The organism is Flavobacterium collinsii, assembly GCF_902804485.1.
GTDB lineage: Bacteria > Bacteroidota > Bacteroidia > Flavobacteriales > Flavobacteriaceae > Flavobacterium > Flavobacterium collinsii.
On the sequence record NZ_CADCST010000085.1, the window covers coordinates 1 to 115,343 of the forward strand.

The 115,343-nt window shown below is 34.6% G+C and carries 105 protein-coding genes; 35 read left to right on the forward strand and 70 right to left on the reverse strand.

Translation table 11 applies throughout. The features are described 5' to 3' along the window. Positions 1 to 171: 171 nt before the first annotated feature. Together FLA105534_RS11850 and FLA105534_RS11855 are read right to left on the reverse strand one after the other, a co-directional pair. Positions 172 to 585, reverse strand: a complete 414-nt coding sequence (locus tag FLA105534_RS11850) for a response regulator (protein WP_173966332.1) — start codon at positions 583 to 585, stop codon at positions 172 to 174. Positions 586 to 590: 5 nt separating this feature from the next. Next, positions 591 to 2,300 carry a PAS domain-containing sensor histidine kinase gene (locus tag FLA105534_RS11855; protein ID WP_173966333.1) on the reverse strand — a complete coding sequence of 570 codons (1,710 nt, stop codon included), beginning with the start codon at positions 2,298 to 2,300 and terminating at the stop codon, positions 591 to 593. A gap of 168 nt (positions 2,301 to 2,468) precedes the next feature. On the opposite strand from FLA105534_RS11855, the gene typA reads away from it, so the two are divergent. Further along, entirely contained in the window at positions 2,469 to 4,265 is a 1,797-nt protein-coding gene (typA, locus tag FLA105534_RS11860; RefSeq protein ID WP_173966334.1) for a translational GTPase TypA, read from the forward strand. A 111-nt stretch (positions 4,266 to 4,376) separates the two neighbouring features. Here typA and FLA105534_RS11865 read toward each other — a convergent pair whose 3' ends face one another. The 3 genes from FLA105534_RS11865 to FLA105534_RS11875 are packed head-to-tail and all read right to left on the reverse strand — an operon-like array spanning position 4,377 to position 8,498. Beyond that, positions 4,377 to 6,731: a T9SS type B sorting domain-containing protein gene (locus FLA105534_RS11865; RefSeq protein ID WP_173966335.1), complete on the reverse strand. Its 2,355-nt coding sequence runs from the start codon at positions 6,729 to 6,731 to the stop codon at positions 4,377 to 4,379. Positions 6,732 to 6,746: 15 nt separating this feature from the next. Next, positions 6,747 to 7,583 (reverse strand): ABC transporter permease, encoded by an 837-nt coding sequence (locus tag FLA105534_RS11870; protein ID WP_173966336.1) that lies wholly within the window; start codon positions 7,581 to 7,583, stop codon positions 6,747 to 6,749. 3 nt (positions 7,584 to 7,586) lie between these two features. Then, positions 7,587 to 8,498: an ABC transporter ATP-binding protein gene (locus FLA105534_RS11875; RefSeq protein WP_173966337.1), complete on the reverse strand. Its 912-nt coding sequence runs from the start codon at positions 8,496 to 8,498 to the stop codon at positions 7,587 to 7,589. Positions 8,499 to 8,608: 110 nt separating this feature from the next. Between FLA105534_RS11875 and FLA105534_RS11880 the strand changes: the two genes are divergently transcribed. Then, on the forward strand, positions 8,609 to 9,661 hold the full coding sequence (locus FLA105534_RS11880) for a hypothetical protein (protein ID WP_173966338.1): 1,053 nt from the start codon (positions 8,609 to 8,611) through the stop codon (positions 9,659 to 9,661). Between the two features lie 137 nt (positions 9,662 to 9,798). Further along, positions 9,799 to 10,659 (forward strand): SdiA-regulated domain-containing protein, encoded by an 861-nt coding sequence (locus FLA105534_RS11885; RefSeq protein WP_173966339.1) that lies wholly within the window; start codon positions 9,799 to 9,801, stop codon positions 10,657 to 10,659. Positions 10,660 to 10,884: 225 nt separating this feature from the next. Here the strand turns inward: FLA105534_RS11885 and FLA105534_RS11890 are convergent, their stop codons facing one another. Beyond that, positions 10,885 to 14,619, reverse strand: coding sequence for a metallophosphoesterase (locus tag FLA105534_RS11890; RefSeq protein WP_173966340.1), 3,735 nt, complete (start codon positions 14,617 to 14,619; stop codon positions 10,885 to 10,887). A gap of 26 nt (positions 14,620 to 14,645) precedes the next feature. On the opposite strand from FLA105534_RS11890, the gene FLA105534_RS11895 reads away from it, so the two are divergent. Next, positions 14,646 to 15,824, forward strand: a complete 1,179-nt coding sequence (locus tag FLA105534_RS11895; RefSeq protein WP_173966341.1) for a Pycsar system effector family protein — start codon at positions 14,646 to 14,648, stop codon at positions 15,822 to 15,824. A gap of 13 nt (positions 15,825 to 15,837) precedes the next feature. Here FLA105534_RS11895 and FLA105534_RS11900 read toward each other — a convergent pair whose 3' ends face one another. Further along, positions 15,838 to 18,207 carry a GAF domain-containing protein gene (locus FLA105534_RS11900; protein WP_173966342.1) on the reverse strand — a complete coding sequence of 790 codons (2,370 nt, stop codon included), beginning with the start codon at positions 18,205 to 18,207 and terminating at the stop codon, positions 15,838 to 15,840. Positions 18,208 to 18,436: 229 nt separating this feature from the next. On the opposite strand from FLA105534_RS11900, the gene FLA105534_RS11905 reads away from it, so the two are divergent. Together FLA105534_RS11905 and FLA105534_RS11910 are read left to right on the forward strand one after the other, a co-directional pair. After that, positions 18,437 to 19,189 carry an SDR family oxidoreductase gene (locus tag FLA105534_RS11905; RefSeq protein ID WP_173966343.1) on the forward strand — a complete coding sequence of 251 codons (753 nt, stop codon included), beginning with the start codon at positions 18,437 to 18,439 and terminating at the stop codon, positions 19,187 to 19,189. A gap of 73 nt (positions 19,190 to 19,262) precedes the next feature. Continuing rightward, a complete protein-coding gene (locus tag FLA105534_RS11910) occupies positions 19,263 to 19,844 on the forward strand; it encodes a TetR/AcrR family transcriptional regulator (RefSeq protein WP_173966344.1) in 582 nt (193 codons plus the stop codon). An 86-nt stretch (positions 19,845 to 19,930) separates the two neighbouring features. Here the strand turns inward: FLA105534_RS11910 and FLA105534_RS11915 are convergent, their stop codons facing one another. From FLA105534_RS11915 to FLA105534_RS11955, 9 genes are all read right to left on the reverse strand, one after another. After that, on the reverse strand, positions 19,931 to 20,989 hold the full coding sequence (locus tag FLA105534_RS11915) for a nucleoid-associated protein (RefSeq protein WP_173966345.1): 1,059 nt from the start codon (positions 20,987 to 20,989) through the stop codon (positions 19,931 to 19,933). Positions 20,990 to 21,033: 44 nt separating this feature from the next. Further along, the gene (locus FLA105534_RS11920) at positions 21,034 to 21,393 is read right to left on the reverse strand and encodes a four helix bundle protein (protein WP_173966346.1); all 360 of its coding nucleotides are present in this window, start codon (positions 21,391 to 21,393) and stop codon (positions 21,034 to 21,036) included. 116 nt (positions 21,394 to 21,509) lie between these two features. Next, positions 21,510 to 22,049, reverse strand: coding sequence for an IS1096 element passenger TnpR family protein (locus FLA105534_RS11925; protein ID WP_173966347.1), 540 nt, complete (start codon positions 22,047 to 22,049; stop codon positions 21,510 to 21,512). A gap of 169 nt (positions 22,050 to 22,218) precedes the next feature. Continuing rightward, complete coding sequence (locus FLA105534_RS11930; RefSeq protein ID WP_173966348.1) at positions 22,219 to 22,818, reverse strand: HPP family protein; 600 nt, start codon at positions 22,816 to 22,818, stop codon at positions 22,219 to 22,221. A gap of 80 nt (positions 22,819 to 22,898) precedes the next feature. Then, entirely contained in the window at positions 22,899 to 24,179 is a 1,281-nt protein-coding gene (locus FLA105534_RS11935) for a chloride channel protein (RefSeq protein WP_173966349.1), read from the reverse strand. A 137-nt stretch (positions 24,180 to 24,316) separates the two neighbouring features. Continuing rightward, positions 24,317 to 24,706 (reverse strand): SMU1112c/YaeR family gloxylase I-like metalloprotein, encoded by a 390-nt coding sequence (gene gloA2, locus FLA105534_RS11940; protein WP_173966350.1) that lies wholly within the window; start codon positions 24,704 to 24,706, stop codon positions 24,317 to 24,319. Between the two features lie 7 nt (positions 24,707 to 24,713). Next, on the reverse strand, positions 24,714 to 25,280 hold the full coding sequence (locus FLA105534_RS11945) for a sugar O-acetyltransferase (protein WP_173966351.1): 567 nt from the start codon (positions 25,278 to 25,280) through the stop codon (positions 24,714 to 24,716). A gap of 9 nt (positions 25,281 to 25,289) precedes the next feature. Further along, positions 25,290 to 25,748: a YciI family protein gene (locus FLA105534_RS11950; protein ID WP_173966352.1), complete on the reverse strand. Its 459-nt coding sequence runs from the start codon at positions 25,746 to 25,748 to the stop codon at positions 25,290 to 25,292. A gap of 13 nt (positions 25,749 to 25,761) precedes the next feature. Continuing rightward, a complete protein-coding gene (locus FLA105534_RS11955) occupies positions 25,762 to 26,220 on the reverse strand; it encodes a DinB family protein (RefSeq protein WP_173966353.1) in 459 nt (152 codons plus the stop codon). Positions 26,221 to 26,361: 141 nt separating this feature from the next. Between FLA105534_RS11955 and FLA105534_RS11960 the strand changes: the two genes are divergently transcribed. The 9 genes from FLA105534_RS11960 to FLA105534_RS12000 all read left to right on the forward strand — a co-directional run bounded on the left by FLA105534_RS11960 (position 26,362) and on the right by FLA105534_RS12000 (position 33,435). After that, on the forward strand, positions 26,362 to 28,521 hold the full coding sequence (locus FLA105534_RS11960) for a TonB-dependent receptor (RefSeq protein ID WP_173966354.1): 2,160 nt from the start codon (positions 26,362 to 26,364) through the stop codon (positions 28,519 to 28,521). Positions 28,522 to 28,907: 386 nt separating this feature from the next. Further along, positions 28,908 to 29,531, forward strand: a complete 624-nt coding sequence (locus FLA105534_RS11965; RefSeq protein WP_173966355.1) for a hypothetical protein — start codon at positions 28,908 to 28,910, stop codon at positions 29,529 to 29,531. 21 nt (positions 29,532 to 29,552) lie between these two features. Continuing rightward, positions 29,553 to 30,911 carry a 2TM domain-containing protein gene (locus FLA105534_RS11970; protein WP_173966356.1) on the forward strand — a complete coding sequence of 453 codons (1,359 nt, stop codon included), beginning with the start codon at positions 29,553 to 29,555 and terminating at the stop codon, positions 30,909 to 30,911. Between the two features lie 2 nt (positions 30,912 to 30,913). After that, positions 30,914 to 31,228, forward strand: a complete 315-nt coding sequence (locus FLA105534_RS11975) for a 2TM domain-containing protein (RefSeq protein ID WP_173966357.1) — start codon at positions 30,914 to 30,916, stop codon at positions 31,226 to 31,228. Next, complete coding sequence (locus FLA105534_RS11980) at positions 31,218 to 31,547, forward strand: 2TM domain-containing protein (protein WP_173966358.1); 330 nt, start codon at positions 31,218 to 31,220, stop codon at positions 31,545 to 31,547. The genes FLA105534_RS11975 and FLA105534_RS11980 overlap by 11 nt, the downstream gene beginning before the upstream one ends. A gap of 2 nt (positions 31,548 to 31,549) precedes the next feature. Continuing rightward, positions 31,550 to 31,855: a 2TM domain-containing protein gene (locus FLA105534_RS11985; protein WP_246253228.1), complete on the forward strand. Its 306-nt coding sequence runs from the start codon at positions 31,550 to 31,552 to the stop codon at positions 31,853 to 31,855. A 15-nt stretch (positions 31,856 to 31,870) separates the two neighbouring features. Continuing rightward, positions 31,871 to 32,242, forward strand: a complete 372-nt coding sequence (locus tag FLA105534_RS11990; protein ID WP_173966360.1) for a 2TM domain-containing protein — start codon at positions 31,871 to 31,873, stop codon at positions 32,240 to 32,242. An 18-nt stretch (positions 32,243 to 32,260) separates the two neighbouring features. Next, the gene (locus FLA105534_RS11995; RefSeq protein ID WP_173966361.1) at positions 32,261 to 32,629 is read left to right on the forward strand and encodes a 2TM domain-containing protein; all 369 of its coding nucleotides are present in this window, start codon (positions 32,261 to 32,263) and stop codon (positions 32,627 to 32,629) included. A 38-nt stretch (positions 32,630 to 32,667) separates the two neighbouring features. Beyond that, positions 32,668 to 33,435 carry a LytR/AlgR family response regulator transcription factor gene (locus tag FLA105534_RS12000; RefSeq protein WP_173966362.1) on the forward strand — a complete coding sequence of 256 codons (768 nt, stop codon included), beginning with the start codon at positions 32,668 to 32,670 and terminating at the stop codon, positions 33,433 to 33,435. Positions 33,436 to 33,651: 216 nt separating this feature from the next. Here FLA105534_RS12000 and FLA105534_RS12005 read toward each other — a convergent pair whose 3' ends face one another. Together FLA105534_RS12005 and FLA105534_RS12010 are read right to left on the reverse strand one after the other, a co-directional pair. Beyond that, positions 33,652 to 34,677 carry a COX15/CtaA family protein gene (locus FLA105534_RS12005; RefSeq protein ID WP_173966363.1) on the reverse strand — a complete coding sequence of 342 codons (1,026 nt, stop codon included), beginning with the start codon at positions 34,675 to 34,677 and terminating at the stop codon, positions 33,652 to 33,654. A 23-nt stretch (positions 34,678 to 34,700) separates the two neighbouring features. Beyond that, positions 34,701 to 36,158, reverse strand: a complete 1,458-nt coding sequence (locus tag FLA105534_RS12010; RefSeq protein WP_173966364.1) for a CCA tRNA nucleotidyltransferase — start codon at positions 36,156 to 36,158, stop codon at positions 34,701 to 34,703. Positions 36,159 to 36,461: 303 nt separating this feature from the next. Here FLA105534_RS12010 and yaaA point away from each other — a divergent pair, with 303 nt between their 5' ends. Next, on the forward strand, positions 36,462 to 37,220 hold the full coding sequence (gene yaaA / locus FLA105534_RS12015; protein WP_173966365.1) for a peroxide stress protein YaaA: 759 nt from the start codon (positions 36,462 to 36,464) through the stop codon (positions 37,218 to 37,220). Between the two features lie 189 nt (positions 37,221 to 37,409). Here the strand turns inward: yaaA and FLA105534_RS12020 are convergent, their stop codons facing one another. The 27 genes from FLA105534_RS12020 to FLA105534_RS12150 form a co-directional block, all read right to left on the reverse strand. Further along, positions 37,410 to 38,999: an MDR family MFS transporter gene (locus FLA105534_RS12020; RefSeq protein ID WP_173966366.1), complete on the reverse strand. Its 1,590-nt coding sequence runs from the start codon at positions 38,997 to 38,999 to the stop codon at positions 37,410 to 37,412. A gap of 3 nt (positions 39,000 to 39,002) precedes the next feature. Continuing rightward, a complete protein-coding gene (locus tag FLA105534_RS12025) occupies positions 39,003 to 40,082 on the reverse strand; it encodes an HlyD family secretion protein (RefSeq protein WP_173966367.1) in 1,080 nt (359 codons plus the stop codon). Positions 40,083 to 40,094: 12 nt separating this feature from the next. Further along, complete coding sequence (locus FLA105534_RS12030) at positions 40,095 to 41,414, reverse strand: TolC family protein (protein ID WP_173966368.1); 1,320 nt, start codon at positions 41,412 to 41,414, stop codon at positions 40,095 to 40,097. Further along, the gene (locus FLA105534_RS12035) at positions 41,404 to 42,033 is read right to left on the reverse strand and encodes a TetR/AcrR family transcriptional regulator (RefSeq protein WP_173966369.1); all 630 of its coding nucleotides are present in this window, start codon (positions 42,031 to 42,033) and stop codon (positions 41,404 to 41,406) included. Before FLA105534_RS12035 ends, FLA105534_RS12030 begins: the two co-directional genes overlap by 11 nt. Before the next feature lie 174 nt (positions 42,034 to 42,207). Further along, positions 42,208 to 42,834 carry a hypothetical protein gene (locus FLA105534_RS12040; protein WP_173966370.1) on the reverse strand — a complete coding sequence of 209 codons (627 nt, stop codon included), beginning with the start codon at positions 42,832 to 42,834 and terminating at the stop codon, positions 42,208 to 42,210. A 94-nt stretch (positions 42,835 to 42,928) separates the two neighbouring features. After that, positions 42,929 to 43,690, reverse strand: coding sequence for a tryptophan synthase subunit alpha (gene trpA / locus FLA105534_RS12045; RefSeq protein WP_173966371.1), 762 nt, complete (start codon positions 43,688 to 43,690; stop codon positions 42,929 to 42,931). A gap of 187 nt (positions 43,691 to 43,877) precedes the next feature. Then, positions 43,878 to 44,615, reverse strand: a complete 738-nt coding sequence (locus tag FLA105534_RS12050) for a carbon-nitrogen hydrolase family protein (RefSeq protein ID WP_173966372.1) — start codon at positions 44,613 to 44,615, stop codon at positions 43,878 to 43,880. Positions 44,616 to 44,627: 12 nt separating this feature from the next. Continuing rightward, positions 44,628 to 44,945: a gamma-glutamylcyclotransferase family protein gene (locus tag FLA105534_RS12055; RefSeq protein WP_173966373.1), complete on the reverse strand. Its 318-nt coding sequence runs from the start codon at positions 44,943 to 44,945 to the stop codon at positions 44,628 to 44,630. A 13-nt stretch (positions 44,946 to 44,958) separates the two neighbouring features. Beyond that, positions 44,959 to 46,140, reverse strand: a complete 1,182-nt coding sequence (gene trpB / locus FLA105534_RS12060) for a tryptophan synthase subunit beta (protein WP_173966374.1) — start codon at positions 46,138 to 46,140, stop codon at positions 44,959 to 44,961. Beyond that, positions 46,130 to 46,792 (reverse strand): phosphoribosylanthranilate isomerase, encoded by a 663-nt coding sequence (locus FLA105534_RS12065; protein ID WP_173966375.1) that lies wholly within the window; start codon positions 46,790 to 46,792, stop codon positions 46,130 to 46,132. Before FLA105534_RS12065 ends, trpB begins: the two co-directional genes overlap by 11 nt. A gap of 107 nt (positions 46,793 to 46,899) precedes the next feature. Then, entirely contained in the window at positions 46,900 to 47,679 is a 780-nt protein-coding gene (trpC, locus tag FLA105534_RS12070; RefSeq protein ID WP_173966376.1) for an indole-3-glycerol phosphate synthase TrpC, read from the reverse strand. A gap of 85 nt (positions 47,680 to 47,764) precedes the next feature. Further along, the gene (gene trpD, locus FLA105534_RS12075) at positions 47,765 to 48,757 is read right to left on the reverse strand and encodes an anthranilate phosphoribosyltransferase (RefSeq protein WP_173966377.1); all 993 of its coding nucleotides are present in this window, start codon (positions 48,755 to 48,757) and stop codon (positions 47,765 to 47,767) included. 87 nt (positions 48,758 to 48,844) lie between these two features. Continuing rightward, positions 48,845 to 49,411 carry an anthranilate synthase component II gene (locus tag FLA105534_RS12080; RefSeq protein WP_173966378.1) on the reverse strand — a complete coding sequence of 189 codons (567 nt, stop codon included), beginning with the start codon at positions 49,409 to 49,411 and terminating at the stop codon, positions 48,845 to 48,847. Positions 49,412 to 49,493: 82 nt separating this feature from the next. Continuing rightward, positions 49,494 to 49,943, reverse strand: a complete 450-nt coding sequence (locus FLA105534_RS12085; RefSeq protein WP_173966379.1) for a hypothetical protein — start codon at positions 49,941 to 49,943, stop codon at positions 49,494 to 49,496. 119 nt (positions 49,944 to 50,062) lie between these two features. Next, positions 50,063 to 51,463: an anthranilate synthase component I family protein gene (locus tag FLA105534_RS12090; protein ID WP_173966380.1), complete on the reverse strand. Its 1,401-nt coding sequence runs from the start codon at positions 51,461 to 51,463 to the stop codon at positions 50,063 to 50,065. 300 nt (positions 51,464 to 51,763) lie between these two features. Beyond that, complete coding sequence (locus FLA105534_RS12095) at positions 51,764 to 53,044, reverse strand: hypothetical protein (protein ID WP_173966381.1); 1,281 nt, start codon at positions 53,042 to 53,044, stop codon at positions 51,764 to 51,766. Between the two features lie 207 nt (positions 53,045 to 53,251). Further along, positions 53,252 to 53,818 carry a YceI family protein gene (locus FLA105534_RS12100; RefSeq protein WP_173966382.1) on the reverse strand — a complete coding sequence of 189 codons (567 nt, stop codon included), beginning with the start codon at positions 53,816 to 53,818 and terminating at the stop codon, positions 53,252 to 53,254. Between the two features lie 31 nt (positions 53,819 to 53,849). Beyond that, positions 53,850 to 54,482, reverse strand: coding sequence for an NAD(P)H-dependent oxidoreductase (locus FLA105534_RS12105; RefSeq protein ID WP_173966383.1), 633 nt, complete (start codon positions 54,480 to 54,482; stop codon positions 53,850 to 53,852). Between the two features lie 4 nt (positions 54,483 to 54,486). Further along, a complete protein-coding gene (locus FLA105534_RS12110) occupies positions 54,487 to 54,948 on the reverse strand; it encodes a MarR family winged helix-turn-helix transcriptional regulator (RefSeq protein ID WP_173966384.1) in 462 nt (153 codons plus the stop codon). Positions 54,949 to 55,276: 328 nt separating this feature from the next. Further along, a complete protein-coding gene (locus tag FLA105534_RS12115) occupies positions 55,277 to 56,026 on the reverse strand; it encodes an MIP/aquaporin family protein (RefSeq protein WP_262888450.1) in 750 nt (249 codons plus the stop codon). Positions 56,027 to 56,030: 4 nt separating this feature from the next. Then, positions 56,031 to 57,527, reverse strand: coding sequence for a glycerol kinase GlpK (gene glpK, locus FLA105534_RS12120; protein WP_173966386.1), 1,497 nt, complete (start codon positions 57,525 to 57,527; stop codon positions 56,031 to 56,033). 29 nt (positions 57,528 to 57,556) lie between these two features. Continuing rightward, positions 57,557 to 59,134 (reverse strand): glycerol-3-phosphate dehydrogenase/oxidase, encoded by a 1,578-nt coding sequence (locus FLA105534_RS12125; protein ID WP_173966387.1) that lies wholly within the window; start codon positions 59,132 to 59,134, stop codon positions 57,557 to 57,559. A gap of 200 nt (positions 59,135 to 59,334) precedes the next feature. Continuing rightward, positions 59,335 to 59,856, reverse strand: a complete 522-nt coding sequence (locus tag FLA105534_RS12130) for a GNAT family N-acetyltransferase (RefSeq protein ID WP_173966388.1) — start codon at positions 59,854 to 59,856, stop codon at positions 59,335 to 59,337. A 110-nt stretch (positions 59,857 to 59,966) separates the two neighbouring features. After that, positions 59,967 to 60,740, reverse strand: a complete 774-nt coding sequence (locus tag FLA105534_RS12135; RefSeq protein ID WP_173966389.1) for an alpha/beta hydrolase family protein — start codon at positions 60,738 to 60,740, stop codon at positions 59,967 to 59,969. Between the two features lie 137 nt (positions 60,741 to 60,877). Continuing rightward, positions 60,878 to 61,357 (reverse strand): DUF6691 family protein, encoded by a 480-nt coding sequence (locus FLA105534_RS12140; RefSeq protein WP_173966390.1) that lies wholly within the window; start codon positions 61,355 to 61,357, stop codon positions 60,878 to 60,880. 10 nt (positions 61,358 to 61,367) lie between these two features. Continuing rightward, positions 61,368 to 61,931 carry a YeeE/YedE family protein gene (locus FLA105534_RS12145; protein WP_173966391.1) on the reverse strand — a complete coding sequence of 188 codons (564 nt, stop codon included), beginning with the start codon at positions 61,929 to 61,931 and terminating at the stop codon, positions 61,368 to 61,370. Between the two features lie 151 nt (positions 61,932 to 62,082). After that, positions 62,083 to 63,498 carry an MBL fold metallo-hydrolase gene (locus tag FLA105534_RS12150; protein ID WP_173966392.1) on the reverse strand — a complete coding sequence of 472 codons (1,416 nt, stop codon included), beginning with the start codon at positions 63,496 to 63,498 and terminating at the stop codon, positions 62,083 to 62,085. Between the two features lie 212 nt (positions 63,499 to 63,710). Between FLA105534_RS12150 and FLA105534_RS12155 the strand changes: the two genes are divergently transcribed. The 4 genes from FLA105534_RS12155 (at position 63,711) to FLA105534_RS12170 (ending at position 68,202) form a co-directional block, all read left to right on the forward strand. Next, positions 63,711 to 64,304 carry an HD domain-containing protein gene (locus tag FLA105534_RS12155; protein WP_173966393.1) on the forward strand — a complete coding sequence of 198 codons (594 nt, stop codon included), beginning with the start codon at positions 63,711 to 63,713 and terminating at the stop codon, positions 64,302 to 64,304. Between the two features lie 189 nt (positions 64,305 to 64,493). Next, entirely contained in the window at positions 64,494 to 65,837 is a 1,344-nt protein-coding gene (locus FLA105534_RS12160) for a cytochrome ubiquinol oxidase subunit I (RefSeq protein ID WP_173966394.1), read from the forward strand. Between the two features lie 2 nt (positions 65,838 to 65,839). Further along, entirely contained in the window at positions 65,840 to 66,916 is a 1,077-nt protein-coding gene (gene cydB / locus FLA105534_RS12165; RefSeq protein ID WP_173966395.1) for a cytochrome d ubiquinol oxidase subunit II, read from the forward strand. A gap of 839 nt (positions 66,917 to 67,755) precedes the next feature. Next, positions 67,756 to 68,202 carry a GNAT family N-acetyltransferase gene (locus tag FLA105534_RS12170; RefSeq protein WP_173966396.1) on the forward strand — a complete coding sequence of 149 codons (447 nt, stop codon included), beginning with the start codon at positions 67,756 to 67,758 and terminating at the stop codon, positions 68,200 to 68,202. A 244-nt stretch (positions 68,203 to 68,446) separates the two neighbouring features. Here FLA105534_RS12170 and FLA105534_RS12175 read toward each other — a convergent pair whose 3' ends face one another. Together FLA105534_RS12175 and FLA105534_RS12180 are read right to left on the reverse strand one after the other, a co-directional pair. Further along, positions 68,447 to 69,232, reverse strand: a complete 786-nt coding sequence (locus tag FLA105534_RS12175; RefSeq protein WP_173966397.1) for a sulfite exporter TauE/SafE family protein — start codon at positions 69,230 to 69,232, stop codon at positions 68,447 to 68,449. A 245-nt stretch (positions 69,233 to 69,477) separates the two neighbouring features. Then, the gene (locus FLA105534_RS12180; RefSeq protein WP_173966398.1) at positions 69,478 to 70,119 is read right to left on the reverse strand and encodes a Crp/Fnr family transcriptional regulator; all 642 of its coding nucleotides are present in this window, start codon (positions 70,117 to 70,119) and stop codon (positions 69,478 to 69,480) included. 658 nt (positions 70,120 to 70,777) lie between these two features. Between FLA105534_RS12180 and FLA105534_RS12185 the strand changes: the two genes are divergently transcribed. The 11 genes from FLA105534_RS12185 (at position 70,778) to FLA105534_RS12235 (ending at position 84,552) form a co-directional block, all read left to right on the forward strand. Continuing rightward, entirely contained in the window at positions 70,778 to 71,089 is a 312-nt protein-coding gene (locus FLA105534_RS12185) for a rhodanese-like domain-containing protein (protein ID WP_173966399.1), read from the forward strand. A gap of 77 nt (positions 71,090 to 71,166) precedes the next feature. Next, the gene (locus FLA105534_RS12190; RefSeq protein ID WP_173966400.1) at positions 71,167 to 72,747 is read left to right on the forward strand and encodes an NADP-dependent glyceraldehyde-3-phosphate dehydrogenase; all 1,581 of its coding nucleotides are present in this window, start codon (positions 71,167 to 71,169) and stop codon (positions 72,745 to 72,747) included. Positions 72,748 to 72,961: 214 nt separating this feature from the next. Next, positions 72,962 to 74,833 carry a M1 family metallopeptidase gene (locus tag FLA105534_RS12195; RefSeq protein WP_173966401.1) on the forward strand — a complete coding sequence of 624 codons (1,872 nt, stop codon included), beginning with the start codon at positions 72,962 to 72,964 and terminating at the stop codon, positions 74,831 to 74,833. A gap of 112 nt (positions 74,834 to 74,945) precedes the next feature. Next, positions 74,946 to 76,202, forward strand: a complete 1,257-nt coding sequence (locus FLA105534_RS12200; RefSeq protein ID WP_173966402.1) for an alpha/beta hydrolase-fold protein — start codon at positions 74,946 to 74,948, stop codon at positions 76,200 to 76,202. 21 nt (positions 76,203 to 76,223) lie between these two features. Then, entirely contained in the window at positions 76,224 to 76,616 is a 393-nt protein-coding gene (locus tag FLA105534_RS12205) for an ACT domain-containing protein (RefSeq protein WP_173966403.1), read from the forward strand. 115 nt (positions 76,617 to 76,731) lie between these two features. After that, the gene (locus FLA105534_RS12210; protein ID WP_246253229.1) at positions 76,732 to 77,412 is read left to right on the forward strand and encodes a hypothetical protein; all 681 of its coding nucleotides are present in this window, start codon (positions 76,732 to 76,734) and stop codon (positions 77,410 to 77,412) included. A 203-nt stretch (positions 77,413 to 77,615) separates the two neighbouring features. Then, positions 77,616 to 78,020: a GNAT family N-acetyltransferase gene (locus FLA105534_RS12215; RefSeq protein ID WP_173966404.1), complete on the forward strand. Its 405-nt coding sequence runs from the start codon at positions 77,616 to 77,618 to the stop codon at positions 78,018 to 78,020. Positions 78,021 to 78,279: 259 nt separating this feature from the next. After that, the gene (locus FLA105534_RS12220; protein ID WP_246253230.1) at positions 78,280 to 78,663 is read left to right on the forward strand and encodes a hypothetical protein; all 384 of its coding nucleotides are present in this window, start codon (positions 78,280 to 78,282) and stop codon (positions 78,661 to 78,663) included. A gap of 173 nt (positions 78,664 to 78,836) precedes the next feature. Continuing rightward, positions 78,837 to 79,919, forward strand: a complete 1,083-nt coding sequence (locus tag FLA105534_RS12225) for an efflux RND transporter periplasmic adaptor subunit (protein ID WP_173966405.1) — start codon at positions 78,837 to 78,839, stop codon at positions 79,917 to 79,919. 24 nt (positions 79,920 to 79,943) lie between these two features. Then, positions 79,944 to 83,111, forward strand: coding sequence for an efflux RND transporter permease subunit (locus FLA105534_RS12230; protein ID WP_173966406.1), 3,168 nt, complete (start codon positions 79,944 to 79,946; stop codon positions 83,109 to 83,111). Beyond that, positions 83,104 to 84,552 carry a TolC family protein gene (locus FLA105534_RS12235; protein WP_173966407.1) on the forward strand — a complete coding sequence of 483 codons (1,449 nt, stop codon included), beginning with the start codon at positions 83,104 to 83,106 and terminating at the stop codon, positions 84,550 to 84,552. The genes FLA105534_RS12230 and FLA105534_RS12235 overlap by 8 nt, the downstream gene beginning before the upstream one ends. 98 nt (positions 84,553 to 84,650) lie before the next feature. Here the strand turns inward: FLA105534_RS12235 and FLA105534_RS12240 are convergent, their stop codons facing one another. The 5 genes from FLA105534_RS12240 to FLA105534_RS12260 form a co-directional block, all read right to left on the reverse strand. Next, positions 84,651 to 85,772, reverse strand: a complete 1,122-nt coding sequence (locus FLA105534_RS12240; RefSeq protein ID WP_173966408.1) for a nuclear transport factor 2 family protein — start codon at positions 85,770 to 85,772, stop codon at positions 84,651 to 84,653. 103 nt (positions 85,773 to 85,875) lie between these two features. Next, positions 85,876 to 86,661, reverse strand: coding sequence for a helix-turn-helix transcriptional regulator (locus FLA105534_RS12245; protein ID WP_173966409.1), 786 nt, complete (start codon positions 86,659 to 86,661; stop codon positions 85,876 to 85,878). Between the two features lie 427 nt (positions 86,662 to 87,088). Next, complete coding sequence (locus tag FLA105534_RS12250; protein ID WP_173966410.1) at positions 87,089 to 87,646, reverse strand: YybH family protein; 558 nt, start codon at positions 87,644 to 87,646, stop codon at positions 87,089 to 87,091. A gap of 155 nt (positions 87,647 to 87,801) precedes the next feature. Further along, positions 87,802 to 88,611, reverse strand: a complete 810-nt coding sequence (locus FLA105534_RS12255) for a helix-turn-helix domain-containing protein (RefSeq protein ID WP_173966411.1) — start codon at positions 88,609 to 88,611, stop codon at positions 87,802 to 87,804. Positions 88,612 to 88,786: 175 nt separating this feature from the next. Beyond that, positions 88,787 to 89,536, reverse strand: coding sequence for a DeoR/GlpR family DNA-binding transcription regulator (locus tag FLA105534_RS12260; protein WP_173966412.1), 750 nt, complete (start codon positions 89,534 to 89,536; stop codon positions 88,787 to 88,789). An 84-nt stretch (positions 89,537 to 89,620) separates the two neighbouring features. Between FLA105534_RS12260 and FLA105534_RS12265 the strand changes: the two genes are divergently transcribed. Beyond that, on the forward strand, positions 89,621 to 90,169 hold the full coding sequence (locus FLA105534_RS12265; RefSeq protein WP_173966413.1) for a 5' nucleotidase, NT5C type: 549 nt from the start codon (positions 89,621 to 89,623) through the stop codon (positions 90,167 to 90,169). A gap of 193 nt (positions 90,170 to 90,362) precedes the next feature. Here FLA105534_RS12265 and FLA105534_RS12270 read toward each other — a convergent pair whose 3' ends face one another. The 3 genes from FLA105534_RS12270 to FLA105534_RS12280 form a co-directional block, all read right to left on the reverse strand. Next, positions 90,363 to 91,379 carry a type I restriction enzyme HsdR N-terminal domain-containing protein gene (locus FLA105534_RS12270; protein ID WP_173966414.1) on the reverse strand — a complete coding sequence of 339 codons (1,017 nt, stop codon included), beginning with the start codon at positions 91,377 to 91,379 and terminating at the stop codon, positions 90,363 to 90,365. A gap of 422 nt (positions 91,380 to 91,801) precedes the next feature. After that, positions 91,802 to 93,496 carry a tetratricopeptide repeat-containing sensor histidine kinase gene (locus FLA105534_RS12275; RefSeq protein ID WP_173966415.1) on the reverse strand — a complete coding sequence of 565 codons (1,695 nt, stop codon included), beginning with the start codon at positions 93,494 to 93,496 and terminating at the stop codon, positions 91,802 to 91,804. A 57-nt stretch (positions 93,497 to 93,553) separates the two neighbouring features. After that, complete coding sequence (locus FLA105534_RS12280; RefSeq protein WP_173966331.1) at positions 93,554 to 93,733, reverse strand: hypothetical protein; 180 nt, start codon at positions 93,731 to 93,733, stop codon at positions 93,554 to 93,556. A 332-nt stretch (positions 93,734 to 94,065) separates the two neighbouring features. Here FLA105534_RS12280 and FLA105534_RS12285 point away from each other — a divergent pair, with 332 nt between their 5' ends. Next, positions 94,066 to 94,683 carry a hypothetical protein gene (locus tag FLA105534_RS12285; RefSeq protein ID WP_173966416.1) on the forward strand — a complete coding sequence of 206 codons (618 nt, stop codon included), beginning with the start codon at positions 94,066 to 94,068 and terminating at the stop codon, positions 94,681 to 94,683. A gap of 290 nt (positions 94,684 to 94,973) precedes the next feature. Here the strand turns inward: FLA105534_RS12285 and FLA105534_RS12290 are convergent, their stop codons facing one another. The 8 genes from FLA105534_RS12290 to FLA105534_RS12325 form a co-directional block, all read right to left on the reverse strand. Then, entirely contained in the window at positions 94,974 to 96,326 is a 1,353-nt protein-coding gene (locus tag FLA105534_RS12290; RefSeq protein ID WP_173966417.1) for a GH1 family beta-glucosidase, read from the reverse strand. 215 nt (positions 96,327 to 96,541) lie between these two features. Next, positions 96,542 to 96,745, reverse strand: a complete 204-nt coding sequence (locus FLA105534_RS12295; RefSeq protein WP_173966418.1) for a hypothetical protein — start codon at positions 96,743 to 96,745, stop codon at positions 96,542 to 96,544. Between the two features lie 24 nt (positions 96,746 to 96,769). Then, on the reverse strand, positions 96,770 to 97,192 hold the full coding sequence (locus FLA105534_RS12300; RefSeq protein WP_246253231.1) for a hypothetical protein: 423 nt from the start codon (positions 97,190 to 97,192) through the stop codon (positions 96,770 to 96,772). Positions 97,193 to 97,214: 22 nt separating this feature from the next. Beyond that, a complete protein-coding gene (locus FLA105534_RS12305) occupies positions 97,215 to 97,424 on the reverse strand; it encodes a TM2 domain-containing protein (protein WP_173966419.1) in 210 nt (69 codons plus the stop codon). A 3-nt stretch (positions 97,425 to 97,427) separates the two neighbouring features. Continuing rightward, the gene (locus tag FLA105534_RS12310; protein WP_173966420.1) at positions 97,428 to 98,030 is read right to left on the reverse strand and encodes a PH domain-containing protein; all 603 of its coding nucleotides are present in this window, start codon (positions 98,028 to 98,030) and stop codon (positions 97,428 to 97,430) included. Between the two features lie 204 nt (positions 98,031 to 98,234). Next, complete coding sequence (locus FLA105534_RS12315; protein WP_173966421.1) at positions 98,235 to 98,903, reverse strand: response regulator transcription factor; 669 nt, start codon at positions 98,901 to 98,903, stop codon at positions 98,235 to 98,237. Positions 98,904 to 98,910: 7 nt separating this feature from the next. Continuing rightward, positions 98,911 to 100,614 carry a tetratricopeptide repeat-containing sensor histidine kinase gene (locus FLA105534_RS12320; RefSeq protein ID WP_173966422.1) on the reverse strand — a complete coding sequence of 568 codons (1,704 nt, stop codon included), beginning with the start codon at positions 100,612 to 100,614 and terminating at the stop codon, positions 98,911 to 98,913. A 58-nt stretch (positions 100,615 to 100,672) separates the two neighbouring features. Then, positions 100,673 to 100,855 (reverse strand): hypothetical protein, encoded by a 183-nt coding sequence (locus tag FLA105534_RS12325; RefSeq protein WP_173966423.1) that lies wholly within the window; start codon positions 100,853 to 100,855, stop codon positions 100,673 to 100,675. A 358-nt stretch (positions 100,856 to 101,213) separates the two neighbouring features. On the opposite strand from FLA105534_RS12325, the gene FLA105534_RS12330 reads away from it, so the two are divergent. After that, entirely contained in the window at positions 101,214 to 102,227 is a 1,014-nt protein-coding gene (locus FLA105534_RS12330) for a hypothetical protein (RefSeq protein WP_173966424.1), read from the forward strand. 100 nt (positions 102,228 to 102,327) lie between these two features. Here the strand turns inward: FLA105534_RS12330 and FLA105534_RS12335 are convergent, their stop codons facing one another. Next, the gene (locus FLA105534_RS12335; RefSeq protein WP_173966425.1) at positions 102,328 to 104,676 is read right to left on the reverse strand and encodes a mechanosensitive ion channel family protein; all 2,349 of its coding nucleotides are present in this window, start codon (positions 104,674 to 104,676) and stop codon (positions 102,328 to 102,330) included. Positions 104,677 to 105,067: 391 nt separating this feature from the next. Between FLA105534_RS12335 and FLA105534_RS12340 the strand changes: the two genes are divergently transcribed. Beyond that, positions 105,068 to 106,669 (forward strand): Na+/H+ antiporter, encoded by a 1,602-nt coding sequence (locus FLA105534_RS12340; protein WP_173966426.1) that lies wholly within the window; start codon positions 105,068 to 105,070, stop codon positions 106,667 to 106,669. Between the two features lie 2 nt (positions 106,670 to 106,671). Here FLA105534_RS12340 and FLA105534_RS12345 read toward each other — a convergent pair whose 3' ends face one another. The 6 genes from FLA105534_RS12345 to FLA105534_RS12370 all read right to left on the reverse strand — a co-directional run bounded on the left by FLA105534_RS12345 (position 106,672) and on the right by FLA105534_RS12370 (position 115,186). Beyond that, positions 106,672 to 107,520, reverse strand: a complete 849-nt coding sequence (locus FLA105534_RS12345) for a thiopeptide-type bacteriocin biosynthesis protein (protein ID WP_173966427.1) — start codon at positions 107,518 to 107,520, stop codon at positions 106,672 to 106,674. A gap of 2 nt (positions 107,521 to 107,522) precedes the next feature. Beyond that, on the reverse strand, positions 107,523 to 109,721 hold the full coding sequence (locus FLA105534_RS12350) for a lantibiotic dehydratase family protein (protein ID WP_173966428.1): 2,199 nt from the start codon (positions 109,719 to 109,721) through the stop codon (positions 107,523 to 107,525). Next, the gene (locus tag FLA105534_RS12355; protein WP_173966429.1) at positions 109,718 to 111,451 is read right to left on the reverse strand and encodes a S8 family serine peptidase; all 1,734 of its coding nucleotides are present in this window, start codon (positions 111,449 to 111,451) and stop codon (positions 109,718 to 109,720) included. Before FLA105534_RS12355 ends, FLA105534_RS12350 begins: the two co-directional genes overlap by 4 nt. Continuing rightward, positions 111,448 to 113,151, reverse strand: coding sequence for a S8 family serine peptidase (locus FLA105534_RS12360; protein WP_173966430.1), 1,704 nt, complete (start codon positions 113,149 to 113,151; stop codon positions 111,448 to 111,450). Before FLA105534_RS12360 ends, FLA105534_RS12355 begins: the two co-directional genes overlap by 4 nt. Before the next feature lie 19 nt (positions 113,152 to 113,170). Then, positions 113,171 to 113,335: a hypothetical protein gene (locus FLA105534_RS12365; RefSeq protein WP_173966431.1), complete on the reverse strand. Its 165-nt coding sequence runs from the start codon at positions 113,333 to 113,335 to the stop codon at positions 113,171 to 113,173. A 126-nt stretch (positions 113,336 to 113,461) separates the two neighbouring features. Beyond that, positions 113,462 to 115,186, reverse strand: a complete 1,725-nt coding sequence (locus tag FLA105534_RS12370; protein WP_173966432.1) for a helix-turn-helix domain-containing protein — start codon at positions 115,184 to 115,186, stop codon at positions 113,462 to 113,464. Between the last annotated feature and the right edge of the window lie 157 nt (positions 115,187 to 115,343).

Genomic DNA, 115,343 nt, shown 5'->3' on the forward strand with positions numbered 1-115,343 from the left:
GCATAAATTTTAAAAGCTCTATAGGTGTCATATCTAATTCTTAGATTACAAATTTCTAATTTTATTTTGACATTCCTCCCCAGGTTTTGTTCTTGATCCGTAAAAATTCTAAATTCCAATAGTGCTTGATTGAGATTTGAGATTTGGAATTTAGAATTTAGAATTGCAGGGTTAGATTCCGATTTTCTTTTTAAGATATTCCAACATAGGCTGAGTAATTGGTTTTGAAAGAAAATCAATTATAATGGGGTATTTTTTAGCTTTGGCCAGGTCATCTGGGTCAATAGTGGAAGAAAGCACAATTACACTTGCGGTATTGAATTCTTTGTAAGCTGGAGAGGTAAAGTGATCTAGGAATTCCCAGCCGCCCATTACCGGCATGTTTAAGTCTAAAAAAATCAATTCCGGTTTTTTGTTTGCTTTGTTTTTATTGTTGGTGTATTTAAGTGTGTTGAAATGATGCAATGCTTCTTCTCCATTCTGAGCTGTGATAATTTCGTTGGAGAATGATGACTTCGAAATTACTTTTTTGCATAACATCAACGTGATTGGATCATCGTCAATACATAAAATTTGCTCGAGCATATGAGTTAGTTTTTGAATGTTATTGTAAATGTGGTGCCTTTGTTGACTTCGCTATCAATGCTGATTGTTCCTCCCATTGTCTCAACTTGTGATTTTACAAGGTATAAGCCGAGACCTTTGCTGTCGGGGTAGTTGTGGAATCGTTGGTATAGCCCAAAGACTTTATCGCGGTTTCTTTCTAGGTCAATTCCAATTCCGTTATCTTTGAAAGTTAGAATTGCTTTGTGGTCGATTTGTTCTGCTGTAATGGATATTTTTAGTTTTCTATTTTCTGATTTGTATTTTATCGAATTGGTTAGTAGGTTTAGTAAAATGCTTTCGATATAAGCTTTGTTTGTGTTTAGCAGCGGGACTTTGTCGAATTTGAGTTTTATGATTGGTTTGTGTAGTTCGATTTGGAAAGAAAGCTGGCTAAATACGTTTTCGAAAACTTCTTGTAGAGAGACTTCTTCTTTTTGCATTGAAGGATTGTCCTTGATGATAATGACTTTTACGAGGTCATTGATAGTTTCGTTTAATAAATGTGTTGATTTGGTAAATCCAGTAAGGATTTCTTCGAGTTCTTCATTCTCAATAGGGATGTCTTCGATAAGATTTAAGAGTCCGATTAAGTTGGATAACGGCGCACGTAAATTGTGTGAAGTAATGTAGGAGAATTGTTTTAGGTCTTTGTTGTTTTGAGTTAATTCACGAATTAGGTGTTCTTTTTCTGTTTCTAGTTTCTTTTCGTCTGTAATGTCTCTTTGTATGGAAATCCAGTGTGAAATTATGCCTTCGGTGTTAAAAATGGGAATCATTGAAAATCGTACCCAATATTCCTCTTTTGATTTGGTGTAGGTAATAGTTTCGATTAAGCACTCCTCTTCGTTTTTTATAGCTTTTAAGAGTTTTTTTAATTCTTCTGAATCTGATTTTGGTCCTTTGAAAATATTTGGTGATTTTCCTATTATTTCATTTGATAAATATCCTGACATTTGTGAAAAAGCAGGGTTTACATAAACAATTTTAGGTATTTTTCGGTCTGTTGAATTGGCTTCTGTTATTAATATTGAGTCTTTAGATTGTGTAATTACTGTTTCTAGAAGTCTTAAACGCTGTTCTTCTTCCTTTTGTTTGGTGATGTCTTGAATGGCTCCGATCATTCGTATGGCTCTTCCGTTTTCATCTTTGAGTAAAAAACCTCTGTCTAAAACGTATTTGTAGCTCCCGTTTGCGCATTTAAAACGGTACTGGTCTTGCCATTTTTCTGTTTTTTGTTCAATAAAAGAGTATAGTTTGATAGACATTCGGATGCTGTCTTCGGGATGTATTTTGTCAAACCACCACTTAGATGTTTTTCCAACTTCTTTCGGATTATATCCAAAAACGCTTTCTATTCCTTTGTTCCAGTTTATGCTGTCTTCCTGGATTTTCCAGTCCCAAATTGTGTCACTTGTTGCTTTAGCAACAATGTCATATTTTTCGTTTGATTCTTTTATTTCTTCGTTTGTTTCTTTTAGTTTTTTGAAAATTGTAATGCTTTTTCTTTCGTTTTTAGAAAGTATGTATTTGAAAAACAAGGCCGTAGTTAAAATGAAGAAAATGTCCTTTAAGAAAAAAACAGTATAATAATCGGTCTTTGAAAAGTAAGTTGTGAGTAATTTATGACAGATGATTGCCACAAATAACGATATGATAATATAAACTAGAGTAATTTGTAGAGTTTTACTTTTCATCACTCAAATATAGTTAATTTAACTATAATTAAACAATAAGAAAAGTTCAATTTAGACTTAAATTTACATTGTTTTTGGGGAACTAATTACTTGTCTCTACGCAAACTATCGCAGAAACGTTTTTTATATCAAAATAAAGTGTACCTTTGCACCCATTAAAAATCACAGATGGAATCTATTAGAAACATTGCAATTATTGCCCACGTCGATCACGGTAAAACCACTTTGGTTGATAAAATTATGTATCACTGTCAATTATTTCGTGACAACGAAAACACAGGTGATTTAATTCTTGATAATAACGATTTAGAGCGTGAGAGAGGTATTACTATTACTTCAAAGAACGTATCGGTTCAATATAAAGGAACAAAGATCAATATTATTGACACTCCTGGCCACGCGGATTTTGGAGGTGAAGTAGAACGTGTATTGAACATGGCCGATGGTGTATGTTTGCTAGTGGATGCTTTTGAAGGTCCAATGCCACAAACTCGTTTCGTATTACAAAAAGCGATTGACTTAGGTCTTAAGCCATGCGTAGTTATCAACAAAGTTGATAAAGAAAACTGTACTCCGGAAGAAGTTCACGAAAAAGTTTTTGACTTAATGTTCGAATTAGGAGCAACTGAAGAGCAATTGGATTTTCCAACGGTTTACGGTTCTGCTAAAAACAACTGGATGTCTGACGATTGGAAAAACCAAACAGAAAACATCGAGCCTTTATTAGACATGGTTTTAAACAATGTGCCTGCTCCTAAAGTTTCTGAAGGAACTCCACAAATGTTGATTACATCTTTAGATTTCTCTGCTTTTACCGGGCGTATCGCTATTGGCCGTTTAGAGAGAGGTGTTTTGAAAGAAGGTATGCCGATATCTTTAGTAAAAAGAGATGGTGCTGTAACGAAATCAAGAATTAAAGAATTACACACTTTTGAAGGTCTTGGACGTAAAAAAGTTCCGGAAGTAATTGCAGGAGATATTTGTGCTATAGTTGGTGTTGAAGGTTTTGAAATTGGTGACACTATTGCAGATCACGAAAACCCTGAAGGTTTAGCTTCTATTGCTATTGATGAGCCTACAATGAGTATGTTGTTTACAATCAATGACTCACCTTTCTTTGGTAAAGAAGGTAAATTTGTAACTTCTCGTCATATTAGAGAAAGATTGACAAAAGAATTAGAGAAAAACTTAGCAATGAAGCTAGGTGAAACTGATTCTGCAGATAAATTCATGGTTTTTGGCCGTGGAGTACTTCACTTGTCTGTTCTTATTGAGACAATGAGAAGAGAAGGTTATGAGTTGCAAATTGGTCAGCCACAAGTTATCATTAAAGAAATTGATGGTAAAAAATGTGAGCCAATTGAGGAATTAACAATTGATTTACCAGAAAATCTTTCAGGTAGAGCAGTTGAGTTCGTAACACTTCGTAAAGGTGAAATGTTAAGTATGGAGACTAAGGGCGAGCGTATGATCATTAAATTTAATATTCCATCACGTGGAATTATTGGTTTAAGAAATCAATTGCTTACGGCTACTGCCGGTGAAGCTATTATGTCACACCGTTTTATTGGATATGAGCCTTTCAAAGGAGAAATTGCCGGACGTAACAAAGGTTCATTGATTTCTATGGAAAAAGGAAAAGCTATTCCTTATTCTATCGATAAATTGCAAGATCGTGGTAAGTTTTTTGTTGAGCCAAATGCCGAAATTTACGAAGGGCAAGTAATTGGTGAAAACTCTCGTGGTGATGATATGTGTGTAAACGTAACTAAAGAGAAAAAACAATCTAACGTTCGTTCTTCTGGAAATGATGAAAAAGCGAGAATTATTCCTCCGATCATTTTCTCATTAGAGGAAGCATTAGAGTACATTCAGAAAGATGAGTATGTAGAGGTTACTCCAAAGTCTATTCGTCTTAGAAAGATTTATTTGACTGAAACGGATAGAAAAAGATTTAAAATCTAATTTATCCTGTAAATAAAACAAAAGCCATTCGATACTTCGAATGGCTTTTTTTATTGCTCAATATTTTGGGTGAAACGGGTATTTCGAATACCCAATCGGAAGTTGTGTAATTTATCTTTTTAAGCTGAAGTGACCTTTTATGACTCTGCCATTAACAAATTGAAGGTTGAACCAATAGTCATCTGCTGGCAATTGCTGATTATTAAACTGGCCGTTCCAGCCCAGCGTATTTTGATCCATTTGTTTGAGTAATTTTCCATAACGATCAAAAATGAATATTTTGTAAACCGGAAGCTGATCGGAGTTTTTAATTAACCATAAATCATTATAACCATCTCCATTTGGAGTAAAGAATCTTGGGTAGTCTGCAATGTAAACCTGATATTGGTTTGATGGTCCGCAGCCGTTTTTGTCTCTTGCGATAGCATTGTAAACTCCGGGTCTGACATTAGTGAATAATGGGGCATCCTGAAAAAAACTTCCATCCAATGAAAATTCATAATTACCAACCCCTGTGTATTGAATTAAAACTGAATTCTCATCACCGGAGAAATCTTTTACAGATGCACCAGTTATAACTGCAGGTTCTGAAAGTATTACTTTGAATTTTTTGGTTTTTTCACAACCGTCTGCATTTTTTACAAGCACTGAATAATTACCTTCTGTGTTTATAGTAATGGAGTTTGAGGTGTCTCCGGTGCTCCATAAATAGCTGGCAAAGCCGCTGGCAGCACTTAAGGTAATCGGTTCCTCTTTACACAAGTATTTTGATTCCTCTTCGAAGTTAGGCGGATCGAAAGTATTTACAACAAGGGTAATGGGAAGTATATCGTAACAATCTGGTCCATTTGTGGCTTTTATATGAATTATTTGAGTAAAAGCAGTAGTGTTTTTAAAGATATTTGGTAATGCATTTGTGTCTGATAAAGCATCGTTGGTGTTTAAAAAGTAGCTAAAAGTCAATCCCGATGGTAAACCTGTAGCAATTAGAGGTGTAACTTCGGCATTAAGATCAAATTGGGATAGACCGTCTTGTTTTTCATCTTTGTCACAAGTGGTGAAAGGATTTTGACTGGCAATTGGAGTGTTGGAAATTTGTAATGTTACTTCTGGAAATTTAGAGCAGCCGTATTGATTTTCAAGTCTGACAAAAATAACCTCATTTTGGGATTTATTACTGTATTTTTCAGGTGTCAGAATTGCGTTGGTCTTAGCTTGCGCATCTGCTAATGATTCGTAGTATCCTTTGTTCAGTGTTTCGGCAATATTATTTTTAATGAGGTTGGCAACTTTTGTGAGGTTGAAGATTGATACTCCGTCCGCGTTATCGTCACACTGTGTTAATGAGGTGCTGGTCGATAAGATTTCCGTTGCAAACTCAATTTTAATTTGTCCGGTAGCAACACAAGTGGTGCCATCACGGGTGGCTTCTACTTTATAATTTCCTGTAGCTGTTGCGGTATAGGTAGAGCCAGTTTCTGCGGGAGAAACTTCTACATAATTGTTAGGAGTGTTTTCTTTTAACCATTTAAAAGTGTAGAGACTATTGTCAAGATGTGTGTCTAAGACAATGCCTTCACCAAAACAGGCCGGGTTCTTATCGGCAATTGTTCTGTCTGCTCCAAAATTTATGGTCGAGGTAAAACTTCCGGCTTCTATAAAAACAGCTGAGGGGTATCGCCCTGTTTCATCATCGGCAATTACCAGTTTTAAGTGATATTTTTTACCTGGTACGACTTGCGAATGAGCATTCATAACAACGGTTTGTCCGGCATAATTTATAGGACTGTTGACGGTATTATAGCCATTGAAGAACTTTTCATTTAAAGCGGGGCAGCCGTTTTCGTTTACACCAATTGCCAAGTAGGGCTCAATTTTGGCATGGATCGTTGTAGATGAAACAGGTGTTGTAGTGTTAGGTAAAACAGCTAAGTTTTTATAGGGATCACTCGTGTTTGCTTCTTTAATTAGAAAAGCGAATCCATCTGAGTATTTACACGGATAAAATATCTGATATTCGTTTGATGCGAAAATATAATTGAAACTGATAGAGTTCGTTAGCGCAACAAAATCAAATTCAAGGACAGTTGCGTGTTGGCTTTCCACATTGTTTAATGCTTTATTTAAGTCCACATCACCTAGCCAGCTGTCGTTGGTCTTGCCTTCGGAGTTTGCTCTTATAAATGGTCCTTCGGCATTTTTACTTGGTGATGTACTTAAAATAATCCCTCCTGAAAACGGGAAACTACCGCCACCTGAATTAAAATAGGCATAACTTTTACCCGTATTTGCCGGGTTTCCGGTTGCATTAACAGCGCTAATATCAATACAAGTGCTGTTTATTAAAATGTTTTTTGCTAAATCTTCGGGAGTTCTGGAATCGTCTACAGTAATATTCTGCGCTTCTATCTTTACAGATAACAAGCACAGAAAAAATACTAGCGATAAGGCTTTAGAGTATTTCATGGTATAGCAAATATACTACAAATCTCTTTTCTTTAATAGTTTGTATGAAAAGTAAACAAATAAGAATGTCCAGATTAAAACGATTAAAATTGAGGTATAGTGTACACCATAATCTTTAGTGTTTTCAACCCCTATTTGTGTTCCGATAGATCTGATTACCGATAACCTTGTAAAAGGCTCAATAATTAGGTTTGACATGGCTTCCAGAGGGAAAAATTTCATTATGGTGTGACCAGTTTGGCTTTCCGGAAAAATCTGAAAGATCAAAAGGCCTTTTACAATTCCTTCAATAATACTCCACACTAGAAGAAAACCTAAAGCAAAAGCAGAACGTTTTACCAGAATCCCTAAAAATAAACAAAATGCGAAGAAACCGGAGAGTTTTACAAAAAAGGCAAGAAGGTAATCTAAATCCATAAAAATAACGTCAAACTCGGTATACGATGAGAAACAAAATCCAAGAATCAAACTCATTATAAACACAAAAATAGTCGAACCTAATGCAAACAATATGACTGTCAGGAATTTTGATAAAATGAATTCTTTTTTGCTTAAACCGTCAATTAAGTTTTGTTTTAAAGTGCCGTAACTGTATTCATTGGCCATCATCGAAACAATGACAATTGCCAGGAAAAGTTTAAGTAAAGCAGCTATATAGGTATTAAAATGCCAGATAAATGGGAAGTTAAAGATCCCCATTTCTGCCGCATGAAATTTGAATGGACCTATGTCAAATTTTATTGAGGCTATTAAAGCAATAAACGAAAGCAGTACGAAATAGGTTAAAGTTAGGATACGGCTGGCTTTGTTTTTCCAGATTTTTTGTAGTTCTATAGAGATTAGTCTGTTCATGGTCTAGTTGTTTTGGATAGTTGCGTTCTGGGTTAATTCTAAAAATTGTGCTTCTAAACTGTTTTTGCGTTTTACCAAATGACTTAAAGCAATATTTTTAGAAAATAAAAAGAGATTGAGTTCCGAGGCTGATAATTCAGAGTGGAGATAGACTAGAACTTTGCCGTCTTCTTCTGTGATTTTTTCTACTGCCGGATGAGTTTCCAGAATGGTTTTTAGTGCCAGATTATCATTCGCCTGAAGTTCAAAGAAACCTTCGTTTGCAGACATACCATCTACTGAACCGGAGTATAAAATTTCTCCTTTTCGTAAAACAATTACATGTGAACATACTTTTTCGACTTCATCCAGTAAGTGAGAGGCTAACAATATAGTCGTTCCCTGTGACGCAATTTTTCTGATAATATCCCTGATTTGGTGAATCCCCTGCGGATCTAAACCATTTGTTGGTTCGTCCAGAATTAAAATTTCAGGATCATTTAACAATGCTGAAGCAATGGCCAGACGTTGTTTCATTCCTAACGAGAAAGTACTGAACTTACTGTCTTTTCTTTCGGATAAGCCTACTAAATCAAGTTTCTCATTAATTTTTGAATAATTGATGCTTTTTATTTTGCAAACCAGTTTCAGGTTTTCTTCCGCAGTCATGTACGGGTAGAAGTTGGGTCTTTCGATAATTGCGCCTACTTTTTTCAGTGCTTCATGTGTTTCTACTTTTCCTCCAAACCAGCTGTAGTTTCCGGATGTTCTGTTAACCACATTCAGGACAATTCCTAAAGTGGTTGATTTGCCGCTGCCGTTTGGGCCTAAGATGCCATAAACGTGGCCTTTTTGTATTTCAAAAGATACATTTTTTAAGGCTTGAATGCGACCGTATCTCTTGTGAAGATTTTCAATAGTAAGTATGGTTTCCAAATTTATTTCGGTTTTAGTTTTATGTATGACGATTCAACTTGTATATTGTTACGTTAAATTTATTTTTATCAGGCTATTCATGTAAATTTGTAATAAAGATATTCAAAAAAATGAGCGAACCTTTAATGGTTTTAAAAAAACCATCCTATCCTTTAATGCCATCTCTGCTAAGCTATTTAGAGCGATACGAACGTATTTCGAAAGTATCTGTGTTCTATGATGATTTATTGCGATTTACGGGTTCTGTAAATGTTTATGATAAAAACGAAACGGATACTTTATGGATTAGAGTGTATTATAGTGAATTTGAGCGAAATGAAATCGATCTGAATCTTAAAAAAATCTATTCACTTTTGCATTCTGACGGGAACAATGAGATCATTCAGTACTTAAACATTGATGCAATTGATTACTGTACTTTTGGAAATTCTAAACCTTTCCGAATAAAAGTTCGTAATATTCTCAATGATAACTATGTTCATTTTTATATCAAAAAAGCAGATGCTTCAAGAATCTACGGTTTGGAGCTGGAAGATATTCTTTCGCCGGATAAAATCAACTTTCTGGTTTTTAAGGATACTTTAATTGAGGAGCACATTATCGGGATTCCGGGTGATGTTTTTATGGATACTTTACTGGATAGTTGTACGGAAATGGAAAAGTCGCAAATTGCAAAAGAGTTTGTGAAGTTCAACGAACGTTGCATGATCAGGCTTTTAGGAGATATGCGGGCTTACAATTATGTGATTGTACCCATTCATGATTTTGATCAGGTGGTCTATAAAATACGGCCAATTGATTTTGATCAGCAATGTTACGAAGGAAACTTTAAAGTCTATCGGCCGCAGTTTTTTAAAGAAAATTATCCAATGATAAAATTGATTAAAGAGAAACTAGAAGACCGATCCATTATTCAGTATAAAGATGAGGAAAGAGCGATTTTGGCAAAACGTATTCATTCTGCCGAAAACAGGATCAGAAAGCTATTGAACATCATGTGTCATGATACGATTTCAACAGAAGAGCATTTGAATCAACTAAAAATGGAATTGTATCGTTATACCAATGATATGAAGTTTAAGAATGCCAAATCGATGGGACACATTATGTTTGCCGCATTTGAATTTATTACACGTAATTTTAAAAATACAAATTTGGTTTAAGCACAAAATGGACTACAATTTATATCGCATTTTATAGTGAGTACCTGAATTTTTAGTTCGTCAGGTACAATGCCTAAACAAAATCCTAGCTTATTTTGGAGGGCTTAGTTCGATTAAAATATTAAAAAGAAAATATTATGAAAAAGGTTTTTTTACTCGGGATCTCTATCGCTCTATTGGCTTGTCAGCAACAGTCAAATACAAATTTAAAGACACTTTACGCTCTTCCGAAGAAGCTAAAAGAAGTTTCAGGAATTACTTATTTCCCGGAAACGAATTTAATTTATGCTTTAGAGGACAGTGGTAACAAAAATGAGATTTATGCGATAAAGTCAGATGGGAAAATCGCAAAGGCAATCACAATTTCAAATGCGACAAATGTAGATTGGGAAGATATTACGAAAGACAAAAACGGGAATGTCTATATTGGAGATTTTGGGAATAACGACAACGAGCGTAAAGATTTGTGTATTTATAAAGTCAATAAGAACCAGTTGAATAAAGATCAGGCAGTGGCAGAGTATAAAGTTTCGTTTTCATACCCGGAACAAACGCAATTTCCTCCAAAGAAAAAAGAACTGTTTTATGATGTTGAAGGTTTTTTTGAACATGGAAATTACTTTTATCTTTTTACCAAAAACCGCAGTAAAAATTTTGATGGAACTGCTTTTGTTTATAAAATTTTGAATGCGCCCGGGACTCAAAAAGCTACTAAAATTGGAGAGTTTAAGACTTGTGACAATTACAATCATTGTGTTTTAACCAGTGCGACAATTAGTCCAGACGGAAAAAAAGTAGTTTTATTAAGTCATGATAAAATTGTTTTGTTTAAAGGCTATAAAAACGATTTGTTTCATAAAGGATCTCAAACCGAAATTAAACTGGATCACTTTTCACAAAAAGAAGCCATCGTTTTTAAAGACAATAACACCTTGCTGATAGCCGATGAGAAGGCCAATAAGACTGGTGGAAATGTTTATGAGTTTAAGCTAAAATAAAAAGGTACTAAGGTGCTGAGGCTCTAAGTTTTTTTTGCCACGAATTCACGAATTTTAGTTTACTGCATCATTTTTGAATCCCAGGAAAGAAAGCTTAGAATCTTAGTATCTTAAAAAAAAGTTAGCCATGAATTCACGAATGATTTAAGAAATTAAAATTCGTGAATTCATGGCTAATTTTTAAACTCAGTACCTTAGAACCTAAGTCCCTTAGTCCCTATAAAATCAAAAGCTGTAAGCCGCTCCAAAAATGACTCTTCCTGTTTCGTCTGGAGATTTGAAATAAGTGATTCTTGCGGTTAGCACATTGATTGCGTTCAGCCAAAGTCCGCCACCGTAATCCTGATGCCATTTTCTGGAATTTTCACTATCAAGCCATATTCTTCCGTAGTCAAAACCACCCAGAATTCCGTAAGTGAACGGAGCAATTGTTTTTTGAATTTTACCAATACTGAATCGTAAGTCGGTACTTTGCGAAAAATAAGAGCTTCCTAAAAAGCGTTCATTTCTGTAACCGCGTAGATCGGTATCACCACCTAAAGCAGCGCCCTGATAAAATTCATAATTATTGTTCAGCAGTGCTTTTCCTTTTAAAAGAGTAGCTAAAACCAGCTTTCCGTTAGAATCAATTTTATGCGTAAATCCTAAAAGGCTTTCAAGAGTAGGGAAGTTTTGCTTGGTTTCATTTAGATTGGCTAACCACGCTGCCGAGATCATGAAAGTAACCCCCAAAGTTGGTTTCGCGGCAAAATCAGAATTCTTGAACTGATATTTGATTTTTGCTCCACCAAATGTCTGGCTTTCAAAAACATTTGGATTGATGATGTTAGGAATGTCAATAAATCGGTTTTTGGTTTCTTCTACTCTCATTTGTTGGAACATGGGTTGGATGCTGAACTCGCTTCCATATTGTCCGACATGTCTGATCGCTGCCGAAACATTAAATTTCTGGATACGAACGCGGTTATAATCCATATCAAATTGTTCTGTATTATTGACAGTTTCATTTCCGTATCCAAAATAATTCATTGCAAAATTTGGAGTTGTGTACAGAGATTCAACGTCAATAACCCATTTACCAAGCAAACCAGGAAAATGCGTAGCATAATTAAATTCTAAACCTCCTGTTGCGAAATAATAAAAACCGTTTAAAACATGTTTTTGTGTATATGGATTTTGTTTAAAATTGTTGATGGTGTAGTTTAAGTTAAAACCAAGTTTTACACCATCGTCAGGATTGTATCCTATATTTGGAAGTCCCGAAACCACATTGTATTTTGGTTTTTCATAATTGTATAAGTTCACATCGTAATCATCTGTCAGCTGCGTTCGCGTTTTTGAATCCAGATTATAGGTGTTTTCTTTTGATTTAAAGTCATAGACAATAACTCTTTTTCCGTTTTCAATGTTATAAGTATCATTGTTTTGTCCGCCAATCAAACGAATTTTTATGTTTGATTTTTGCTTGCCTGTTACCTCAAAAACATCGTTATCGTCCAAACCGTAAATCCATAAATTGGAAGTTTTGGCATCTGTAACGGTTTTGGTATACACTAATTCGTCACCTTCCTTTTTTATTCTGAAAACCTTAATTTCCAGCGTTTTTTTAGCGCTATGATTGATTACAAATTTGTCCTTTTTATCCGTTCCGGCAATCATCACCGTATGGCTCAAAACATCAAAGTATTCGGAAGCATATTTTTGAAGTTCTTTTTTTCGGCTCTTTAACTTCTGTTGTATGTCTTTAATAGTCTCGTCCTGAACTTCTTTTGGCAGGTTTTTAAAGGCAGTGTCAATATCAGCATCGGTTAGGTTTTCCTGAATGTATTTTGCCTGAGCGATCCAGTCTTTTTCGTCGGCAGTTCTTAAAAATGCCAAATCGAGTGGGTAAGGTTCTCTGTTGAGCCATTTTACGTTGTCGATTTTGTCTTTGAATGTACGCATGTGACGCAGCGCAGGAATGTTCATCAACAGTGAAAGTAAAGTACCGTCATATTTCGAAAAAGCCTGATCGCGATCGCGTGGAATTGGTTTGTAAGTAATCTTTCCGTCTTTTTTATACTCACCCCAACGCCATTGATCATCATGTCTGTCCCAATCGCCAATCAGCATGTCAAACAAACGTGCTTTTATGTATTCGTTTTCATCAATCGTGTATTTTTCATCTTTATGAAGGTTTTTCATCATATCAGATGTGCTTATGATATCTGTTGGATTTCCAAAGTTTTTACCGTCCAGATGATTGTCGGCAGGTCTTTCTTCGACCATGTACAACTCATCTCCAAAATTCGAATTAAATTCTTTTAAAGTATTTTGTTTCGGAATGTAATATATAATCGGATTTGTATGCGCCAATCCTAGTTTGTCCGCCAGATTGCCAACTGCAAAAGGAGTATAAGGATGAGAGGTTGTGTAGAAGTCTAACAAAAAGTTTTCGGCATAAGTGTTTTCAAAATCATTAACAATGTACTGATCTTTAAAGGCTACGGACTGTAAAAATTGTGTAGCACTTTTTTTCAATGCACGCAACACATATTCACGGCCTTTAGGATCAGATACTCTTAAGGATTTGGACTGGTGTCCGCCGCCTTCACGAATAGGTTTAAGCCCGCCCATTAAAGTGTCTAAAGTTGCCGTTTTAACTTCGATCGGTAAGCTGTAATATTTTCTGTAATGATTTCCGAAAAGGAATTTATGGAATACACTTTTTTGAGTCATTTTTTCAGAATAGATGGAAGTGGTCATCTTAGCAGGGAAATTATTCGGAATATCAGCAGCCCAGTTGATTTCTTTTGCTTTTATGATTTCATGTTCAAAAAGTAATTTTTCGTGGTTGTTTTCATTTCCAAAGAAAGAAACTTTGGCGTCTCCGCTTTTGAATAAAGTTAAAGTGGCGTAACCATTTCCTCCATAAGAGAAATCGGTTGAATTGATTGCTCTTGCAGCTTCAGATTTTGATCCTGCACCACTAATAATTTGCTTGATGTTTTCTTTGTTGACGTATTGAAGATTATGATCGTGTCCGGAAACTACAATTACATTTTTCTGCTTTTGCAAAAGTGTCTTAATACGTTTGGAATAAATCGTATATTGTTTGTTTTGAATGTCCTGTGGACTGGCACCGGAAGTTTTTCGCAGTAAATTAATGATAGAACCAATTACCGGAAGCGGGATTTTTTGTTCTAAAGGAAACAATTGTTTTTCTAATGAATATTGTCCGCCATGCGAACCGTTGCTCATCAGAGGGTGGTGAATAGCAAGGATAACTGTTTTTTCCTGGTTTTTATTCAGGATGCTTTCCAGTTCGTCAAAGAAATCCTCTCGGGTTTTGATGTCACAATTGTCATTGATTGTGGGATGGTTGTCCCAGTCTTCCAGAAACCACTCACTGTCAATAGTTACTAAAGTTGCTGTACTGTCTATTTTTACATCTTCTATGGCACAGCTTTTTCGGGGCAGGAAGGCTTTTTTATCGTTTAAATATTTAGTCACAAATTCGGCCTGACGTTCCAGACCTTTGATACCGTTGTACCAATCGTGGTTTCCGGGAATAACAATGGTTTTTCCTCTAAATCCTTTGGTGAGTTTTAACTGATTGGTAAGTTTTGTTTCTGCCAAAGCCTTTTCTGTAGCATTATCATTAGCAGGAAAACCTTTCGGATAAATATTATCTCCTAAAAAAAGTAAAGTCGATTTTTTACTTGCTTTTTTTAGTTTTTGGTGCAGTAGTTCAAGTGTTTGTTGTGCTTTTTCTTCGTCGGCATTTCCGGCATCTCCTACTAAATAAAAAGTGTGGGCAATTTTTATGCTATCTGTTGCGTTTTCCGTTTCGTTAGCGCTGACATTTTTACCGTATTGTGCTTTGTGTGTCGCACAGGAATAGGAGAGCAGCAATACCGTTATTGCCAAAGAACAAGTTTTAATTTTCGCAATAAAATGATTATCCAAAAACAATTTCATAATTTAGTGGTGTAAAAATATTCTCTATGAATTTAATAGAACAATCCGAAGATTTTGTTAGTAATTTACTCAAAGATAAACTTTCTAATTTATATTCTTATCATAATTTTAACCATACTTTAACGGTAGTAAATGCTGTGAAAGAGCTTTGTAAAAAGGAAGATGTTAAGGCAGAGGAGAAAGAAATACTTTTGGTAGCGGCTTGGTTTCATGACACCGGATATGTAAAAGGTTATGAGAATCACGAGCAGGAGAGCGTGGGAATTGCTACAGTTTTTTTGAAAGAAAAAGAACAGTCGGATGAATTTATAGCACAGGTTTCCGGTTTGATCCTGGCAACAGTGAAAGAGTATATTCCTAAAACACATTTGGAGAAAATAATTAAAGATGCAGATTTTGCTCATCTCATGGGAACCGAATACGCAACTACCTGTGAATTACTGCGTATTGAATTAAAAAATACCTGGAATTTAAATTTTTCTAATGCTGAATGGGCAAAAGAGAACCTGAATTTTTTAATGAACAAGCATCGATTTTATACGGATTATGCGCTTAGAAAATGGCAGCCTTTAAAAGAGAAAAACCTGCTTTTGGTTCAAAAGAAAATTGAAAAACAGGAAAAGAAAGAAGCGGATCGAATCGAAGAAGAAAACAGAAAGAAAGAGAAAGTTGAAAAGCCAGATCGTGGCGTCGATACCCTGTTTCGTGTTACTTTAGGAAATCATACTCGTTTGAGTGGGATTGCCGACAGTAAAGCCAATATTCTATTGTCTGTTAATGCCATTATTATTTCGATTGCACTGTCTACGATTATCCCGAAATTGGACAGTCCGAAAAATGCACATCTTGTTATTCCTACTTTTGTGATGTTGATTTCTAGTGTGGTGACCATTATTTTTGCCATTCTTTCGACGAGACCCAAAGTAACTACGGGAGTTTTTACACGTGAAGATATCGAAGCCAAGAAAATTAACTTATTATTCTTTGGAAACTTCTACAAAATGCCATTGGAAGAATATGATTGGGCGATGAACGAAATGATGAAAGATCGCGATTACTTGTATTCCACGATGATTAAAGATTTGTATTACCTGGGGCTGGTTTTGCAACGCAAGTACAATTTACTGCGTATTGCTTACAATCTTTTTATGGTTGGGATAATTGTTACAGTGATCGCTTTTATAATTGCTTTCAAATCAATATAAGCTCAACTAATTTTTAGTTGAGCTCATCTAATAAGTCCTGATAGGTAATTTTTTTTGCCACTGGATTTGTGTTGTTGTTAATTACTTTTACCCTGATTGCTCTTAAACCTGAAACTCCTTGAAGATCTTCAACTTCAAATTGCTCAATAGAAGGCTCGAGAATTTTTTTGTGCTGCAAGTATTTGATGTACTTCAAATATTCAGCTTCCTCACTGTTTTGAGAATAGACAATTGTAATTTTCTCTTTCTCCGTAATACGTTCTTTTGTGCCTTTGATATTCGATTTGTCGATGCGTTTTTTCACCACTTCATATCTGGCATTGTAGGTTCCGTCAACATCAAAGCGTTTTTCATCCATTCTGAAACGGATCGAAAGCGGAGAAGTAAACACTAAAATTAAAGAAGTCACATCCAGTTCATATGGGAGTGATTCTTTAAGCTGATGGTGTTCAAGCTCCATTTCACACAAGGTTTGTAATTGCCACAAACGTAAGTTGTGCAAATACATAATATCAAATGGCTGGGTTGGCGCAATAGAAGCGCCTATGTAAAGATTATGTTCTACACCATCGGTTTTAAATCGTTCGTAATAGTGTGGATAAATCTGCTGAGCTTCAAGTTGTTTTTTATCCAGAACCGATGCCAGTTTTTTATTGATAATAGACATTGCATTATCAAATTTCTTTCTTTCCTGATAAAACAATCCGCTCTTAGCGTCCAGACTTTCAAAGTACTGACGTTCGAGTTCTTCGCTTTTTTCGGTTTCTTTTGTATTCTTTAAAAGAGGATGAATTTCTTCTTCGATATAACGTTGTATATATTGCTCCGTATCTGCTTTTAAAGGTGCATCCAGTTCATCACAGAAGGATTCCAACTCAAATTTTCGCTGTTCCAAAAGTACCAGATTGGTGTTAGGATCCTGGGATTCGAAAATTTTTAACAAAGCGTTCAATTGATTTTTAAGATCAATCTTAACCGTTTCATTTCGATGTTCAGAAGAACCTTTAATGTCGATTTGTCCGTAAAGCGGATACACATTTTTAAATACAATTTCTTTAAAAATATAATCCTTGGTATGATTTATATTTTGGAAGTAGTTCTGTGATTCCCTTTTGAATTTCCAGTAGACACTAGGGTGAATTGTAGTGTATTCCCGTTGAATAATGGCTTCAATCTGGTGTTGCATATCCGTATTGTAACGATCAATAGTATCCGTCAGATACGGGAGAACCAGTTCCAGTTTTGTCGCATTAATAGTATTGAGTGCTTTTATCTTTGACGAAACCAATTCTACAACACCCAATAAATGCCCATCTTTTATAACAGGAGCAAAAACGCAACTTTGGATTCCTTGTTTTAATAAATGTTCTCCTAATTTTATATTTGGTGATTCTTCAATGAATTTTTCGACATTAGAAATCACCAATGGTTCTTTATTGCCCAATAATTTTTCGAAAGTACATCCAAAGAAAGCATTTTTACAATCGATTTCCTGATCTTTAGAAAGCAGGAAACTTTGTAACTGAGTGTCGAATTTAACAGGTCTTATGAATTTTTCCTCCTCAGGATTGTAAACAATAAATCCAACCTTTAAATCTGGAATTTTAAAGATAGATTTAAAAATGTTGGATACGATTTCATCTGTCGCAACGTTTTTTGAATCAGGTTTCAATAAGTTACTTTTTAGATTCGAAATGGCACTTTCTGTCGTAGCATCAAATAAAGAAACAATTCCAAAGCCCTTTAAAATCCAGCTTCCCTTAGGGAATTTTGATTTCCAAAGTTCAAGATCATTGTAGTTGTCAAGCAGCAAATCAATATCTTCTTGGGTTAAGGGGACTGATTTTTCTGTTGGAATAATTTCCATAAAATCGGCATTGTACAAAATGCGATAGTGTTTTTCTACTCCATTTTCGTCCGGAATATCATAGAAAAAAGGCTTATTAAAATCAATAGGTTGTTTGTAGTAAACGCCTAAAATTAGACAACAGTTGTTGACATAGAACTGATGATCGTCGAAATCACGAATTTCCATATCAAACTCAGAACCTGCGTTGTTTAGAATTTGTTTAAAACGTTCGGTATAATTAAAAGATACATTTTGAAAAGGTATCGTAACCGCTTTTATTTCGTTATGCGTCAAGGCAGTCGGAAAGATGTCGGCCAAAAGGTTTTTGATTAAAGCTTCATTGTCTTTAATGATCGAGTATTCCTTAATTCCGGTTCTAAGTTCCGGAATGGATTCGATCTGTTTTAAAACAGCTTTTGCATAGTTAGCCCTGTAATCAACATCCGACAAAGCAATTTCCTCAAAAGATTCGATAAGCTTATGAAAGGATATGATCGTTTCGAAAGGACTTTCGTTGTGTAAATGAATATCCATCTGAAGTGGTTTAGACTGTAAATTTAAGCATAAATTAAGAATTTTTAGCATTTCATTATTTCTTTCCTTTATAACAGCATAGAGCGAAAAAAAGCTTGTAAAGACTAGGGTTAAAAAGTATTTTTTTTGTTTAACAAAATATTAACGTAATTAATAACGGAACGATCGTTCCGTTATTATATCTTTGTGTGAGAATAATCAAATAATCAGTAATTTAATAACAATTAAAATGAAAAAATTAGAGAATAAAGTAGCCATTGTAACAGGTGGAAATAGTGGAATAGGGTACGCCGCTGCAGCAGATTTGGTGGCAAATGGGGCAAAAGTAATTGTGACAGGAAGAAACAAAGAAGCTTTAGCAAAAGCAGAAGCTGAATTGAAAGTAACCGGAATTGCATCGGACCAATCCGATTTAAAATCAATTGACGGTTTAGTTGCCGAAGTGAAGGACAAATTTGGTAAAATTGATATTCTGTTTTTAAATGCCGGAATCGCTTCTTTTGCTCCTTTGGAATCTGCTTCAGAAGGTCATTATGATTCGATTATGGATGTGAACGTTAAGGGAGTTTATTTTACACTTCAAAAACTGTTGCCTATTTTAAATGACGGAGGTTCTGTTATTTTTAATACCTCTATAAATGCCAATGTTGGTATGGAAAATTCAGGAGTTTATGCGGCAAGTAAAGCGGCTTTGTTATCTTTAAACCGTGTTTTTGCAACAGAACTGGCACCCAGAAATATCAGAATTAATGCGATTTCACCGGGGCCTATTGAAACGCCTATTTTTGGAAAATTAGGATTAGAAAAAGCAGAAATCGAAGGATTTGGTGCAGCGTTAAGCGATAAAATTTTATTGAAACGTTTTGGTAAAGCTTCAGAGATTGCTAAGACAGTAACTTTTCTTGCCTCAGACGATGCTTCGTTTATTACAGGAACCGAAATTGTGGTAGACGGTGGGCTTACTGTAAACACAGTGGTTTAATTTTTTGCTCTAATTACGGAACAATCGTTCCGTAATTTTTCGTATCTTTGTAAGAGAATTTAATTATGAAGTTATGGCCAGAACAAAAGAATTTGATGAGGATAAGGCTCTGGATAAAGCGATAGAAATTTTTTGGTGTAAAGGATATAATGGTACTTCGGCACAGGATCTGGTAACGCATTTGGGGTTAAGCCGTTCGAGTTTGTATGATACTTTTGGAGACAAACAGAAACTTTTTTCAAAAGCTTTAAGAAGGTATCTGGAGCATGGGCAGGAAGCCACAAGGAATCTTTTGAACCAATCAGAAGATATAAAAGAAACATTAACCGAGATTTTTAAACAGGCGGTTATTGAAAGTCTGGATGACCGAATGACAAAGGGGTGCTTTGTTGTAAATGCTGCTGTTGAACTCGCTATGCATGACGCAGAAATTGCTAAAATTGTGAGTGATAATCGGCAAACAGTGGAGGAGATTTTTTTGGCAGCAGTAAAAAAAGGACAGAAGGCGGGACAAATTTCAACGCAATTAGAAGCAAGAATGCTGGCTCGTTTTATCTTTAATAATTATACCGGAATCAGGGTGTTGGCTCGCTCCGGAGAGAACGATAAGAAGGTTTACGACGATATTCTAAAAGTGATATTTTCGGTATTGTGACTTTGGAATGAAGCATAAAAAAAACGGCAATTACTGGTGTAGTTGCCGTTTTTTGCTTTAAGTAAGTAATAGAAAATGAATAACTCTTAGCTTTTTTCTTCTTTATTGAAATACACTAAGTAGTAATACATTTGTTTTTCTTCATCCCAGCCTTTTTCAACAAATTTCTCAGCACTTTCCGGATTAATAAAATCCATTTTAATCTGAATGTGAGTGTCCAGATTGATTACGTTTTTAATCGATTTTCGTGCGTCAGAAACTGCAGCATTGGCAATAGGGAATGAGGTTACATCTTCGATGCTGTATTTTTCTCCTTTATCTACTTTATAGTTTTTGAATTCAGGAATTAAGTCTGGATTGTCTAATACTTCGTTTAAGAAATTTTGTTCTTCAAACTGATCATTTTTTGCAAAATAATTCACAGATCTGTTCATGAACATTACTTCTTCTTTTTTGTCTTCTGCCGGTAAAACTACATCTTTAGCGAAGTTCTGACAGAATTTTAAGTATTTTTTAGTGATGAAGTTTTCATCCTCAAAAGCATCAACAGATAAAAAGTGTTCTAACCAGTAACGTGCATCATAACGGTTGCTGTCAACGGTCAGTATTTTGTATCCTTCTTCTTTTTTGTAGTTAAAAATCAAACAACCTTTGTCTAATTTACTTAGGTTGATACCTTGTTGCAGGATCATTTCAAGATTGCTGTCTTTTTCTTCAAATTGTAAAAAGTCGGCTTGTAATTCGCTTTTGAAAATTCCGATGGCATCAACAACATTATTGTCAATACTTAGATTCGTTAGATAGGTGATATAAACCTCTCCGTTTTTAATATGCGGGTGATTGGACTGTTCGAATAAATGTGTTGTGATTCTTTTTGAAATCTCCTGTAAATTTCCAGGATTGTCAAAAATCTCTGTAGCATATTTAAACATATCGTTATAATCCAAATCGACTTCGTGCGCAAACTGATAATAGTTTTCTTCCTTCTCTCTGAAAGGCTTAAAAAAGTACTCTTTTATCAAAGGAACGATCTCGTCATTTAAATTAAATGGCTGTTCCGATAAAAAAATTGCTTCGTTTCTGCTTTTGTTTCCTACGCGGTGTATCGCAAGCGTCTCGATGTGGGTGTTGAATAAGTTTATCATATTTTATTTAGGTTCAGAGAGGCAAAGGTCCAAAGGAACAAAGTTTATTTTCGGGCTTTTATTTTTCTGATAAAAGCACTTAACATTCGTTCTATTTCCCTGCTTTCTCCATTTATTTTGTTAAAACGATTTTCGCTTAAGTATTTTAAATTGAATGAGATTTCAAGTTGGGTTTGCATTTCGAATAACGAAGACATTGAAATATTTAAAAATTTCAGGTAATCATTATTTCCGTCCCTGCCATAACCTTCTGCAATATTACTGGGTATTGATACTGAACTTCTTCTGATTTGTGAAGATAGTCCATAAATCTCTTCTTTTGGAAATGAATTTGTTATTTGGTAAATCTCAGTAACCAAGTTCATTGATTTCTGCCAGATTAAAAGATCCCGGAAAGTATTCATAATCTATTATATTTAAAAAATTAAATATAAAAATAAGAATATTCTTTCTTTTTTAAAAAGGTTTTATAGAAAATATCTTTGAACCTTTGTCACTCTGAACCTATGTACCTTAAAAACTAATTCCAATTCTCCTCAAATCCGTAATCCTCAAAGCTATCGTCGCCTTCAAACATGTCAAGATCGTCTTCATCAAGATCGTCTTCAAATTCTCCGTAGATGTCGTCGTGCATGTCGGCTTCAAAGTTTTTTTCGATGGCTTCGTCCGGCATTTCTCCGTGTGAGAATAGCGTTTCTGGGTATGGAGCTCCTGCGATTTGATCTTCAATAGCAGCTAATTCAACCAGGAATGTCCACATATTGATAAAATCATACACATAGATGATTTTGGTGTTTTCTTTGTCTAAAATAGAAGATAACGGATAATCGCCCATAGTTCTTTGTTCACCAGGAACGTCACCCGTATCAAAAAGTGGAATTTCATCCTCTTGATTCCAGGTTTCATCGCAGGTATAAAACGAAGCTACTTCCATTCCGTCAAAACCAAAAGCGTTGAAGATTGCATTGTGTAAATCCTCAAGAGTGTCGTCTTCAAGAATTGCAATGTCTCTAAAAATATCTTCTTCGGCGTCTAGAATTACTCTAAATTTATAAACCATAATCTTTGTTTTTATTGAGAGGTCAAAGGTAAAATATAAATAATGATTTATGAATTGTGAAGTACGATTTGTTGAAAATATTTTTTATTCGTCGGAGGTAGCAGTGTATGAGTCTTTTGTAATAAACAGGCTCTGAACTGACTCATAATGATTATCGTGAAAAAAGTAATTACTTTCCGATTAATCTTTTCCTGATCTTGTGATAATGTTTGTGATAGGTACTATGGCTCGGATAACTTCTGCTTGAAGTCATATTATTGAAAATTAATGCCGTTATGAATAAAATAAGGACACCGTCTAAAACAGGAGAAAGTACATACATATAACCCAGTTCTTTTATCTGGGCAGAACCTGTAACCGCAATAAGTGCAGTAGCTCCTCCGGGAGGATGGAGCGTTTTAGTAATTTGCATAAATATGATCGAAAAGGAAACTGCCAAAGGTGCAGAAAGCCAAACAATGTCCGGAATTAATTTGTTTATGGTTACTCCAATAATTGCTGATATTACGTGACCTCCAATTAAATTTCGGGGTTGCGAGAACGGACTTTGAATGATTCCGTAAATCAGTACACTCGACGCTCCAAAAGAACCAATTAAGAAAACTATATCAGTGCCGGAAAAACGAATAGATTCCAGATAAGAAAGGATTCCAATACCAACAAAAGATCCTATAAAAGACCAGAAATGTTCTTTATAATCGATTAAAGTCTCTTTGTAAAGTATATAACGGGTTTTACGATAGCCTCTTTTTATTTTTGGAGTTGGCATATTTGCTAAATATTTGATGTGGTATTTTTTAAATTCAGGACTAAAACCTGAACTGATGTGTTATATCAGTGTTTGAAAATTTATTTTACTAAATCTGTCGAATAAGTATAAACGGTGTAAGGATAGATCATTTTTGCGGTATATTTTGATATCAGACAAACAACCAAAATAGGAATAAACAAAGTGTAATCGTTCGTTAATCCGCAAACTAAGAATATGGCTGTAAAAGGAGCATGAATGCTTGCGCTTAAAACAGCCGCCATTCCGATAATCATAAAATTTACAGGAATTACATGTACATGAAAAAAGGTGTTTAAAATGGATGCCAGTAGCAATCCTAAGAAAGCACCAATAAAAAGACTTGGAGCAAAAACGCCTCCATCGCCTCCAGAAGCTAATGTTACAGAGGTTACAATTGGTTTCAGGACTAAAATTCCAATAAAAGTGATAGCCAGAGTCAGTGTCAACGGAATTTCAGCCGAATTGCTAAAAATTCCTTTTATGGCATGATAACCTTCGCCATATAGTTGAGGGAAAATAAACAAAGAAACACTTAGAACGACAGAACCAATTAAGATTTTATAATAATGTGTATCAATTTTTCCGAATTGAGATTTAAAAAATAGCACACAACGAGTTAGGTAAACCGAATTTAGCCCAGCTAATATTCCTAAAAGAATAAAATACGGAATCGCTTTTAAATGCCAGGTCGTAATGGAGACCGCGAATAAAGGTTCTTCTTTTAAAATGGTAAGTAAACCAAAAGCAATTGAAACGGCAATGATATTGGAAATAACAAAAGCGCGGGTTACTTTTCTGGAGATTACTTCTAAAGCAAATAAAATTCCCGCAATTGGACTGCTAAATAAAGCGGTAACTCCTGCAGCAACTCCTGCGCAGATAAGTTCGGTTTTGTATTTACGAAATACATTTTCTTTTTGTTGTGCAACAGATCCGATGGTAGCAGTGGCCACTACGGTGGAGACTTCGATTCCGGTTGAGCCTCCAAAAGCAACAGTCAGTAAACCGTTGATAAAGTGTGACGGAATTTTATACGAAGGCAAGTTTTTTGAGTCTGATTTTGTGCTTTCAAAAACTTCTTTAATGCCCTTGTTTTCTTTTTTCTTGAATAGATAATGTCTTAAAAAGTAGATGACAGACAATCCGAAGACTGGGAAAATGATATAAAAAACAGGATTTACGGAGACTTCATGAAAGAAAATTTCTTCGTAATATTCGGTAATTTTTTTGAGTGAGATTCCTAAAAAGGCCGAAAGAAAGCCAATTAATACCGAAACAATAACTAATTTTTGAAGGACAATAAATTGATGATTTTTTTTGATTCTAGCCGTTTTGTTCATCAGACGTTGATTTTTGAAATCGCATTTTTTCACGCGGATTACAAAATTAGCCAATCAAATTCGTTTTTTCATATAAATCACTCCCTATATTGTGTTAAAGTTACTGGTTTAGAGGAATTCTCTTAGCGTTTTTTGAATTATCGTTCGTAAAACTCAATGGGCAGTTCATCCGGATCGGCAATAAAAGTGAATCGTTTATCGGTGATTTCGTCGATTCGGATCGGCTCCGATTCGATATTTTTGGTGTCTAAAAAAGCGATGGTTTCTTCTAAGTTGATTACTTCAAAAGCCAAATGGCGCAAGCCCACAGCTTCGGGTCTTGAAGGACGTTTTGGCGGATTAGGGAATGAAAATAGTTCGACTACATAGGTGCCATTCAAAGCCAAATCGAGTTTGTAGGACTGGCGTTCTTCGCGATAGATTTCCCGAATAATGGTTAAACCTAAGACTTCAGTATAGAATGTTTTAGATTTTTGATAATCCGAACATAAAATGGCAATATGATGAACTTTATTTAAGGTAAGCATTGTTTTTTTATTGGGGTTCCTGATTTAATTTTCGAATAACTTTTGCCGGATTTCCAACAGCCAGAGAGTTGTCCGGGATATCTTTGGTGACTACCGAACCTGCGCCAACGACACAACCTTTTCCGATGGTTACGCCTGGACAGATTACAGAATTTCCACCTATCCAGCAATCGTCACCAATAGTAATGGGTAGTGCATTTTCGAGCGTTTTTCTAAGTTCGGCATCAAGCGGATGCGTCGCAGTGTAAATTTGAACGTTTGGAGCAAAAAACACATTTGATCCTATGTTTACTGGCGCACAGTCCAGAACAACACAGTTTACATTAAAATAAACGTTATCGCCACATGAAATATTGTAACCGTAATCACAGTGAAAAGGAGGTTCGATATAAAAACTTTTGCCGGTGTTCGGAATCAGTTCAGCTAAAATTTCTTTGGCTTTTTTCGTTAGGCGATATTCCGTTACGTTTAATCGATGCAGTAAATTCTTGGCTTTTCGACGTTCTTTTACTAAGAGAGGATCTCCCGCAACATAATATTCTCCCGAGATCATTTTCTCTTTTTCTGTTTTCATAAAATGTACTTATATTTTTGTTTTGGCAATTTTTTCGTGAATTTTCAAAGTTTCCTGCAAAGCTGCCGTGGCGTACCAAGGGGTTAATTCGGCTTCAAGCAAATTGGCTTTTATGGCAGGATCTGTTGCTACCAATGCTTTTGCTTCCTCTATGGTTTCAACATTAAAAATATAGATGCCGCGATAATTTCGGTCGTTTTTCATAAAAGGACCGGCAACAACCAGTTTTCCTTCTTTGGCTAATTTTCCGATATTCTCCATATGACCTTCAAACAGTTTTTTGCTTTCTTCTTTGGATGCAGAGGTGTTGCTTCCGGATTTTAAAAGGCAAAATACATATTTTTTCATTCCGTATTCGTCTGCATGCAATGATTTCGCAAGATTTTCATCGAATTTAACTTCTGTTTCCTGAGCGAACCCAATTGTGCTGAATAATACTAAAGCTAAAAATGAGAATATTTTTTTCATATCATGATTTGTTTTAAAGCAGTTTCTTCAAAATAACAATCTGTCCCAGATGATATACGTCATGCTGGATAATTCCGTGTATATGCTCGTAGTAGGTATGGCCATTGTTTGTATATATTTTGGACAGATCGTTATCATCAAAATCTTCAAAAAATGCATTCCATAATTCCTGCGATTTCTCCAGATTTTGAAGTGACTGTTCCCAAGCTGCTTCGGATGAATCTAAAACAGGCACAAAATAATTATGGTCGGGCGTTATAATGGTTTCCCCCTGAACACGCTTTAAAATATTTCTTCGCCATTGTATCAGATGATTGATAATTTCCCAAATCGTGTTTAAATTCGGGTTGACTTTTTTGTAGGCCTGAGCTGCACTAACGTTATGTAGTGTATTTATCATGTTAACTTCTAACCAGGGATTTCCATTATAAATAGACTGGTACAGATTCGAAATTCTTTTGCTTTCTGACATAATTGATTTCAGTTTTAAAACACACAAGCTAAGATACAAATAAGTAATTTACAACTCATCCTTAAAATTCTACAATTGGGTTATTTAATATTTTTTAACAGGAAATGTTAAAATACATTTGCTCTATCAAAAACCAAAATCATGAAAACCAAAATTACTTTTATTTTATTATTCTTTACCATTTTTACTTTTGCCCAGAATACGATTTCAGGAAAAGTTGTTGATCAAAAGGGAAAGCCAGTTCAGGGCGCTAATATTTATATAGACGGAACTTATGATGGCGCTACAAGTTCTGAGACGGGTAACTTTTCGTTTGAAACCAGTGAAAAAGGAAATAAATTTTTGGTAGTGAGTTTTTTGCTTTTCGAAACTTTCAAACAGGAAATAGATGTTGCCAATTATAAAGATCAGACAGTAAAACTGAGAGAGAATGTAAATGCTCTTGATGCGGTTGTTATTACCGCGGGAACATTAGAATCAGGTGATAAAGCTAGGGTTTCGGTTTTAAAACCATTGGATATTGTAACCACCGCCGGATCAGCCGGAAATATTATAGCTGCGTTGCAAACTTTACCGGGAACGCAGACTGTTGGCGAAGACGGACGTTTGTTTGTTCGCGGAGGTGAAGCGAGCGAAACACAAACTTTTGTAGACGGGCTTCGTGTGGCACAACCTTATGGTGCAACAACAAACAATTTACCAACCCGAAGCAGATTTTCTCCGTTTTTGTTTAGCGGAATTGCATTTTCAACCGGAGGATATTCTGCAGAATATGGTGAAGCTTTATCAAGCGTTTTGTTGCTAAACACTCAGGATGAACCGGATCAGAATAAAACCGATATTGCTTTAATGACTGTAGGTTTAGGTGTGGGAAATACGCAAAAATGGAAAAAAAGCTCGTTTAGTATCAATACCAATTATATTAATCTGGCACCTTATCAGGCTGTGATTCCACAAAATGTAGATTGGAATAATCCATACCAGTCGTTGGGAGGAGAAGCAGTGTATCGCTATCATTTTGAGCGAGGTATTTTTAAATTATATGCCGCTTTTGATGCTGAAAAATTCGATCTGAATCAGAAAAATGTCAATTTTGTTAATCCAATCAGAACAGATTTAGACAATAATAACTTTTATCTGAACGCTTCTTATAAAGGAGATTTTGGAACAGGCTGGCAATTGACATCGGGAGTTAGTTACGGCTACAGCAAAAACAAAATCAAATTTGACATTAATGATGTAGACAATAATGAAAATGCAGCGCAGCTAAAATTGAAATTAAGAAAGAATATTTCAAATTATTTTAAATTGTCTTTTGGAGCAGATTATTTCATCACAAAGTTTAATGAAAATTATACGGATAACATTGCTCTAAAAACAGCAAACGGTTACAATTCAAACATTACGGCTTTTTACACAGAAGGAGATATTTTATTCTCGAAAAAACTGGCTGCAAAAGTGGGTTTCAGACTTTCGAATAACAGTTTGTTAGACGAAACAAATATTGCTCCAAGGGCTTCTATTGCTTATAAAGTTTCAAAAAACAGTCAGTTTTCATTTGCTTATGGAGATTTTACACAAACGCCAGTAGTTGATTATATTAAATACTCAAAATACCACCAGTTTGAAAGCGAAAAAGCAAGACATTATATTTTAAATTATCAGTTTACCAGACCAGGACAAACATTTAGAGCCGAAGCCTATTATAAAGATTACAGTAATTTGGTACAGTACGATACAAGAGATGTCCAGTACAATTCAGTCTTCAATAATAACGGTTCAGGATATGCCAAAGGGCTAGATTTGTTTTGGAGAGACAGCAATTTGCATAAAAATCTGGAGTACTGGATTTCCTATTCGTATATCGATTCCGAGAGACAATACAAGAACTTTCCAACTATGACAACTCCAAGCTTTATTGCTAATCATAGTTTGTCTGTCGTAACAAAATATTTTATTACCGATTGGAAATCTCAGATTGGTTTCACTAACAGTTTCAGCTCAGGACGTCCGTACAACGATCCAAATCAGACGCAGTTCATGAATGGAAGAACAAAAGCTTATAATAGTTTGAGCTTCAACTGGGCCTATTTATTAACCACTCAAAAAATCCTGTATTTCTCTGTTTCAAATGTATTGGGAACTCAAAATGTTTTTGGATATGATTACGCCAGAAATCCCGATACCAACGGAGTTTACAACAGACAAGCCGTGATACCAACTGCTGACCGTTTTTTCTTCGTTGGTTTCTTCTGGACCATTAGTCAGAATAAAAACGAGAATCAGTTGAAGAATCTTTAGAGCGGCATAGTTACAAAGGTTCAAAGGTGCAGAGGTGCAAAGATTTTGAAAATTGAAGGACATAATTAAGCTAGTGCAAGAAATGCTTTAGTCAGGTTTGGAATCTTTGCACCTTTGTCGCTTTGCACCTTTGTACCTCAAAAAAAAACAATTCAGTCACCAAAATCAACAACTCAGTATCATTTAATTTTAAAAGAATAAAATCCGATATACTTTTGAAGTATAAATTAAAAGGAGCAGAGAGATAAAGGTTAAGAATAAGAAAATCAAAACCTTTGAGCCTTTGCCACTCTTAACCTTTGAATCTAAAAAAAGAGTTTTAATCATCAATAAAAACTTAGAATTCCAGAATCTTAAAATAGTAACAACTTTAAAAACAAGAAATCATGACCAAGATTATTACAATTATTACTTTATTTATTTGTAGTTTAATATCTGCACAAACACAGTTTGAACAAGGAATGGGAAAAGCTTTTGGGCTTTGGAAAGAAGGAAAAAATACAGAGGCTTCGGCAATGTTTGAAAGAATTGCTGCAGCAGAAAAAACAAGTTATTTACCAAATTATTATGTAGCCTTAATCAACACTACAGCAGCGTTCTCTGAAAAAGACAAAACCAAAATTGATTTGTTATTGACCAAAGCACAAGATGCGCTGGATACGGAATTAATAAAAGATCAGAACAATGCCGAATTGTATGCAATGCAGGCTTTGATTTATACAGCCTGGGTAGTAGCTGATCCAATGACAAACGGAATGAAATATTCTGCTAAAGTGATGGAAGCTTATGCAAAAGGAAAAGCGATAGACCCGAATAATCCGAGAATTGTTTTTGGTGAAGCCGATTATCAAATAGGAGGAGCAAAATGGTCAGGTGTTGATACAAAACCGTTATGTGCGCAAGTTGATAAAGCTGTCGAACTTTTTGCTACTTTTAAACCAGCGACACCTTTTTCTCCAAAATGGGGATTAGAAAGAGCTTTGGAGACTCAGAAAAATTGTAAAAAATAAATTTAATACCAACAGAATAGAATGAAAGATCATAGAAACTCATTTGCTGATTTAAAAAGTGGAACCATTATATGTTTCAAGATTTCTATGGTCTTTACAATTTTGTTCTGTGCTTTTTTAGGCGATGACTTAACTGTTAAAAATGTTCTTATTACTTTTTTTGTGAGCTGCCTTTATTCTTTCGGACTGGGTTTTGGTAACGGATATATCAGTGTTTTTCTGGATCGAAAATGGGATTGGCTGGAGCAAACCAATCTGAGAGTTTATTATGGAATTTTGTGCACTATTTTATATACGATTCCGGTAGTTTTAGGAATAAATTATTTCATTTTCGTGGTTCTGCAAAATGTGACTTTAGAGGTGTTTTTTGGAGCAAGGATGCTTTGGGTGCATCTTTTTTATATCATTTTGTCTTTGGGAGTTTCTACTTTCCTGCAAGCAAGAAGCTTTATGGTAAAATGGAAACAGGCATCCAAATTCGAGATAACACAACAGAAGATTATTGCAGGAACGGCAAATGCTAAATTCGAAAGTTTAAAAAATCAGATAGATCCGCATTTTCTTTTTAATAGTTTAAATGTTCTTAGTTCTTTAATTGAAGAGAATCCTGATAATGCACAACGATTTACGACTTCATTATCTAAAATTTACCGCTACGTCTTAGAGCAAAAAGATAAGGAATTAGTTTCTGTTGAAGATGAATTGTCGTTTGCCAAAACCTATATGAATTTGCTCAAAATGCGATTCGAGAATAGTTTGTTTTACGAATTACCAACTGCAAACATAAATCCAGAGGCAAAAGTAGTTCCGCTATCACTGCAGCTTTTATTAGAGAACACTGTAAAACACAACATAGTCAGTGAGCAAAAACCATTGCATATTAGAATTTTTATAGAAGGAGATTATCTGGCGATTCAAAACGACTTTCAGAAAAAAGAAGTTTTGCAGGACCGACAGGGAGTAGGATTGCAAAACATTGTTAACCGATATTCAATTGTAACCAACAGAAAGGTTCTGATTGAACAAAACGAAGAAAATTTCACCGTTAAAATTCCAATTTTAACCAAACAAATTACAGTTATGGAAACAAGTGCAGAATATAGTGACGAAAATAAAGCTTATTTCAGGGCTAAAAAGAGAGTAGAGGAACTAAAAGGGTTTTACGGTAACGTAATTTCATATTGTTGTGTGGTACCATTTTTAATTTTTATAAATTTGAGGTATTCTCCTGGATTCCAGTGGTTTTGGTTCTCGGCTTTAGGCTGGGGATTTGGAGTAGTGATGCATGCCTTTAAAGTTTTTGGTTACAGCTCAGATTGGGAAGAACGAAAAATCAGAGAGATTTTGGAGCGCGAAAACAAACAAAAAAACTGGAAATAGTTATGGAACCGGATTATACAGAGGCAGAACGTCTTTATCGAGCCCGAAAAAAAGTAAAAGAAATTAGAGAGTTTTACGAACATTTGACCGTTTTCATACTTGTAACCATCATTTTAATAATGATAAATCTCTTGACTTCGCCTGGTTATTTATGGTTTGTTTGGTGCGTACTGGGTTGGGGAATAGGAGTAGTACTGCACGGATTGTCGGTGTTTAATATTCCGCCTTTCTTCGGAAAAGACTGGGAAGCAAAAAAAATTAAGGAAATTTTAGAAAAAGAAAAAATAAGTAAATCTGAAAATAAGTATGGAAACTAATTTTGATAAAGAGCAGGAAGATTTTGAATTTCAAAAGATGGCCGGTAAAAAGGTTGTGAAGCTAAAAGCTTTTTATACTCATATGTTTCTCTACATCATTGGTGTCATACTTTACATTTTAAAGGATTATGTTGGACTTCCGCTTAACATCTTTCCTGTAAAATATCTGAACGGTCTGGTGATGTGTATTTGGACTACTGCTTTTCTGGTATCGGCAATAGATATATTCGCTTCTTTTAAAATTTTTGGAGAAGAATGGGAAGAGCGAAAGGTGAAAAGTATTTTAGAGAAAAAAGAAAAAAAACAAAAATGGGAGTAATCATGGAAGTAAATTTGAATGAAGAGGATAAATATTATCTCGCAAAAAAGAGGGTAGAGGAAATCAAAGGTTTTTACGGTAACCTAACAGCGTTTGTCATTGTAAATCTTCTTCTGGTTTTTATCAATTTATATACATCACCTGGTTTTTTATGGTTTTATTGGCCGCTAATGTGGTGGGGAGTTGGAGTCGTTTTTCATGGATTGAAAGTTTTTAAAGTATTTCCGGTTCTTGGAAAAGACTGGGAAGAAAGAAAAATCAAAGAATTGATGGAGAAAGAGAAGGAGAGTAAAAGTAAATGGAAATAACGCAATCAAAGTAAAATGAGACGATATAGAAAAGGGAGGTACGATGATTACAGTGATGAATTTAGTACAGACGAAAGCTATAATTTGGCATACAGAAAAGTGAAAAGAATTAAAGGCTTTTACTCACATTTAAAAGTTTATTTAATTGTTAATGTAATCATTGTGGTTTCCAATTTAAACAGAGACTATTTTGGTCATAGTGCTTATGAAAATGGGTTATTGGATTGGCGTACCTATTCGACCGCAATATTTTGGGGAATAGCTTTAGTGATTCACGCATTGACAGTGTTTGGGCCTGACCTTTTTTTTAGTAGCAAGTGGGAGCAAAGAAAGATCCAGAAATATATGGAAAGAGATGCTCAGAACAACAATACAAAATGGCAATAATTTTTAATTTATAATATTATGGGGCAGTTTAGAAGACAGATGTACGAAGATTATGCACACGAATTTAGTACAGACGAAAGTTTCAATTTGGCATACAAAAAAGTAAAAAGAATTAAAGGATTTTATTCGCATTTAAGAGTTTATATAATGGTGAATATTATCATCATTATTTCGAGTCTGAATAAAACTTATATAGGTGATCACTTTGTCGTAAGAGGATTTAGAGATTGGGAGATCTACTCAACGGCATTTTTCTGGGGCATTGCTTTAGCGATTCATGCATTTTCGGTTTTTGGACGTGATATCTTTTTCAATAAAGATTGGGAGCAAAAGAAAATTCAAAAATATATGGAGAGAGAGGCTCAGAATAAAAATAAATGGAAGTAATTTTAAACTCAATTTTTAATTTTTTGCATTTTAACTAAATGACCACATTAATTATAGAAGACGAAAAACCGGCAGCAAGATTGTTACAACGAAAACTCGAAAAGCTGGATATTGCTGTAGAAACCATGTTACACTCTGTCGAAGAATCGATTTATTGGTTTACGAATAATGAACATCCGGATCTAATATTTCTTGATATTCAATTATCCGATGGTTTGTCGTTTGAAATTTTCGAAAAAATAAATATTCAAAGTGCTATTATTTTTACAACAGCCTACGATGAATATGCTTTAAAAGCATTCAAATTAAATAGTATTGATTATCTTTTAAAACCAATTGACGAAGATGATCTCGAAGTTGCCGTTGCAAAATTCAAAACAAGATTGCCAAAAACAAGTTCAGAAAATTCAAATTTGCAACTTGATTTTGAACAAATTCGTCAAATGTTGTCAAATCCCTTTGAAAAGAATTATAAAAAACGATTTACAGTTAAAATTGGGCAACATTTAAAAGTCATTACAACAGACGAAATCGAATGTTTTTTTAGTGAAAACAAAGGAACCTATATTCACACTTTTGACAATAGAAACTATTTAATCGATTCGACTCTAGAAATTCTGGAACAGGAAATTGATAAAAAAGATTTCTTTCGCGTTAGCAGAAAATTTATCGTTCCGCTTTCCGCCATAAAAGAAATTCAGGTGTATACCAATTCACGGTTAAAGGTAATTTTACCTTCTTATAAGGAAGATGAGGTAATTGTAAGCCGCGAGAAAGTACAGGACTTTAAAAACTGGCTAGGGTAAACTTATTTACTAAATGTGTCGTTCCTACGGAACTTTTTTGTGGGTTGAATTTATTTTTCAATGGATTAAAATCCATTGCTACAATATTTGTCATTCCTTCGGAATTTAATCCGCTTTAAAAAATAGGTTATCAAATGTGGAGAGCTGTAGGCTCGGGCGATATCCTAAATAAAAAAGAGCTGGAATTTTCCAGCTCTTTCTATATAATTTAAGTTATTATTTACTCAATCGGTGTAATGTAAAAGTCATGGCGCTTAGTAAAAAGAAAGCCATAATTTGATGAATTAATCCTAAAGCTAAAGGAACACTGTATAAAAGCGTAAATACCCCCAACAAAAATTGAATGAAAACGAAAACAACGAGAACTTTGATTCCGGTGGATTGATTTCTTGTAAGCGAAAATTTCGTGCCTTTGTAATATAGGAAAAGAATGAGAGCCACTACTACATAAGCAAAAGTTCGGTGTACAAACTGAACACCACTTTTTCCTTCAATTAAATTTTTGACCAAAGTTGATTGTTCAATAAATACAGAGTCGTGTATAAATTGCCCGTCACTCATTAAAGGCCAGTGATTGTGTATCAAGCCGGCATTAAGTCCCGCTACGAAACCACCATAAATAATTTGAATGAGTAAAGCTACTAAAGAGAATCTTGCGATATTACGAAGTGGAATTACTTTGTAAATATTGCGTTCCGGATAAATTAAATCTAAAGCCACCCACAAAGTGTATGCAAAAGTGATAAAGGCAAAAGTAAGGTGTAATGAAAGTCTGAAATGGCTAACATCCGGATTGTCTATTAATCCGCTGCGCACCATAAACCATCCCAGAAAACCCTGGAAACCTCCCATTGCCAGAAGTACAATACATTTGTTTATAGTTGGGCGATCCAGTTTTTTTCGAATCAAAAAATAAACAAAAGGAACAAAGAAAACCAGACCAATAATACGACCGATGAAACGGTGAAACCACTCCCAGAAATAGATAAATTTATAATCTGAAAGCTGAAAATCATTGTGTATGTTGATTTTTTGATATTCGGGGAACTTCTTGTACTGTTCAAAAGCTTCATTCCATTTTGCTTCTGTCAGTGGTGGAAAAGTATCCGTTACCAAATGCCAGTCGGTCATAGACAAGCCAGAATTTGTCAAACGCGTAATTCCGCCTACAACAACCATTAAAAACAATAAAACACAACCTGATAGCAACCAAATGATTACTGATTTATTTCCTTTTTTCATTTTATAAAATAATACTTAATTCCTTATATTTTTTTTAAGCCTAATTTTTCAGCTCTTTTAATAACAAAATCATAAGCAGCCTGATATTCATTCGGAATATCACCTTCTAAAATAGCCTCTTTAACAGCTTCTTTTAAAACTCCGATTTCTCGTGAAGGTTTCAAATCGAAGATCTCCATAATTTCTTCACCGGAAATTGGCGGTTGAAAATTACGAACATGATCGCGTTCCTCGACTTCAACAATTTTCTTGCGAACGATCTCGAAGTTTTTATGGTATTTTTTAAACTTTGACGGGTTTTTGGTCGTGATATCTGCTTCACACAAAGTCATCAAATTTTCGACATCTTCACCGGCATCAAAGACCAAACGACGTACAGCGCTGTCAGTTACTACATCATCAGCCAAAACAATTGGGCGTGAACTCATTACAACCATCTTTTGCACAAATTTCATTTTGTGATTCAAAGGCATGTGCAAACGTTCGAAAATCTTCTTGGTCATTTTCCCACCTAAAAACTCATGTCCGTGAAAAGTCCATCCTTGTTTTTTGTTGAAACGTTTTGTTGGCGCTTTTCCAATATCGTGCAGTAATGCTGCCCAACGTAACCAGACATCGTCTGTATTTGGACAAATATTATCAACCACTTCGAGTGTGTGGTAAAAGTTGTTTTTATGGGTATGACCTTCGATTTCTTCAACCTGATTCAATGCGGTTAATTCGGGTAAGATTAGATCTAAAAGTCCCGTTTTGTACAAAAGTAAAAATCCTGTTGAAGGTTTAGGAGTTGACAGAATTTTGTTTAATTCGTCAACGATTCTTTCGCCTGAAATAATTTTAATGCGATCGGCATTTTTTGTGATGGCATTTAATGAATTTTCTTCGATTTCGAAACTCAACTGCGTTGCAAAACGAATAGCACGCAGCATTCGCAAAGGATCATCAGAATAAGTAATGTCCGGATCCAAAGGCGTTTTGATGATTTTATTTTCTAAATCGGTCAAGCCATTAAAAGGATCGGAAAGATCTCCAAAGTTTTTTTCGTTCAGGGATAAAGCCAAAGCATTAATGGTGAAATCCCGACGGTTTTGATCGTCTTCCAATGTTCCGTTTTCAACTATCGGATTTCGGCTGTCAGAACTATAAGATTCTTTTCTTGCTCCAACAAATTCAATATCGGTATCTTCAAAACGAAGCATCGCCGTTCCGTAGGTTTTAAAAACCTGTACCTTTGGATTTTTAGGAAGTAATTCAGAAACTTTTAATGCCAATTCAATACCGCTACCGACAGCAACAATATCAATATCTTTTTTTGAACCTCTGTTTAAAAGTAAATCCCGAACAAAACCCCCGATAACATAACTGTCAACGTTGAGTTCCTGAGATGCTTTCGAAATGATATCGAAGATTTTATGTTGTAAAGCAGTTTTATAATTTGTTTGTATAGCCACGAATTCACTTATTTTTGAATAAAAAAACATTTTCAATTTCTAAGAAATGAAATGCAGGCAAATTTACAACATAGAAAATGCCTATTATAATCTAAGGCTCACTTTTTTGAATAAATTCACAGTTTGAGTGCTTGAATTTTATTAAAAGAAGAAAGATTGCCACGAATTACACGAATTTCCGCGAATTAGATTGGGTATAGAAAAAAGAAATTAGCGAAAATTCGTGTAATTCGTGGCAAAAAGAAACATTTATAATGCGATCGAACAAATCAATTCAGATCTCTTATTTTTAAAAATTCAATTTGTATTTTTGAAGTATATAAAAATGCACACATGAAAATTGTTATATCGCCTGCGAAGTCATTAAATTTTGAAAGAGAATTACCAACTACTCAATATACAGAACCCGCTTTTTTAAAAGAAGCGCGTGTGGTTCATAAAATATTAAAGACTAAAAAACCTGCTGAGTTATCTGAATTAATGTCTATTTCAGATAAATTATCCGATTTAAACTGGAGAAGAAATCAGGATTGGAAAACACCTTTCACGCCTGAAAATGCCCGTCCGGCAATTTATACATTTGATGGAGATGTTTACACAGGCCTTGACGCTTATACTATTCCAGTGGAGAAACTTGAGGTTTTGCAGAGTAAACTCCGAATTTTATCGGGGCTTTACGGAGTGTTGAAACCACTTGATTTAATGCAGGCTTACCGTTTAGAAATGGGAACAAAATTACCTGTAGACGAATATAAAAACCTGCACGAATTTTGGAAACCAACAGTGACAAAAGCTCTAAATAAAGAATTGACCAAAGGTGAATTGTTTGTGAATTTGGCCAGTAACGAGTACTTCTCGGCAGTAGATGTAAAAGCGTTAAAAGTTCCAGTGATTACGCCAGACTTTAAAGATTATAAAGACGGAAAACTCAAAATAATCAGTTTCTTTGCGAAGAAGGCTAGAGGTATGATGGTGCGCTATATTATTGATACCAATGCCGAAACAATTGAAGATTTAAAAGGATTTAATTACGAAGGTTATCAGTTTGATTCTAACCTTTCGAAAGGAAATCATCTGGTTTTTACGAGATAGGTTTTTTTTAAGGTTCTGAGGGGCTAAGATGCTGAGATGCTAAGTTTTTTTGCGGAATAACTGGTAGCGGAAGGTATTGTAGCTAGGGATTTTAATCCCAAGCCATAAAAAAAATGCAAATAGGAACAAAAAATAAACGCCGAATTCAAAATCGAATTCGGCGTTTTGCGTATTATAAATCAATTATTATTAATGCATTGCATCAGCAGGATTAATCTTGTTTTTTCCTTTTTTGATTAAAAGAATAATTGGTATGCAGCATAAGAACATGATGCCGAGATACATGAAAATATCCATATATGCCATTACCGTACTTTGTTTCATTACAGAATATTCCAGAGCCTGATAGGCTTTTTTCAGTGCAACATCGGCTGAATATCCTTTAGACATAAAAGCTCTTTGCATTCCTGCAATACGTTGTTGTACGTCGTATTTTGCAGGATCTAAATTGGTTAGTAAGTTAACTCTGTGTTCCTGACTCAAACGGGTGATAAAAGTGGTAATAATTGCAATACCAAAAGAACCTCCTAATTGTCGCATCATTCCGGTAAAAGCAGCTCCTTCACCAATATGTTTTCCTTTTAAGGTAGAAAGTGATAGTGTGGTAATAGGTACAAAAAGTAGTCCCAAACCAATACCTCTTAAAATCAATGGCCAATACATGTGTTCAACACCAGTATCCGGAGTCATTCGGGTCTGCATCATATAGGTGAAGAAAAAGAAAACCAGGAATCCTACTCCCACCATATATCCCTGAGGAACCCCTCTCTGAATCATATTCCCCACAAAAGGCATCATGATTGCTGTGGTAATAGATCCCGGAATCAATAATAATCCGGCATCTGTTGCGGTCCATCCTAGGATAGATTGCGTGTATATCGGAATAATTAAGGTAGAACCGTACAGACCAAAACCAAGAATGAAACACATTACAGTTCCAATTCTAAGATTTCCATCCTTAAGAACACTTAGGTTTACGATTGGGTGTTTATAAGTAAGCTCTCTCCAGACAAATAAAATTAATCCAAGTACCGTAACCACACTTAAAGTTACAATAGTCGAATCGTTAAACCAATCGTCTTGTTGCCCGTGCTCCAAAACAAATTGTAGAGATCCGATAAAGGCAGCAAGTAATATAATTCCCCACCAATCTACTTGATTGGCTTTTAATTTTTCTCCATATTTTGGACTTCTTACGAAAGTTAGCGCCAAAATAGTAGCTATAATTCCCAATGGAATATTAATATAAAAAATGTAAGGCCATGAGTAGTTATCTACCAGGTATCCTCCTAATGGCGGACCTAAGGTTGGACCTACAATTACTCCCATTCCGTAAATCGCCTGAGCCATTCCACGTTTTGCGATGGGATAACTTTCGGTAATAATAGTTTGGGCAGTAACTAATAAAGCTCCTCCGCCCATACCCTGAACAAACCTAAAGGCAACTAGTTCCCATATATTACTGGCATTACCACATAAGAAGGAACAAACCGTAAATAATATGATAGAGGCCACAAAATAATTACGTCTTCCAAATTGTTGCGATAGCCAGCTCGTCATCGGAATTACAATTACATTCGCAATCGCGTATGCCGTAATTACCCAAGCCACATCAGTTAAAGTAGCACCAAGGCTACCTCGCATGTCTGTTAGTGCTACGTTTACGATAGTGGTATCTACAATTTCTAACAGTGCACAAAGTACTGCAGTAATCGTAATGATCACACGTCTAAAACCGTATTCTACTAAATCGTCATCTGCTTGTACTGCTGTTGCCATATTTTATTTTAAATGTACATCTACATCAACATTCATTCCTGGTCTTAGTAATTTTACTTTCTCCGGATCGTTAGATTCGTCTAAACTAATTTTTACCGGTAATCTTTGAATTGTTTTTACGAAGTTACCTGTTGCATTGTCAGGAGGTAATAAGGAGAAACGAGATCCTGTTGCTGGCGAAAAAGAGGTTACAGTACCTTTGAATTCGTAATTTGGATAAGCGTCAACTTTTAAGCTAACTTTTTGTCCAATAACCATTTTGTTTAATTGAGTTTCTTTAAAGTTAGCAACAACCCAAGCTTCATTGTTATTGATGATGTAAAATAAAGATTGTCCAGGTTGAACCAATTGTCCAGGTTGAATGTCTACTTTAGAAACCTGACCGTCAATTGCCGCAGTTACAACAGTATAGCTAAGATTTAAATGCGCTACATCTAACATTGTTTTTGCTTTTTTGATATTGGCAGCAGCTACTTCAGTTTGTTTGTCTGAAACTTTTGATTTCGATTGAATTACTGATTTTTGGTAAGAACTTGCTTTTTGTTGATCTTGTAAAACACGTACCTGGTTTTCAGCTTCTTCTTTTGCAGATAAAGCCTGCTCATATTGTTGTTTTGTAATCGTATGAGTTTTGTACAAATTATTGTAACGGTTGTAATCGTTCGTGATTTGTCTTAATCTAATTTTTGCACTTTCTATAGAACCTGTTGCAGATTTCATTTGCGCATCAGAAACTGAGATACTTGCATTAGCGCTTCCAATATCAGCTTTTGCAGCTTCGTATTGACCTTCAGCACCTAATAATGCGGCATTTGCTTCGTCGATTTTTAACTGGTAATCTCTTTTGTCAATCGTAAATAAAGTATCTCCTTTTTTTACAAAGTCGTTATCTTTCACATATACTTTACTAATATATCCAGATACTCTAGGAATAATTGGATTCATTTTTTTCTCGATTTGAGCATCATCCGTTTCTTCGTGAGCTTGTGAGTGTAAGTATTTTGTGATTCCGTATGTTCCGCCCACTAAAACCAAAACGGTTAGTATGATGATGAATTTAGTATTTGTTTTTTTCTTTTCCATGAGAGGTATCGATTATATTTTAGAAAGATTGAATGATTGTGATAATTGTCCTGATACTGAAAGTAATTCGTAATATTTTTGAATTATTGTAGCTTTAGATACAGCAGTATTGATTTTGGCGCTTAATTGTTCAACGTCTGCCTCAACCAAATCATTAGTGTCTGATAAGCCATTGTCAAACTTATCTTTTACAAGTCTGTAATTTTCACTTGCCTGTTGAAGTGCTTCATCATAAACTACACTTTGATTTATAGCCAAATCATAGTCTTCAATAGATTTTTGAACTTCAACTTTAATACGATCCGTCATTACAGCCTCACTATTTTTAACTTCCAGAGCTTTGCTTTCAGCTACTCGTACATGAGCACTGTTTTTGTAAATTCCGGATAAGTCATAAGTTAAACCTAATCCAAAGTTCATGGCATATCTTACAGTTATAATGTCTTTTAAGTCCAGAGCTGTATAACCGCCAAGTAAGGCTAATGTAGGATAGTATGCTGCTTTTGCTACTTTGATATTTGATTCAGAAGCCTTTTGCTGTAAACGAATTGCTTCCAGATCTTTTCTGTTTTCAAGAGCTACTGCGTCTGATGTTGGCGCGTTGCTTGTTTTTAAGTTGAAAAAATCATTTTCATTCACCTGAAGTTTAGTATTAGGATCTAATTTTAATAAAGTGGTTAGATAGAAATTGATATTGTTAAGATTGTTAGTCGCTTCATCAATAGATAATTGTGTTTTTGAAACTAATAATTGAGACTTTAATAAATCATTTCTGGGAATAATTCCATTTTTTTCCAGTTCTGTAAAATCAGTAACACGTTGTTTCGCGCTTTTTTGATTTTCATTTAAAACATCCAGTGTTTTTTGAGCTTTATACAAAGCAGTGTAATAGGTAATTACTCTTAAAGCAACATCCTCTTTTGTTTTTGCGGCAGTAGCATTTTCTGCTTCGTATAAATTATCGTAAGCATCAATACTATTTTGAATCTTGAATCCTGCAAATAAAGGCAGACTTAAATTTGCCATTCCAAACATTGCTCTGTCCGGAGATGCCAAAGATGCATTTTCGCCTTGATTTGGCATACTAATCGACGCTTTTGTAAGGCGTTGGTATTGACCAGAAATTTTAATATCCGGGTATTGATTGTCTTTTACGGTTTTTAATTCGTATTTTTTCGTGTTTACCTTAGTATTGGCAAGCGTAACTTCGTTACTTTTTTCCCAAGCCATTTTAACGGCCTCGCCTAAGGTTAAACTTGTTTTTTCTTGTGCTTCAATTGATGAAATTCCGATAAAGAAAATCCCAAAGAGCATTAATTGATTAATTTTCATAAACAAGAAGAGCTTTTATAGTTTGTTGAATGTGCTTTGTAAGACTGGTTTTTATATAATTATTGTACAATTCTTCGGTATTTAAGTTCAATAATTCTTCAAAGAAAGGTTTGTTCATGTGAAAATGAAAAAAGGTTCCGATAATTGTTGGAGTGATGAGCGGAATGACAACATCTTTTCTGAAAACTCCTTTTTCCTGACCTTGTTTAATAATACTTTCAACAGATTTTAAATTTCCTTTTTTAAGTTCTGTGAAGGCAATAAAACTTTTTTCTCTTTTTTTTGCGTTTATTTCAAAATGTAAGACCCTGAAAATCCCTTTGTTACAGCTGATTCTCTGAATGTAAATTTCGATTAATTTATTGACTTTTTCAACAGGTTCTAAGTTTTCCTGTAATAAATTTTCGAGCTTTAACTTTAAATCAGAAGTCTTGTAAATGATTAAGGCTTCAAGTAATCTTTCTTTTGAACCAAAGTAATACGAAACCATGGCAATGTTAATCTTGGCATGTTTTGAGATATCCCGTATCGATGTACCTTCAAATCCTTTTTCAGAGAATAGCTTTTCGGCAACCTCAAGAATCTGAATTTTTTTATCGTTTAATTCGAAGTTTGACATGGTATTGTTTCTAATCGGGTACAAAATTAAACAAGCGTTTAAATTAAACGTTTGTTTAATTTTGTTTTAACAAAATATTAACACAAAGCGATTTCGACAATTTTGCCACTAAATTTGATGTTTGGGAATAAAAAAAGCCTGAAAAAATAAGGTCTTTCAGGCTTTTGTTGAAAATTAATCTTTGGGTAATTTCACTGCTTTAAAAATTCCAGTATTAGAAAATAATCTAATATCGGTTTTATTCTTAGGAGTTAGTTCATATCGAATATTAGAAATAATCTCATTTTTTGGTGATAGTTTTAAATCTTCAATTGATATTGTGGAAATTACATTTGGACTTGTCGTCCCGATAAAAATATTTGTTTTTTTTAATTTTAAAATATCTAAATGCTCAGGTTCTAAACTTTTAACATCATTTAAATTATAAAAGAAAATACTGTCCTGAGATTCTTTAAATGTTTCAAATTTATATCTTTTATAACCTTGATTTCTACTTGTAAAACCATCATTTTGAAAAATTTTAGTTTTGATTTTAATCCCATTTTCTTCATCAACTTTAATTTCTAAAGGAAAAAAGATTTTGTTTGAAACTTCTTGATCATCAAGTTTTTTACAAATAACACCGAAAATATTTCGTTTTGTTGGAATGCTTTCAAAATATTGAAAAGGTAATGGTTTGACATTATCGATATCAAATACATCTGTTGAATCTAGAATAGCATAACCAAAAATATGAGAATCTCGACCTCCCCAAGCATCATATTTATAGATGACTTTTGAAGAATTTTCTATCTTTTGCATATATAACTCAGATAAATGCCAACTCCTGTCACAGCTTATGAAAATTAATAGAATAAAAGGATATAATAAAGATTTAAAAACTTTCATCTTTTAATTATCTAATTTCCCCAACAAATTCTTCAATTTTCTTGCTTCCGTTTTCACTCAGATGTTTGATAAAAGCACTTCCGATAATAGCCCCTTTTGCAAATTTAGTAGCCTGATCGAATGTTTCTTTATTTGAAATTCCAAAACCAATAATTTGTGGGTTTTTAAGATCCATTTGGGCAATTCTTTCGAAATAGCTTTCCTGAATATTTCCAAAACCTGCCTGAGAACCTGTGACACTTGCAGAACTTACCATATAGATGAAGCCATTTGAAACACTGTCAATAAAACGAATGCGCTCGTCTGAAGTTTGTGGGGTAATCAAGAAGACATTGATTAAGCCGTATTTTTCGAAAATCGCTTTGTATTGGTCTGCGTAAACATCTACCGGTAAATCTGGAATAATTAACCCGTCGATACCAATTTCGGCACATTTTTTACAAAATTCTTCGATTCCGTATTGCAGCATCGGATTGAAATATCCCATTATAATCAACGGAATTTTTACGCTTTCGCGGATGTCCTTCAACTGGTCAAAAAGAATTTGAGTAGTCATTCCATTGTGAAGTGCCTGAGTAGAACTTGCCTGAATGGTTGGGCCATCGGCTAAAGGATCACTAAAAGGCAAACCAATTTCGATTAAATCGACACCATTTTTTTCTAAATCCTGAATGATTTGAACGGTGTCATTTAAGTTCGGATATCCGGCTGAGAAATAAATAGAAAGAATCTTTTTATCTTCTTGTAATTTTTGAGTTATTCTGTTCATTGTTTTTACTTTTTCTTCTAATAGATTTTGAAAGTCTCTTAGATAGGTTTAAATTTTATCTTACTATAGATTATTGGATTTTTGTTGATTGTATTTCACGCAGATTTTGAGTGATTTAAGCCGATTTGCACAGATTTTTTAAACTACTTTATGATTAGATCTTTTTTAGTCCTTGAAATCTGTAGCATTATTTTTTTATAATCTTACTTTTCCAAATATCATTTTGATTTTCTAACAATAATAATCCAGAATCTGAATCATTCATTTGCGTAATTAATTCTCCTTTGTTATTCCAAAATGCGCTTTGTCCTGCTGATGGAGATCCCCATGATTCACCGCTAAAATTAGACATTAGAACATTCATTTGATATTTCTGAGCGTAAGCTTGTAAATCGCGATAAGCACTTGGAATTCCGTTTGGTGAAAAGAAAATACTGGCAATATAAATATCAGCCCCTCTTTTACACGCATTTTCGGGATGCAGCGGATTGTCAATATCAGCACAAATAGCAAAGTAAATCTTCTTGTTTTCGATAGTAAGCATTGGATTAAAATCGAAAGAAGACTGAAAAAACTGATCTTCCCCTTCATGCAAAAATTGCTTCGTATATATAGAAACAGAGTTGTCCGGGGCAATAATAAATTCTCCAATAAATAATTCTGATGCGATCTGAATTGGTGCGCCGGCAATGATAACAATATTATTTTCGACGGCTAATTTTTTTAAATGATCCAATCTTGAATCGTCTGCATTAAAAGCCAGTTTTTGAGCAAATTCTCTTTCGTAACCTGTGATCGACATTTCAGGAAAGGCAATTAATTGTGCCCCATTTTGAACGGCCAGATCTACAAGGCGATAATGCTCTAATAGGTTTGAATCAATATCTCCCCGTAATGGTTTTGTTTGTGCTGCTGCTAGAATCATTCTTTGCGATTATTAGTTTTCGATGTAAATCCAGGCAACTACTCCGGATTTCAAGGTTACCTGAATTCTTTTATACGCATTAGATTCGAATAGATCTACTTTAGCCAAATCAGTACTCGAAATGTTGAAAACAACACCGTGTATAGGGTCCGAAGGGGCTTCCGTTGGTACAACTACAACATAATCTGCCATTCCAAATTCTTCCTCTATTTGCAGGCTTTTTAGTTTGTGACCCAGCAGCTGATCCGGAGTACCAGTTAATAATTTATTAAAGAGTCGCATCTGAATTTCTTTCGATCGTAATGTTCCGTAAGAGAATAACTTTTCCATGGTTGCTACTGTATTACAATTTAAAATACTCGATATAATTGTCTAAATCCTTGTCTCCACGACCGGAAAGACTGATCACCACAATATCCGTTGGTTTGAATTTCTTCTGATCTAAAACAGCAAAGGCATGTGCGCTTTCGATTGCCGGAATAATTCCTTCTAATTTGGTAAGCTGTAAACCAGCATTCATCGCATCATCATCCGTAACAGAAAAGAATTCTCCACGACCTGTGTGTGCCAGATGTGCATGCATAGGGCCAACTCCCGGATAATCAAGACCCGCAGAAATTGAATATGGTTCAGTGATTTGTCCGTCAGGAGTTTGCATTAAAAGAGTTTTACAACCATGAATAACCCCCACTTTTCCTAATTTACTGGTTGCAGCACTGTGACCACTATCGACCCCTTTTCCAGCTGCTTCTACCGCGATGATTCCGACTTCAGGTTCGTGTAGAAAGTGGTAATAGGTTCCGGCCGCATTACTTCCGCCACCAATACAAGCAACAACATAATCCGGGTTTTCACGTCCTTCTTTTTCTTTTAACTGCCATTTGATTTCTTCTGAAATAACACTTTGAAAACGGGTTACCATATCTGGGTAAGGATGTGGTCCAATTGCTGAACCAATAATGTAATGGGTATCTACCGGATTGTTAATCCAGTCACGAATCGCCTCATTGGTAGCATCTTTTAAAGTTTTGGAACCTGAAAGTGCGGGACGAACTTCGGCACCTAACATTTTCATACGTGCTACGTTTGGTGCCTGACGTGCAATGTCAATTTCACCCATATATACAATACATTCCAATCCCATTAAAGCACATACTGTAGCGGTTGCCACACCATGCTGACCTGCGCCCGTTTCGGCAATGATTCTTTTTTTACCCAGACGTTTTGCAACTAAAATTTGTCCAATCGTATTGTTGACTTTATGTGCTCCGGTGTGATTTAAATCCTCTCTTTTCAGATAAACTTTTGCATTATATTTTTCAGATAAACGCTTGGCGAAATAAAGTGGACTGGGACGGCCTACGTAATCTTTTAGTAATTGATCAAACTCTGCCTTAAAATCAGGTTCGCTTGTTATTTTTAAGTAATTCTGACGCAATTCTTCGACATTCGGATATAACATTTCGGGAATGTAAGCCCCTCCAAATTCTCCGTAATATCCTTTTTCGTTAACATTATAGTTCATTGTATAGTTGTTTAGGGTTTAAAGTTGCAGGTTTTAGATTTTTCCGAAACTTTCTTAATAGACTTATATTTTTCAATCCAGGCTCTGTCTCAAATTTACTGTTTACATCAATAGCGTAAACAGGGATTTTGAGGTTTTTTATCGCAGGGATTTCTTCAATTCCAATACCACCGCTTAAGAAAATCGGTTTCTCAGATTTGTAATTTTCTAAAATTTTCCAGTCAAAAGTAGTCCCGTTTCCACCGGGTAATTTTCCTTTTGTATCGAACAAAAAGTAATCACATACACTTTCAAAAGGTGCTAAGACTTTAAAATCAAAATTTTCATCAATAGAGAATGTTTTTATGATTTCGATGGTAACATCAATTTTGGCATCAATTTTAGCTTTTAATTCCTGACAAAATTCAACAGATTCTTTTCCATGTAACTGAACCGCTTGTAAATGATATTTGTCTGCTTTTGATATAATATTATCAACAGTTTCATCCACAAAAACGCCTGTCTTTTTTATGGTATGAATCAGTTCCGGAATTGTTCCGTCAAAATAGCGAACGGATTTTTCCCAGAAAATAAATCCCATATAGTCGGGTAGGAGCGCTCCTGTCTCGAGTATATTGTCGGGATATTTCATACCGCAGATTTTTAGTTTCATTTTTTTTATTTTTATGCTATAAGCTTTTGCTTTATGCCGTATTATTTTTTATCGATTGGTTAGAGTTTAAGCAATAAGCTTTAGGCTTACGGCTTATAGCCTAAAGCTTACAGCCGTTTAATAAATTCAGTTGCTGCCTGCCCGGCATTCGTTGTTTTCATGAAGTTTTCTCCTATCAAAAAACCACTGTAACCATAAGGTCTTAATTCTGAAATGGCTTCAACAGATGAAATTCCGCTTTCTGAAACTTTAACAAAATCATTCGGAATCTGAGAAGCCAGTTCTTTGCTGAAATCCAGACTTACTTCGAAGGTTTTCAGGTTTCTGTTATTCACACCAATCATATCTAAACTTGGCATGATAGATTTTTCTAATTCTTCCTGATTGTGTACTTCCAGCAAAACTTCTAAACCTAATTGTTTTGCAAATTCTGATAAGGATTTGATTTCTTCGCGGGTTAAAACCGCTGCAATAAGAAGGATTAGATCCGCTCCATAGGCTTTGGCTTCTAAAATCTGATATTCATTAACGATAAATTCTTTTCGCAAAAGCGGAATATTTACACTAGCTCTTGCTAAAAGTAAATCGTCTAAAGAACCTCCGAAATATTTTCCGTCTGTTAAAACCGAAATCCCGCAGGCTCCGGCATTTTCATATCCTTTAACAACTTCTTCAACTGTAAAATTTTGATTAATTACAGCTTTTGAAGGAGAGCGACGTTTGTGTTCGGCAATAATTCCTGTCGAACTTGTCCTTAATTTTTGACTTAAAGAAATGGTTTGTTTTTCAAAAAACACAGAAGCTTCCAATTGCGAAACTGGAATAATGGATTTTTTGAGAACGACTTCTCGTTTTTTATCAATTATTATTTTATCTAGAATGTTCATTGTTTTATTTGTTTCAGGTTTCAAGTTTCAAGTTCCCGGTTTCAACAACTTGAAACCTGAAACAAAAAAGACTTGAAACTATTTTTTACTTACTTAGTTCTTGTAATTTTTTAAGTACTTGATGTCCTTTCCCGGAAAACAAACTTTCTTTGGCCTGCTTAAAACCTTCCTGAGGAGAGCATTTGGTTACGGTTGAAATGGCCATTGCGGCATTTGCACAAACCACATTATTCTGAGCCTCACTTCCTTTTCCGGAAATAATGCTGACAAACATATCCGCTGATTCTTCGATGGTTCTTCCTCCCTCAATTTCTCTTTGAGATAAAAGACGAACGTTGAAATCCTCCGGTTTCAGCATGCCTTCCATATCGCTTGTAATGATTTTTGTTGGACCGGTTAACGAGATTTCATCGTAACCGTCAAGTGAATGCAGGATGGTAAAATTAACATCTGTGTTTTGATATAAATAAGCATACATTCGGGCTAATTCTAAATTGAAAACACCAACCAGTTGATTTTTAGGAAACGATGGGTTTACCATTGGCCCTAACATGTTAAAAAATGTTTTTACGGCCAGCTCTTTTCTGATTGGCCCAACGTTTTTCATAGCAGGGTGAAATAGGGGAGCGTGTAAAACACAAATTCCTGCCTGATCGATACATTTTTCTAAAAATGCAGGGTCATTACTGAATTTTATTCCCATTTTTTCCATCACGTTACTTGATCCCGAAATAGAGGAGACCCCATAATTTCCATGTTTTGCTACCTTTATTCCTGCTCCGGCAGCTACGAATGAAGCTAAAGTCGAAATGTTGAAAGTATCTTTTCCGTCACCACCCGTTCCGCACAAATCGATGGTGTTGTAGTCTGACAAATCGACGCGAATGCATAATTCTAATAAAGCTTCTCGGAATCCGGAAAGTTCATCAATCGTAATGCTTCGCATCATAAATACAGTCAAAAAGGCCGAAATCTGACTTGGGTTGTAAGCCCCGCTTGAGATGTTAATCAACACGTCTTTGGCTTCCTCCTTCGAAAGCACTTCGTGATTGATTAATTTATTTAGTATGTTTTTCATTTTTTTAAGTTGCTAAGGTTCTGAGGTTCTAAGGTTTCACTGTGACTGAATACCGCCACTGAATACTGTGACTGCGACTGACGACTTCTAACTCTTTATCCAATTCTCTAAAATCAGTTTTCCTTTTGGTGTCAAAACACTTTCGGGATGAAACTGAACACCTCTTACATCAAATGTTTTATGTCTTAGTGACATGATTTGTCCGTTTTCATCAACTGAAGTGGCTTCAAGAGCCTCTGGTAAATTGCTGTTGACTACCCAGGAATGGTATCTTCCTACTTCAAATTCATTTCCTAAGCCTTCAAACAAAAGCTCATCTGTAACTACTGTTTTTACATTTGTGGCAACGCCGTGATATACTTTGTCGAGGTTTGAAAGCGTTCCTCCAAAAACCTCCCCAATAGCCTGTTGTCCTAGGCAAACTCCTAGAATACTCTTTGTTGGAGCGTATTTTTGAATTACCGCTTTCAACAATCCCGCTTCATCCGGAATTCCAGGTCCTGGAGAAAGTAATATTTTATTAAAAGATGCTATTTCTTCAATATCAAACTCATCATTTCTATATACCGTAACTTCACAGTTTAAATCTTCCAGATAGTGTACTAAATTATAAGTGAAACTATCGTAATTGTCTATAACTAATATTTTTTTCATTTTTTTGAGGTTCTAAGTTGCTAAGTGACTAAGATTCTAAGTTTTTTGTGACTGAATACTGAGACTGGCAACTGATTTTTATTTATTTTTCCCGAACATACTTTTCAGTGATAATACGATCGATTCCTAATTTTTCTAATTTTTCGATTCCCTTCTGAATCAGAGTATCGTTTTTAATTTTTACAACAAACTCAAACTTATTGTTTTCCCATTGACGGTTATTGAAGTATTCCAGATTTTCGGTATAAATACTGTCTTTTAAAGTATATTTTCCACCTCCGCCAAAGAAAACTGCATTTGTTGAATCCTTACCGTTATTTAAATCATGATTGAAAAAAGCAAAATGGTTATCATTTATAATTTTAATCATTTTTGTTTTTGGATTGAAAGTCGAGAACGTAGAATCTTTTTCGGTGGTTTCAGCTGATATCAGACGCCAGGTTCCGCTTAAAGGAAGTGTGTTCGATTCTTTTTTAGCTTCACAGGAAGTAAATAATACAATGGCAATCAAAAATGGAATAATGTTCTTCATCGTTTTTTTAGGTTGTGTTTATGGTTGTTTTTTAGTTTTGTTTCAAGTTTCAGGTTTTTTTGTTTCAGGTTTTGTTTGTGTACCAACAAAGTGAAACTTGAAACCTGAAACAAAATGATTTATATTTTCTCCGCCATCTCTAAGGCTGTATTCAAGGCTCTAAGTTTATTGTAAACTTCCTGCATTTCGCTTTCTTCGTCAGAACTTGCTACAATTCCAGCTCCGGCCTGACAGTGCAATTGGTGATTTTTACTTAGGAAAGTTCGAATCATAATAGCGTGATTGAAATTGCCTTCAAAATCCATAAAACCAATAGCGCCTCCGTAAAAATTACGATTGGTTTTTTCGTAATTTTCTATTAATTGCATCGCTCGGTGTTTTGGAGCACCACTTAATGTTCCTGCCGGGAAAGTGTCCGCAACTACCTGCATGGTTGTTGCTTTTTCATGTAAGTGCCCTGTTACTTTAGAAACCAGGTGAATGACGTGAGAGAAAAACTGAACTTCTCTATACTTTTCGACATGTACATCATGACCATTTCGGCTTAAATCATTCCTGGCTAAATCGACTAACATTACGTGTTCGCTGTTTTCTTTTTTATCTTCTGAAAGCTGCTTGGCCAGAACAGCATCTTGTTCGTCATTTCCGGTTCTTTTAAAAGTTCCGGCTATAGGGTGAATTTCTGCTTTTCTGTTTTTTACAATGATTTGTGCCTCAGGTGAAGATCCGAATATTTTGAAGTCACCATAATCAAAGAAAAATAAATATGGAGATGGGTTTATACTTCGTAAAGCGCGATATACATTGAATTCATCTCCTTTAAAACCTTGAGTAAAACGACGTGAAAGTACCAATTGAAAAACATCTCCACGGAAGCAGTGTTTTTTGGCTAAAGCTACATTGTGTTTGAATTCTTCGTCGGTTAAATTAGAGAAACCATCTCCTTCTTTGGTAAATTTATATGATGCAATATTTCTGGATTGTAACAATTGTTCGATTTCCGAAATGTTATTCCTTCCATCAACGCTATGACAAAAAATGTAGGCTTCATTTTTAAAGTGATTGATAGCAATAATGTTTTGATAAACGGCATAAAAAACGTCCGGAATTGAAGTTGCCTTGTCTTTTTTGGCAATCGAAACTTTCTCAAAATAACGAACCGCATCGTAAGAAATGTATCCGAATAAACCATTGTTGATGAATTTAAAGTCGTTTTTCTCTGACTGAAATTGGCTTGAGAATTCCTGAATTATTTCTGGAATATTCGTTGTACCGTTAATAGAAATTCGTTCTTTAGTTCCGTCAGGAAAAGTTTTTGAAATAGTTTCATTTTCAATTTTAATTGTTGCAATAGGGTTGCAGCAGATGTAAGAGAAACTATTGTCATTTCCGTGATAATCACTACTTTCCAGTAGTAAACTATTTGGGAATTTATCCCTGATTTTGAAATAAACACTTACTGGTGTAATGGTATCTGCCAGAATTTGTTTGTAGTGTGTGTTGAGTATAAATGGTTTCAAAGTATTTTGTGTATTAAATTTTTACTATATTTTTTTACTTGTTTTTTGATCAAAAAAAAAGGCTTGTCGTGATGACAAGCCTTTTAGATTTATAGTTTACAATACCATAGGAAGCTCTGTTCACGACGTTTGACGTAAATTCTTCCACCACCAAGTATTGTTTGTTATTGATTTCATATCTTATATTGATTTCACAAATATATAAATGTAATTTGAATTACAATACATATAGAGTAAAAAAAAACTCTTTTAAATGATTAAAATTGTTAAATTTTATTGTGAATAAGTTTTTTTAATGTCTTAATTACCAATAGCTATGGTGTTGTTTACGTTCATTCTAAAGTCTGGATTTCCTTTGATATTGGGCGTTGCAAACAATTCGCTGTTTTTGATTTTGGTAAAATTAATATCAAAAAGAGGATTGCTGTAAAAACTTTGAATTGCAGGATTTGCGCCGCCGGCTTCACTTGTAATTCCGCCATTGCAATTGTTAACGATTAAGTTTTTGAAGGTAATTTTGGCTAAATTGATTTCTCCGTTTCCAATATTTCCTTCTAATAAAACAAAAGGAGTAAATCCGGAAACAATACTGTTGGTTAAGTTAAAAAAGCTATTTTCTCTAACATAAATCGATTCTCGCACAAGGCCCTGATTGTTTTCTTCCAAATTTACCAGAGTAATATTGTTTGCATTTATTTTGGTTAATTTTTTACTCATATCGGTATTTCCTATTTTGTCATAAGAGTCAACTTCGAAACATCTCGAGCCTGAAATATCTGATGAAAAGGGATGACGAATGGCTATACTGTTGTTGATGTTGATTTGCGCCCCTTGGGTAAAATCAAAATCGTCATCGGTAGTCCTGTAAGAAACCAGATTGTTCATATTTAAATCTCCTCCATAGCATTCGAAAGAATCATCATTGGAGTAACTAATCTGAATGTTGCTTAAAATTGTTTTTCTCCCTACTCCGGCAAGCGAAAGTCCGTTAAGTTCTTTTGCAGCGCTTAGTTTTCTGCCGGAATATTCAATACGTACATATTTTAAAATTCCCGAGTTATCTTCGGCATCCTGACCTCCGTAATGGTTTAACATTGGTTCCAGATCAAAAGGAAGGACATGTATTCCTCCTAAGGTATTAATTGGAGCTTTTCCCAGAATGATGATTCCACCCCAGTCTCCCGGTTTTCTTTCTAAAATTTCTTTGTTGGAAGTAAAAACGATTGGATCTGTTTCGAGACCTTCGGCCACAATTTTTGATCCGTTGGTAATAACCAAAGTTCCGCATGTTTTGTCATCTCCTCTTATTACTGTACCGGGTTCTATCGATAGTACGGCGTTATTGGTTACATAAACAACTCCAACTAATTGATATGTATTGCGTTTAAGAAGTTTGGTGTCTTTATTGATGGTTCCTGCTATGATGTTTGTAGCTTCGCTATATTCGGTATTCGCAGGTTTAAAATTGGTCCAGTTGTTCATCCAGTTTGAGTTACCAAAAATTCCTTTAGGCTGCTGCTGTGCCTGTAGGAAAAAAGAACTTAGAAGAGTGATGATTGCAAGTTGTATTTTTGTTTTCATAACTATGATTTTGATTTCTAGTTTTTGATTTTTAATAAGTTCAAAAGTAGAAGGCCAATGTTAATCAAAGTCCTGAATGGTATTACGAAAGCGTTAGGGGAATATTATGAATGTTATTTGTTTGGGAAAAATGTAAAAATAAACCCCAATAGTGTTAAACTATTGGGGTTTTTCTTATAATAATAAGAATTGCTGTTTTTTATGCTATTAGAATTTTAAAGCTACAGTCAATTCAAATTCGTCATTGATAGTTTTGTCTCCTAAGTTTTGGAAGAAGTTACCAGAGTTGTATTTGATGTCGTATTTAGTTCTGTCAACTTTGAAAGCTGTTGTAGCAGTATTTCCTTTCACAGCGATATCAAAAGTTACAGGTTTAGTGATTCCTTTTATAGTTAAATCAGCAGTTACTGTGTAAACATCAGTTGATTTTGCTCCGATATTTTTGAAAACTAATTTTGCAGTTGGGAATTTGTCAGTTCCAAAGAAATCGTCAGCTTTTAAGTGACCGTTTAATTTTCCTTGGTACTCTCCTGTTAAATCTGTTGCTGTTAATGAAGTCATATCAACAGTAAAGCTTCCTCCAACTAACTTTTTCCCTTTGAAAACTACAGCTCCTTCTTTGAAGTTTACTGTTCCTGAGTGCTCTCCGGTTACTTTTTTACCTACCCATTTGATCGAACTTGCTTTTACGTCGATTTTTTTAGTTTGTGCGTTTACTGAAACGCTAGCTACTGCTACGAATAATGCTATTGCAATTGTTTTTAAATTTTTCATTTTGTTAAAATTGATTTTGGATTAATAATAATTATATAGTGATAAATAAATTCTCGTGTGATTTTCTAACTTTTTTGTAGTGTTGAGCATCGTCTTCATTATGTCTGTAACCTACCGTTGCGATAACAGAAGCGTTTAAACCTAATTTGTCGAAACCTAAGATTTCATTGAAACTTGCTGGATTAAAGCCTTCCATTGGAGTTGTGTCGATTTTTAATTCTGCAGCAGCACTTAATAAAGTTCCTAAAGCAATGTAAGTTTGTTTTGCTGTCCAGATGTTTTTAGCTTCTTGTGATAAGTTTGCAATTGTACCTTTCATCATGTCGCTGAATCCAGCTAAGGCGTCAGTAGGAAGGTTTCTTGTTTCGCTAATGTTTTTAATATAAGCATCAACAGATTCCGGTCCTGCATTTAAGTCGTTTGCGAAAATAAATAAATGTGAGGCATCTGTAATTTGCGTTTGCCCGTAAGCAGCAGCTTTTAATTTTTCTCTTATTTCCGGATTTTCTACGATAATAACTTTATAAGGTTGTAATCCGTATGAAGAAGCACTTAATCTAACGGCTTCTTTTAAAGTGTTTAAATCTTCGGATGATATTTTTTTTGTCGCATCAAATTTCTTTGTAGCATATCTCCAATTTAAATTGTCTAATAATGTACTCATAATTTTAATTTTGTTGGGTTCTGTATTTTTCTAATAATTGATTTAATAATTCTAATTCTTCAGGACTTATATTCTCAGCAAATGCGCGCTCGTGTTCATCTACCTTCGGATCTAATTCTTTTAGTACGTCTAATCCTTTTTGAGTGATTAGAACTTCTATTTTTCGTCGGTTGTTAGGGCAAACATTTCTGGTAACAAAATCTTTTAATAATAGTTTGTCTACTAATCGGGTTGTGTTACTTGTTTTGGCCAACATACGCTCCTGTATCACACACATATTAGCAGGATTTCCTTTTTGTCCTCTTAATATACGCAGTACATTATATTGTTCCCCGGATAGATCATACGGTTTTATCAACTCGTTGAAATGATCCTGAATCACGTTTTGCGTGTACATGATATTTAGAATAACTTTTTTCGCATTATCCATCTTAACTGTACTTTTTATAACCTCTTCAATTGTCATAGTCGTAAGTGTATAATTTGTATATACAAATGTATGCACTTTTGATTGTTGTATATACAAATGTCATGTTAAATTTTTGTTAATTGAAGCATTGTGTGTTTTATAGTTATACAAACCCTGTAGAGTTACTGTAAAAGTACTACAATTTTTATTTGAAAAATTGATTTTTTAAAGTTTAATGATTTTTTAAAGATTGAATTATCAGTCTCTTAGACAAAAATCCAGACCAGACAGGTCTTTAAAGTGTGTATGGTTTCTCGTATTGCAGGTATTCGACCCATATCTGTTTTAATTTAAAAAAACTGAATTTAGCTTAGAATATGCGGCGTTAATTAAGTAATAGGTATAATAATGCAGCTAAACTTGCTCCAATTATTGGGCCTACAATCGGAATCCAGGCGTAACTCCAATTGCTGCTTCCTTTTATAGGAAGGATTGCGTGCATAATTCTCGGTCCAAGATCTCTAGCTGGATTAATGGCATAACCTGTTGTACCTCCCAGGGATAGGCCAATTACCCACACAACTATTGCAACAGGAAGCGCACCAATGGTTCCTAAACCTATTGTTGCATTTGGATCTGTGGCTATTTGCAGGTTGGGTCCGGCAATATAAAAAATGGAAAAAATCAGGACAAAAGTTGCAATTATTTCACTGATTAGGTTTGATAAATTGTTTTTGATGGCCGGAGATGTAGAGAAACAAGCAAATTTGGCATTTTCATCTTCAGTTGCAGCAAAATGGTCTTTATGTGAGAGCCATACCAAAAAGGCGCCTAACATGGCTCCAATCATTTGAGCAAGTATATAGGAGGGAACTAAGTTCCAATTGAATTTTCCGATAAGAGCCAAACCAAGTGTGACAATAGGATTTAAATGTGCCCCGCTAACTGGCCCTGCAATAAGTACGCCTGTAAAAACGGCAAATGCCCAGGCTGTGGTGATAACCATCCAGCCTGAATTGTTTCCTTTTGTATCTTTCAGGACGACGTTTGCAACGACGCCATTACCTAGTAAAATCATTATCATTGTGCCTAAAATTTCTGCTGTAAAAGGTGCCATGTTCTGCTGTGTTTTAATTGTTTTATTCGTCGATCCAGTCTGATGCGCGCCCAACGGCCTTATCCCAGTTTTTTACCAATTTATTTACTTCTTGTTTTGGCATTTTTGGAGAAAATACGCGATCTATTGACCATTGTTCTTTCAAATCATCCAGGTTTGACCAGTATCCTACAGCAAGTCCTGCCAAATATGCCGCGCCTAAAGCTGTTGTTTCGAGTGTTTTTGGTCTTGTAACGCTTTTTCCATAAATGTCGGATTGAAATTGCATTAGTAAATTATTTGTAGCAGCTCCGCCGTCAACTCTTAGTTCTTTTCCTTTTCCTCCAAAATCTGCTTCCATAGCTTTTAGCAAATCATTTACCTGATAAGCAATTCCTTCTAAAGTGGCTCGGGCGATATGCCCATTGGTAGTCCCTCTTGTTATTCCAAGAATTGCACCTCTGGCATATTGATCCCAATGTGGAGCTCCTAAACCAGTTAGTGCCGGAACAAAATAGACACCTCCGTTATCAGGAACACTCGCCGCCAGACTTTCTATTTCTTCTGATTTGTTAATCATTTTTGCTCCATCTCTTAACCATTGTACAGCTGCGCCACCAACAAAAACACTTCCTTCTAAAGCATAGGTTGTTTTACCATTAATTTTCCAGGCTACAGTGGTCAATAAATTGTTGGTGGAACGAATTGGTTTTTCCCCCGTATTCATTAACACAAAACAACCTGTTCCGTAAGTATTCTTTATCATTCCTGAAGTTGTGCATAGCTGACCAAAAAGAGCTGCTTGCTGGTCCCCTGCAACACCGGCGATAGGAATTTTTGTTGAAAATAGGGTAGTGGAGCTTTCGCCATAAATGGTACTGCTTTCTTTTACTTCAGGTAGCATGGCTCTTGGGATATCAAACAATTCTAATAATTCATTATCCCATTCTAAGGTATTGATGTTGAATAATAAAGTTCTACTAGCATTAGAAACATCGGTCATAAATAATTTACCTCGGGTCAGTTTCCATATGAGCCAGGTGTCTACGGTTCCAAAACAAAGTTTTCCTTGTTCTGCTTTTTCTCGTGCTCCCGGAACGTTATCCAGGATCCATTTTACTTTTGTTCCGGAAAAATAGGCATCCAGAATTAATCCTGTTTTGGTCTGAATCATTTCGGCATGTCCTTGTGCTTTTAATTCGTCACAGTATTTTGCTGTTCTGCGATCTTGCCAAACAATAGCATTGTAAATAGGTTCACTTGTTTCCCGATCCCAAACAATAGTAGTTTCTCGTTGATTGGTTATTCCAATTGCAGCTATTTCTCTTCCGGATATTCCCACTTTAGCAATTGCTTCTGCAGCGACACTAATTTGAGAAGACCAGATTTCGTTTGGGTTATGTTCGACCCATCCTGGTTTTGGAAAAATCTGTTTAAAAGCTTTTTGAGAAATGCTAACAATTTCTCCTCCATGATTAAAGACTATAGCTCTGGAAGAAGTTGTTCCTTGATCAAGTGCCAGAATTAGTTTATTTTGCATGACTTATATTTTCTTAAGTTGATAATGGTCTATTGAAATTCTTTTAGAAGAAAACCTCTTGCAATTACGTGGAAGGTTGTAATTTCTCTATGTATCCAGGTTTCGTCATGTCCCAGTTCTTTTGCCAGTAATCGTGCTACTTTTTCAGATGATTGAATTGCAGCTCTTGCGTCTAAGAATAATAACCGGACACGTCTTGCTAAAACGTCGTCAACTGTTCTGGCCATTTCGTATCGAATAGCCCAGGCGACTTCGGCCATTATAAATTCGTAATCCGAATGTAGTTTTTCTTTTAATTCAGGTTCATTTTGTTGTAATTCGAGTATTTTAGGAATATCTGAACCATAAATATATAAATGATTCATTCGGTCTAAATTTGTAGTCACTTGGTTTCCATGAATGGGAAGTTGCTCGGTATTGCAGGCTTTTTTAGGTAATTTGCCTATTTTGATTGCTTTATCGATGATATCTTCGGCAATTTTTCTGTAAGTAGTCCATTTTCCTCCCGTAATCGTTATTAAGCCAGTTTCCGAAACAATAATTTTATGACTTCGTGAAACTTCTTTGGTACTTTTCCCCTCTTCTTCAGGAGCTGCCAAAGGGCGTAAACCTGCGAAAACAGATAAAACGTCAGCTCTCGTAGGTTTTTTCGCCAGAAAACGTTGAGCAGTCTCCAAAACAAATTCGATTTCACTTTCGAGAGCAATAGGTTCAAGACTGTGTTTTCTAATTAACGTATCAGTTGTTCCTACTACAATTCTATTATGCCATGGCACTGCAAATAAAACTCGTCCGTCACTGGTTTTTGGAATCATCAAGGCTTGATCAGTTGGTAAAAAGGATTTATCAAATACGAGATGAATTCCTTGGCTTGGAACTATATATTTCTTGTAAACTTTGTCGTTTAGTTTCATGATGGCATTTGTAAAAACTCCGGTTGCGTTAATAATGGCCGTGCCTTTTATATCATACTTGTGACCTGTTTCATGGTCTATTGCTTCAATGCCAATAATTTGATTATGATCGTCTTTTAGTAAGTTTACAACTTTAGAATAATTTAAAAGGCAAGCCCCTTTTTCTACTGCAGTTTGGGCAATGTTTATAGCCATGCGTGAATCGTCAAATTGACCGTCGTGATAAATAACACCACTTACCAGACCTTTTTCTTCGACGGTAGGAAGCATTTCAATTGTTTTTTTCTTTGAAATATATTTTGAAGCTCCTAAGCTCAAACGTCCTGCGAGTAAATCATAAATGGTCAATCCGATCGTATAAAAATAACCACCCCACCAGTTGTAGTTTGGGATAACAAAAGATTGATTTTTAACTAAATGTCCTGCGTTTTTCGCCAATAAGCCTCTCTCTTTTAAGGCTTCTCTGACTAAGTGAATGTCACCTTGTTCCAAATAGCGAACTCCACCATGTACTAATTTGGTACTTCTGCTTGAGGTTCCTTTTGCAAAATCTACTGCTTCAAGTAAGATCGTTTTGTATCCTCTGCTTGCGGCATCAAGAGCAGTTCCAAGACCGCTTGCACCCCCACCAATTATAATTACATCCCACTTCTCCGTGTTTTTTAATTGCGTCAATTGTTCCGAGCGTTTCATATAGCATCAGTTTGGTTGTTTTTGTAAGATTAGATCTTGTATTATAAACTTAATGAAACTAAACGAATTGGAAGCAAAGTGAATCAATTATTTAAGTTTAATATTTATCTGGTTTTAAATTAAAGAAAAACACCCGTCAGATTTTTAAAACCTGACGGGTGTTTTGAGATTAGGATCAAATAATTTGAAATTCTGTGTCTTTACGCTAATTTTTTTTCATATGCCTTTCTAGCGGCTCCTCTAAAAAATACTTCGCCACAATACGTATAATTTAATCTGTCTAAAATTTTCAACATCGGAATATTATCAAAATTCGTATCTACCTTTATACTGTATATATTATGTTCGATCGATAAAGTTTCTATTTTTTCAAATAGTTTTGTAGCAATACCTTTGCCTTTTGCCAATTTTGAAACTGCTACACGATGCACCACTGCATAATCGCCATTCGTAAGCCATTTACCTTCTATGGCTTCGTAGGCAGGTTCTTTGTCAAAAAGAATAGCTGCGTAAGATAAGATAGTGTTGTTTTCTGTCAGCACATAAGCATGGCCATTTTTTATGTCATGCTCTATTGTTGTCTCATTAGGATAGCCATCCTGCCATTGTGTACTTCCGTCCAGACGCCTTTGTTCAATAGCATCTTGTAGGATACTCCATATTAGAGGTACTTCAGCAATATCAGCTTTTCTCAAAATTAAATTTTCTGTTGTGTCGCTCATCTTTTAGGTATTAAACTATTAAATGGAAAATTAATGAATTTGTCTTTAAAGAAACTATAAATTAAGATCAAGTAGATCTTTCTGGTTAAACTTCTAATTTATGGAAGTTATTATTCGTTTAAATACTTTTCAATACATGTATTTATTATTTTACGTTCTTCTATTGTTGCGTCATTGTCCATGTCACTATGGTTGATAGGAGTGAATTGAACTGTCATTCCGTATTTTTGTTGTTCTTGTTCAGTCGGTAATACGCCTTCGTCTGCAGAATGGTTTTTGGAGCGTAACGTGTATACTATTGGGTGGTTAACTCTAGGAAGAGGCATTCTTCGATTGTCCATCGTTATTATTTTATAAACCAATTTAGGGTATTTACTTGCAAATAGAGCAGTCATATCCCCACCATTCGAATGACCAATTAGTGTTAAATGCTTAAAATCTAATTCAGGCTTTAAGGTTTTAAATTCGTTTAAAACATATAGAATGTTGTCAGTGCCTCTTTCCCAATTTGGTTTTCTTGTAACTTTAAAATCTCCTTCCATTGCCAAAAGGGCATCGGTAGGTAATTCGTGCTGAAGACTAATAACAAAATATCCTTTTGAAGCTAAATTTTCTGTTAAATAAGAATAGATCATATTGTCTCCTCCTTTATTCTCTCCGTATCCATGACTAAAAATTATTATCTGTTGATTATTAATTTTGGAGTCTGTTTTTGGGCAAAAAATGGCGATCGGAATTTTACGATTTCTCGATTTATCAAATAAAGTTAACGTATCAAGTTTAACAGGATACGTATTATGTGCTATTTGAGAGTTTGTTTTTTTGCTATTCGAGCAACTTATTAATAGTAAACAAATTAAAATCTTAAAATATATTTTACTCATTTTTTCGATATGTACAATATGGCTACGTAAAATAGTAATGAATTTGTCTTTAAAGAAACTATAAATTAAGATCAAGTAAACCCGACATGTTTTTAAAATTTGTCGGGTTTGATCTGAATAATGTAGGGGTTAGAATATTAATGAGGCAGTTTATCTTTAATCAAACCATAAACCCAGGTTCCAAAAATAGCGCTTACTAAAGTCACTACAATTACAGTAACTCCAGTACCGATTTGAGCAAATAAGGGCCCTGGACAAGCTCCTGTAATAGCCCATCCAAAACCAAACATTAATCCACCATAAATTTGTCCTTTACTGAACGTTTTTGGTTGAATTTCTATTTTTTCTCCCTGTATGGTTTTAATGTTGAACTTTTTGATGATTTGTACTGATATAAGTCCAACTGCAACGGCACTTCCAATCACACCATACATAAAGAACGATTGCAGGTGAAACATTTCCTGAATACGAAACCAACTAATGATTTCGGCTTTTACGAATACAATTCCAAAAAAGATTCCAACAACAAGATATTTTAAGTTTGAGAAACCTGAATCTTTGATTTGACTTCCGTTGGTTCCTTCTGTATCGGTATTTTTATTTTCTAACTTGTTCATTTTTGAAATTTTAAAGTGAAAGAATATAGGGTAAAATCAAAAGGGACATTACAAAACCGCCAATCATGAAACAGATTGTAGCGACTAATGAAGGCCATTGTAAATTTGAAATTCCCATAATCGCATGACCACTTGTACATCCACCAGCGTAACGCGTACCGAAACCAACTAAAAATCCGCCAACGACAATCATGATAAATCCGCGAAGTGTTAATAAACTTTCCCAAGAGAAAAGTTGCGTAGGAACTAATCCAGAATGATCTGTAATGCCGTAAGTGGCTAATTGGCTAGAAAGTTCAGGTGTAATTTCAACCGGATTTGGATTGGCTAAGAAATTAGCAGAGATAACTCCGCCAAGGAAAATTCCGAAAACGAAGAACAAGTTCCAGCTCTCTTTTTTCCAGTCGTATTTAAAGAAGGAAATATTGGCAGGAATACAAGCCGCACAAATATGGCGCAAAGAAGAACTAATCCCGAAAGATTTGTTCCCGATAATTAATAAAATTGGAACAGTTAATCCAATTAACGGGCCTGCTATGTACCAAGGCCAAGGTTCTTTTAAGATTTCCAGCATTTTTATTTTTTTTAGGTTCAGAGAGGCAAAGGTTCAGAGGTTCAAAGGAGAAACTTTTGTTGCTTTGCATCTTTATTTTTTAAGTTCAAAGAGATAAAGGTTCAGAGATTCAAATAGAAAACCTTTGCACCTTTGTACCTCTGAACCTTTGTTACTTTAACACTTTACTTTGACAAACAAAATCTGATTTCGGAATTTCTGTTTTAGAAATGGCTCCAAAACCGCCTTCAATTTCGCTAAAATTTCTGAAACCGCGAGCTTGTAAAATCGAAGCGGCAATCATACTGCGATATCCTCCGGCGCAATGCAGATAAAAATGTTCGTTTGGGTTAATGTCTTTTACCCAATCATTAATATAAGCCAGTGGTTTGCTGTACGCGTCTTCGATGTGCTCTGCAGCATATTCTGTTTCTTTACGAATATCGATTACTTTGTCTTCTCCGAATTTGAACTCATTTGAAAATTGCTGAGCAGTGATTCTGTTTACAGTGTCTACTTCGTAACCTGCTTTTTCCCAGGCTTCAAAACCACCATCTAAATGACCAATAATCGTGTCAAATCCTACACGGCTTAAACGGGTTACGGTTTCTTCTTCAAGACTGGTTTCTGTCACCAATATAATAGGTTGTTTTACATCACCAATTAAAGTTCCAACCCAAGGAGCAAAATCACCATTGATTCCAATATTGATAGATTGCGGAATAAATCCTTTACTAAAATTGGCAGCACTTCTGGTATCCAGAATTAAGGCATCTGTTTCTTCGGCTACAGCTTCAAATTCCTCTGCTTTTATGGTTTTCATTCCATTGTATAAAACCGTTTCAAAACTTTCGTAACCTTGCTTGTTCATCGCCACATTCATACTGAAATAGGCTGGAGGAGGCAATAAACCATCGGTAACTTCAGTAATAAATTCGGCTTCGGTCATATTGGCGCGCAACGCATAATTGGTTGCTTTTTGATTTCCAATTGTCGAAACGGTTTCTTTACTCATGTTTTTTCCGCAGGCACTTCCCGCACCATGAGCAGGGTAAACGATCACATCATCAGCCAAAGTCATGATTTTATCTCTTAACGAATGGTATAAAATCCCTGCTAATTGATCCTGTGTCATTCCGGCTGCTTTTTGAGCCAAATCCGGACGTCCGACATCACCAATAAATAAAGTGTCTCCGGAAAAAATCGCATGGTCTTTTCCGTTTTCATCAATAAGTAAAAAAGTAGTGCTTTCCATGGTGTGTCCCGGAGTATGCAATACTTTAATGGTTATTTTTCCAATCTTAAATTCCTGTCCGTCTTTTGCTGAAATACAGTCAAATTCGCAGGCAGCGTTGGGTCCGTAAACAATTGGCGCCTGAGTTTCTTTGCTTAAATCGACATGTCCGGAAACGAAATCGGCGTGAAAATGCGTTTCAAAAATATATTTCAATTTTACCTCATCGCGCTCTAAACGGTCTAAGTAAGGCTGAATTTCTCTTAACGGATCAATAATTGCAGCTTCGCCATTTGAAGTAATATAATAGGCACCCTGCGCAAGGCATCCGGTGTAAATTTGTTCTATTTTCATGATTTGAAATCTAAAATAATGTGGCACAAAGGTAAGTCTGTTTTTCGGGAAATTAAGTGACTATTGTTACAGAAATTTGATTTCTGCGTGAAAAAAAGGGCAGATTTTGACATAGATGTTATATTAATTGAGTTAAATTGGAGCAATTAAGCTTTAACTTATAATTTTGCATATGACGAATGTCATTTTAAAACAAATAAACAGTTAAACAGATGAAAACGGAAGATTTATTGAATCAGATTGCCTTTATAAAAGAAATTGATAAGGTAAAATACATTCAGCGAAAAACGAAGTTGTTTCATAGTGACCGAAACGAAAATGATGCAGAGCACAGCTGGCATTTGGCTTTAATGGCAATCGTTTTGGCTGAACATTCAGATGAACCAATTGATGTTCTGAAAGTCGTGAAAATGGTTTTGATACACGATATTGTAGAAATTGACGCAGGTGATACCTTTATATATGATTCACAGAAAAATCATTCTAATACCGATGAAGAGCGATTGGCGGCGAATCGTATTTTTGGTTTGCTTCCGAAAAAGCAGGCCGAAGAATTAATTGCTATCTGGGAAGAATTTGAAGCAGGTGAGACCAACGAAGCTAAATTTGCCAGATCGATGGATCGTTTAGAGCCTTTGTTGCAGAATACATCTAATAACGGCGGAACCTGGAAAGAGTTTGGAGTAAGTTATGATAAAGTGTACGAGAAAAAGAGGGTTATAAAAGAAGGTTCTAAAACATTATGGAATTATGCCGAAGGCTTGATTAATGAAAGCGTTGAAAAAGGGATTTTGAAGAAGGAGTAATTTTTTAAGCTCATAGTTCCAATTACGATTTATAGACAAATAATGGGGAAGCAACAAAACTATAAGTATAATTTGTACCTTCAAATTGTTGAAAAGTTTAACAAATATCAGGGGATAAACTTTTTTTAAAGGCAGGAATTTCGGGTTTTAATGGGTAAATTTGTGGGACTTCATAAATAAAATACCACTATGGAAGAAATGCTTTTTTATGACCGAATGCAATTTGCCTTCACGATTACTTTCCACTATCTTTTTCCGCAACTTACAATGGGTCTTTCGCTGATCATTGTGTACTTCAAATGGAAATATCTCAAAACTAAAAACGAACAATACAATCACGCCACCCATTTCTGGATGAGAATCTTCGCCCTGAATTTTGCGATGGGGGTGGTAACCGGAATTCCGATGGAGTTTCAGTTTGGAACCAACTGGGCAAAATTCTCCGAGTTAACCGGAGGGATTATCGGTCAGACATTGGCCATGGAAGGCATGTTTTCGTTTTTTCTGGAATCTTCTTTTTTAGGTCTGTTTTTGTTTGGAGAAAAATTATTGGGACATAAATGGCATTTTGTCACCGGATTACTAATCTGTATCGGTTCCTGGGCCAGTGGTTATTTAATCATTGCAACACATTCGTGGATGCAGAATCCCGTAGGTTACGAGATTTTAGAGAACGGAAAATTCGTGTTGACTAATTTCAAAGCACTGTTTCTAAATCCGTGGTTATGGCCATCGTATCTGCACAATCAGGCCGCTTCTTTAGTGACAAGTTCTTTTGTTGTAGCAGGAATTGGTTCTTTCTATATTTTAAGTAAAAAGAATATTGTTTTTGGAAAACTGTTTCTTAAAACGGGAGTGATCTTTGGATTGATTGCCAGTATGATTGTGGCGGTTCCAACGGGAGATTTACTAGCCAAAAATGTGGTGAAATACCAACCTGTAACTTTCGCGGCAATGGAAGGAATTTTTCATACTGAGAAAAAGGGTTCTGAAATTGTTTTAATTGGCCAGCCTGATGTAAAAGATAAAAAACTGGACAACAAGATTGCCGTACCTAATATTTTAAGTTTTCTGACTTATGGAAACTGGGAGCAGGAAATTAAAGGCTTAGATCAGTTTGAAGAAGATCTTCATCCCACCAATATTTCAGGTTTGTATTATGCCTATCATATTATGGTGGGACTTGGAACGCTGTTTATTGGTTTGATGTCCCTTGCTTTGTTTCAATTGATTAGAGGCAAATTGTATGAAACCAAGTGGATTCTTTGGTCCTTGCTTTTTATGATGCCATTCCCCTACATCGCCAATACAACTGGCTGGTACACGGCCGAACTGGGCAGACAGCCCTGGCTTGTTTACAATTTAATGCGAACGGCTGCCGGTGCATCACCGACCGTATCTTCTGGAAATACACTATTTACCTTACTAGGTTTTATAGGATTGTATCTTTTACTGGGAATGCTGTTTTTGCTTTTGATTGGAAAAATTATCAATAAAGGACCTCACACTGAAGTCATAACTGAAAATATATAAGTATGGAATTTTTTTGGTACGTAGTTTTAATGGGAATTTTGGCCGTTTACATTGTGTTAGATGGTTATGATTTTGGAGCAGGAATTATTCATTTATTTTTTGCCAAAACTGAAAAAGATAAAAAAGCAATTACAAACGCAATCGGTCCGTTTTGGGATGCCAACGAAGTTTGGATTATCGCCGCTGGAGGTGTTTTGTTTTTTGCTTTCCCTACTTTGTATGCTTCTTCTTTCAGCGGATTTTATCTGCCTTTGATCATGATTTTATGGTTACTGATCTTTCGTGCCATTGGTTTGGAAATGCGCGGACAGGTGCATCATCCCATGTGGGAAGCAATCTGGGATAAGGCTTTCGGAATCGCAAGTTTGCTTCTGGCTTTGTTCTTCGGAATTGCCTTGGGGAATATCGTGCGCGGTGTCAACCTTGGAATGGTAACCAATGGCGTTTCGACTCAGGAGGCACATTATTTCTTTTTGCCATTGTGGAATCCAACATTTAGTCCGCAGGCAAGTGAATTGGGGATTATAGACTGGTTTACACTTTTCCTGGGAATTGTGAGTGTGGTTTCCTTAACCATCCACGGTGCGAACTGGATCATCTTTAAAACCAATTCAGCTTTGAATCCACAGCTTAAAAATGTCGTTTTTAAATTGAATATCGTTTTGCTGGTTTTAGTGTGTATTTCATTGCAAATCTGGCACTTTATTGAGCCAAAGCCTTTCCATAATTTTGTAGAGAATCCAATTCTCTGGTTTTTTCCATTGATGACTTTCGTTGGGATTTTAGGATTATTCAAAGTACGTTCGTGGAAAAAAGACGGTTATGGATTTTTGTTTTCATCTTTGTTTTTGGTAGGTGGATTTGCTTCAACAGCTGTTTCAATTTTTCCGAATGTTTTGCCTTCTACAAATAATGTAAATCCGTCCTTAACTATTTATAACACTGCCGCAGGCGAATATGGATTGAATGCCGGAATGAGTTGGTTTTTTATCGCTTTGTTTTTGGTGATTATCTATTTTATTATTCAATACCGCGTATTCAGTGGGAAAATGGATGATATCGGGTATGGGGAGCATTAGGTTTTATAGCCGCGAATTCACAAATTTTCACGAATTAATGATATGCATAGCCGTTGGTTTTAACCAACGGTTTTTTTGTTTGATTCCGAGATGGCTTTAGCAAAAGAAGAGTTGTTAGGTAAAGTTGGGAAAGAATATTTTTATAAATTTTGTGATTTGAAACCTTTAGAAATAGGCTGAAAGCCTTAAAGCAATAGTGTAGTGCATCGTACTACGAATTAAGAAGAAGTGAATATTGCCCTGAAGGGGCAAAAGCAAATGAGTAACAGGTTAAAGAAGAATATATGTTTAAAAAAAATATATAATAAATGTTTTTTTGAGATTATGCTTTCGCCCTTTCAGGGCTTATCATCATATCTTTTTTCATTCATAGTGCTTCGCACCATGTTGTTGCTAAGGCTCTTTCAGAGCGCAAGGTTTCGAACGTAGTTAATTTTTAGTTTGTATTTTCTTTGGGTTTTCATCTTGATTGAAATTCAGGGTTTAATAACGGCACAAGCGATAGCCTACGGCGAAGCAATTCACGAATTAATGATATGAATAGCCGTTGGTTTTAACCAACGGTTTTTTTGTTTGATCCTGAGGAGGCTTTAGCTAAAATGTTTGCTGTATTTGGCTAAAGCCGAGATAAATGATATTATGATTCCGTGGGTTAAAACCCACGTCTATTCAATTTGGATAAACTCGAAATTTCTAATATATCATGAGTTCGCGCTAGTTAAAACCTTTTTTTGCAGGCTTGACCGAAACTCTGGATGATCCCGTTTTATGAAATCTGGACTATAAAAGAGTTTAAGTTTTAGAATATTTTCGTTCTTTTAATCTCAAAATTTAAAATAATGGATTACCAAATCAAAAAAGCAAGTTTAGAAGATCTTAATGAAACAGCCGAACTTTTTGACCTCTATCGTGTTTTCTATCGTCAGAAATCTGATGTTGAGGCAGGAAAAGCATTTCTTAAAGAACGATTGTTGCATAATGAGTCGGATATTTTTTTAGCGATTGCAGACGGAAAAGCAGTTGGCTTTGTACAGCTCTATAAAATATTTAGTTCTACTAAAATGCAAAGACTATGGTTACTAAATGACCTTTTTGTACATCCTGATTACAGGGGTAAAGGATTTTCTGTGGCATTAATTGATCGCAGTAAAGAATGGTGTGTGGAAACAAATGCTTGTGGATTGATGCTGGAAACCGAAAAAACGAATGATATAGGGAATCAGTTATATCCGCGCTGTGGTTTTGAATATGACGGTCAACATAACTATTATTATTGGTGGAAGTAAAAAGGCTTAAGTGTAAAGTTAGCCTGTACACTTTTGTCATTCCGAGGTACGAGGAAACTCCGCAAGTAACTCCGCAACGAAAGTCAATCTTTGTCGAGTTTCTCGCGGAGATTTCTCCTTCGTCGAAATGACAATGATTGTGATTATTTGGTCTAAAAATAAAGTTTTTATGCTTTTTTTACATCTATAGTAAAGATATTCTACAATTAACCAAAATAAAAATCTGCTGAATCTGCGTGAAACTTTAAAACAAAACCTCTTTTGTAATAATATAAAATCCCATTACGAGAACAAACCATCCAAAAATGGGTTTTAGTTTTGCCCCGTCGATTTTTTTAGAAAGCTGACTTCCTATAAACATTCCAAAGAGTGCCATTGCAGAAATTCCTAGTAGAAAGGTATAATCTATGGGAGTTCCGATGTATAAATCGCCGCCGAAACCTATCGAAGAGTTAATCGTAATAATCAACAATGAAGTTCCAACGGCTTGTTTCATGGGTAAATTAGCGAAGAAAAGCAGTGCAGGAATAATTAAAAAACCACCTCCCGCACCCAAAAATCCGGTCACAATTCCAACTAAAAATCCAATTAGACTTAATTGAACATAATTAGTTTCGGTGGCTTTTGTTTCGGGTTTGTTTTTTCGGATCATCGAAATTGCTGCTGTAATCATCAATACCGAGAAGATAATCATAATGAGAAAATCTTTGGAAACCGAATATGAAGCTATAGAAAACAGGGTAGAAGCAATTTGAGGAAAAATAACTTCCCGAATAATCAAAATCGAAATAACAGAGGGAATCGCAAAATACAAAGCCGACTTAAGTTTAAGATTCCCCATTTTGTAATGACTGTAACTTCCAAACATGGCAGTTAATCCCACTATAAATAAAGAATAAGAAGTAGCTTGTTCCGGATTTACTTTAAACAAATACACCAAAATTGGAATGGTTAATATAGATCCGCCACCGCCAATTAAGCCCAGTGATATTCCTATAATGATTGAGGCGAAGTATCCTAAATATTCCATTGCATTTGTTTTACACAAAGGTGCTTCGTTTAAAAGATACGCACAGTAACATTTATCACATAAGTTTTTTTTCTGCGACGAATTACACGAATTTTCCCGAATTAGTTTTAATAGGAATGAGGATAGATTCTCTATTTCATAACTACGTGTTTATAAAAAAGAGAAACACCTTTTGCAATAGTATAGAATCTATGTCACTATGGGTTTAGTAAATTACGTTCAGAGAAAAATAAAAATAATTTGTGCTAATTTGTGAAATTTGTGTTTAGTAATTCAATTTGATTGCGGTTGAGTTTGACCAGACCTCTTTGTTCCATTTTTTTGAGGAGTCGGGAGATTACCTCTCTGGAAGTATTTAATTCGGTTGCAATTTCCTGATGCGAAAGATTTACTTCAGAGCAGCCACAAGCATCCGAATGTCGTTTGAGGTAAAACTCTAAACGCTCATCCATAGACCGGAAAGCAATATTGTCAACGACTTCAAGAACTTCTTCAAAGCGGCTGCGGTAGGTATCAATTACAAATTCATACCAGGTTCGGTGTTCCATCATCCATTTGTCCATCATTTGTAACGGAATCATCATAACCGAAACATCTTCGACAACTTTTGCCATTATCTGGCTTTTTTCGCTTTTGGCAGTGCAGATCATCGAAATGGCACAGGCTTGTCCAGGTTGTAGGTAGTACATTAAAAATTCGCCGCCATCTTCACCTTCGCGGTAAATTTTAATTTTCCCTTTGGTAATTAACACGGTGTTTTTAATGTATTGTCCGGTACGCATTAAGATGGTTCCGGCTTCAAAATCCTGCGGGCTTCCGTTTTCTTCAATTGTTGTAATAAGTTCGTCGGAGAAATTGGGAAATATATTTTTTAGTGAGTTTTGCATTGATAATAGGAGGGAATTAATGCCCACGGTTTTTACGGTTTGAACAGGTTTACACAGATTTTATTTTTTGAAATCAAGGCCCAAAATATTTTAACACATAGAAACATAGTTTTTAAAGCTTAAAAAAAGACGTTTCACTTTACATGAACACACATAGCTATGTGTAAATAATGTATTATTTTATTTTGCTCTAAACTTAGAAAATAAATCTATGTTTCTATGTGTTGAATTTTTATTTTTTTGCACAACCCGTGCGATAGCAAACAGGTGGACTAATTCCACAAATTAACACTAATTAATTTGTGGAAATTCGTGCAATTCGCGGCGAATATTTTTAATCCTTTTAATCAGTGGCAAAAAACATTCGTGAAGAACATTTTTATTAAATTAAAATTAAAATCTATAATTTATTACAAAGATAGGGGATTGCAATGGTATAAATTATCAGAAAATTATATTTAATATGTGTTTTGTGTAAATGAAAAAATCCTATTTTCTATCGAATTTATAGACTATATTTTTAAAAATAGTAAGTAAATTTGCTTTTCACTGATTATAGTACTTTCTCTAAAACGTTTTCTGAGAATAATAATCGAAATCGCATTTGGCACGTTTTTAATCAATAGAAACGTCGTAATTTTACAAAAACACATTTACTATGAATTTATCACAAGAAGATTGGGTTAATCAGCTGGCTGCTGACGAGAATGCAGTTATACTGGACGTAAGAACTGAAGACGAATTTAATGACGGTTACATTCAAAACGCCGTAAACATCGACATTAATAAAGGACAAGGGTTTATTTATGAAATCGAAGAGCTTGATAAAAACAAAAATTATTATGTGTATTGCCGTTCTGGTGCCAGAAGCGCCAAAGCATGTCAGATTATGAATGAGTTAGGGATTAATAATGCCTACAATTTGCTTGGTGGAATTCTGGATTGGGAAGGTGAAACCGTAAACCCATAAGACAGAAGAAGAGGCCTATAAAGCCTCTTTTTTCTTTTTCAAATGCTATTAATAACCAAACTATAACAGACCAAATTATGAGTTTAATACCCGAAGAATTTCAAATTAAAAATTTGATCAATCAAGATACTTATCTTGTAAATGGAGAATTAAAACCATGGACGGGACAGACAACCCCAGTTTTTTCGACCATTTCCTCAACCGAAAAATACACGCCAACTTTATTAGGATCGATTCCGTTTATGGAAGAGAAAGAAGCTGCCGAAGTCGTGGAAGCTGCCAATACAGCTTATAATAAAGGTCAGGGCTTATGGCCAACGATGAAGGTCGTTGACCGCATTAAATGCATGGAGAATTTCGTAAATCAGATGAAGGAAACCCGCGAAGAGGTGGTGAAACTTTTGATGTGGGAAATTGGAAAAAACCTTGGCGATTCGCAAAAAGAATTTGACAGAACCGTTGAATATATTCAGGATACCATAGACAGTTATAAGGAACTAAACGGACGTAGCTCGCACTTTGAAAAAGTGCAGGGTGTTAATGCGATGATTCGTCGTGGGCCACTGGGTGTAGTTTTGTGCCTTGGACCTTATAACTATCCTTTGAATGAGACTTTTTCATTGTTGATTCCCGCTTTAATTATGGGAAACACTGTGATTTTTAAACCTGCAAAACATGGTGTTTTATGTATTTCGCCTTTGTTGGAAGCGTTCAGAAGCAGTTTTCCGAAAGGAGTAATCAATATTGTATACGGTCGTGGCCGAGAAGTAGCTTCGCCTATTATGAAGTCGGGAAAAATTGACGTTTTAGCGTTAATCGGAAACAGTAAATCAGCCATAGCATTACAGGATCAGCATCCAAATAAAAACAGACTGCGTTTGATTTTAGGTCTGGAAGCGAAAAACCCGGCGATTATTTTACCTGATGCCGATTTAGATTTAGCGATTCAGGAATGCATTGCAGGAACTTTATCGTTTAACGGACAACGTTGCACGGCTTTAAAAGTATTGTATGTACACGAATCTATTGCCGAAGAATTTAATAAACGTTTCGCTGAAAAAGTGGATGGTCTGGCATTTGGAAATCCTTGGGAAAAAGGAGTTTCTTTAACACCGCTTCCGGAAACAGATAAGCCAAAATACATTCAGGGACTAATTGATGATGCAACACATAAAGGAGCAAAAATACTGAATGAAAAAGGAGGGAAACACACTGATAATTATATTTTTCCCGCTGTCTTATATCCCGTAAACAAAGAAATGCGAGTGTATCATGAAGAGCAGTTTGGACCAGTAGTTCCCATTATTTCTTTCAAAGATATTAACGAGCCGCTTGAAGATATGGCCGAATCCAATTACGGACAGCAGGTAAGTCTTTTTGGAAAAGATATTAAGACCTTGGCACCGCTTATTGATGCCTTAGTAAATTTAGTATGCAGAGTAAACCTCAACAGTTCTTGCCAAAGAGGTCCGGATGCATTTCCGTTTACAGGCCGTAAAGATTCTGCTGTAGGAACTTTAAGTATTCCGGATGCCTTGCGTTCTTTTTCTATCCGTACGTTTGTTGCTTCAAAAGACATCGCTTATAACAATGAAATTTTGCAGGAATTGCTAAACAGCAGGGAGTCAAATTTTATTAATACCGATTATATTTTGTAGTTATCAGAGTTATATATTAATTGTAGAGGCCGTCTTTTTCTTTTGAATTGGACGGTTTTTATTTTTCTTTTTAAGCCTTTGATTTTCTGTGTGGTTGAGGTTCTGACTTTATTGTTTATTTTTAGAAATAAATTTTTTGAATAATGTAACTTAAAGTTAAAAATGTCATCTAACTACTATAATCAATCAAACCACCAAAATCTTAAAACAACTTATGGAAAAAAAATCACTTCAATTGCTATTTATAGCCTTCTTGTTTGTAGCACAAAATAGTTTTGCACAGGAACTTTACATGCCAAGGAATATTAAGGAATCTTATACTAATGGTGTTCGTTCTATGGATGGAAAACCCGGGAAAAATTATTGGCAAAATCATGGTAAATATGACATGGCTTTGACTGTAGATGCCAATACAAAAGTAGTTAGCGGAACCGAAACGATCGTGTATGAAAACAACAGTAATGATACGCTAAGGAATTTACGAATCAGATTTGTGAATAATATTCATAAAAAAACCTCGCCACGAGCGGTATTAAATAGTGAAGGTTTTTTTACGGAAGGATTGACAATTACAAATTTGAAAATCGAAGGTGAAGTCTACAAAGAAGATGCTAAAAGCTGGGGTACAGTTGGGAGCGTAAAAATGAATAAACCTATGCCGCCTCATAGTAAAATTACGATTGATATCGATTGGAATTATCCATTGTCAGAAGTGAGTGGGAGAGAGGGGCAAATCGATAACACTACTTTTTTTGTGGCCTATAGTTATCCTCGTGTTTCTGTTTTTGATGATTACAACAAATGGGACAACCTGCCTCATACTTCAGGTCAGGAGTTTTATAATGATTTTAATGATTATACGTATTCTGTAAAGGCACCTAAAAATTATGTGGTTTACGGAACGGGAGATTTATTGAATCCGGATGAGGTTTTACAGCCTGAATTTGCTGCACGTCTAAAAAAATCATACCTAACAGATGAAATTTTACACATTGCCAATGAGCAGGAAATGAAAAACGGTCTGGTAACAAAACAAAGCGATTGGAACGTTTGGAAATTTGAAGCTAAAAACATTACAGATGTTTGTTTTGGTTTAAGTGATCATTATTTATGGGATGCCGGAAGTGTAATTGTGGATAAAAAAACAAAGCGACGCGCGAGTATCCAAGCAGCTTATGATGTAAAAGGAACCGATTTTGAAAATTCTATTAAGTACAACCAATATGCTTTAGATTTCTTTTCACACAATTGGCCGGGAGTTCCCTATCCGTATTCTAAAATGACGGCTTTTCAGGGTTTTGCAGATATGGAATATCCAATGATGTGTAATGATTCGCAAATGGGAGATCCTGTTTTTGCACAGTTGGTTCAGGATCATGAAGTAGCTCATACCTATTTTCCTTTTTATATGGGAATCAACGAAACACGTTATGCTTTTATGGACGAAGGCTGGGCGACAACTTTTGAATATTTGATAGGAATCGCAGAGCACGGAAAAGAAGCCGCCGATAAGTTTTATAAAGAATTTCGAGTAGAACAATATATAAATGATCCGTCTACAGAAGAAGATCAGCCTATCATTACTATGTCATCACAGTTATCAGATTCTGGTTATGGCAATAATTCATACGGAAAAGCTTCTTTGTCATACCTGGCTTTAAAAGACTTGTTGGGTGATGATTTGTTTAAAAAAGCACTGCATGCCTATATGGACAATTGGAATGGTAAACACCCGGTTCCATGGGATTATTTTAATTCGATTAATACAGCTTCGGGTAAAAATCTGAATTGGTTTTTTGATAATTGGTTTTTCACGAATAATTACTTAGATCTTTCTGTTAAAAAGGTGGTTAAGAATGTGATTTCTGTAGCCAATGTTGGAGGTTTTGCAATTCCGTTTGATGCCATTGTGACCTACGCAGATAATACGACAGAAACAGTTCATAGCACACCGGCTGTTTGGCAGGCGAATCAAAAACTGGCCGCTGTTACAGTGAAGAGTAACAAGCAAATTAAAAAAGTAGTTCTAGATGGTGGTATTTTTATGGATGCTACTCCTTCCGACAATACCTGGTCAGCAAAATAAAAGAGTACAACAGAAGTCGTTTTTTTAACTAAAAAGACGACTTCTGTGTTTTATAAAAACAGCATAATAAGTTTTGAATTTTTAGTAACAAATTGAAAAAAATCAATAAGAAATGAATAGTTTACAAATTGTTTTTAGAAAAAAGATACTCTTCTTCGGTTTATTTGTATTGTTAACGAGTTTTGCATTTGCTCAAAATAAAGATAGAATTGAAATAGGAACAATCGATAGTATTTCTTCTAAAGTCCTGAACGAAGATAGAAAAATATGGATTCATCTTCCTAAAAGTGCACGAAATACAGGTCTGGCAAAACAAAAGTATCCGGTCGTTTATTTACTTGATGCTGAAGGACATTTTAGCTCCGTTGTAGGGATAATTGAAGAAATGAGCGAAGTGAACGGAAATACAAATTGTCCGGAAATGATTATAGTTGGGATTACGAACACTAATAGAAATCGTGATTTAACTCCTACACATACGGATGTTGATCCTCCATTTGTGTCAAAAAGTTTAAGTGATCAATCTGGTGGAGGAGAAAAATTTGTTGAATTTCTTGAAAAAGAATTGATTCCGTATATCGATGGTAAATATCCAACTACACCTTATAAAACACTGATAGGACATTCTTTTGGAGGTTTGACCACTTTGAATATTCTGACAAATCATACTCATTTATTCAATTCGTATCTTGCTATTGATCCGAGTTTGTGGTGGGATCATCAGAAATTTTTAGTTGCAACTGAAAAAAAAATAGAAAACAAAAAACTGCCGAATGTTTCCTTGTTTATGGCCGCTGCCAATACAATGGATGATAGCATGAATGTTGTGAAAGTAAGAAAAGATACAACGATTTTTACAAGACATATCCGCTCCATTTTAGATTTTAATGATTTTCTGAACAAGAACAAAAAAAGCGGTTTGAATTATCAGTACCAATATTATAATGATGATAATCATGGATCTGTACCATTGATCGCCACCTATGATGGTCTTCGGTTTTTGTTTAAATTCAATCAGTTAAAGCTTTCCATTCCGGAACAAATTAATTTTAATAAAGCTGTTTTTACTAAAATTGAAAAACATTTTGAAAATGTATCAAAACATTTAGGTTACAAGGTAAGCGTTCCAGAAAACACAGTAAATGCTTATGGTTATCAGTCTTTGGGTAAAAAAGATATGGAGCTGGCAGGTTATCTGTTCAGGTTAAATGTTGCGAATTATCCTCAAAGTCCAAATGTTCATGATTCGCTTGGAGATTTTTATGAAGCAAATGGTGATAAGAAAAATGCAATCGCCAGTTATGAAAAGGCTTTGATACTGGATAAAAACTTCTCGGAAGCTAAGATAAAACTGGAGAAATTAAAATAATAGATATAATAAAAACTTAAAATGTCAGGAGAAAAAGATTTACAACAATTACTTAAAAGCATGAAACCAGAGCATAATTTAGGAGATTATGTTTTTTGTAAAGTCGAAAAATTAGATGGTGTAGAACTGAATGATATTGAGATGTTTTTCAAAGAAAAAGAAGCAATTACTCTGATTTTGAAAAAAGAAATTGCAGACGCATTAAAGCTAGATTATTCAGTTGTAATGTCATGGATAACACTCACGGTGCATTCATCATTAGAAGCAGTTGGCTTAACAGCAGCATTTTCAAAAGCACTTTCAGAACATGAAATAAGCTGTAATGTTGTGGCCGCTTTTTATCACGATCATATTTTTATAGCTCAAAAAGACACAGAGAAGGCAATGGAGATCTTAAATTTATTTTCGGTCTAAATTGAGGTAAATCACTGGATAATAGCAATAAACAAAGGGGGATTAAAAATTTAACTTTTTCCAGATTTATTATTGGTAAGTTTTTTATTACATTTGAATTAAAAAAAAGTTAAAAATGAAGCGGAAGTTTAATATTAAAAAACTACGTTTGCAAAAAAATGAAAACCCTGAATTATTAATGAAAAAGAAACTATTTTTTATTGTTTTATTAATCACTTGTAAAAATTTTGCTCAAAACAACGCTAAAATCGCATTTCAGAAAAGCAGATATGAATTAGCTTTAGACTACTACCAAAAAGCCGATTATAAGAAAGCGATTGATTTATTTTACGTTGCTTCCAAAATTAAACCTGACAATACAATAGGTCAGGAATCGATTAAAAAAGTAGATACTTTACGAACATTTTTGAGAGAAAATCTTCTAAAGTTGGCCGTAGGAACCTGGAAGATGGTTGGAGATAAGCCGGTTTGGGCTGCTAATCAAAGTAATGCAACCTCACAAAAAGATTTTGACGACTTAATCGAAATCAAGGACGGTGAAATTTCTTCTTATGAGAAAAATAAGAAAACGCAGGAAAAGAAACTCATTAAGTCTGAGAAATTAGTGTATTACAACAAAGAGAACTCAGATGCATTGTTTTCGGACATCCTTTTATCTGACGGAACTGTTTGGAATTGCACGATAAATGAAAATGGAGATGAGCTGCATGTCATCAATGTGGGAAAAGTGACTGATGGAATTGTCGAAAAAATAACCAGCGACAATACGGAGCGGTTTTTTATTAAAGTAGAGTAGTAAAAAGGGAATCAATTTTGATTCCCTTTTTTATTTATGAAAACCGTTTGCATTTACCATATACTACTGCTAAAATCAATTTTTTATAATTCGATTTATTTGTTGTATGGTCATGATATTGAATCGTTTATAATTGTTCGGGAAAGGATAAAATGCAATTGTAAAATCGTGTAATTTTGATGCAATCTAAAAGAAGTAAAATAATGAAAATCAAAGCAATTAAAGCTTCTCAGACCTGGCAGATCAGACATGAAGTAATGTGGCCGGATCAGCCATTTGAGTTCGTGCAATTAGATGAAGATGCTTTAGGGCTGCATTTTGGTGTTTTTATAGCAGAAAAATTAGTTGCAGTAGTTTCCTGTTTTGTGAATATTAACGAATTACAGTTCAGAAAATTGGCAACTCTGGAAGAATATCAGGGAAAAGGCATCGGATCTGAACTTGTAAAATACATTTTACAATTCGCAAAAGAGAAAAATTTGAAAAAAGTCTGGTGCAATGCACGAACCAATAAAAAAAAATTTTACGAGAAATTCGGAATGCAGGATACTCATCATATTTTTAGAAAAGCAGAACAGGAATTTACCATAATGGAAGTTTTGCTATAGAAAATAAAGTGAATTTTACGGAATAAAACATACAATGTCAGATCTTTGCGATTTTGATGTTTTTTTATTGATTTGGAGAGTCTTATTAACTCGATTATGATAAGGACTTAATTTTTTATGATTTTTCAGCAAAAAAGGATATTTTTTTATCAGAATTAGTGTGTAATAAAATCATGAAAACGTTTTCGTCTTTTTTAAATGTTAAAGCTTATAAAAAAATCTTTTTTTCTTTCGATACTTTCCTTACTTTCGCACCCAAATGAGAAAGTTAGTAGTATTTTTAGTATTCATGAATTTGCTTCTGTTAGGCGGAGGGCAATATCTTAATGCGGGTACTCCTAAAAATGCTCATCCTCATAATCTTGAGAAAAAGCACAGGGTAAAATTCACCAATCAGGAGCAGGGCAGTTCAATTATTGAAGATGCTGATATTGATACTGAAGAAGAATATCTTGGAAGTGATGATCTTAAAGATGGACTTACGAATAAGTTTTTTGCAACAAACTACAGTTTACTTGACAGTTGGTATCTTTCCTTTGCAAGTCAGACTGGTGTAAATGATTACAATCGTTTTAAAATCTTCCTGCCATTTTGTGGCAACTCAAATCCTATCTACATTACTCAACGAGTTTTAAGAATTTGATTCAACAGTATACATCGGTTACCAAAGTTGTGATCTGAATATTCTGTTGATGTATTTTTTTCTACCTCATCTTATATGAAAGTTAAGTTCTGACTAAGGCTGGCTGATGCATTTTTTCATCCAAAGGAATCTCTGTATTCCAAGCACTCAATCGCTTAATTTCCAATAAAATCATGAAAAGAATTATCTTGTTCACTGGCTTAATTGCCTTAGTGTGCCTTACTAGTTGTACAGCTAAAAAAGAAGAAAAAGAAGAAGTAGAAAAATTTACCGCTACCAATCCGGTAAAAATAGACACTTCGTTTACGAAACAGTATGTTTCACAAATTAAATCCGTACGAAACATTGAAATTCGTGCTCAGGAAAAAGGTTTTTTACAAAACATCTATGTCGATGAAGGACAATTTGTAAAAAAAGGACAGCTGTTGTTTAAAATTATGCCAAACATGTATCAGGCAGAATTATTGAAAGCACAAGCTGAACAAAAATCAGTAGAAATCGAACTGCAAAATTCCAAATTACTGGCAGACAAAAATATCGTTTCTAAAAACGAACTAAGTGTAGCGCAGGCAAAATTGCAATCTGCAAAAGCCGAAGTAGCACTGGCAAAACTTCATTTATCATTTACCGAAATCAGAGCTCCGTTTGACGGAACTATCGATCGTATTCCGTTAAAATTAGGAAGTCTTATTGATGAAGGCGAATTGATGACGAGTCTTTCAGACAACAGTCAGATGTTTGCTTACTTCAATGTTTCAGAACCTGAATACCTGCAATATGAAACCAATGTAAAAGACCGTGCTGATAATAAAGTAAGTCTGGTTTTGGCTAATGGCGAAACTTTTAAGGAAAAAGGAAATGTAGAAGTTATTGAAAGTGAATTTAACAATGAAACCGGAAACATCGCATTCAGAGCGCGTTTTCCTAATTCAGGCAAATTGCTTAGAAATGGCGAAACCGGACAGGTTCAAATGCTTGTACCGCTTAAAAATGCAATCGTGATTCCACAAAAAGCGACTTATGAAATCCAGGATAAAAAATACGTTTTTGTGATCGATAAAAACAATAAAGTAACTTCAAGAGAAATCACTATAACTGGCGAAATCCCTGATTTGTACGTGATCAGAACCGGACTTACCGAAAATGACAAAATTTTACTTGAAGGAGTTCAGAAAGTAAAAGAGAATGACAAAATCAAATATGAATTCCAATCTCCTAAAGCGGTAATGAACAATTTACGCTTAAAAGCAGAATAGGTTTAATCATTAAAACAATATAAAATGTTTAACAAATTTATTCAAAGACCTGTACTGTCGATAGTAATATCGCTTATAATAGTCTTTTTAGGAGTATTGTCGGTATTGAATTTACCTATTACCCAATTCCCTACAATCTCACCACCAATGGTGAATGTTACTGCAGATTATCCGGGTTCTAACGGTGAATTGATGATCAAGGCAGTTATTATTCCTTTAGAAAGAGCTTTAAATGGAGTTCCGGGAATGAAATACATGTCTTCTGATGCCGGAAATGATGGTGAGGCCACTATAAAAGTAGTTTTTAACTTAGGAACAGATCCCAATCAAGCGGCGGTTAACGTTCAGAATCGTGTAGCTTCGGTTACCAATAAATTACCTCCATTGGTAATTAGAGAGGGTATAAAAATTACCCGAGAAGTGCCAAGTATGTTGATGTATGTGAACCTTTACAGTACAGATAAAAATACCGACATGAAGTTCTTGTACAACTACGCTGATATCAACGTACTTTCAGAATTGAAAAGGGTAAATGGTATTGGTTCCGGAGATATCTTGGGAACTCGTGAATATGCTATGCGTATCTGGCTGAAACCGGATCGTATGTTGGCGTATAAAATTTCTGCCGATGAGATAATGGAAGCATTGTCAAGTCAGAGTTTGGAGGCTTCTCCGGGTAAAACGGGGGAAAGCTCCGGTAAACGTTCTCAGGCATTTGAATATGTATTGAAATATTCCGGACGTTTTACCACGAAAGAGCAATATGGAAATATTGTAGTAAAATCCAATGCTAACGGAGAACTTTTACGTTTGAAAGATGTTGCCAATATTGAATTTGGTAGTTCAATGTATGATATTTACTCCAACTTAAATGGTAAGCCATCTGCGGCTATCGTACTAAAACAGTCTTTTGGAAGTAATGCCAATCAGGTTATTGAAGAAGTAAAGGCTAAATTGGAAAAAATCAAGCAAAAATTTCCAAAAGGAATGGATTATGAGATTTCATATGACGTTTCTAAGTTCCTGGATGCCTCTATCGAAAAAGTAATTCACACATTGGTAGAAGCTTTTATTCTGGTTGGTTTAGTCGTATTTCTTTTCTTAGGCGACTGGCGTTCGACGGTTATTCCGGCAATTGCAGTACCGGTATCGTTAATTGGAACCTTTGTGTTTATGACATTCTTTGATATATCGTTGAACTTAATTACGTTGTTTGCTTTAGTATTGGCAATTGGGGTCGTCGTCGATGATGCGATTGTAGTAATCGAAGCTGTTCACGCCAAGATGGAAGAAGAACATCTGTCAGCATTTAAAGCAACTAAAAAAGCGATGCATGAAATTGCGGGGGCGATTATTGCGATTACGTTCCTGATGGCTGCGGTATTTATTCCTGTTGCATTCATGTCTGGTCCTGTTGGAGTATTTTACAGACAGTTCTCGGTTACGATGGCAACTGCTATTATACTTTCGGGTATTGTGGCTTTGACATTGACACCGGCACTTTGTGCGATGATGCTGAAAAATAATCACGGTCAGCCTAAAAAGAAAACACCAGTTAATGTATTTATAGATGGTTTTAATAATAAGTTTAACCTGGCTCAGGGTAAATATCAAAATGTATTAGCTAAAATCGTAAACAGAAGAGCTGTTACTATAATTGCTTTAGTAGGATTTTGTGCCGGAACATGGTTAATAAGCAGCACAGTTCCTTCCGGATTTATTCCGAATGAGGATCAGGGAATGTTTTATGCAGTTATTCAAACACCTCCGGGTTCATCTTTAGAAAGAACTAATAATATTGCAGAAAGAGTTCAAAAGATTGCAGAAGATATCGATGGAGTGAAATCGGTTTCTTCGTTGGCAGGTTATGAAATTCTGTCTGAAGGTACAGGAGCAAACTCAGGAACTTGTTTGGTGAATCTTAAAGACTGGAACGACAGAAAAGAATCTGTTCTTGAGATTATGCATGAGATGGAGGAAAAATGTAAAGACATTGCGGGAGCAAATATCGAATTCTTCCAGCCGCCTGCTGTACCGGGATATGGTGCTGCCGGGGGATTTGAGCTTCGTTTATTAGATAAAACCGGTTCGGGGGATTACAAAAAAACGGAGCAGGTAAATAATGATTTTGTTGCTGAATTGAACAGACATCCGGAATTATCCAATGTATTTAGTTTTTATAGTTCGAGTTTCCCTCAATACATGATGAAAGTCGACAATGATTTGGCACAGCAAAAAGGAGTTTCGATCGAAAACGCAATGAATACATTGTCAACTCTTGTGGGAAGTAACTACGAAATTAGTTTTATTAAATTCGGAATCAACTACAAAGTAATTGTTCAGGCTTCTCCGGAGTATCGTGCTCAGCCAGATGATATTTTAAAGTTATATGTAAAAAATAATCGTGATGAAATGGTGCCTTTTTCTGCTTTTATGAGATTGGAAAAGGTATACGGGCTTTCTGAAATTACCCGACACAATATGTACACTTCTACGCAAATTAGTGGTTCTGCAGCACCGGGTTATAGTTCTGGTACTGCGATTAAAGTAATTCAGGAAGTAGCTGCTAAAAAATTACCCAGAGGATATGACATTGACTGGGCAGGTATTTCTGCCGATGAGGTGGCGCAGGGGAATCAGGCAATTTGGGTATTCCTGATCTGTTTAGGATTTGTGTATCTGGTACTGGCAGCGCAATACGAGAGTTTTATTTTACCATTATCTGTAATTCTTTCTTTACCGGCAGGTATTTTTGGAGCTTTCTTTTTACTGAAATTAACAGGATTAGAGAACAACATTTATGCACAGGTAGCCATGGTAATGCTTATTGGTTTATTGGGTAAAAATGCCGTGTTGATTGTAGAGTTTGCAATCCAGCGACATGCCGCAGGTAAATCAGTTCTTGAAGCAGCGATGGAAGGAGCTAAAGCGAGGTTCCGTCCTATTTTGATGACTTCATTTGCTTTTATTGCAGGTTTATTACCACTTGCTTTTGCTACCGGTCCGGGAAAAATCGGTAACCGTACTATTGGTACTGCAGCTGCAGGAGGTATGCTTATCGGAACTATTTGCGGGGTGTTTGTAATTCCGGGCTTGTATTACATCTTTGGAAAAATAGCAGAGAGATACAAATTGGTGAAACATGAAGAAGAGAATCCATTAACAGAAGAAATTGATAACAATCATGTATAAATTCAAATCATATCAATACGGTATTGCATTGGGTATATGTCTTACGGTTGCAGGGTGTAAAGCCCCTGCTCCTGAGACTGTAGCAACAAGCACGCCAGTTCCTGAAGCGTTTGGAGCAACAGCACAAACTCAGGATGCAAACAATAATACAGCAACACTAGTCTGGAAAGATTACTTTAAAGATCAAAATCTGGTAGACCTGATTGATGCTGCTCTGAAGAACAATCAGGAATTAAACATCACTTTGCAGGAAATTGAAATTGCCAGAAATGACATCCGTGTAAAAAAAGGACTTTTATTACCAACTGTTGGTGTTCGTGCCGGAGCGGGAGTAGAGAAAGTTGGCCGATATACAAGTCAGGGTGCAGGCGATGCCAACACAGATATCAAACCGGGTATAAAAACTCCTGATCCGTTAGGAGATTTTACCATTTCGGCTTATGCGAACTGGGAAGTAGACATCTGGAAAAAACTGCGAAATTCTAAGAAAGCAGCTTTAAACCGATATTTAGCCACGGTTGAAGGTAAAAATTTTGTGATTACCAACCTTATTGCTGAAGTGGCCGATTCTTATTACGAATTACTGGCTTTAGATACGCAGTTGGATATTGTAAAACAAACCATCAAATTGCAGTCTAATGCTTTAGAAATTGTAAAAATTCAGAAGCAGGCTGCCAGAGCTACTGAACTAGGCGTGAAGAAGTTTGAAGCGGAAGTTTTAACCTCAAAAAGTCTGGAATTTGGAATTCTTCAGCAGATAAAAGAAGCAGAAAATAAAATCAATTTTTTATTGGGAAGATATCCTCAGGAAATTAAAAGAACCAATACAAACAACTTCCTTAGTTTGTTACCGGCAGCGGTTAGTTCAGGAATTCCGTCTCAGTTATTAGCGAATCGTCCTGATGTTAAACAGGCAGAATTAGAATTAGTAGCTTCAAAATTAGATGTAAAAGTGGCTCGTGCTGAGTTTTATCCTTCCTTAAATATTTCGGCTGCGATAGGAGTACAGGCATTTAAACCTTCTTACCTGTTTACGTTCCCGGAATCTATTTTGTATTCATTAGCAGGAGATCTTGCTGCGCCATTGATTAACAGAAATGCGATTAAGGCAGAATTTGCAAGCGCAAATGCAAGACAGCTTCAGGCATTGTACAATTACGATCGTACGATTTTGAATGCTTACTTAGAAGTGTCCAACCAGCTTTCGAAGATCGAAAATTTACAAAAAGGATATGATCTTAAATCGCAACAGGTTGATGCTCTAAACACCTCAATAGACGTTTCTAACGATTTGTTTAAATCGGCCAGAGTTGATTATTTTGAAGTTTTAATGACACAACGTGATGCATTAGAAGCAAAATTAGAATTGGTAGATACCAAAAAAGAACAATTAAATGCTGCAGTCCATGTGTACAGAGACTTAGGCGGCGGTTGGAAATAGGAGTAATAGTTATTTTGTAGATAAAAGCCTTTCGGGAGTAAATTCCTGAAAGGCTTTTTTTAGTTGATCGAAGAGGTTTTGATGATTGTGATAGAGTATTACTCTTTTTTTGCATTGTTTATTAATTCTATAATCTTTGAAGCCACTCCACTTGACGATTGAAAATTTTGTCCCGTGACAATTCTTCCGTCCGTTTCGACATGAGAGACGTTACGTGCCGAGAATTTAAAGACCCCTCCTCTTCCTTCAATTGTTTTTTGAATTAAGAACGGGAAGTATTTAAAATATTCGTCATCTTGTTTTTCGAATGAATCCGGGTAACCGCTAATTCTTTTTCCTGCGACTAAATAATTGCCGTCATTTGTTTTTAAGTTGACAATTCCTGCAGTTCCATGACAAACAGAAGAGATAATCCCTTTGTTCTCCTCATATACTCTTAAAGTTATGGCTTGAATTTCTTTATTTTCAGGTACCTCATACATGGCAGCTCCACCACCGATGTAATGAACAGCTTTATAGATTTTTGAATCAATTTCTGCTGGTTTTTTAGTGTTTTTCAGGGCATACATAAAATCCGGATCAAATAAATATTGTTTTTGTAATGCGTCGGATGTGTTGATGTAGGCTAATGGGACACTTCCTCCTTCCGGGCTTACAAAATCAACAGTATATCCCCCTGTTTTAAAAGTATGGTAGGCATTTATAATTTCAGAAAAACTATTACCTGTTGCCAGGTTCGATTTGCCATAATAATGGGCATTAGAAACGATAAACAGAATGTGCTGTCCTGATTTGTTCGTATTTATGCTACTCGCAGATTTACTGATTATTTTCCATTCGCCCTGAATCTTTTTGAGTAAAAACAAATCAATAAATTCCATTTTTTTGTCAGGAATTAATATTTCGGCTTTAGCTAAAGCGATGTCGTTATGCAAATCAAGTGAAATTATTCTGCCCATTCGACCATTAAATTGCCCCTGATTGCCTTTTTTAAACCATTTGGCATATTCGCCGGAAGGTACAATCCACAAGTCTTTGTCTTTATGACTTAAAAAGAGATTGGCCTCAGAATAAAATGCCTTCTCAATGTTATCAGGCCTGTTGTAAGAAGTACCATCAATATAATTTTCAATGCATTTTTTGACCAATTCCTCTTCTGTCTGTGCCAATAAATAACCTGACGAAAATAATAGTGTAATAAAATAGATAACTTTTTTCATAAGCTTTTTGAAATTTAATTTTCCGCAAAGCTATAGTTCGTCAATTGGGAATGGGAATGAATATATAATTTAGGACTCCAGATTTATAAATTAGGAGAAAAAATCAGGTTTTTGCGTAGTTTAAAGGTGTGGTGCCTGTCGCTTTTTTAAATGCGCCATAAAAAGTACTGCTCGAATTGAAACCGCAATACTCGGCTACAACTTCCATTTTTAGATTACTGTCCTGCTTGAGTATTTTTTTTGCTTCTTCGATTCGGTATTCGTTTATGAATTGCGTATAACTTTTGTTCAAATTGTCATTTAAGAATTGTGATAAGAGTTGAGGTCGTATTTTGATTTCCTGCGCTAGTAGATTTAAGGTTAGATTAGGATTTTTGTGAATGTTCTTTGAGTTAAAAGCAATCTGTATTTTTTCAAGAATAGCATTGACTTCTTCGCTCTCTATTTTGTTAACGTATTTTTCTTTTTTAGGATGTACTTTAAAAGTTTCATTTCGTTTGTAAAATACAACCATACCCGATAAATATAAAGCAAAAGAAAGAGAAAGAGCTCCTGAAATATAAGAGGTGTATGCAGCTGTAAAATAAGCGAGCCAAATTAGGAAGACACCACCCAATACTGAGAGTATCCAAACCTCATCATAATTAATTTTGTCGGACTTAGTGAGAATCTTCGCGAATACTTGTTTTACAGAAAATGCAGAAAGTATGATAAAGACGATCCATTGTAAGTTGATGATTAAATAAATGTATTTTTTCCATAATTCTAAATGATTCTGATAGGGAGCTAATACTCCCACAAAGACAATAAGGAATAATAAAAAAAGAATTGAATACTTCGCTAAAGCTATATTTAATGAGTTTTGTTTAGCTTTAATATAGAAAAACAAAAAGGGGCCTATTAGAAAACAGGCAGATAAACCGATTTGCAAATATGTTTTTGAAAGCCCGGGGTTAAAGTAAAAAAAGATTGACTTCCAGATTCTAATGCTTAGCACGGCTAATAATCCGCCTAAAAAAAAGTTGGAAATGTTTTTTTCTTTTGTAAAGAAGAAAAAGTACAAACTCAAGATAGTACAATTAAATGCTCCTAATGCGCTGAAGAAAAATAAAATCTGATTATCTAAATACATTTGCTTATTGGTACAGTTTTAAATCGCTTTTTTTGTTTTACAGTTAAAGTTCACAACTTTATGAGGTTGTGAACTTTGAGCCTGTATACCTTCGGCTAAGATAAAAATTCTTGTGAAAGTAAAATAGACGATTATCAGATATTTCGCAATTCTACGAAACTGCTTTTAGCAAATGTTTTTTTACTTATTTTGATTTTCGATTACTGCTAAATGAATCCCGAAACATTTTCCAGCCTTTGTCTGTTTTCTTCCAAAGAACCAGGAATTTACCATCGTCCATTAATTCGCCTTTAGAATTATACGACTGCCATAAACCTTCTTCAGTAACATATTTTACGCCATCACCGTATACCGCAGTGGTGATAAATTTTCCACCTCTTAAGCCATATTCATCATAGGCTTTTCGAAAAAAACTGGCAGCACCTTCTTTTCCATAAATCTGAGGTGCATTTGGGAGTAAAATAGAAGCATCTTCCGCATATCGGTCTATAAATATTGAAGGATCATTGTTTTTAAAGGAATCAAAATAGATGGCATTGCTTTTTTGAATTGCATTTTTTGCCTCGCTTAAATCTGCTGTTTCAGTATTTGGTGCAGAATTACAGCTGAAAAGCAATAAGGTAATGGCAAAGAGTTTTGATGTCAAATAAACGTTATTCCGCTTAGAAAAATATTTAAAAAGAAGGGATAAAAATGAAATTGATTTTCGGCTCAATTCCGATGAGTTGTTAAAAGTATTCATATTAAAGTTTTTAGATTTACTATTATTTTTATCAAAGGTAGTAAGGGAAAAAACTCCTGAATTGTACAAAACGGAACTGTTTTTTTTATTAGGGTGCTAAGGTTCTTAGATGCTAAGCTACTAAGGGATAGTGTTGTTAATGCTTAGTAATACCTTTAAAGAATTAAATGGTTGATAGGGAATTGATTTTCTAAATAGGAGGTTGGTGTAGTTCCGGTAAAGAATTTGAAATCTCTTATAAAATGCGACTGATCAAAATAACCGGAATCATAAGCAATAGAGGTAAAAGGGTATTCGGTATTGTTAATGAGTTTAAGACTGTGCTGAAAACGTTTAATTTTGTTGAACGATTTCGGGGCAAGTCCGGTATGCTGAAACACTAATTTATGAAGATAGCGTGGCGTTATACCATATTTTTCCGAAATGCTGCTGATGTTAGTTTCAGTCGGTTCGCTTAGCAAACTGGATAAGATATGAGCTACTTTTTCAATCTTGTCAGATCGCTTAGGGTTTGTTATTATTTTCTGAATTAAGAATGTTTCGATAAGCTCAATTCTTTTTTGAATATCGGAAGTTTCTAAAAGCTGATTGTGTAGTTTTTTTATTGGATTACCAATTATATCTTCCATGTCGAAAATCTGATTGTTAAATACTCCAATTTCATCTTTAAAAAAGTAGGCTGCGGTATGGGTATAAAATCGAATACCCAGCATGGTATGTTTTCCTTTTGATTTTATAGCAAGGGGCTTAGTGATCTGACCCCATAATTCAATTTTTGGAGTTTTGTAAAAGTTTTTATCAACCAATGATTCCCAAATACCATCACCAAGATTAAAAATTATTTCCATTTCGCCACTCGGAAATACCGTATCCTCAAATTCTATATCTGAATCTGATTCAAAAATATAGTAATGTTTGATATAAGGTTTTAGAATTTCGGATGGCGAAAAATGTTGAAATTGCATTTTACTGAATTTAATTTCTCAAATATTTAAAATGGCGTTTGTTTTGTTAACGTGCTGACAGGTGTAAAGTTATGAAAAAAATATAAAACAAGTTTAAAATAGTAAAACAGACAAATTACAAAGAAGGTCGGAGTATTGCAATCGAAGTGTTGTGAATTGGCGTGATATGACCATTTTAAACAATAGTCAGTCCTGCATCTTTGTAAAACTTTAAACTTTCATCTTCCGGATCAATATTCGTTACCAGTACATTAATATCCTTAATTGGGCAAACAGAATACGATTCAGCTGTTCCTACCTTTTCGATAGAACCTAAAGCAATAACAAAATCGGAATGTTGAATCATGTTTCTTTTTATCTGAGAATCATCGTATAAAATTCCAGTTACCCCACGTTCGTGATGAATGCTGCAGAGTCCAAGAATACAAATGTCGGCTCTGAAGTTTCTAAAAAAATCGATCGTTTCAATACTGGCAGTAGTAAAGGAAGTTTTGCACATTCGACCACCGGCAAAAATCAATTCGATATTGGGTAAATCTTCGATTAATGCTGCTACAGGAAAGCTATTTGTGATCACGGTGATTTTTAAATCGTAAGGAAAGCTGGCTACTAAAGCCAATGAAGTTGTTCCTCCATCGATAAAAACTACCTGACCGTCTTTTAAATAAGAGATTGCTTTTTCGGCAATTATCTTTTTGTTTTCAAGATCGTGTTTTTCCCTGTTTCTAAAATGCAGCGGAATCGGAGAGGGAGCAACCGCGCCTCCACGAACAGCCTTTAACAATCCCTGATCCGAAAGTTCTTTTACATCTCGTCTTATTGTATCTTCTGATACATTTAAATAGGCACTAAGTTCCATTAAAGTAAGTCGGTGTTCTTTTGATAAATACTCTAGAATTACTTTTTGACGCTCTTCTTTTTTCATTTGATGCAAATTTATATTGCAAAAATAAGTTAAAATTGCAATACTTTGCAATATTTGCGTAAATTTGTTGCAAAATAAATCAAAATGAAAAAGAAAACAATTGCCATCGATATGGATGGCGTACTTGCCGACATCGAAATACAATTAATAAAACAGTACAATAAAGAGAGTGGAGCTTCACTTACCAAAGAGACTATTCGGGGGTTAAGTGAAGAAGATGCTTTTAAAGACAGAACACTTTTGCGTGAAGTTTTAAATGCCGATAATTTTTTTAGAAGTCTGCCTGTAATGCCTGATGCAGTCGAAAGTTTACGTCGATTACAGGAAAACTTTGAAATTTTTATTGTTTCTGCCGCAACCGAATTTCCGGTATCACTGGCCGAAAAAGTGGCCTGGCTTGCGGAACATTTTCCTTTTATCACCTGGGAAAATATTATTTTATGCGGAAGCAAAAGAATTATCAATACGGATTATATGATTGACGATCACCGAAAAAATTTAGACCATTGCATGGGAAAACCTATCATGTTTACAGCATTCCATAATGTTAATCAAACACATCACTTGAGAGTAAACAACTGGAAAGAAGCCGTTGAAGTTCTAGAAAAAGACATCGTAACTGATTTGAACTAAGTTTATTTGCACGCAGATTTGTTTTGCTGATTCGTCATCGTTCGGGTTGCAGATTTTACGGATTTATTTTCTCAAACTTAATGGTAAAATAAATCCGCAAAGTCTATAAAGATAATACCCTGCAAATTCAGCTGACTTTGTATTTGCAATGACTAGTAAACAGGCTTGGTCTTATAGAAAATATTTGGATGGATTATTCAAGTAAAATAAGTGTTCTATTTGTTAGTTCATTTTTATACTTCAAAACATCATCTATACTTGATAATAAGTATTCATTATTCTCAATAATAAGTTTCATTTTTGAGTCAGTGAAAACTAATTTACAAATGATTTTTTTAGGATGCTCGTCAATACTAATGTTGAAAAAGCTTTTAAAATCTTTGAAGAAAATTCTTTGGCTAGGTATTTTTCTATTTTGGATTAGCAATGTTCTGATGGTGTGATAAGCCTGAATTTCAGATTCAGTCGTAATAATTCCACCAGTATTTGAATTTGATTCGTCAATAACTTTTTTATCATATAGAGATTTCAATAAAGCAGAATTGATCATTTTGATCATTTTTCCCTGAGTTTCATCATTAAATTTGGTCTTAAAACTCATATTGCGGTGAATTATTTTTAATAAATCCTTTGAAGGAGCAATAAATTCCTTTAACAGACTTGTTTCAAAATCCTCCGCAAAAACAGATTCTTGGGCTGTATTTATAATCTCATTGACCACGATATATCTTTTGTCAAATTTGATTAAAGTTTCCAGATCTCTATCTGAATAATTAGATAAGTTGAACACAAAGAATGGTTTGTTATCAATTACATTTGGTTGTAAAATATCTGAATAAAATCTATATTCAATTCCATTAGTTAAAATAGCAATTCTAGAGTTTTTCGTATTATTGAAATAACCGTTTAATTGACCTGCTTCTTTATCGCTTAATCTACTATTGTATTTTTTTGCTTCTATTAAAATAGTTTCCTTTTTATTTAATAAAATAGCATAATCAATTTTTTGACTGATACGTTCACCAAAATCAGCATTGTATTCTGGTATCAAATCATTCGGCATATAATTTAGAAGATGAAAAAAGGGCTCTATTAAAAACTTACGGGTTTGAGCTTCATTTGTGCACAACTCAATCGCATCGTTAATTTTAAAGTTCTCTAGAGTTTTTTTTAATTGATTGATAGATTGTTTCGGAATATTGGTGGTCATTTTTTTGGGTTGTTAGTTTGACAAATTATGCGATTTAGAAAGTTAATAAAAATTAACCAAGGCATAAGTTTTTTAAGATCATCGTTTATAAAAAAACAAATATCATGATTAAATTAATATTTACTTTACGGAAAACCATATTGATATAGTAAATTATGAATGTTTAAAACTAACATTTCCCTTTTGTAATCTAATAGGTATTTATACCTGTTTAATTTAGTGAAGTTAATTTTGAATCTTTCCTTATACTGTAATAGTAAACTATATTAAGTTGACTGTATATAGCACACAACATACAGGAATTTTTTAATAACCTGTTTTTTGAAGGAGAAACCTTTTGAGAGTAATCTTGAAAGGTTTTTTATTTTGGCTTCACCAGAAATTAAGTGATTGCAATTGCAATGTTAAACTTTAATTTATGTTTACTTCGGTATAGATAGGTTTGCTTTAAATCCTTTATCCGGTTCTGTCTCAAAATCAATAGTTCCTTTAACAGCCTGAATGCGGTGTTCCATGTTTTGGAGACCATTTTTTGCCGTAGTGGCTTTTTCAAAACCCTTGCCGTTATCAGTATAGCGTATTGAGATTGATTTCTCATTATTTTCAAACTTTATTCCAACAATACTAGCCTTGCTGTGTTTCTTCATGTTTACCATTAATTCCTGTAAAATCCTGCTGATGGTAATTTTTTTGGTATCGTTAATGTCTTCCCAGTTGATAGTTTCTAGGTTGGTTACAATGATATTTCTGTCGTTGGTATTGTAAGTCGAAAGCATTTCTTTGATACTGTGGGTAAAATTGACACCCGTATCAATCTTATTATTTTCTCTCGAAATTCCTCTTACACGGCCATAAATATCATCCAATTTTTGGAGTAGATTCTCCTTGGTACTTTCTTTAGATAGGGACTGGGACTCGGCAAAAGCAATCACGTGAAATACGTCATTTGCCAGTTCATCGTGGATTTTTTTAGCGATTCGGGCTTCGGTGATATAGGAAGTTTTAAATTCGATTGCTCTGTTTTTATTTTTATAGTAACGTACCACAATTACAATTAGAATAACTAAGAAAACAAAAACAATAGCAAAAACAATTCGTAAATATTTGGCGCTTTGTAGAGACAGTTGAGTTTCGGCTTTTTCTAAACGGAGTTTGGCATTTTCATCTTTTTCGAGTTTAGAATCGTATTTAATTTTGGCAAACTTATTTTTAAAGTTGTTTCGAACTTTAATGATACTGTCGTTTAGTTTAAAATACTTTTGAACATATTTATTGTTTTGAGCACTGTGATCGTTTGAAATTAAAATTTGCAATGCCTCCAATCTTTCGTCGACACTGTTTAGTTTTGTAGCATTGCTGTAAGCAGCAAGAGCATTTTTATTTGATTTCTGAAGGTCTTTTTCAGCATAATAATCGGCGAGGTGCAGGTAACTTTCAATACTGCCGTAAGTATCATTAATTTCATTTCTAGTCTGGAGCGCTTCATTCATTAAAAGGAACCCTTTTTTATCCATTCCATTTTTAAAATAGGCATAACCGAGGTTGTCTATAAGTATTACATCTTCCGTTGCTTGTGCTTTTTTGTTTAAAAGAGATTCTAAAAGAGCAATCGCTTTATCATATTTTTTTTGATGCATATAAACAACGGCAATATTGCCTAAGGGACCTTGCTTTTCAATGGGATCTTTAAAATCATTTGCAGCTTCTTTGTAGTAGATAATGGCATCATTATAAAGAGAAAGTTCTTTATCAGCAACACCTAATTTATTCTTTATAGTGGCCGTATAGACACTCTTTTTTTTAACATAAACTAATGCTTCAGTCATAGTTTCTTTACTACCGTAATAATCTCCGTTGACTTGTTGAATAGATGCTATCATAATTAGGATATACCCAATATTAGCGCTATCTTTTATACTTTCATAAAGTTGTTTTGATTTATTAAACTCATAAAAAGAAGCAGTAAATTCTTGTTTATCAAAGTTCTCAATTCCTTTGTTTCGTAAACTAAGTGCTTCTTTGCGGATCGTATCTGTGTTTGTATTTAATGGCTTTTTTTCTTTGCAGGAAAACAGAAAAAAGAGTAGTATAAAATAAAAAAACGGGGACCGTAACATATAGATTTACTTTCCCCGAAAATAGTAATTAATTAGATACTAAAAATAATATCTTTATTATTTATCTGGCGGTGGAGGATTTTTACCACCATCACCAGGTCCCTCAGCAAAAGCTGGTTTTGCCGGATCAATAGTTTTCTTTGTTTCCTGTTTGGTTTGAGTTTCGTATTCATCTGGTGTACAGGAGAACATAGTGAATAGTATCGTGAAAGCGATAAAAATTATTAGCTTTTTCATTTTATTTAGATTTAGAAATTAGACATGGGTATTGCTGACCGGAGTTGATCCGGAGGTTGGTTAGGGCAATACCAATTTGGTTTTTTTGGGAAGTACAATGTGTAGAACTGTAAGACGTTATTTACACTTCCCGAATAAACTCGGTCTTACTGTTTTTTTACACTGTTAATTTGAACTAGTTTTATATTTTTGTTTTAATCTGCAGATAAAACTTGAACTAATTTCTATGGCAAAGTAAAGACGCTTTTAAGCCTTTGTTGATAGGGGATTCCCAGAATTCCCACGTTTTCCTGAGATTCCCAAGAAATCCCGAAAAATCCTAAAAAAATAACATGCATAGCCAGACTTTAGAAGAATTTAAAAAAGCGATTAAGAGTAAATATGAGATTGAGAAAGAAGGAGAATACTTTGATTATTTGTACAACCCCTCTCGTGGAAAACTCCGCGACTTGTGCTGGATTATTTACGAAAATAACCCGACTCAGGATGATTTAAATGTTTTTAGAAATTTATTGTGTTTGGATTTTGACCATACGAGAAAGAATAAGTATAATGAACAAAAAGACAAGTTCAGACCGATCGAAACTTTCTTTAAAGGCGAAACTGATCCATCGAATATTGATGCAATAAATCTTGCAGCTGTTATCGTTGATTTCCAGCCACGCCCTTTTAAAAAGTTTAATGAAAAGTGCAGAATCAATGAGGTCAAACACATGGTAAGTGTTGTCGAAATGAATGCAGCCGCTCAGATAGAGATCGTAGAGGAAGGCAATCTTGTGGAAAGTTACCCTCAAAAAGGAAATCGTTTCTATAATTTTAAGTACGTACTCTCTAAAAAAATAGTGAAGAAAATCTATCCAAGAAAAATAATTACGGCTACAGTTGGGGCGGTCGCTTTTGTGTCTTCTGCACGATTATACTTTGTGCGGAAAAAAGATCAAACGGAATAGTCGCTAAATGAAATCGAGAAGCATTTTGAAAAATAAAATGCGTGAAGAGAGTAAAAGAATAATTTTTTGAGGAATAATTTGGGCGTTTAGATAGTGTGTTTTTCGGCATATATTTACTGTTATTTATACTATAAAGATAAGAAAAAATAACCAGTAAACCTAATGAATACAAGGAAAATAGGTGTTTTTTTTTGGAGTTTTGTTGCCCTATAATCCTAATTTGTATGCCAATAAAATCTATTTTTTTCGGGTAACTGGAATGTCTAGAATTACTTTTTCAAAAAGTAATTCTAAGACAAAAAATCTTTAAACCATAATCCCGAATGCTTGATGGTTCTTTGCTGTGTGTCGAAATCGACATGTATTAGTCCAAAGCGGGCGTTGTAACCTTCAGCCCATTCAAAATTATCAGTAAGCGTCCAGACAAAATAGCCGTCAACGTTAAGACCGTCTTTTTTGGCTTTGAGTATTTGTTCTAAATGATCCTGAATGTAATGCGTGCGTTTGATGTCGTATACCTTTCCATTTTTTAGTGTGTCTGGAAAGGCAGCACCATTTTCGGTAATAATGATCTTTTTGATGCCTTTGTAGGCGTTAAATTTTTTCAGGACCTCATAAAGAGCAGGAGGGTAAACTTCCCATCCCATGTCGGTTGAAATAACATTTCTTTTTTCGGCACTGATCAGTTCGGCACCAATGTAAGGAATGAGTAAAGACGATTTTACAACTTCACGAGTATAACATTGCAGGCCTATAAAATCAAAGTCAAAAGACAAATTGTTGAGATCATCTTCTACAATATAAGCATTTAGCTTTTTTAATACCGGCAAATCGGCCTGTGGGTAGCCTAATCCTAAAATCGGTTCAATAAAAGTTCTGTTTAATAGCGTGTCTACTCTTTTTGCCGCTTCGACGTCTTTTGAAGATTGTGTTGCCGGCTCGATGTGTGTACAGGAAAATGTTGTTCCAATATGAGCGTCCGGTATATGGTTTCGTATTATTTTGGCACCTGCAGTTGTAGCTAAAGTTACATGATGCATGGCTTTCAGGTAATTGGTAATGCCTTTTTTTCCCGGAGCATGAATGCCCAGAAAATATCCTGCCCCTATAAAAACCGAAGGTTCATTGATAACCATCCAGTTTTTAACACGATCACCAAAGTTTTGTACACAAACTTCAACGTACGCTGAAAACCAATTAACAGATTCGCGGTTGGTCCAGCCTCCTTTTATTTCTAATTCATGAGGTAAATCCCAGTGATAAAGTGTAATCCAGGGTTCTATTCCGGCAGAGAGCAGTGAATCAATAATTTTGTTGTAATAAACTATTCCTGCCTCATTTACTGGAAGAACTCCAGTAGGCATAATTCGAGGCCAGCTAATCGAAAATCGAAAATTCGGAATGTTCAGATCACGGATTAAGTCGATATCGCTTTGATAAGAATTGTAAAAATCGCAAGCGGTTAAGGCGTGGTGTCCGCTTTTTATTTTTCCTTTTTGAGAAGTAAAAACATCCCAAATAGAACGTCCTTTGCCATCGGAATCAGGAGCGCCTTCAATTTGGAAAGCGGCGGTTGAAACACCCCACAAGAAATCCTCTCCAAATTGGTTTTTGTGCAAAAATGAGGTCTCAACTTTATTCATTCAATTGTACTTTCCTTTTTTAAATTGTAATTTGTTAATGAAGGAAAGATGATTGCATTGCTCTTAAAAAAAGCCATTCTTTGAATGAAACCAGAAAATTTAGATTAAAGAATTTCATAATATTTAGTTTTATTCAAATTAATAAAACTAATGTGAATTAAACGTAAAGTGGTTGTTATCAAATGATTAAATGATTTTGATTTGCACTAAAAAGATTAATCTTCCCAACCGCAAAGGCTAAGTCCAAGACCTTGTGCGCGCTTCACGGAGATTTTGGTAACTTCACTACGGCAAGAGGTCAGACCACGGCAATTTTCATTGTAATGGTATTTTTTAGCCCCTGTTGGACCGCAGATAAATACTTTGGCTTCAAATGAATGAAAAGAGGTTAAAAATATAAAAAGTAAAGTGTATTTCATAAGAATAGGTTTTTGGGAAATTGGTTACTGAACGACTAGTTGATAAGTATTACCTTTTAAATCTTTCGCATTTAGTTTTCCATGTTCTATCCATTCTGTTTTAATTTCGAGATTAGGAATAGTATCAAACTTTAAGATTCCTGCGCCATATTTTCCTTTTACATTGATGTTTCCAAAAACCGAATCTCCCTTAACATCAACCCCTTTTACGTTGTAGTTGTATTCATAATTCCCTGAAGTGCCTGTTCGGTATTTATATTGATATTCAGTGTCTACGTGGTAGGTTTTGGCTTCTTCGGGATTAATAGTCTGGCGATCTGCCGGAGTAATTACCTCCTGATAAAAAGTGTTTATTTTTTGAGGAGGTAATTTTTTGTGGCAGGAGCTCATTCCTAGTGTTAGAAACAGGAATGAGATTTTATAGAAGATTCTATAATTATTAAGCATATTTTTTTAATGTGTTTAAAAGCTAGAATCCATTATTGTACTTCACATTAAAGGAATGATCCGACATAAATAACAATCCGAAAAATTCGAAGAAAGCCAGTATCGAAGGGATTAATGTCCAGCAGAATAAGATATACATTATTCCTTGTGTTGATTTTCCTAAATAGAATTTGTGAATTCCAAATCCTCCAAGAAAGAAAGTTAAAATTGTTGCAGTTAGTTTACTTTTCATAATTTACATTTTAGATAATATTTCTGTTTTTTTTGAGTCAAATTCTATTTGCGAAATGATTTCGCCTTCCAGTAATTTTTTGAGTTTGTTAAGTGTTTCAATAGGATCTTCTTTTTGCTCTGTACTTTGAGGAGCTAATGTTCCGGTATTTACAGTTATTCCTCCTCCGGCAATCGCTCTCTTGTTTTCAAGATCGTGTTCGCGTCTGTAAACAATCATTTCTTCTTCTTTTTCCTGAGCAAATTGATACAATTTTCTAGCCTGTGACTTTGGTAAATAATCAAGCATGTTCATTTTTCCTGTGGTCGTCTTCATCGTAAAAGTTGCACCCATAATTCCTTCCTTCATGTGACAATCTAAAATATCTTTCCAGGCATAATCCTGAAAATCCATTGACAAACCTAAATTTTTCGGCCTACAGAAGATTATTCTTTTGTTCGTTAGGGCAATACAGTCGGGTGATAAATTTAAGGCTGGTTTTTTTTGCACTGCTATGTATTCTACTTGTTCACCTGATGTGAGTAATCCATTGACTTTGGTTAATAGTTTTTCAACTGCTTTTGGGTCTTGTTCTTCGTTTAAGAATTTTTTTAAATCGTTTATCATAATTGGTTTTTTAAAATTATTATTTGCGTTCGGGTAATTCTAATAATAGCTGATCTGGACGAATCATTCTTTTATTTTTATCAAATGTAGTTTCATTAAGAATCAGTATTTTACGGAAATCCATAATCTGGAAAATTTATAATTGGACCATAAAAAAAGCCCCCGAAGGAGCTTTTAAAATTTATAATGAAAAACAAGGGACTTCTAGATAATTCCCATGTCTTTGGTAATCGTAACCAAATGAATCGTATTGTTTGCCTTAAAAAAGTCTTTTAGTTTAGAGATTCTTTTTTCGATTGCACTTTTACTGTTGGGTTTTACGCCCATCTCTTTGAAGGTTTCTATGATATCGTCCTGCGGTGATCCCAGTGACAGATGTTTTAAGATGAGTATGTCTAAATCATCGATTTCGAAGTTGCTTTTTTCCTGAAGTGCAGAAGCAACTTCGGGTGAGATAAACTTTTGATCTGAAGTCGAGATAATGTTGATCGCTTTTTTTAGTTCTTCAATACTATTGAGGCCTTTTGATACAAAAGCATCCACTTTTGCATTGTCAAAAAGAGATTTAATCCGGTAGTTTTTATCTTCAACCGAATAAGCAATGATTTTAATGTTGGGTTGTAATTCACGCACTTTTTGAACCAGTTCATCACCATTAACAATTTTTACTTCGCGGTGATCTGTTTTGAAGGAAAGGTCACTAATTAACAAATCGTAGGGTTCATTATCCTGAATTGCTTTGCGTATTTTTAGAAAGGCTTCATCACAATATTTTGATTGTTGAAAATTGATAATATTCAAATCCTTTAAGACTTGTTCGATTCCTAAATTCATAGTATCAAGGTCTTCGGCAACTATTACTTTTTTAAACATAGAGTTCTTATTTAGGCAGTGTTATTTTTACTTTAAAACCTTTATTGGGTTCAGTGTCAAAAGTAATAGTTCCTTTTATGGCCCGAATACGGTTTTCCATATTTTGAAGACCATTTTTAATAATTTTATCTTTTTGACAGCCTTTTCCGTTATCGGTGTAGTCGATAAGTATTTTGTTAGTCGCATTTTCAAATTTTAGAACCACTATCGATGCCTCGCTGTGTTTTTTCATATTCACCATTAATTCCTGTAGAACGCGATATACAGCAACCTTTTTAACGTCGTCGATGAGGTCCCAGGTTACTTTTTCGATATTATTAATAATAACGTTTGTATTAGGGCTGTTATAAGTCGAAAGCATTTCTTTTAAGTTGACGGCATAATTTACTTTAGTATCGATTTCATTATTCTCTCTTGAGATTCTGCGAACCCTATTGTAAATATGATCCAGTTTTTGAATTAAACTGTCTTTTACATTGGTACTTTCCAAAGGCTGTGTTTGGGTAAAGGTGATGGTGTTAAAAACATCATTTGCCAATTCATCGTGGATGTCTTTGGCAATTCGGGTTTCGGTATCGTATGCCGCTGTTAATTTTCCGATTCGGTTTCTGTTTTGATAAAATTTTCTCAAATACAGTAAGGAAAGGATCAAAACAGCAATTCCAAGGATAAAAAACAACCTTTGGTATTTGGCTTCCTGAATTGACAATAAGTTCTCGGCTCTTTCTAAACGAAGTTTTTGATTTTCGTCTTTTTCTTTTTTGGAGTCGTACTTTATTTTGGCAAATTTATTTTTAAAGTTGTTTCGGATTTTAATAATACTGTCGTTTATGAAAACGAACTTTTGAGCATACTGCACGTTTTTAATTCCTGAATCATTAGAAATTAAAAAGGACAAAGCCCTTAAACGTTCGTCAACACTATTGAAATGTGTAGCAAGCTGATAGGCTGCCTGAGCATATTGGTTTGATTTTTCAGGTTTTGTTTTGGCATAGATTTCAGCTAGATGCAAATTACTTTCAATGCTTCTGTACAGATCGTTGGACTGTTTTCTCAGTTCAAAACCTTCATTTACTAACGAAAGCCCTTTTTGAGTTGCTCCGTTCTTGAAATAGGCAAAACCAAGATTATCCAGAATACCGGCTTTTTTGACAAGATCTTTATCCAGTGTTTCATTTTGGAGTAAAGGTTCTAAGATTTGGATTGCTTTATCGTATTTTTTCTGTTGAATATAAACGACTGCAATATTATTTAAAGGAGACTGTTTACAGCTATCATCAGTACAATCTTTTAAGGCCGCCTGATAATAAAAAATAGCATCATTATAAAGTGAAAGCTCTTTGTCTGCAATTCCAAAAAAGTTGTTAATCGCAGCACTGTATACGTCTTTCTTTTTAATGAAGGGTAAAGCCTCAGTCAGTGTTTCTTTACTACCATAATAATCACCGTTTATTTGTTGAATAGTAGCCATCTGGATAAGATTGTACACCACATTGGCACTGTCTTTTATTGCTTCGGAGGCTATTTTCGATTTGTTAAATTGGTAGAATGCCGTATTAAAGTTTTTGTTTTGAAAACTAATCCTTCCTTTATTGACATAGTCTATAGCATCTTCTCTGATGGATGAAGCATTAGAAGTAGGGATGGTTTGCTTTTGACAGGAAAGAAGCAGCAGGAAAAATAAAAAATAAAAAAACGGGGATCGTACCATAAAAGTTACTTTCCCCGAAAATACTAATTAATTATTAATGAAATATCTTACTTCTCCATTATTTTATTGGTGGAGGTGGTGGCGGTGGTGGAACTGTTATGGGTAAATCTCCGGGACCATCAGCGTATGCAGGTATTGTAGGTTTCTCATTCGTTTTTGCCGTATCGTAATCGTCAGCAGTGCAAGAAAATAAAGTGGTACTAAGAAGCACAATTGCTCCCATCAAATATAAATTTTTCATGATATTTAGATTTAAAAATTAGATGTAGCATGCCCTGTTCAGAACTCTTCTGAATCTTTTTATGGCCATGCCAATTTTGTTGGGAAGTGAAGTGCGTAGACAGTAAAATTTTCATTTATACTTCCCGGGATAAATTCCGTTTTACGGTTTTCCGCACTTTTTAATTGAACTAGTTTTGTACTTTTGTTTTTGACCTGCAGATCAAAATGTTAACTGATTCTGAAGGCAAAGTAACGACGCTTGTAAGCCTGTATTGACAAGGAATTCCGGGAATTCCGATGTATTTTTTAAAGTCCTTATAATTCCGTAAAAGTCCTTGAAAATCCAATTGACAAATCCTTAAAAATCCTAAAAACCTATGCCAAACAATACTTTTGAAGATTATAAAAAAGCGGTTAAAAAGAAATATGAGATAGAAAAAAACGGCGACAATTTTGTTTATTTGAGTGGTCCTACCAGAGCAAAACTGCGTAATTTGTGTTGGGAGTTATTTCAGCAGCAAAACAGAAATCAGGATGATTTAAATGTTTTTAGTTCTTTATTGGGACTAGCTTTTGACGTGAATAAAAAGAATAGGTTTGAGGAGCAAATCGATAAATTCAGACCGATTGAAAATTTTTTTAAAGGAAAAACAGATCCCGCAAATTTGGAAGCAATAAATATGGCTGCAATCCTGGTTGATTTTAAGGCAAGGCCTTTTACTAAATTTAGAATTCAGGAGTTATTTGAAGAGGAAGATCCAATTGAAGATGAAGATCGAATTGAAGATGAAGATTCGATTGAAAATGAAGAAAAAATAGAAGTATTGAATCCACAAAAGGAACTAAGTGAGGGTTCTGTAATTCTGAACAAATTTCTGGATAGAAAAGAAAGGGAAAAAGTAAACGGGACAGAGGAAATAAATGGTATTGAAGTTATAAAACCACAAATCAACTCATTTGTAAATTTAAGCACTAAAAAAAGTACTAAGGAAAGTACGAGATTTATATTTACGGAAAGAATACAACGTACTATTATAGGTATTGTTGGTATTTTGTGTTTAATAGGTTTAATTACTTATTTCGCTTTTCCAGATAAGGAATGTATGCAGTGGTCAGGGGATCACTATGAAATGGTAGATTGTGATTTAAAAATACAAGGTTTTGCTAAATCTGCTAATATTGAAATAATAGACCCAACGCTTGTCAATCTTAAAAAGATTAAGGTTTGTGATACGACCACTTATTTTGATAAAAACGGAGTGGCGATTATATGGTATGCTAAGACGGCAAATGGAGTTGAATTTTTTGATGCACACGGTAGACATCCGGAAAATAATAGTCCGTTACGACCTGTGACACATTACATCCTGAATAAATATGTAAAGAGGTAAATGAGTTCATTAGAAGATTAAATAAAAAACGGAAATAACTTTTAAGAAAGTCATTTCCGTTTTTTATTCCTTTGAATTTGGAATGTCGGATTACGAATATTTAGGTGGATAGTGTGAGTCCCTTTGTTTTGAAATTACTGAAAAGAACCTGTCTGGCACTGCTAATCGTTTCTTCGGTACGGTAAATGCTGCACCAGAATTTTATTTGCAGTTTGAATTTTCCATCAGAAATGGCGCTGTAATAAATTTGCGGAACTTTGGTAGTATTGACCAATGCCATACTTTCAAGAGACTCCAGAATAATCGCATTGATTGCTTCCGGCATAACATCACCTGTAACTTCAGCAGTAATTTCAACGAGTTTAAAATTGTCGGTATACGTCCAGTTCGTAATATTTTGGGATAACAAATTACCATTTGGAATAATGATTTCGGCACCGTTTGAAGAGTTGATTTTGGTGGTACGCAATCCCATCGATTTTACTCGGCCAGATTCAGAACTAATGTCGATTACATCTCCAATCTGAATTGGTTTGTCAAAAATAAGGATGATACCCGAGACGAAATTATTAACGACATTCTGAAGTCCAAGCCCCACACCAACACCCAAGGCTCCCAGTAGAATGCTCAGTTTGTCCAGAGGCATTCCCGAAGCTGCTACGGCCAAAAGATAACCACTTATTAAAACCACAAGTCTTGTAATCAGTAATTTAGAATGCTGTCTTTTATTGATGGTTTCTTCGTTTTCATCGTCAATTTCTCCAAAGAAATAAGCGACATAATTTTGTAATAAATGTGCGACCCAAATGATGATAAAAAACAATACTATATTTCCTAAGGTAAAAGTGATGCTTCCAATCGTATTTGGATGACTTAGTAACGAACCCAAACCGGTGCGCAGTGATTCCCAAATGTTTAAATTGGCCGCGATAACCACAATCCACATATAACTGATGACGATGATGAATGGTCTTTTTAGTGTATCAGATAAGCTTTCATGATCAAAGATTTTCTCGATACCACGTTTAATACGGGTGGTGTAAATTTGTAAAAGAATAATTTCGAGTACAATTTTTAAAAGTACACTCAATGCCACAATCTGTGTTAGCGATATAAAAGCGGTAAGACTTAACATATTGGCAAGCGAAACCCTTCCGAGAACATTATCGAAAATGGATAAAGCATTCAAACCAATAAAAATGATGGTGGCCCATTTAAAAAAGCCTTTGATGTACAACTGATCTTTTAATGTTTTAATCTGTACGAAACCATAGCGGATTCCGAAGAGGTTGATTACAATAAAGGCACAACGTTGCATAAAACCAACAGGGATAAACAAGTCTAAGAAACACAGCATAAAAAACAATACCAAAAGAAGTAACCAGTTGCGCATGGCAACGGCCGACCATTTGTTTTTAAAAAGTACTGTAAGTAGTCCGAGAAGAACCAGCTGAATCGATTCAATAAACAGGGCCGGAGCATATAAATTGCTAACTACAGCAATGTTAAGACCAATGACAGCGACCGGAATAACAACGCCTCTATTGATGTATTTGAAGTTAAGCTGAGACAGGTTTTCGGCATGTGCATTACTGTTGAGGTATTTTAAATTGCGGGAAATGTACCAACCCAATATTCCCATCAACAAAAGTAATGTGATTAAGCCACCCGCTCTGTAACTCAAGTAATATTCCGCAACGTTTTCTTCAATTATTATTTTGGCTTTAATGTTTTTGCCTACTATTTTTTTTGCTGTAGAATCACTGGTACTCCATAAAACAGGATATTCTTTTTTGAGCATACTGATTCCGGATTTTTCCAGTTTGCTTTCTACCGTAATTAAGGCATTAGAGACCGCAATTTTTCTTTCAACAGTTAATTTTTTATTATGGTTTAAGATACTTTGGTTTTTGGTCATCAGACTATCTGTACTCAGGTATCTTTTTTTCAGATTTGCAAATTCCTGTTTAAATTGCTTACGGCGAACGGTATCTTTCAAAAGTCCCATCAGGGTTTTATCCTTACGCAAATCAATTACTCTGTTTTTGATTTTTTCAAGTGCCAGATTACGGGAATTGATAGCTGTATTTTGTTCGTCCAGTTCCAGCTCAATTTCTTTGAGTACAATGCGATACATTTGCTGGTTGCGCACATTCGGATTTGCTCCTTTTAGACTGGCCAGAATTAGATCAAGTTTATTTTGCGTTCCTTTGATTTCACCAAATAAACGATGGCTGTTTCCATCAAATTCGGTGTCGTTATGCGCAGATTCCAAAACTTCTCCGGCTTTTTCGATGGCCATTAGATAGTCACTGTCTGTAGTGGTTTCTTCAAATAGTTTTGGTTTGGTTTCTGTTTTCGGAGGAGTCGTTTGAGAATAAGCAATCGGTGTATAAAATAAGACAGCCAGTAAGGCGAGTACACCGATAAAATTTCTTTTCAGGATCATAATTTGGGATATGAATTAAGGTTCAAATGTAATTTTTTTTAAAGTATTTATAATGTCGGATGCAAGAAAATTTGATTAAAGGAGATCTAACAGTTTTACATAAAGTTTTATTTTGTTTATTTATGAAACACATAGAAACATAGATTAAGAATGCTTAAAAAGTCGTTTCACTTAACAGAAATTCTCATAGGCAGACGATATTTAGGAATTTTTAGTTTCGTTATAGAGTATAAACTATGTGTGAAAATCATGATTTTTTTGAATAGTCTTCACGAACAATAATTAAACCTATGTTTCTATGTGTTTCATAAAATGTACGCTGAACAATTTCCAAAGATCTAAAAATATTATATTCGTAGTATTGTAACCGAAATACCAAAACAATTCGAAAATGGAAAATATTACTGTAATCATCATGTTACTATTTGGAGTCGCTTTTTTGAGTCTCGTTAGTAAAAAATACAATTTTCCAATTCCCATTGTACTGGTACTTTGTGGTGTGGTGATTAGTATTATTCCCGGACTTCCGGTAATTGCTTTGAGCCCTGAAGTGGTTTTTATTATCTTTTTACCACCGCTTTTATACCACGCCGCCTGGTACACAAGCTGGTCCGATTTTAAACAAACGATTCGGCCTATTACTTTGGCAGCGGTAGGTTTGGTGTTGTTTACCACAGTGGCGGTAGCAATTGCAGCACACTTGCTCATTGACGATATTTCCTGGCCTTTCGCTTTTCTATTAGGAGCGATAGTTTCACCTCCGGATGCCGTTTCTGCAACTTCGATTACCAAAGGATTGGGTTTGCACCCCAGATTGATTGCCATTCTTGAAGGCGAAAGTCTGGTGAATGACGCCAGTGGTCTGGTAGCTTACAAATATGCATTAACCGCAATTACAGCGGGTAATTTTGTGCTCTGGCAGGCGGGGTTAAACTTTGTTGTAATGTCGGTAGCGGGAATTGCAATTGGTTTGGCTGTGGGGTATATCATGTGTTATATTCACAGGAGATTTGTTTGCGATGAGGTCATCGAAGCCACTTTGACTTTGCTAACGCCTTTTGCCTCTTATTTAATCGCAGAACATTTTGAATGCTCGGGAGTTTTGGCCGTAGTCGCCACCGGACTTTATTTGTCAGCTCGATCGGGAACTATTTTTACGCACGAAAGCCGAATTATGGCCGGAACAATTTGGAGTGTTTTGACTAACATTTTAAACGGCTTGATTTTTATTTTAATCGGACTGCAGCTGCGACAAATTATTGCCGGAATAGGGGATTACTCCGGTTGGTCCCTGTTTGTTTGGGGTGCTTCGATAAGTGTAGTGGTGATTTTGGTGCGGTTTTTATGGGTGGTTCCGGCAACCTTGCTTCCTAGAATGCTTAGTAAAAGAATCCGTCTCAAAGAAGAATTTGATTATCGCAACATGATTATTTTCGGCTGGTCCGGAATGCGTGGAGTAGTATCCATGGCGGCCGCGCTGGCCTTACCGTTAATGATGAACAAAACAACCGAATTTCCTTTGCGAAACCTCATCATTTACCTGGTTTTTTGTGTGATACTCTCGACTTTGGTTATTCAGGGACTTACTTTGCCGTGGCTGATTAAAAAACTAAAAGTGCAGCCCTATTCGATTCTTGCCGAAGAATATGAGATTCGTAATACCATCGTTTCGCAAACCATAACCCATATCGAAGATAATTTTTCTTTGCTTAATGATGACCTGCTCCACAACATCAAAAGCAAATACGAAGTTAAATTCAACCGCCTCCAGAAAACCGAACTCCCAGCTAATTTCTTCGGAAAAGGAAATGTTTTAGGAGGGGAGATTTTCAACGACTTCACCAAACTCCAAATTGATCTTCTAAACGTAGAACGCGCCAAACTGGAACTCATGCACAAAACAGGCTCTGTTCACGAAGAGATTTTCAGGAAAATTGAAAAGGAACTGGATTTGGAAGAGACAAGATTGTGGATGGAGATGTATGAGGAGTGATTTTACTTTTTGTAACATAAAGTTTTATAATAGCGATACAAATGGTCGTAGATAACAAGTTCATATACTCTTTGTTTAGAAGTATATTGCCTGTTAATCATCATGTGGATATGGCTCGATAAGAAATCATCTATGGGAATTTGAATTTTATCGATTATTTCAAAAACCTTTTTCTGGATAAGATTTGATTTTCTATTGACAATAGAAAAGATTTCAGGAAAGTTATCCTGATTTTCAGCTTCCAGAAAAAGTTTGATTTGCGGATACAGTGATCGGTAATTGATATCCATTTCCTTTTTCTGAATTTTACCTATTTCAAATTCTTCTTTAAAAGCAATTTGAAGTTTATCCATTAAAATTAATTTTTCCAAATTTGACAGCCTGAACGAATTAAGGAAAGAGTCAACCATCAAAAGACTAAAAAAAATAGGCGTTTCTTTCGCTATGAAGGAAGTTTTCAGACTCAGATAATTTAAAATCATTTTACTGTCTTTCCAGAATAGAAATTCAGAATCATAGATGGTCTTTTTACCATACCGTTCAATTTCTCTTTGATAGGTATCGGTTTGGATTCTCCAAATTATATTTTCATCCAGAAGTTCTTTAAAAATAGGATAAAATGAATTGATAAGTGCTGTCATATTTTCAGCGTCGTCTATTAAAAAACGAATTCGCAGATGTTCCTCAGGATCCCGATATCTAATAAAAAACCACTTTTGGATTTTTTTCTTTTTTTCTAAGTAGGTTATAACAGGGGCTAATTTTTCAATTAAAATATAATCGGCTGTTTTTACACCGGTATAAATTTTATAATACAACCACTGACTGCCTAAACAAGAATTTCTCTGCATTTTTATTCTTTGTAAAATGATAGTATAAATTGATTGCAATAACCATCTGTATTTTGATTTTGTACGACAGATTTTTTCGTAAACAGAAATTCTTCCAAAGTGATTTTCTCTTTATTTTTGACTGAATTTAAAAATAGTTCAACTCCTATTTGGGTTTCAAAATCAAATAAAAGTGCATGGTCATAATTCACCCAATTGACATAACGCGGAATATTTCTTTGCGATCGCCATTTTAAAAATTCATTGGTAAGTTGTATATCGTTTATTTTAGAAAAATGCATAATTTCTTCTTTTGCTACAATCCACTTGGCTTTTGATAAAATAATATCACGATACACTACTCTTGGAAAATAGATGTAATGATTTCTTAAGACTCCCCAGTCAAAAGAATAAATCGGTTTTGTATGCTGCGACTGTAAATCACATAAAAAATGATAAAGTGGCAGCGAATTTTTAGAAAAGTTATGCGCGTTTGAGAGACAGGGAATGACCCTTTTATTGTGCTTTTTAGAAAACAGAATTATGGTATCATTTTCTATAGAAACCCAAAGATCATTTAAATGAATGGTGTCATTTTCGGGTACTCCGGACTTTGCTAAATAGCTGATTTCATGTTTTCGTAAAACCGGCCTGCGTAAAATATTTCCGGTTCTGGATTCCGGGATATGAACTATTTCGGCCATAATTTGATCTGAATAGTAAGCTTCTTCTTTTTGTATGATCTCTTTAGTGAGATTATGGATAGAAGGATTACCAGTGCAAAATCGTCCTAATAGTTTGGCAGCGCTTGTATTTCCTGATGATTCAATTACAACTTTTTCGTGCTCTAAAACTTCGAACATTACAGAAAATGTGGCTGGAGCGTTGCTAAAATCATTATTGAAGTTTGGAAAATCTTTTTCCGTTAATGAAATTTCTGTCTCCCCATTTATCATGCACTCTTGTATCTTTTTCTGAAGGATATAGTCATAAGATGTCCAGAGTTCGTTTTTGTTCTCTGTTTCTTTAGACTTAAGAGAAAGAAATTCTAAAACCTCATGGCTGTCGTTCATCTCGTGATTTTGAAGATAGCCAATTCCAATTTCTGTATCCAGAACGGTTGTCAATGGCATCATCCTGCTTTCATATCTTTGAGTAAATGCTTTTTTAAAACTTTCCTGATTCTGAAACTTCTCTTTCATTTGAATACCATTCAAAAACTCAACGGCTCTTAGTACTTTTTGGGAAACATTTTTGCTTAAAGTATTTACCGAGGTACTTGAATTTAGATCGGTTTGAAAAAGATACTTTTCATCAAAGTCAATTTTAAGACGTTTTATATTGTTTTTAATTTTCGGATAGATTTTTTCAAGAGGAGCAAGTTTTTTATCTAAGGAAAGAAGCTCTTCCAGAATTTTTTCTAACATTTGATATTCGTTCTCTAGAGTCGGAATTTTTTTCAAAACATCTAAAATCCTTTCCCCGTTGTCACTTCCTGTAACAACAGCATCTAATTCACTTACCAAAAACTGAAAATCGATTAATTTTAAAACAAATTCCGCTGCCTCTGCTTTTTCATCCTCATCATCCGACAAAAACATGATCATTTCTTCAACAGTCATCCCTTGTTGTATGCTGTCAAGCAGTTCTGTTAGTACCGTAGATACTCGTAAGGCCGAAATACTGTGTTCCCGCTTTGTCTCTATACTTTTGTATTCGATGTAGCGATAAAAATCTCCAATTTTGTAAATACTATTGTTAGGGTAATATTTCAAATGTGGAATTACGTCCTTTTTTTTGGAAATTTCCTGAAGCAGCATTACCCAGAATTGCATATCAAATTGAGTAAAACGTTCAAATTTGCCAGAGTTCTCCAGAATAATTTTCGTTTCGGCGGCTGTTCTCCCCACAGAGCAGCCTGAAAAGAGCCCAAATGGCGTACATCTGGAGGACATTCTGGCTATATATTTAAGAAATGTAAGTTCTAATTTTTTAGCCTTTTCAACGGGCAGGTTTGAATCGGTTTTCACCCATTTATCCAATTCTTTTGTCAAATCCGGAGAAGCTAAATGAATAGCTTCCCGGATGAGTGGATTTTGATATTGTAGTTTTGCGTTTTCAGTCGAATAATGTTCCATTGTACTGAGATATAAAGACAATGGAAATAAAGGAGTTCTTAATACATAAGCATCAAAGGATGCGATCTTGAAATTCGATATCATTTTTTCTTTTTACTGATTTTTTCAGCAAGTTTCATAGCATTGTAAACATTTAAAACTTTACCCGATTTCGACAATTCTGAAAAAGGAACTTTTTTGTCTTCTGTACCAGGAACAATAACTTCGATATCATAAGCCATTCCCGAATCTAGTATAATTTGTTTGACCTCAGCAGCAGTAAGTTTAGGATAATAAGTCCATATTAATGCAGCTGTTCCCGAAACCATTGGAGCGGCCATAGAAGTTCCTGAAGCAGCTTTATAACTATTTCCTGAAGCAGTTGTATAAATCTCTTCTCCTGGAGCAAATAAATCTACATTCTCCTTACCATAATTTGAAACATCAGACACAAAATATTCATTTAATTTATAGGTCGTAGAACCAACGTTAATAAAATTTCTACAAATTTCAGGTGTACCATCAAATGCAACATCACTTGGATATTCTGGGTTTTTATCAACATCAAAAGCAAGGTTTCCGGCACTGTGAACTATTAAAACATTGTGAGCTTCTGCGTATTTTAAAGCATCAAACACCCAGTCTTTATGCATGGAAAATTCTTTCCCTAATGACATATTAATTATTTTAGCACCATTATCAACTGCGTAGTATATCGCCATTACGATATCCTTATCATTCTCATCTCCAGAAGGCGAAACATTTAAAGGCATAACTTTTACATTTTGTAAAATCCCCCTTACACCAATATTATTTGTTCGATTCGCCCCTATTATCCCTGCCATTTTAGTACAATGATCTTGAATAGGTCTATGCCCGGCTTTATTGTTACTTATGTTATTATTACCATAACCTTTTTTAAGAACGCTCGGATTATCTCCAATTAATAAACGTTCATTGTAGTCAACATTTAAATTTTTTAATAGTACAGAATCCAACTGTGTTCTCTTATCAACTATATCCTCTAATGTTTTTTCATCCACTTCTAAGTTACCTATCATATAATCAATTAGAGCTCCTAAATCTTTATCATTAGAATCACGTCTTTGCATATAAGTTTTATCATTTGTTTTATACTTTTTATAAAGACTGTCTAATTGCTCATAGGTATAATCTTCTTTTGGAAAAAAAAACTTTAAAGTATCTTTTACCAAAGGATATACTTCAATATTATGAATTAGGGATCTATGCCAATTTTTATAATATTCCTGTTTAGACTCAAATTTTTTTCGGGCTCTTAGATATTCCTTATAGTTGGGTAAATCTTTACTCGAAATTTCATTTTCGACTTTGTTATGAAACATAGGTCCCCATTCTCTAATTATCCTAACATATTCGTAGTTGTTCCAAACTACGTAGCCTCCGTTTTTAGTTCCGGTAAAACTCCATCCGTTCACATCATCTATATAGCCATTGTGGTCATCGTCAAGGTTATTGTTTGGAATTTCCTTCACATTTCTCCAAAGCTGTCCTTTCAAATCTTCATGATTAATATCAATTTGCGTATCAATTACAGCAATGATAATAGGGCTTTTTTGCTTTTTTTTATTTTGATTGTACCATTTATCCAATGAAATTCCAGGAACTCCATCTGAGGCATAATCTTTTTGATACCAGCCTTTAAATTCTGAAGATGTTAATTCCGTTTTAATAGAATTAATTGCAGAAGCACTTAAATCTTGTTGGCTTTTACAACCAATTAAAAATAATAATAAACCCAAAAAAAGGTATACTTTTACTAATGTTCTATCACTAGCAATTTGCTTTTTCTTCATTTTTTGTTTTTACTGACTTTTTCAGCAAGTTTCATAGCATTGTAAACATTTAAAACTTTTCCTGATTTCGACAATTCTGAAAAAGGAACTTTTTTGTCTTCTGTACCAGGAACAATGACTTCAATGTTGTATACAGTTCCCGAATCTAGTATAATTTGTTTAACCTCAGCAGCAGTAAGTTTAGGATAATAGGACCAAATAAGTGCTGCAGTTCCTGAAACCATTGGGCCTGCAAGGGAAGTTCCAGAATCAGATTCGTAGGCATTATTCTTGGCTGTTGTGTAAATTTCTTCTCCAGGTGCGAACAAATCCACATTTACTTTTCCATAATTTGAAAAACTAGAGACGAAAGTGCTGCCTAATCTTGAAGATGTCGAACCAACATTAATAAAATTAGTAAAAATCTCAGGAGTCCCGTCAAAAGTATTATCACTTGGATAATATGAATTTTTATCGGTGTCAAAAGAATTATTCCCTGCGCTATGTATTAGCAGTACGTTTCTTTTTTCAGCATATTTAAAAGCATCTGAAACCCAATCTTGATGTACTGAAAATTCTTTTCCAATTGACATGTTGATTACTTTTGCTCCATTGTCAACAGCATAATAAATAGCCATAGCAATATCTTTATCATGTTCATCTCCTGAATAAGAAATATTGAGTGGCATAATTTTTATATCCTGAGAAAAACCTTTTATTCCTTTGTTATTGTCTCGATTGGCCGCTATAATTCCTGACACTTTAGTACAATGCCCCTGAAGGTTTTTAAAACCATTTTTATGAATACTAACGTTACTACAACCATATCCTTTTTCTAGAACATTTGGATTGTCTCCTATTAATAAACGATCATTATAGTTTAAATTCAAATTTTTATTAGTAATTGAATCAACATCCCTTTCTGTTTCTTTCAATTTTTCCAAAGTGTTTTCACCATATTCGAATCTAGTTTTCATAAAACCAATCATTGCACCTATATCCCGATCATCATCCTCTCTTCTTTGTCTAAAAGTTTTGTCGTTTATTTTTACTATTTTGTATAAACTATCTAGTTGTTTATAGGTATAGTCTTCTTTTGGGAAATAGTGCTTTAAACTATCTTTTACAATAGGAAATAGATCGACGCTATAGTGAGAAGATTTTAACCAATTCTGGTAGTTAGATTTTTCTTCTTCATAGATTTTTAGAGCTCTGAGATATTCTCTGTATTTAGGCAAATCGTCAGATTTAATTTCATCCGAGGTTTTATTTTTAAATAAATTTTCCCATTCTCTAATTAGTCTAACATATTCAAAATTTCCCCAAACAATATAGTCTTCTTTTTTGTTTGAGGTAAAATTCCAACCATGAATATCATCAACATATCCATTATTATCGTCATCTATTCCATTATCAGGAACTTCTTTAATGTTTAACCAAATTTGCTCACGCAAGTCTTCATGATTTATATCTAATTGAGTGTCTATTACTGCAACAATGATATCACTTTTGGATTTGTTTTTATTTTGATTGTACCATTTATCTATTGAAATTCCAGGTATGTTGTCTAGTTTATTATCTTTTGTATACCATGTCTGAAGATTTAGTGAGGAGAATATTTCGTTTTTACTCTCTGTTTTAATAGTATTAGTTTTTTGAGAAGATTTACATGATAAAATTAAAAATGCAACAATGAAAGGAACAAAGTAAGGAAATCTCATAGGTCAATAATAGTTAAAATTATAAATCTTTACCTTGTTGGTTATTACAATTACTGCTCAGATCTGTAACCGTTTTATCATCTCCATTACCTCCAGTAATTGAACGTAAATTTTTTAATTTAGCGATACCTATTTTCTCTAAATTAAATTTGATGCTTTCTTTTTTCAATTGATTAGTTTTCATGCTTTTCTTTTTTTAAGATTACTTGTACAAATATAAATCACTATCAATTTACATGAAACTATAATAACTTTCTATTTGTCGAAATTCAGGAATTTCGATATTTCATATTTTATAACTATTTGTTTTTTAACAAATTGCCCCTGAGGTTCCTTCAAGTTCCTTAATGAAATAAGTTGGTTTTATCCCGGCTTTTTTATAAAAAGCAGTCGAAAATGATTCTGCACTATTAAAACCAAACTCTAAAGCAAGTGCTTGTATTGTATATTTTCTCAATTTCGAATCTTCTTTTAAACTTTCAAGAGCATACTCTATTCGTAAATCATTAATGTAATTTGTAAAAGTTTTACTTTTATAGGTATTTATTACTTTAGATAAATATTTACTATTGGTTTCAAAATTATTAGCTAATGTCTGTATTGTTATTGTTGATGTCAAATAACCTTTTTCCTTTTCAAAAGAAATTAATTTTGCTATAATTTCTGTCACTATTTCTTCCGAAATTCCGATATCTTCTTTTGGAGAATTGCTTTGTTTTATTTTTTCTAGTCTTTTATCATCGTCTTCAATTAATTCTCTGATCGATTTCTCCTCCATTATAGTGTTAAATCTAATGCGATATTTCTTTTTAAGTTGATATTGATAAAAACTAACCCCAGAAGCACCTATAAATGCAAAAAGGGATATTGATAATCCCCAATAGGATTTATTCTTTTCATTTTTAAGAGAGGAAATTAAATTTTCTTTTTCTAGAAATAGATTAGGTATATCATACTCTTTTTGCAATTTCTTTGTCAATTCTTTATAATTATTCTGCAAAGTATTATTAATATCCATGTATTTATTTAAGTACTTCAATTGGTTTTCTTTGTCTCCAATGTCTCTATAATATTTTATTAAATAAGGATAACCTTCAATAAATTCAGGTGTTATCCTTTTGGTGATTTTATACATAGAATCAACCTTAACAAAATTTTCAACCGCCTTCTCTTTTTTTCCTAGTCCATCAAAGGATTTTCCCAAATAGTAGTAAGAAGCTAAGATATTACCATAATCCTTATAAAAAATAATCTTAGGTATAGCTTTGTTAATACTATCTAGGGCAACGTTATATTTTTTAAACATAACCATGTTTGCTCCTTCATTTAAAACAAATAGTGAATTATTGTGATGATCTTTTGTAAATGCAGATTCTCTATAACCTAATTTGTTGTAGTAGGTTGCAGAATCACATTGTTTTAGCGCCTTATACGCATCTGCAAGTGCAAAAATCACTAATTGATATGAAAAAGAGTATTGTGGCGTTCTTGTTCTCTTACCTTTATAATAAGCGAAACACTCTTTGTATAAATCTAAAGCTTCATTAACCTGTCCTAGCTCTTCAGATCTTAGTGCAGCAATTGAAAATTTTGTTTCATAATAAAAATCCGTATCTCTTTTTTTAGCGAAACGTTCAGCTATTAAGAAGTTTTCTATTGCTTCTTTATAATTAAATTGTTCTTTGAGGATGTATGCCTTTGCAAAGTAAGCATATGAAGGAAGTTTTTTATCATCTAAATTTTTGCTGTATAAAATGGCGCTATCTAAATATTTTACGGCGACTTCGTTAACTGATATTAATGAGATCAAATATGCCCCCCTTGCCCTTTCAATAGGGTTATTTTCTCTTTTTGCTTTGTTTAAATAGGTATTAGCATATTCAAATTGTTCATTTTTATTTCCCTCATTATTCCAGAAAGATTCTTTTAGTTCTTTGTAAGAAAGTTTGACAAGATTTTTTTTAAAATTTTGTGCAGATAAGAAAGTAGAAAATAGTAATAAAAGTACAATATTGTAGTGCTTATAGAAAATCATAATCGTTTAATTTCTTACAAAAATAGAATAACTTTATACAATTTTATGTATAAATCACTAAAAAAACAAAAACACCAAACATTTCACAGTCAGGTAATTGAAACCTATTTTGTTTGAAATTCCTGAATTTCATATCGGTATTCCTGAATTTCGATAT

Coding starts and splice junctions, on each gene's coding strand:
- FLA105534_RS11850 (WP_173966332.1), bottom strand. CDS start 585: ATGCTCGAGCAAATTTTATGTATTGACGATGATCCAATCACGTTGATG.
- FLA105534_RS11855 (WP_173966333.1), bottom strand. CDS start 2,300: ATGAAAAGTAAAACTCTACAAATTACTCTAGTTTATATTATCATATCG.
- typA (WP_173966334.1), top strand. CDS start 2,469: ATGGAATCTATTAGAAACATTGCAATTATTGCCCACGTCGATCACGGT.
- FLA105534_RS11865 (WP_173966335.1), bottom strand. CDS start 6,731: ATGAAATACTCTAAAGCCTTATCGCTAGTATTTTTTCTGTGCTTGTTA.
- FLA105534_RS11870 (WP_173966336.1), bottom strand. CDS start 7,583: ATGAACAGACTAATCTCTATAGAACTACAAAAAATCTGGAAAAACAAA.
- FLA105534_RS11880 (WP_173966338.1), top strand. CDS start 8,609: ATGAGCGAACCTTTAATGGTTTTAAAAAAACCATCCTATCCTTTAATG.
- FLA105534_RS11885 (WP_173966339.1), top strand. CDS start 9,799: ATGAAAAAGGTTTTTTTACTCGGGATCTCTATCGCTCTATTGGCTTGT.
- FLA105534_RS11890 (WP_173966340.1), bottom strand. CDS start 14,619: ATGAAATTGTTTTTGGATAATCATTTTATTGCGAAAATTAAAACTTGT.
- FLA105534_RS11895 (WP_173966341.1), top strand. CDS start 14,646: ATGAATTTAATAGAACAATCCGAAGATTTTGTTAGTAATTTACTCAAA.
- FLA105534_RS11900 (WP_173966342.1), bottom strand. CDS start 18,207: ATGGATATTCATTTACACAACGAAAGTCCTTTCGAAACGATCATATCC.
- FLA105534_RS11905 (WP_173966343.1), top strand. CDS start 18,437: ATGAAAAAATTAGAGAATAAAGTAGCCATTGTAACAGGTGGAAATAGT.
- FLA105534_RS11910 (WP_173966344.1), top strand. CDS start 19,263: ATGGCCAGAACAAAAGAATTTGATGAGGATAAGGCTCTGGATAAAGCG.
- FLA105534_RS11915 (WP_173966345.1), bottom strand. CDS start 20,989: ATGATAAACTTATTCAACACCCACATCGAGACGCTTGCGATACACCGC.
- FLA105534_RS11920 (WP_173966346.1), bottom strand. CDS start 21,393: ATGAATACTTTCCGGGATCTTTTAATCTGGCAGAAATCAATGAACTTG.
- FLA105534_RS11925 (WP_173966347.1), bottom strand. CDS start 22,049: ATGGTTTATAAATTTAGAGTAATTCTAGACGCCGAAGAAGATATTTTT.
- FLA105534_RS11930 (WP_173966348.1), bottom strand. CDS start 22,818: ATGCCAACTCCAAAAATAAAAAGAGGCTATCGTAAAACCCGTTATATA.
- FLA105534_RS11935 (WP_173966349.1), bottom strand. CDS start 24,179: ATGAACAAAACGGCTAGAATCAAAAAAAATCATCAATTTATTGTCCTT.
- gloA2 (WP_173966350.1), bottom strand. CDS start 24,706: ATGCTTACCTTAAATAAAGTTCATCATATTGCCATTTTATGTTCGGAT.
- FLA105534_RS11945 (WP_173966351.1), bottom strand. CDS start 25,280: ATGAAAACAGAAAAAGAGAAAATGATCTCGGGAGAATATTATGTTGCG.
- FLA105534_RS11950 (WP_173966352.1), bottom strand. CDS start 25,748: ATGAAAAAAATATTCTCATTTTTAGCTTTAGTATTATTCAGCACAATT.
- FLA105534_RS11955 (WP_173966353.1), bottom strand. CDS start 26,220: ATGTCAGAAAGCAAAAGAATTTCGAATCTGTACCAGTCTATTTATAAT.
- FLA105534_RS11960 (WP_173966354.1), top strand. CDS start 26,362: ATGAAAACCAAAATTACTTTTATTTTATTATTCTTTACCATTTTTACT.
- FLA105534_RS11965 (WP_173966355.1), top strand. CDS start 28,908: ATGACCAAGATTATTACAATTATTACTTTATTTATTTGTAGTTTAATA.
- FLA105534_RS11970 (WP_173966356.1), top strand. CDS start 29,553: ATGAAAGATCATAGAAACTCATTTGCTGATTTAAAAAGTGGAACCATT.
- FLA105534_RS11975 (WP_173966357.1), top strand. CDS start 30,914: ATGGAACCGGATTATACAGAGGCAGAACGTCTTTATCGAGCCCGAAAA.
- FLA105534_RS11980 (WP_173966358.1), top strand. CDS start 31,218: ATGGAAACTAATTTTGATAAAGAGCAGGAAGATTTTGAATTTCAAAAG.
- FLA105534_RS11985 (WP_246253228.1), top strand. CDS start 31,550: ATGGAAGTAAATTTGAATGAAGAGGATAAATATTATCTCGCAAAAAAG.
- FLA105534_RS11990 (WP_173966360.1), top strand. CDS start 31,871: ATGAGACGATATAGAAAAGGGAGGTACGATGATTACAGTGATGAATTT.
- FLA105534_RS11995 (WP_173966361.1), top strand. CDS start 32,261: ATGGGGCAGTTTAGAAGACAGATGTACGAAGATTATGCACACGAATTT.
- FLA105534_RS12000 (WP_173966362.1), top strand. CDS start 32,668: ATGACCACATTAATTATAGAAGACGAAAAACCGGCAGCAAGATTGTTA.
- FLA105534_RS12005 (WP_173966363.1), bottom strand. CDS start 34,677: ATGAAAAAAGGAAATAAATCAGTAATCATTTGGTTGCTATCAGGTTGT.
- FLA105534_RS12010 (WP_173966364.1), bottom strand. CDS start 36,158: ATGTTTTTTTATTCAAAAATAAGTGAATTCGTGGCTATACAAACAAAT.
- yaaA (WP_173966365.1), top strand. CDS start 36,462: ATGAAAATTGTTATATCGCCTGCGAAGTCATTAAATTTTGAAAGAGAA.
- FLA105534_RS12020 (WP_173966366.1), bottom strand. CDS start 38,999: ATGGCAACAGCAGTACAAGCAGATGACGATTTAGTAGAATACGGTTTT.
- FLA105534_RS12025 (WP_173966367.1), bottom strand. CDS start 40,082: ATGGAAAAGAAAAAAACAAATACTAAATTCATCATCATACTAACCGTT.
- FLA105534_RS12030 (WP_173966368.1), bottom strand. CDS start 41,414: ATGAAAATTAATCAATTAATGCTCTTTGGGATTTTCTTTATCGGAATT.
- FLA105534_RS12035 (WP_173966369.1), bottom strand. CDS start 42,033: ATGTCAAACTTCGAATTAAACGATAAAAAAATTCAGATTCTTGAGGTT.
- FLA105534_RS12040 (WP_173966370.1), bottom strand. CDS start 42,834: ATGCAAAAGATAGAAAATTCTTCAAAAGTCATCTATAAATATGATGCT.
- trpA (WP_173966371.1), bottom strand. CDS start 43,690: ATGAACAGAATAACTCAAAAATTACAAGAAGATAAAAAGATTCTTTCT.
- FLA105534_RS12050 (WP_173966372.1), bottom strand. CDS start 44,615: ATGATTCTAGCAGCAGCACAAACAAAACCATTACGGGGAGATATTGAT.
- FLA105534_RS12055 (WP_173966373.1), bottom strand. CDS start 44,945: ATGGAAAAGTTATTCTCTTACGGAACATTACGATCGAAAGAAATTCAG.
- trpB (WP_173966374.1), bottom strand. CDS start 46,140: ATGAACTATAATGTTAACGAAAAAGGATATTACGGAGAATTTGGAGGG.
- FLA105534_RS12065 (WP_173966375.1), bottom strand. CDS start 46,792: ATGAAACTAAAAATCTGCGGTATGAAATATCCCGACAATATACTCGAG.
- trpC (WP_173966376.1), bottom strand. CDS start 47,679: ATGAACATTCTAGATAAAATAATAATTGATAAAAAACGAGAAGTCGTT.
- trpD (WP_173966377.1), bottom strand. CDS start 48,757: ATGAAAAACATACTAAATAAATTAATCAATCACGAAGTGCTTTCGAAG.
- FLA105534_RS12080 (WP_173966378.1), bottom strand. CDS start 49,411: ATGAAAAAAATATTAGTTATAGACAATTACGATAGTTTCACTTATAAT.
- FLA105534_RS12085 (WP_173966379.1), bottom strand. CDS start 49,943: ATGAAGAACATTATTCCATTTTTGATTGCCATTGTATTATTTACTTCC.
- FLA105534_RS12095 (WP_173966381.1), bottom strand. CDS start 53,044: ATGAAAACAAAAATACAACTTGCAATCATCACTCTTCTAAGTTCTTTT.
- FLA105534_RS12100 (WP_173966382.1), bottom strand. CDS start 53,818: ATGAAAAATTTAAAAACAATTGCAATAGCATTATTCGTAGCAGTAGCT.
- FLA105534_RS12105 (WP_173966383.1), bottom strand. CDS start 54,482: ATGAGTACATTATTAGACAATTTAAATTGGAGATATGCTACAAAGAAA.
- FLA105534_RS12110 (WP_173966384.1), bottom strand. CDS start 54,948: ATGACAATTGAAGAGGTTATAAAAAGTACAGTTAAGATGGATAATGCG.
- glpK (WP_173966386.1), bottom strand. CDS start 57,527: ATGCAAAATAAACTAATTCTGGCACTTGATCAAGGAACAACTTCTTCC.
- FLA105534_RS12125 (WP_173966387.1), bottom strand. CDS start 59,134: ATGAAACGCTCGGAACAATTGACGCAATTAAAAAACACGGAGAAGTGG.
- FLA105534_RS12130 (WP_173966388.1), bottom strand. CDS start 59,856: ATGAGCGACACAACAGAAAATTTAATTTTGAGAAAAGCTGATATTGCT.
- FLA105534_RS12135 (WP_173966389.1), bottom strand. CDS start 60,740: ATGAGTAAAATATATTTTAAGATTTTAATTTGTTTACTATTAATAAGT.
- FLA105534_RS12140 (WP_173966390.1), bottom strand. CDS start 61,357: ATGAACAAGTTAGAAAATAAAAATACCGATACAGAAGGAACCAACGGA.
- FLA105534_RS12145 (WP_173966391.1), bottom strand. CDS start 61,931: ATGCTGGAAATCTTAAAAGAACCTTGGCCTTGGTACATAGCAGGCCCG.
- FLA105534_RS12150 (WP_173966392.1), bottom strand. CDS start 63,498: ATGAAAATAGAACAAATTTACACCGGATGCCTTGCGCAGGGTGCCTAT.
- FLA105534_RS12155 (WP_173966393.1), top strand. CDS start 63,711: ATGAAAACGGAAGATTTATTGAATCAGATTGCCTTTATAAAAGAAATT.
- FLA105534_RS12160 (WP_173966394.1), top strand. CDS start 64,494: ATGGAAGAAATGCTTTTTTATGACCGAATGCAATTTGCCTTCACGATT.
- cydB (WP_173966395.1), top strand. CDS start 65,840: ATGGAATTTTTTTGGTACGTAGTTTTAATGGGAATTTTGGCCGTTTAC.
- FLA105534_RS12170 (WP_173966396.1), top strand. CDS start 67,756: ATGGATTACCAAATCAAAAAAGCAAGTTTAGAAGATCTTAATGAAACA.
- FLA105534_RS12175 (WP_173966397.1), bottom strand. CDS start 69,232: ATGGAATATTTAGGATACTTCGCCTCAATCATTATAGGAATATCACTG.
- FLA105534_RS12180 (WP_173966398.1), bottom strand. CDS start 70,119: ATGCAAAACTCACTAAAAAATATATTTCCCAATTTCTCCGACGAACTT.
- FLA105534_RS12185 (WP_173966399.1), top strand. CDS start 70,778: ATGAATTTATCACAAGAAGATTGGGTTAATCAGCTGGCTGCTGACGAG.
- FLA105534_RS12190 (WP_173966400.1), top strand. CDS start 71,167: ATGAGTTTAATACCCGAAGAATTTCAAATTAAAAATTTGATCAATCAA.
- FLA105534_RS12195 (WP_173966401.1), top strand. CDS start 72,962: ATGGAAAAAAAATCACTTCAATTGCTATTTATAGCCTTCTTGTTTGTA.
- FLA105534_RS12200 (WP_173966402.1), top strand. CDS start 74,946: ATGAATAGTTTACAAATTGTTTTTAGAAAAAAGATACTCTTCTTCGGT.
- FLA105534_RS12205 (WP_173966403.1), top strand. CDS start 76,224: ATGTCAGGAGAAAAAGATTTACAACAATTACTTAAAAGCATGAAACCA.
- FLA105534_RS12210 (WP_246253229.1), top strand. CDS start 76,732: ATGAAGCGGAAGTTTAATATTAAAAAACTACGTTTGCAAAAAAATGAA.
- FLA105534_RS12215 (WP_173966404.1), top strand. CDS start 77,616: ATGAAAATCAAAGCAATTAAAGCTTCTCAGACCTGGCAGATCAGACAT.
- FLA105534_RS12220 (WP_246253230.1), top strand. CDS start 78,280: ATGAGAAAGTTAGTAGTATTTTTAGTATTCATGAATTTGCTTCTGTTA.
- FLA105534_RS12225 (WP_173966405.1), top strand. CDS start 78,837: ATGAAAAGAATTATCTTGTTCACTGGCTTAATTGCCTTAGTGTGCCTT.
- FLA105534_RS12230 (WP_173966406.1), top strand. CDS start 79,944: ATGTTTAACAAATTTATTCAAAGACCTGTACTGTCGATAGTAATATCG.
- FLA105534_RS12235 (WP_173966407.1), top strand. CDS start 83,104: ATGTATAAATTCAAATCATATCAATACGGTATTGCATTGGGTATATGT.
- FLA105534_RS12240 (WP_173966408.1), bottom strand. CDS start 85,772: ATGAAAAAAGTTATCTATTTTATTACACTATTATTTTCGTCAGGTTAT.
- FLA105534_RS12250 (WP_173966410.1), bottom strand. CDS start 87,646: ATGAATACTTTTAACAACTCATCGGAATTGAGCCGAAAATCAATTTCA.
- FLA105534_RS12255 (WP_173966411.1), bottom strand. CDS start 88,611: ATGCAATTTCAACATTTTTCGCCATCCGAAATTCTAAAACCTTATATC.
- FLA105534_RS12260 (WP_173966412.1), bottom strand. CDS start 89,536: ATGAAAAAAGAAGAGCGTCAAAAAGTAATTCTAGAGTATTTATCAAAA.
- FLA105534_RS12265 (WP_173966413.1), top strand. CDS start 89,621: ATGAAAAAGAAAACAATTGCCATCGATATGGATGGCGTACTTGCCGAC.
- FLA105534_RS12270 (WP_173966414.1), bottom strand. CDS start 91,379: ATGACCACCAATATTCCGAAACAATCTATCAATCAATTAAAAAAAACT.
- FLA105534_RS12275 (WP_173966415.1), bottom strand. CDS start 93,496: ATGTTACGGTCCCCGTTTTTTTATTTTATACTACTCTTTTTTCTGTTT.
- FLA105534_RS12280 (WP_173966331.1), bottom strand. CDS start 93,733: ATGAAAAAGCTAATAATTTTTATCGCTTTCACGATACTATTCACTATG.
- FLA105534_RS12285 (WP_173966416.1), top strand. CDS start 94,066: ATGCATAGCCAGACTTTAGAAGAATTTAAAAAAGCGATTAAGAGTAAA.
- FLA105534_RS12290 (WP_173966417.1), bottom strand. CDS start 96,326: ATGAATAAAGTTGAGACCTCATTTTTGCACAAAAACCAATTTGGAGAG.
- FLA105534_RS12295 (WP_173966418.1), bottom strand. CDS start 96,745: ATGAAATACACTTTACTTTTTATATTTTTAACCTCTTTTCATTCATTT.
- FLA105534_RS12300 (WP_246253231.1), bottom strand. CDS start 97,192: ATGCTTAATAATTATAGAATCTTCTATAAAATCTCATTCCTGTTTCTA.
- FLA105534_RS12305 (WP_173966419.1), bottom strand. CDS start 97,424: ATGAAAAGTAAACTAACTGCAACAATTTTAACTTTCTTTCTTGGAGGA.
- FLA105534_RS12310 (WP_173966420.1), bottom strand. CDS start 98,030: ATGATAAACGATTTAAAAAAATTCTTAAACGAAGAACAAGACCCAAAA.
- FLA105534_RS12315 (WP_173966421.1), bottom strand. CDS start 98,903: ATGTTTAAAAAAGTAATAGTTGCCGAAGACCTTGATACTATGAATTTA.
- FLA105534_RS12320 (WP_173966422.1), bottom strand. CDS start 100,614: ATGGTACGATCCCCGTTTTTTTATTTTTTATTTTTCCTGCTGCTTCTT.
- FLA105534_RS12325 (WP_173966423.1), bottom strand. CDS start 100,855: ATGAAAAATTTATATTTGATGGGAGCAATTGTGCTTCTTAGTACCACT.
- FLA105534_RS12330 (WP_173966424.1), top strand. CDS start 101,214: ATGCCAAACAATACTTTTGAAGATTATAAAAAAGCGGTTAAAAAGAAA.
- FLA105534_RS12335 (WP_173966425.1), bottom strand. CDS start 104,676: ATGATCCTGAAAAGAAATTTTATCGGTGTACTCGCCTTACTGGCTGTC.
- FLA105534_RS12340 (WP_173966426.1), top strand. CDS start 105,068: ATGGAAAATATTACTGTAATCATCATGTTACTATTTGGAGTCGCTTTT.
- FLA105534_RS12345 (WP_173966427.1), bottom strand. CDS start 107,520: ATGCAGAGAAATTCTTGTTTAGGCAGTCAGTGGTTGTATTATAAAATT.
- FLA105534_RS12350 (WP_173966428.1), bottom strand. CDS start 109,721: ATGATATCGAATTTCAAGATCGCATCCTTTGATGCTTATGTATTAAGA.
- FLA105534_RS12355 (WP_173966429.1), bottom strand. CDS start 111,451: ATGAAGAAAAAGCAAATTGCTAGTGATAGAACATTAGTAAAAGTATAC.
- FLA105534_RS12360 (WP_173966430.1), bottom strand. CDS start 113,151: ATGAGATTTCCTTACTTTGTTCCTTTCATTGTTGCATTTTTAATTTTA.
- FLA105534_RS12365 (WP_173966431.1), bottom strand. CDS start 113,335: ATGAAAACTAATCAATTGAAAAAAGAAAGCATCAAATTTAATTTAGAG.
- FLA105534_RS12370 (WP_173966432.1), bottom strand. CDS start 115,186: ATGATTTTCTATAAGCACTACAATATTGTACTTTTATTACTATTTTCT.